Annotated in this window: 105 protein-coding genes (1 of these 105 only partly in view); 47 read left to right on the forward strand and 58 right to left on the reverse strand. The window is 71.1% G+C overall.

Annotation, left to right across the window (positions count from 1 at the left end; all coding sequences use genetic code 11):
* Positions 1-15: 15 nt before the first annotated feature.
* Genes ABD743_RS25280 through ABD743_RS25295 form a run of 4 tightly spaced genes read right to left on the reverse strand, consistent with a single transcriptional unit; the run spans position 16 to position 4128 of the window.
* Complete coding sequence (locus tag ABD743_RS25280; RefSeq protein ID WP_344724693.1) at positions 16-1095, reverse strand: acetamidase/formamidase family protein; 1080 nt, start codon at positions 1093-1095, stop codon at positions 16-18.
* Positions 1092-1541, reverse strand: coding sequence for a RidA family protein (locus tag ABD743_RS25285; protein WP_344724694.1), 450 nt, complete (start codon positions 1539-1541; stop codon positions 1092-1094). Before ABD743_RS25285 ends, ABD743_RS25280 begins: the two co-directional genes overlap by 4 nt.
* A 2-nt stretch (positions 1542-1543) precedes the next feature.
* Positions 1544-3178: an amino acid ABC transporter permease/ATP-binding protein gene (locus ABD743_RS25290; RefSeq protein ID WP_344724695.1), complete on the reverse strand. Its 1635-nt coding sequence runs from the start codon at positions 3176-3178 to the stop codon at positions 1544-1546.
* Complete coding sequence (locus ABD743_RS25295; protein ID WP_344724696.1) at positions 3178-4128, reverse strand: ABC transporter substrate-binding protein; 951 nt, start codon at positions 4126-4128, stop codon at positions 3178-3180. The genes ABD743_RS25290 and ABD743_RS25295 overlap by 1 nt, the downstream gene beginning before the upstream one ends.
* A 164-nt stretch (positions 4129-4292) precedes the next feature.
* Between ABD743_RS25295 and ABD743_RS25300 the strand changes: the two genes are divergently transcribed.
* Entirely contained in the window at positions 4293-4997 is a 705-nt protein-coding gene (locus tag ABD743_RS25300; RefSeq protein WP_344724697.1) for a FadR/GntR family transcriptional regulator, read from the forward strand.
* Positions 4998-5034: 37 nt separating this feature from the next.
* Here the strand turns inward: ABD743_RS25300 and ABD743_RS25305 are convergent, their stop codons facing one another.
* The gene (locus tag ABD743_RS25305; RefSeq protein WP_344724698.1) at positions 5035-5595 is read right to left on the reverse strand and encodes a hypothetical protein; all 561 of its coding nucleotides are present in this window, start codon (positions 5593-5595) and stop codon (positions 5035-5037) included.
* 419 nt (positions 5596-6014) lie between these two features.
* Here ABD743_RS25305 and ABD743_RS25310 point away from each other — a divergent pair, with 419 nt between their 5' ends.
* Complete coding sequence (locus ABD743_RS25310) at positions 6015-6776, forward strand: SDR family NAD(P)-dependent oxidoreductase (RefSeq protein WP_344724699.1); 762 nt, start codon at positions 6015-6017, stop codon at positions 6774-6776.
* A gap of 15 nt (positions 6777-6791) precedes the next feature.
* On the opposite strand, the gene ABD743_RS25315 is transcribed toward ABD743_RS25310, so the two are convergent.
* Complete coding sequence (locus ABD743_RS25315; RefSeq protein ID WP_344724700.1) at positions 6792-7616, reverse strand: LysR family transcriptional regulator; 825 nt, start codon at positions 7614-7616, stop codon at positions 6792-6794.
* An 86-nt stretch (positions 7617-7702) separates the two neighbouring features.
* Between ABD743_RS25315 and ABD743_RS25320 the strand changes: the two genes are divergently transcribed.
* Positions 7703-7969: a type II toxin-antitoxin system Phd/YefM family antitoxin gene (locus tag ABD743_RS25320; protein ID WP_344724701.1), complete on the forward strand. Its 267-nt coding sequence runs from the start codon at positions 7703-7705 to the stop codon at positions 7967-7969.
* Positions 7966-8349, forward strand: a complete 384-nt coding sequence (locus tag ABD743_RS25325; protein WP_344724702.1) for a type II toxin-antitoxin system VapC family toxin — start codon at positions 7966-7968, stop codon at positions 8347-8349. Before ABD743_RS25320 ends, ABD743_RS25325 begins: the two co-directional genes overlap by 4 nt.
* A 19-nt stretch (positions 8350-8368) precedes the next feature.
* Here the strand turns inward: ABD743_RS25325 and ABD743_RS25330 are convergent, their stop codons facing one another.
* The gene (locus tag ABD743_RS25330; protein WP_344724703.1) at positions 8369-8884 is read right to left on the reverse strand and encodes an Lrp/AsnC family transcriptional regulator; all 516 of its coding nucleotides are present in this window, start codon (positions 8882-8884) and stop codon (positions 8369-8371) included.
* A 121-nt stretch (positions 8885-9005) separates the two neighbouring features.
* Between ABD743_RS25330 and hppD the strand changes: the two genes are divergently transcribed.
* On the forward strand, positions 9006-10211 hold the full coding sequence (hppD, locus tag ABD743_RS25335; RefSeq protein ID WP_344724704.1) for a 4-hydroxyphenylpyruvate dioxygenase: 1206 nt from the start codon (positions 9006-9008) through the stop codon (positions 10209-10211).
* Positions 10212-10239: 28 nt separating this feature from the next.
* Here the strand turns inward: hppD and ABD743_RS25340 are convergent, their stop codons facing one another.
* Positions 10240-10968 (reverse strand): TetR/AcrR family transcriptional regulator, encoded by a 729-nt coding sequence (locus tag ABD743_RS25340; protein ID WP_344724705.1) that lies wholly within the window; start codon positions 10966-10968, stop codon positions 10240-10242.
* 122 nt (positions 10969-11090) lie between these two features.
* Here ABD743_RS25340 and ABD743_RS25345 point away from each other — a divergent pair, with 122 nt between their 5' ends.
* Positions 11091-11831, forward strand: coding sequence for an SDR family oxidoreductase (locus ABD743_RS25345; protein WP_344724706.1), 741 nt, complete (start codon positions 11091-11093; stop codon positions 11829-11831).
* A gap of 36 nt (positions 11832-11867) precedes the next feature.
* On the opposite strand, the gene ABD743_RS25350 is transcribed toward ABD743_RS25345, so the two are convergent.
* Complete coding sequence (locus ABD743_RS25350) at positions 11868-12866, reverse strand: zinc-binding dehydrogenase (RefSeq protein ID WP_344724707.1); 999 nt, start codon at positions 12864-12866, stop codon at positions 11868-11870.
* A 390-nt stretch (positions 12867-13256) separates the two neighbouring features.
* Here ABD743_RS25350 and ABD743_RS25355 point away from each other — a divergent pair, with 390 nt between their 5' ends.
* The 3 genes from ABD743_RS25355 (at position 13257) to ABD743_RS25365 (ending at position 16042) form a co-directional block, all read left to right on the forward strand.
* Positions 13257-14192 carry a DUF1996 domain-containing protein gene (locus tag ABD743_RS25355; protein ID WP_344724708.1) on the forward strand — a complete coding sequence of 312 codons (936 nt, stop codon included), beginning with the start codon at positions 13257-13259 and terminating at the stop codon, positions 14190-14192.
* 591 nt (positions 14193-14783) lie between these two features.
* On the forward strand, positions 14784-15332 hold the full coding sequence (locus tag ABD743_RS25360) for a sigma-70 family RNA polymerase sigma factor (RefSeq protein WP_241040752.1): 549 nt from the start codon (positions 14784-14786) through the stop codon (positions 15330-15332).
* On the forward strand, positions 15332-16042 hold the full coding sequence (locus ABD743_RS25365; RefSeq protein ID WP_344724709.1) for an anti-sigma factor family protein: 711 nt from the start codon (positions 15332-15334) through the stop codon (positions 16040-16042). The genes ABD743_RS25360 and ABD743_RS25365 overlap by 1 nt, the downstream gene beginning before the upstream one ends.
* Before the next feature lie 6 nt (positions 16043-16048).
* Here ABD743_RS25365 and ABD743_RS25370 read toward each other — a convergent pair whose 3' ends face one another.
* From ABD743_RS25370 to ABD743_RS25400, 7 genes are all read right to left on the reverse strand, one after another.
* Complete coding sequence (locus ABD743_RS25370; protein ID WP_344724710.1) at positions 16049-16606, reverse strand: potassium channel family protein; 558 nt, start codon at positions 16604-16606, stop codon at positions 16049-16051.
* 17 nt (positions 16607-16623) lie between these two features.
* Complete coding sequence (locus ABD743_RS25375; RefSeq protein WP_344724711.1) at positions 16624-16791, reverse strand: hypothetical protein; 168 nt, start codon at positions 16789-16791, stop codon at positions 16624-16626.
* Positions 16792-16870: 79 nt separating this feature from the next.
* Positions 16871-17389 (reverse strand): DUF7144 family membrane protein, encoded by a 519-nt coding sequence (locus ABD743_RS25380; protein WP_344724712.1) that lies wholly within the window; start codon positions 17387-17389, stop codon positions 16871-16873.
* Positions 17390-17516: 127 nt separating this feature from the next.
* Complete coding sequence (locus ABD743_RS25385; RefSeq protein WP_344724713.1) at positions 17517-18020, reverse strand: DUF1269 domain-containing protein; 504 nt, start codon at positions 18018-18020, stop codon at positions 17517-17519.
* 92 nt (positions 18021-18112) lie between these two features.
* Positions 18113-18355 (reverse strand): hypothetical protein, encoded by a 243-nt coding sequence (locus tag ABD743_RS25390; RefSeq protein WP_344724714.1) that lies wholly within the window; start codon positions 18353-18355, stop codon positions 18113-18115.
* A 109-nt stretch (positions 18356-18464) separates the two neighbouring features.
* Positions 18465-21119, reverse strand: coding sequence for a winged helix-turn-helix domain-containing protein (locus ABD743_RS25395; protein WP_344724715.1), 2655 nt, complete (start codon positions 21117-21119; stop codon positions 18465-18467).
* The gene (locus ABD743_RS25400) at positions 21116-23731 is read right to left on the reverse strand and encodes a winged helix-turn-helix domain-containing protein (RefSeq protein WP_344724716.1); all 2616 of its coding nucleotides are present in this window, start codon (positions 23729-23731) and stop codon (positions 21116-21118) included. The genes ABD743_RS25395 and ABD743_RS25400 overlap by 4 nt, the downstream gene beginning before the upstream one ends.
* 522 nt (positions 23732-24253) lie before the next feature.
* Between ABD743_RS25400 and ABD743_RS25405 the strand changes: the two genes are divergently transcribed.
* From ABD743_RS25405 to ABD743_RS25425, 5 genes are all read left to right on the forward strand, one after another.
* Entirely contained in the window at positions 24254-24466 is a 213-nt protein-coding gene (locus tag ABD743_RS25405) for a hypothetical protein (RefSeq protein WP_344724717.1), read from the forward strand.
* Between the two features lie 70 nt (positions 24467-24536).
* Positions 24537-25889 (forward strand): chloride channel protein, encoded by a 1353-nt coding sequence (locus tag ABD743_RS25410; RefSeq protein ID WP_344724718.1) that lies wholly within the window; start codon positions 24537-24539, stop codon positions 25887-25889.
* Between the two features lie 317 nt (positions 25890-26206).
* Entirely contained in the window at positions 26207-27784 is a 1578-nt protein-coding gene (locus ABD743_RS25415) for a SigB/SigF/SigG family RNA polymerase sigma factor (protein WP_344724719.1), read from the forward strand.
* A 197-nt stretch (positions 27785-27981) separates the two neighbouring features.
* Positions 27982-28272 (forward strand): hypothetical protein, encoded by a 291-nt coding sequence (locus ABD743_RS25420; protein ID WP_344724720.1) that lies wholly within the window; start codon positions 27982-27984, stop codon positions 28270-28272.
* Between the two features lie 1142 nt (positions 28273-29414).
* Entirely contained in the window at positions 29415-30899 is a 1485-nt protein-coding gene (locus ABD743_RS25425) for a DHA2 family efflux MFS transporter permease subunit (RefSeq protein ID WP_344724721.1), read from the forward strand.
* A gap of 48 nt (positions 30900-30947) precedes the next feature.
* Here ABD743_RS25425 and ABD743_RS25430 read toward each other — a convergent pair whose 3' ends face one another.
* A complete protein-coding gene (locus tag ABD743_RS25430; RefSeq protein WP_241040768.1) occupies positions 30948-31157 on the reverse strand; it encodes an FDXHR family putative zinc-binding protein in 210 nt (69 codons plus the stop codon).
* A 144-nt stretch (positions 31158-31301) separates the two neighbouring features.
* The gene (locus ABD743_RS25435; protein ID WP_344724722.1) at positions 31302-32753 is read right to left on the reverse strand and encodes an amidohydrolase family protein; all 1452 of its coding nucleotides are present in this window, start codon (positions 32751-32753) and stop codon (positions 31302-31304) included.
* Positions 32754-32956: 203 nt separating this feature from the next.
* Here ABD743_RS25435 and ABD743_RS25440 point away from each other — a divergent pair, with 203 nt between their 5' ends.
* The 8 genes from ABD743_RS25440 to ABD743_RS25475 all read left to right on the forward strand — a co-directional run bounded on the left by ABD743_RS25440 (position 32957) and on the right by ABD743_RS25475 (position 42399).
* The gene (locus ABD743_RS25440; RefSeq protein ID WP_344724723.1) at positions 32957-33766 is read left to right on the forward strand and encodes an IclR family transcriptional regulator domain-containing protein; all 810 of its coding nucleotides are present in this window, start codon (positions 32957-32959) and stop codon (positions 33764-33766) included.
* 98 nt (positions 33767-33864) lie between these two features.
* Positions 33865-35067 carry a CaiB/BaiF CoA transferase family protein gene (locus ABD743_RS25445; RefSeq protein ID WP_344724724.1) on the forward strand — a complete coding sequence of 401 codons (1203 nt, stop codon included), beginning with the start codon at positions 33865-33867 and terminating at the stop codon, positions 35065-35067.
* Positions 35060-35872: a citryl-CoA lyase gene (locus ABD743_RS25450; RefSeq protein WP_344724725.1), complete on the forward strand. Its 813-nt coding sequence runs from the start codon at positions 35060-35062 to the stop codon at positions 35870-35872. The genes ABD743_RS25445 and ABD743_RS25450 overlap by 8 nt, the downstream gene beginning before the upstream one ends.
* On the forward strand, positions 35869-36858 hold the full coding sequence (locus tag ABD743_RS25455; protein WP_344724726.1) for a quinone oxidoreductase family protein: 990 nt from the start codon (positions 35869-35871) through the stop codon (positions 36856-36858). Before ABD743_RS25450 ends, ABD743_RS25455 begins: the two co-directional genes overlap by 4 nt.
* A 14-nt stretch (positions 36859-36872) precedes the next feature.
* Positions 36873-37916 carry a 5-methyltetrahydropteroyltriglutamate--homocysteine methyltransferase gene (locus ABD743_RS25460; protein WP_344724727.1) on the forward strand — a complete coding sequence of 348 codons (1044 nt, stop codon included), beginning with the start codon at positions 36873-36875 and terminating at the stop codon, positions 37914-37916.
* Positions 37917-37918: 2 nt separating this feature from the next.
* The gene (locus ABD743_RS25465) at positions 37919-38779 is read left to right on the forward strand and encodes a dioxygenase family protein (RefSeq protein ID WP_344724728.1); all 861 of its coding nucleotides are present in this window, start codon (positions 37919-37921) and stop codon (positions 38777-38779) included.
* A 136-nt stretch (positions 38780-38915) separates the two neighbouring features.
* Entirely contained in the window at positions 38916-40529 is a 1614-nt protein-coding gene (locus ABD743_RS25470) for an LLM class flavin-dependent oxidoreductase (protein ID WP_344724729.1), read from the forward strand.
* 205 nt (positions 40530-40734) lie between these two features.
* On the forward strand, positions 40735-42399 hold the full coding sequence (locus tag ABD743_RS25475; RefSeq protein ID WP_344724730.1) for an AMP-binding protein: 1665 nt from the start codon (positions 40735-40737) through the stop codon (positions 42397-42399).
* On the opposite strand, the gene ABD743_RS25480 is transcribed toward ABD743_RS25475, so the two are convergent.
* Together ABD743_RS25480 and ABD743_RS25485 are read right to left on the reverse strand one after the other, a co-directional pair.
* A complete protein-coding gene (locus ABD743_RS25480) occupies positions 42386-43048 on the reverse strand; it encodes a P-loop nucleotide/nucleoside kinase family protein (RefSeq protein WP_344724731.1) in 663 nt (220 codons plus the stop codon). The two genes, ABD743_RS25475 and ABD743_RS25480, sit on opposite strands and share 14 nt — an antisense overlap.
* 17 nt (positions 43049-43065) lie before the next feature.
* Positions 43066-43383 carry a TFIIB-type zinc ribbon-containing protein gene (locus tag ABD743_RS25485; RefSeq protein WP_344724732.1) on the reverse strand — a complete coding sequence of 106 codons (318 nt, stop codon included), beginning with the start codon at positions 43381-43383 and terminating at the stop codon, positions 43066-43068.
* A 106-nt stretch (positions 43384-43489) separates the two neighbouring features.
* Here ABD743_RS25485 and ABD743_RS25490 point away from each other — a divergent pair, with 106 nt between their 5' ends.
* Positions 43490-44791, forward strand: coding sequence for a wax ester/triacylglycerol synthase domain-containing protein (locus ABD743_RS25490; protein WP_344724733.1), 1302 nt, complete (start codon positions 43490-43492; stop codon positions 44789-44791).
* A 43-nt stretch (positions 44792-44834) separates the two neighbouring features.
* Entirely contained in the window at positions 44835-45989 is a 1155-nt protein-coding gene (locus ABD743_RS25495; protein WP_344724734.1) for an NAD(P)/FAD-dependent oxidoreductase, read from the forward strand.
* Between the two features lie 10 nt (positions 45990-45999).
* On the opposite strand, the gene ABD743_RS25500 is transcribed toward ABD743_RS25495, so the two are convergent.
* From ABD743_RS25500 to ABD743_RS25520, 5 genes are all read right to left on the reverse strand, one after another.
* On the reverse strand, positions 46000-47031 hold the full coding sequence (locus ABD743_RS25500) for a DUF2278 family protein (RefSeq protein ID WP_344724735.1): 1032 nt from the start codon (positions 47029-47031) through the stop codon (positions 46000-46002).
* A gap of 142 nt (positions 47032-47173) precedes the next feature.
* Positions 47174-47956 (reverse strand): SDR family NAD(P)-dependent oxidoreductase, encoded by a 783-nt coding sequence (locus tag ABD743_RS25505; RefSeq protein ID WP_344724736.1) that lies wholly within the window; start codon positions 47954-47956, stop codon positions 47174-47176.
* A 145-nt stretch (positions 47957-48101) separates the two neighbouring features.
* Positions 48102-49421 carry an ABC transporter substrate-binding protein gene (locus tag ABD743_RS25510; protein WP_344724737.1) on the reverse strand — a complete coding sequence of 440 codons (1320 nt, stop codon included), beginning with the start codon at positions 49419-49421 and terminating at the stop codon, positions 48102-48104.
* Between the two features lie 28 nt (positions 49422-49449).
* Positions 49450-50292: a carbohydrate ABC transporter permease gene (locus tag ABD743_RS25515; RefSeq protein WP_344724738.1), complete on the reverse strand. Its 843-nt coding sequence runs from the start codon at positions 50290-50292 to the stop codon at positions 49450-49452.
* Entirely contained in the window at positions 50289-51158 is an 870-nt protein-coding gene (locus tag ABD743_RS25520) for a carbohydrate ABC transporter permease (RefSeq protein ID WP_344724739.1), read from the reverse strand. The genes ABD743_RS25515 and ABD743_RS25520 overlap by 4 nt, the downstream gene beginning before the upstream one ends.
* Before the next feature lie 196 nt (positions 51159-51354).
* Here ABD743_RS25520 and ABD743_RS25525 point away from each other — a divergent pair, with 196 nt between their 5' ends.
* Both ABD743_RS25525 and ABD743_RS25530 read left to right on the forward strand, forming a co-directional pair.
* A complete protein-coding gene (locus ABD743_RS25525) occupies positions 51355-51678 on the forward strand; it encodes an antitoxin VbhA family protein (protein ID WP_344724740.1) in 324 nt (107 codons plus the stop codon).
* Positions 51675-52304, forward strand: coding sequence for a Fic/DOC family protein (locus ABD743_RS25530; protein ID WP_344724741.1), 630 nt, complete (start codon positions 51675-51677; stop codon positions 52302-52304). Before ABD743_RS25525 ends, ABD743_RS25530 begins: the two co-directional genes overlap by 4 nt.
* A 23-nt stretch (positions 52305-52327) precedes the next feature.
* Here ABD743_RS25530 and ABD743_RS25535 read toward each other — a convergent pair whose 3' ends face one another.
* The 16 genes from ABD743_RS25535 to ABD743_RS25610 all read right to left on the reverse strand — a co-directional run bounded on the left by ABD743_RS25535 (position 52328) and on the right by ABD743_RS25610 (position 66605).
* Positions 52328-53113 (reverse strand): MBL fold metallo-hydrolase, encoded by a 786-nt coding sequence (locus ABD743_RS25535; RefSeq protein WP_344724742.1) that lies wholly within the window; start codon positions 53111-53113, stop codon positions 52328-52330.
* A gap of 95 nt (positions 53114-53208) precedes the next feature.
* The gene (locus tag ABD743_RS25540) at positions 53209-53811 is read right to left on the reverse strand and encodes a TetR/AcrR family transcriptional regulator (protein ID WP_344724743.1); all 603 of its coding nucleotides are present in this window, start codon (positions 53809-53811) and stop codon (positions 53209-53211) included.
* Between the two features lie 37 nt (positions 53812-53848).
* Positions 53849-54043, reverse strand: coding sequence for a ferredoxin (locus ABD743_RS25545; protein ID WP_344724744.1), 195 nt, complete (start codon positions 54041-54043; stop codon positions 53849-53851).
* A 40-nt stretch (positions 54044-54083) separates the two neighbouring features.
* On the reverse strand, positions 54084-55289 hold the full coding sequence (locus ABD743_RS25550) for a cytochrome P450 (RefSeq protein WP_344724745.1): 1206 nt from the start codon (positions 55287-55289) through the stop codon (positions 54084-54086).
* An 85-nt stretch (positions 55290-55374) separates the two neighbouring features.
* Positions 55375-56139: a thioesterase II family protein gene (locus tag ABD743_RS25555; protein WP_344724746.1), complete on the reverse strand. Its 765-nt coding sequence runs from the start codon at positions 56137-56139 to the stop codon at positions 55375-55377.
* Between the two features lie 116 nt (positions 56140-56255).
* Positions 56256-57062, reverse strand: coding sequence for an ABC transporter permease (locus tag ABD743_RS25560; protein ID WP_344724747.1), 807 nt, complete (start codon positions 57060-57062; stop codon positions 56256-56258).
* The gene (locus tag ABD743_RS25565) at positions 57022-57879 is read right to left on the reverse strand and encodes an ABC transporter ATP-binding protein (protein ID WP_344724748.1); all 858 of its coding nucleotides are present in this window, start codon (positions 57877-57879) and stop codon (positions 57022-57024) included. Before ABD743_RS25565 ends, ABD743_RS25560 begins: the two co-directional genes overlap by 41 nt.
* On the reverse strand, positions 57876-58379 hold the full coding sequence (locus ABD743_RS25570; RefSeq protein ID WP_344724749.1) for a MarR family winged helix-turn-helix transcriptional regulator: 504 nt from the start codon (positions 58377-58379) through the stop codon (positions 57876-57878). Before ABD743_RS25570 ends, ABD743_RS25565 begins: the two co-directional genes overlap by 4 nt.
* 56 nt (positions 58380-58435) lie before the next feature.
* Positions 58436-59857, reverse strand: coding sequence for an NADH-quinone oxidoreductase subunit N (locus tag ABD743_RS25575; protein WP_344724750.1), 1422 nt, complete (start codon positions 59855-59857; stop codon positions 58436-58438).
* Between the two features lie 38 nt (positions 59858-59895).
* The gene (locus tag ABD743_RS25580) at positions 59896-61404 is read right to left on the reverse strand and encodes a complex I subunit 4 family protein (RefSeq protein WP_344724963.1); all 1509 of its coding nucleotides are present in this window, start codon (positions 61402-61404) and stop codon (positions 59896-59898) included.
* Positions 61405-61409: 5 nt separating this feature from the next.
* Positions 61410-63233: a proton-conducting transporter transmembrane domain-containing protein gene (locus ABD743_RS25585; protein ID WP_344724751.1), complete on the reverse strand. Its 1824-nt coding sequence runs from the start codon at positions 63231-63233 to the stop codon at positions 61410-61412.
* 4 nt (positions 63234-63237) lie between these two features.
* Positions 63238-63543, reverse strand: coding sequence for an NADH-quinone oxidoreductase subunit NuoK (gene nuoK, locus ABD743_RS25590; RefSeq protein ID WP_241040831.1), 306 nt, complete (start codon positions 63541-63543; stop codon positions 63238-63240).
* Positions 63540-64103: an NADH-quinone oxidoreductase subunit J gene (locus tag ABD743_RS25595; protein WP_344724752.1), complete on the reverse strand. Its 564-nt coding sequence runs from the start codon at positions 64101-64103 to the stop codon at positions 63540-63542. The genes nuoK and ABD743_RS25595 overlap by 4 nt, the downstream gene beginning before the upstream one ends.
* Positions 64104-65075, reverse strand: coding sequence for a complex I subunit 1 family protein (locus ABD743_RS25600; protein WP_344724753.1), 972 nt, complete (start codon positions 65073-65075; stop codon positions 64104-64106).
* Positions 65068-66264, reverse strand: coding sequence for a hypothetical protein (locus tag ABD743_RS25605; RefSeq protein ID WP_344724754.1), 1197 nt, complete (start codon positions 66262-66264; stop codon positions 65068-65070). Before ABD743_RS25605 ends, ABD743_RS25600 begins: the two co-directional genes overlap by 8 nt.
* Positions 66255-66605: an NADH-quinone oxidoreductase subunit A gene (locus ABD743_RS25610; RefSeq protein WP_344724755.1), complete on the reverse strand. Its 351-nt coding sequence runs from the start codon at positions 66603-66605 to the stop codon at positions 66255-66257. Before ABD743_RS25610 ends, ABD743_RS25605 begins: the two co-directional genes overlap by 10 nt.
* A gap of 448 nt (positions 66606-67053) precedes the next feature.
* Here ABD743_RS25610 and ABD743_RS25615 point away from each other — a divergent pair, with 448 nt between their 5' ends.
* From ABD743_RS25615 to ABD743_RS25625, 3 genes are all read left to right on the forward strand, one after another.
* Complete coding sequence (locus tag ABD743_RS25615) at positions 67054-67335, forward strand: DUF1490 family protein (protein WP_344724756.1); 282 nt, start codon at positions 67054-67056, stop codon at positions 67333-67335.
* Positions 67336-67341: 6 nt separating this feature from the next.
* Positions 67342-69480: a heavy metal translocating P-type ATPase gene (locus tag ABD743_RS25620; RefSeq protein ID WP_344724757.1), complete on the forward strand. Its 2139-nt coding sequence runs from the start codon at positions 67342-67344 to the stop codon at positions 69478-69480.
* Between the two features lie 944 nt (positions 69481-70424).
* Positions 70425-72065, forward strand: coding sequence for a purine-cytosine permease family protein (locus tag ABD743_RS25625; RefSeq protein ID WP_344724758.1), 1641 nt, complete (start codon positions 70425-70427; stop codon positions 72063-72065).
* A 112-nt stretch (positions 72066-72177) separates the two neighbouring features.
* On the opposite strand, the gene ABD743_RS25630 is transcribed toward ABD743_RS25625, so the two are convergent.
* Positions 72178-72963: an IclR family transcriptional regulator gene (locus tag ABD743_RS25630; protein ID WP_344724759.1), complete on the reverse strand. Its 786-nt coding sequence runs from the start codon at positions 72961-72963 to the stop codon at positions 72178-72180.
* Positions 72964-73052: 89 nt separating this feature from the next.
* Here ABD743_RS25630 and hutH point away from each other — a divergent pair, with 89 nt between their 5' ends.
* From hutH to ABD743_RS25670, 8 genes are all read left to right on the forward strand, one after another.
* Positions 73053-74591: a histidine ammonia-lyase gene (hutH, locus tag ABD743_RS25635; RefSeq protein ID WP_344724761.1), complete on the forward strand. Its 1539-nt coding sequence runs from the start codon at positions 73053-73055 to the stop codon at positions 74589-74591.
* Positions 74592-74676: 85 nt separating this feature from the next.
* The gene (gene hutU, locus ABD743_RS25640) at positions 74677-76344 is read left to right on the forward strand and encodes a urocanate hydratase (RefSeq protein WP_344724762.1); all 1668 of its coding nucleotides are present in this window, start codon (positions 74677-74679) and stop codon (positions 76342-76344) included.
* The gene (locus ABD743_RS25645) at positions 76341-77771 is read left to right on the forward strand and encodes a purine-cytosine permease family protein (protein WP_344724763.1); all 1431 of its coding nucleotides are present in this window, start codon (positions 76341-76343) and stop codon (positions 77769-77771) included. Before hutU ends, ABD743_RS25645 begins: the two co-directional genes overlap by 4 nt.
* A complete protein-coding gene (locus ABD743_RS25650) occupies positions 77768-78985 on the forward strand; it encodes an allantoate amidohydrolase (protein ID WP_344724764.1) in 1218 nt (405 codons plus the stop codon). Before ABD743_RS25645 ends, ABD743_RS25650 begins: the two co-directional genes overlap by 4 nt.
* Complete coding sequence (locus ABD743_RS25655) at positions 78982-80325, forward strand: formimidoylglutamate deiminase (RefSeq protein WP_344724765.1); 1344 nt, start codon at positions 78982-78984, stop codon at positions 80323-80325. Before ABD743_RS25650 ends, ABD743_RS25655 begins: the two co-directional genes overlap by 4 nt.
* Positions 80322-81494 (forward strand): imidazolonepropionase, encoded by a 1173-nt coding sequence (gene hutI, locus ABD743_RS25660; protein ID WP_344724767.1) that lies wholly within the window; start codon positions 80322-80324, stop codon positions 81492-81494. Before ABD743_RS25655 ends, hutI begins: the two co-directional genes overlap by 4 nt.
* Before the next feature lie 127 nt (positions 81495-81621).
* On the forward strand, positions 81622-82089 hold the full coding sequence (locus ABD743_RS25665; protein WP_344724768.1) for a hypothetical protein: 468 nt from the start codon (positions 81622-81624) through the stop codon (positions 82087-82089).
* 174 nt (positions 82090-82263) lie between these two features.
* Positions 82264-82809 (forward strand): hypothetical protein, encoded by a 546-nt coding sequence (locus ABD743_RS25670; RefSeq protein ID WP_344724769.1) that lies wholly within the window; start codon positions 82264-82266, stop codon positions 82807-82809.
* Positions 82810-82845: 36 nt separating this feature from the next.
* On the opposite strand, the gene ABD743_RS25675 is transcribed toward ABD743_RS25670, so the two are convergent.
* Genes ABD743_RS25675 through ABD743_RS25685 form a run of 3 tightly spaced genes read right to left on the reverse strand, consistent with a single transcriptional unit; the run spans position 82846 to position 87062 of the window.
* The gene (locus ABD743_RS25675; RefSeq protein WP_344724770.1) at positions 82846-83598 is read right to left on the reverse strand and encodes an SDR family NAD(P)-dependent oxidoreductase; all 753 of its coding nucleotides are present in this window, start codon (positions 83596-83598) and stop codon (positions 82846-82848) included.
* The gene (locus tag ABD743_RS25680; protein WP_344724772.1) at positions 83595-84566 is read right to left on the reverse strand and encodes a DMT family transporter; all 972 of its coding nucleotides are present in this window, start codon (positions 84564-84566) and stop codon (positions 83595-83597) included. Before ABD743_RS25680 ends, ABD743_RS25675 begins: the two co-directional genes overlap by 4 nt.
* Positions 84567-84584: 18 nt before the next feature.
* Complete coding sequence (locus ABD743_RS25685) at positions 84585-87062, reverse strand: WS/DGAT domain-containing protein (protein ID WP_344724773.1); 2478 nt, start codon at positions 87060-87062, stop codon at positions 84585-84587.
* 112 nt (positions 87063-87174) lie between these two features.
* Here ABD743_RS25685 and ABD743_RS25690 point away from each other — a divergent pair, with 112 nt between their 5' ends.
* Entirely contained in the window at positions 87175-88332 is a 1158-nt protein-coding gene (locus tag ABD743_RS25690; protein ID WP_344724774.1) for an MGDG synthase family glycosyltransferase, read from the forward strand.
* Positions 88333-88346: 14 nt separating this feature from the next.
* Here ABD743_RS25690 and ABD743_RS25695 read toward each other — a convergent pair whose 3' ends face one another.
* The 8 genes from ABD743_RS25695 to ABD743_RS25730 form a co-directional block, all read right to left on the reverse strand.
* Positions 88347-88961, reverse strand: coding sequence for a VC0807 family protein (locus ABD743_RS25695; protein WP_344724775.1), 615 nt, complete (start codon positions 88959-88961; stop codon positions 88347-88349).
* Between the two features lie 178 nt (positions 88962-89139).
* Positions 89140-90144, reverse strand: a complete 1005-nt coding sequence (gene hpnH / locus ABD743_RS25700; RefSeq protein ID WP_344724776.1) for an adenosyl-hopene transferase HpnH — start codon at positions 90142-90144, stop codon at positions 89140-89142.
* 2 nt (positions 90145-90146) lie between these two features.
* On the reverse strand, positions 90147-91643 hold the full coding sequence (gene ispH / locus ABD743_RS25705; RefSeq protein ID WP_344724777.1) for a 4-hydroxy-3-methylbut-2-enyl diphosphate reductase: 1497 nt from the start codon (positions 91641-91643) through the stop codon (positions 90147-90149).
* Entirely contained in the window at positions 91640-93562 is a 1923-nt protein-coding gene (gene shc, locus ABD743_RS25710) for a squalene--hopene cyclase (RefSeq protein WP_344724778.1), read from the reverse strand. Before shc ends, ispH begins: the two co-directional genes overlap by 4 nt.
* Complete coding sequence (locus tag ABD743_RS25715) at positions 93562-94587, reverse strand: polyprenyl synthetase family protein (protein WP_344724779.1); 1026 nt, start codon at positions 94585-94587, stop codon at positions 93562-93564. Before ABD743_RS25715 ends, shc begins: the two co-directional genes overlap by 1 nt.
* Positions 94584-95990, reverse strand: coding sequence for a hydroxysqualene dehydroxylase HpnE (gene hpnE / locus ABD743_RS25720; protein WP_344724780.1), 1407 nt, complete (start codon positions 95988-95990; stop codon positions 94584-94586). The genes ABD743_RS25715 and hpnE overlap by 4 nt, the downstream gene beginning before the upstream one ends.
* Positions 95987-96898: a presqualene diphosphate synthase HpnD gene (gene hpnD / locus ABD743_RS25725; RefSeq protein WP_344724781.1), complete on the reverse strand. Its 912-nt coding sequence runs from the start codon at positions 96896-96898 to the stop codon at positions 95987-95989. Before hpnD ends, hpnE begins: the two co-directional genes overlap by 4 nt.
* A complete protein-coding gene (locus ABD743_RS25730) occupies positions 96895-97836 on the reverse strand; it encodes a squalene/phytoene synthase family protein (RefSeq protein WP_344724782.1) in 942 nt (313 codons plus the stop codon). Before ABD743_RS25730 ends, hpnD begins: the two co-directional genes overlap by 4 nt.
* A 119-nt stretch (positions 97837-97955) precedes the next feature.
* Here ABD743_RS25730 and ABD743_RS25735 point away from each other — a divergent pair, with 119 nt between their 5' ends.
* The 3 genes from ABD743_RS25735 to ABD743_RS25745 all read left to right on the forward strand — a co-directional run bounded on the left by ABD743_RS25735 (position 97956) and on the right by ABD743_RS25745 (position 104627).
* Positions 97956-99200, forward strand: a complete 1245-nt coding sequence (locus ABD743_RS25735; protein ID WP_344724964.1) for a PucR family transcriptional regulator — start codon at positions 97956-97958, stop codon at positions 99198-99200.
* A gap of 409 nt (positions 99201-99609) precedes the next feature.
* Positions 99610-99975, forward strand: coding sequence for an STAS domain-containing protein (locus tag ABD743_RS25740; RefSeq protein ID WP_344724783.1), 366 nt, complete (start codon positions 99610-99612; stop codon positions 99973-99975).
* A gap of 509 nt (positions 99976-100484) precedes the next feature.
* Positions 100485-104627, forward strand: a complete 4143-nt coding sequence (locus tag ABD743_RS25745; RefSeq protein ID WP_344724784.1) for a Pls/PosA family non-ribosomal peptide synthetase — start codon at positions 100485-100487, stop codon at positions 104625-104627.
* A 67-nt stretch (positions 104628-104694) separates the two neighbouring features.
* On the opposite strand, the gene ABD743_RS25750 is transcribed toward ABD743_RS25745, so the two are convergent.
* A complete protein-coding gene (locus ABD743_RS25750; protein WP_344724785.1) occupies positions 104695-104928 on the reverse strand; it encodes a DUF3099 domain-containing protein in 234 nt (77 codons plus the stop codon).
* Positions 104929-105167: 239 nt separating this feature from the next.
* Between ABD743_RS25750 and ABD743_RS25755 the strand changes: the two genes are divergently transcribed.
* The 6 genes from ABD743_RS25755 to ABD743_RS25780 all read left to right on the forward strand — a co-directional run bounded on the left by ABD743_RS25755 (position 105168) and on the right by ABD743_RS25780 (position 109828).
* On the forward strand, positions 105168-105401 hold the full coding sequence (locus ABD743_RS25755; protein WP_344724786.1) for a hypothetical protein: 234 nt from the start codon (positions 105168-105170) through the stop codon (positions 105399-105401).
* A 52-nt stretch (positions 105402-105453) separates the two neighbouring features.
* Entirely contained in the window at positions 105454-106095 is a 642-nt protein-coding gene (locus ABD743_RS25760) for an AmiS/UreI family transporter (RefSeq protein ID WP_344724787.1), read from the forward strand.
* Positions 106096-106122: 27 nt separating this feature from the next.
* Positions 106123-107376 carry a formamidase gene (fmdA, locus tag ABD743_RS25765; protein ID WP_344724788.1) on the forward strand — a complete coding sequence of 418 codons (1254 nt, stop codon included), beginning with the start codon at positions 106123-106125 and terminating at the stop codon, positions 107374-107376.
* A gap of 115 nt (positions 107377-107491) precedes the next feature.
* On the forward strand, positions 107492-107740 hold the full coding sequence (locus ABD743_RS25770; protein WP_344724789.1) for a hypothetical protein: 249 nt from the start codon (positions 107492-107494) through the stop codon (positions 107738-107740).
* 100 nt (positions 107741-107840) lie between these two features.
* Entirely contained in the window at positions 107841-109079 is a 1239-nt protein-coding gene (locus ABD743_RS25775) for an SLC13 family permease (RefSeq protein WP_344724790.1), read from the forward strand.
* 152 nt (positions 109080-109231) lie between these two features.
* Positions 109232-109828, forward strand: a complete 597-nt coding sequence (locus ABD743_RS25780) for an HdeD family acid-resistance protein (protein WP_344724791.1) — start codon at positions 109232-109234, stop codon at positions 109826-109828.
* A 54-nt stretch (positions 109829-109882) separates the two neighbouring features.
* On the opposite strand, the gene ABD743_RS25785 is transcribed toward ABD743_RS25780, so the two are convergent.
* The 4 genes from ABD743_RS25785 to ABD743_RS25800 form a co-directional block, all read right to left on the reverse strand.
* Positions 109883-111244: an ABC transporter substrate-binding protein gene (locus ABD743_RS25785; RefSeq protein ID WP_344724792.1), complete on the reverse strand. Its 1362-nt coding sequence runs from the start codon at positions 111242-111244 to the stop codon at positions 109883-109885.
* A gap of 110 nt (positions 111245-111354) precedes the next feature.
* Complete coding sequence (locus tag ABD743_RS25790) at positions 111355-112239, reverse strand: carbohydrate ABC transporter permease (RefSeq protein ID WP_344724793.1); 885 nt, start codon at positions 112237-112239, stop codon at positions 111355-111357.
* Positions 112236-113168, reverse strand: a complete 933-nt coding sequence (locus ABD743_RS25795) for a carbohydrate ABC transporter permease (protein WP_344724794.1) — start codon at positions 113166-113168, stop codon at positions 112236-112238. The genes ABD743_RS25790 and ABD743_RS25795 overlap by 4 nt, the downstream gene beginning before the upstream one ends.
* A gap of 400 nt (positions 113169-113568) precedes the next feature.
* Positions 113569-114160, reverse strand: the 3' portion of a protein-coding gene (locus tag ABD743_RS25800; RefSeq protein ID WP_344724795.1) for a lipopolysaccharide biosynthesis protein. It continues 833 nt past the right edge of the window; only the last 592 of its 1425 coding nucleotides appear in the window; its start codon lies beyond the right edge, outside the window; its stop codon occupies positions 113569-113571.

A 114160-nucleotide genomic window follows, 5' to 3' on the forward strand; every position in this document is an offset into this window, starting at 1 on the left:
CGCGGTGCGCCGAGGTCAGAACCACTGTGCGAAGTCGGCCTTGCGGATCATGCAGTGCACGCCCTTGGTCCTGTCCACCACCTGGCTCACCTCGAAGTCGCCCGCGGCCGAGAGGTACGCCATCGCGGTCGACCGCTCGAACCCGAACCGCTCCACCAGGAACGTGATCGCGTGGCGTACGCACTTCCGCATCGCCTCTCCGAGATCGGGGTCCATGCCCGTCGGGATCCAGTACCCGGGGGACTCCAGCAGCGGGTTGCGCAGGGTGCCCGTGGCCGCCGTCGCATCGGCCCCGGAGAGCACGGTCAGCCGGAGGGTGGCGCGTAGCGACGCCTCCAGCGCGGTGAGGGCGACCTCGCCGTTGCCCTGCGCGTAGTGCGGGTCGCCGGTGTAGAAGAGGGCACCGGGCACCGAGACCGGGAGGTAGAGCGAGCTGCCGACCTGCGCCCACTTCACGTCGATGTTGCCGCCGAAGTCGCCGGGCGGCACGGAGTGCACGGGTTCGTCGGTCGCCGGAGCCACCCCCATCAGGCCGAGGAACGGATCCAGCGGGAAACAGGCCTGCCTGCCGTCGGAGGCAGCCATCCAACTGACCATCCGCCCGCCGCTGAGGCCGACGCGGCAGAACTCGTACGTAGGTCCGGGACCCTCGGGCAACTCGTCGGGCAGTGCGCTGTAGCCGTGGCGGCTGCTCACGAAGCCGTACGGCGTGCGGGGTAGGAGTTCGAGGACGTCGATCTTCAGCACGTCGCCCGGCTCGGCGCCTGCGATCTCGATCGGCCCGGTGACGACGTGGGGCCCGTCCTCCGGGCCATGGGGGATGCTGCCACCGGCGATGACCTTGGCGTCGTGCAGCACGTCCGTGGTCTCGACGCCGTACCGGCCCAGGAACTCGACCGGGTCGCGCCCCTGGTCGGGGAGGATTCCCTCGTGGCTGAGCGTGTCGATCGTGACCGTGTCGCCCGAGGCCACCGTGAGGCACGGGATGGACTTCTCGTTGGGGAGCCAGCCCCAGCTCACCGTCTCCGTCGTGGAGGTGAGTAGATGGCGGCCGGCGATGGTGCCCTCGCCCGGCTGGAGCAAGGTCGAATTCATGCAGGTTCTCCAGGGTTGTCGTGGCCAGTGTTGTCCACTGCTTCGTGGCCTGGCAGGCCGACGATCAGGTCGATCTCGACGTCGGCACCCACGGCGAGGGCGGTGGTCCCGACGCAGGTGCGGCTGGGCAGAGCGCCGGTGAACCAGGTGCGGTACACGGTGTTGAACGCCTCGAACTCGGTGAAGTCGGTGAGGTAGACGCGCACCATGAGCACGTCGTCCATGTCTACCCCGAACGGGGCGAGGCAGGCGAGCAGGTTGCGCCGTACCTGCTCGGCCTGAGGGAGCAGGCCGCCTGTCACCAGCTTTCCGGTGGCCGGGTCGGTCGGCATCTGCCCGGTGACGAAGAGCAGCGTTCCCCACCGCGTGACGTGGGAGAACGGGGCCACTGCCGGCGGCACGCCCTGCTCGGGCGTGAAGCTGAAGGACTCCCGGTGCGGTATCACGATCAGACCTCCACGGTGTGTACAGCCCGGAGGAACCGGGCGGCGGTCGGATGCTGGGGGTGGTCCAACACCTCCGCGGTCGCGCCCTGCTCGAGCACCCGGCCGTCGGCCATGAAGACGGCCCGGTCGGCGACCTCCCGGGCGAAGCCCAGTTGGTGGGTGGCGATCAGCATCGTCAGGCCTTCGTCGAGGGCGAGTGAGCGGATCACCTCCAGTACCTCCTGTACCCGCTCCGGGTCGAGCGCGGAGGTCGGTTCGTCGAGCAGCAGCACCTGGGGGCGCCCGGCGAGCGCCCGCGCGATGCCGACGCGCTGTTGCTGCCCACCGGAGAGGTGGCGGGGGAGTGCGTGTGCCCGCTCCGCGAGCCCGACCCTGCCCAGCAGACGATCCGCCTGGACCATCGCCTCGTCCTTGGGCACACGGTGCACCCAGCGCAGCGGCACGGCGACGTTCTCCCGCGCCGTGAGGTGCCCGAACAGGTTGAAGTGCTGGAACACCATGCCGACGCCGGCGTCCACCCGCTGCCGGGCGACCTCCCGCTCCGGCAAGGTCGCGCCGTCGTCGCGGTAGCCCACCTCGATCCCGTCGAACGAGATCGTGCCGCGGTCGAGGGTCTCGAGGTGGTTGATCAGGCGCAGGAGCGTGCTCTTGCCCGAACCGCTCGGACCGAGCAGCGCCACCACCTCGCCCTTGCGGATCTCCAGATCGATGCCGCGCAGCACCTCGTGGTCGTCGAACGACTTGTGGACGTCGGTGATGGTCAGCGCGACCCGGGCCCGGCGGACGGCGGCGGCCCGGGAGAGGTCCCCGTCGACGGCCGTAGCGCTGGACACGGCACCTGCGGGAGCGGCGCCGTTGGTGACCGCGCCGCTGGTACTCGCGCCGTTTCGCACCGCAGCGTTCACCGGCTGCGGGGCCGACGCCTCGGCAGGTTCTGGGGCTGCCCCGTCGTCCGGAGTCGCGGGTCTGCCGCGGCGACGGTTCCCGATCCGGCTGAGATCGGCGGCCCGCTCGATGGTGAGCTGCAGGCCGGTGATCGCCCCGGTCAGCACCAGGTACATCACGCCGGAGGCGAAGAAGATGCTGAAGTAGTCGAACGTGGCCGACGCGAGCTGGTTGCTGCGCAAGGTCAGCTCCGGCACGGCGATGATCGAGGCCAGCGCGGAGTTCTTCATGGTCGCGACCGCCTCGCTCCCGATCGCGGGGATGGCCGCGCGCGCTGCCTGCGGTCCGACGATCCGGCGCATCACGATCCAGGGCCGCAGCCCGACCGCACGCGCCGCGTCCGTCTGGCCCCGGTCGACGCCGAGCACCGCCGAGCGCAGGATCTCGGCGAAGAACGTGGCCTCGTTGGCGGCCAGCGCGACCCCGGCGGCCATGACCGGGCTCAGGACGATGCCCGCGTGCGGCAGCGCGGTGAACACGAACACGAGCTGGAGTACCAACGGGGTGCCCCGGAAGATCACGCTGTAGGTGCGCGCGATCCCCGAGACGACTCGGTTGCCGCTCAGCGCCATGCCCGAGAGCACCAGGCCGCCGGCGAACCCGCCGAAGAAACCCAGTGCCGTCGCCTGCAGCGTGACCAGGATCCCGCCCAGCAGGTAGGGCATGGACAGGTAGTGCAGGAAACTGCTCATCAGCTCGCGGTGACGAGAGACGGCGCCTGGATGGCGGACTGGTCGAGCTGCCACTTCTGGGCGAGCTGGGTCTGCAGGCCGCTCGTCTGGATCTGGGTCAGCGCCGCGGTGAAGGCGGTGCGGATCGGCATCCGGCCCTTGGGCACGGCGATGCCGATCGAGTAGGGAAGGGTCAGGGTGTTGGCCCTGGCCAGCTTGTCGGGCTGGTCCTTGACGAAGCGGTTCACCGTGTTGACATCGTTGATGTAGGCATCGGCGCGGCCGGAGAGGATCGCCTGCTCGCAGTCGGCGTTGTTGTCGAACAGCGCCGTCTGGGCCTGCGGCTTGCCTTCCGACTGGCATGTGGTGTTCTGGTCGTTCACCAGCGGTACCTCGACGAATCCCTTGTTCAGCGCCGTGGTGGTGCCGCAGAGAGAGTCGTCGATCCCGGTGATCTTCTTCGGGTTGCCCGCGGCGACCAGGACGCCGTCGAAGACCTTGGAATAGGTGATGAAATCGGCGGACGCGGCCCGCTCCTTGGTCGCGTAGATGTCGGAGACGATGAAGTCGGCCTGCCCGCTCTGCAGGGTCGGCAGCAACGCGTCGAAGGCCACCGGCAGGTAGTCGACCGTGAAGCCGAGGCACTCACCCATCGCCTCGGCGAGGTCGATGTCGAAGCCCTCGTACTTGGTCGGGTCGTTCACCGAGATCGACTCGTACCCGGGCGTGTGCGGATTGATCGCGTCGGTCAGCTTCTTGCCGTTCAGATCAGGGTTCTGCGAGCGCAGTTGCGTGCATGCCTGTGACGACGCGAGCGCCGGGTACGCGGGCGCGCCGCCGCCGGAGGCGGGGGACGAGCCGCCACTGCCGCAGGCGGTCGCAAGCAAGGTGATGGCACCGGCGGCGGCGAGGAGCGCGGCAGGCCGGAGCAGGCGGTTGAGCATGTCGGAGGAGTTCCTTCGCGTGGTCACGTGGATCGATAGTCCGTTGGTCGGACCAGCGCACTGTAGGTCGCGAGGAAACGTGGAATCGGACGGTCGATAGTGTGTTTACGCTGCGGAAACGCGGCTGCGGCTCCTCGAAACATTGGTCGGACAAAAGGTCGCAAATTTGCGCTTGGTCCTATGCTCGGACCGTGCAGCCCGCCCCCGTGCCTCCCATGCCCCACCGACCTCGCAGCGTCAGCGTTCAGCTCGCGGCGCACTTCGAACGACTGATCGCCACCGGAGTGCTCCGGCCGGGGCAACGGCTGCCTCCGGAGCGGGAGCTCGCCGCGAGCTTGTCGGTGTCGCGGGGGTCGCTGCGCGAGGCGATGCACGAGCTCGAGGCCAAGCATCTGGTCGAGCGGCGCACCGGGCGGGGCACCATCGTGTCCGAGCAGTCGGAGCGGGTGAGCCGGCTGTACTCCGAGCTGGACGGCACCACGAACGCCTCGCTCGACGACGCCACCGAACTGCGGCTGATCGTCGAGCCGCGGATCGCCGCGGCCGCCGCTCTCCGGTCGGCCCCGTCCAACCTCGTGCAGTTGGAGGATGTGCTCACCCGCTCCGCGCTGCGCCTGGATGCGGAGACGTCCCTGCAGCTCGACCTGGAGTTCCACCTGCTGCTGGCACATGCGGCGCAGAACCCGCTGCTCGTCGCGCTGTGCACGATGACCAGCACGTGGACCGAATCCCTACGACGGCACTCGCATGCCACGCTCGAGGGGCGGCTGCGTTCACTGGAGGGGCACCAGGCGATCTACCAGGCGGTGCAGGCCCGCGACCCGGATGCCGCGGCGGCCGCCATGGACGAGCACCTGAGCGTGATCCGCGACGTGATCGCCCGGCACGCCGACTGATATCGCCTTCCCGGCCCACTCGGCCGGCTCGGTGGTCTCACCACGCGGAGACCCGGATCGCCACGAGGATCGCCACCGCGGAGATCGCCGAGAGAACCAGCATGGCGACAGTGACCTGGACGTGCAGTACCTGCTGTCCGTGCGGGATGAGATGGATGTAGAGCATCAGACTGACCGCGGGCGCTGCCGTGGCCGCCAGGGTGCCCGCGACGAGCTCCGCCGGGATGCGGCGGACGAGTTCGCCGAGCCGCGCCAGCAGCCGCGCTACGCGGGCCGGGTCATACGCAGCGCGGTTGCGCGAGCGGGCATCCGTGATCAGCCGGCGCACGATCGGCAGGGCGAGGAATCCCACGAGGAACGTGCCGAGCGAGGCCAGTGCGGCCGCAACCGGCGAGTCGGACGGGAGGAACTGCTCGCCGAAAACCAGACCGGCGGCCACGCCATAGGCGAAGAAGGCATAGCGGTCAATAATGGTGCAGAGCTGCGCCGTGGCGGCGCAAAACGCCCGGACTGCGCGATGCAATATTTCTTCCGTGTGGCGGGTTTGCCTGCCCGCACTTCTCGGCGGATGGGGATAGTCCGCGGTAGGGTCGGCCATGACGAATCCTTTCGGGGGAGCTGGTGCACTCGGTGGCCAGGTCGAACGGTACGCGATAACCGTTGAGATGCGCGACAGGTCATTAATCTGTGACCTTTGAAGATCAATTCGGCGGTGCGTGTTAATCGGTCGTTCCGGCGGTGCGTCTGCGACATCTCCCGACGACGTCCCGCGAACGTGACTGCCGGCTTGCTCCAGCCACATCGTCCGTTGCGGGCCGAGAACGGACAAAAATCCGTTCCTGGGCCGGCCCTGCGCTCCCGTTTGCACGTCGGCTGACGGCGAAGCAGCTCCACCGGCTCTGGGCTGATCGATACCCCGGCGACATCGTGCCGATACCCGAATCGTCATTGCTGGGGGATATGCGGGCTGCTGGACTTGTGTTGTCCGGAACGGAATACTGCAGCGGGGACAGGCACATGGGAAAGCTCGACGACAAGATCGCGATTGTTACGGGTGCGAGCGCGGGTATCGGCCTCGCCATCGCACAGCGATTCGCGGAGGAGGGTGCCCTCGTCTACCTGACCGGGCGCCGTCAGGCCGAATTGGAATCGGCAGTGGCGAAGGTCGGGCATGGCGCCGTCGGGGTGCCGGGCGACGTGGCGAAGGCCGAGGACATGGAACGCGTGTACGACACGGTGCGGCACAACGGACACCGGATCGACGTCATCGTGGCAAACGCCGGCGGTGGTGGGTTCGCTCGTCTCGAGGACGTCACCGACGAGCACGTCGAGACGATTTTCGGGGTGAACGTGAAGGGCGCACTCAACACCGTGCAGAAGGCGCTTCCGCTGCTGAACGACGGGGCGTCCATCGTTCTCGTCACCTCCATGGCGGCCACGACCGGGCGGGACGGGCTGGGTGTCTATTCCGCCGCCAAGGCCGCCGTGCGCTCCTTTGCCCGCACCTGGGCGTACGAGCTCCGGGGGCGCAACATCCGCGTGAACGCTCTCGCCCCCGGCGGCACGGACACGCCCGCGGTCGACCTCGCGATCAGCACGTTCGCTCACGACGAGGCCGCACGGCGGGAGTGGAAGGCGAACCACGCGGCCGACGTGCCGCTCGGACGGATGTCCCGGCCCGAGGAACAGGCCGCGGCGGCGCTCTTCCTCGCGTCGACGGAGAGCAGCTACGTCACCGGCGCCGAGCTGGTGGTCGACGGGGGACTCACGCAGGTGTGACGCGGGCGTCCACGGTCAGGAGGCCCGGTCGAGTGCCGCCGCGGCCGCGATGCTCCTGGCCGTGCGCACGAACGCGGCGCGCGTGGCGCGCGGAGCGCCCACCGGCCAGCCCAGCACGAGCATGGTGGGCGGCAGATCGACAACGGGAACCGCGAGCACAGAACGTCCGAGTCGGTCGGCGACGTTCGCCCCCACCACCACGATCACGTCCCCCAGCGCCACCCGGTCGACGATCTGGTCGAGGGACTCGATGGGCCAGTCGTCGCGGTACGCGGCCTCCCGCGTGAGATCGGCGGTCGTGACGGCGGGGAGCGCGGTCAGGGGATGGTCGGCCGGCAGCAGCGCGACGGGCTTCTGCTCGGTGAGCTCGACCGTATCCAGGCCGACGAGGTCGTTCCGGCCGCACATCAACGCGATGTCGGCGGTGCCGTTGCGCACCGCCGGCACCGGGTCGCGGGTGAGGACGATCTCGACCTCGGCGGCGCCGGGCTGCCTTCGGTAGGCGCGGATCACGTCCGCGAGCAGGCCGGGGTCGGTGCCCGGCCGGACCGCCAGCACGAGCCGGTCCGGGCGGCCGCTCTGCTGGGCTCGCAGCACGGCGGTGTCCACCGCGTCCAGCGCCTTGCGGCTCTCGGCGAGGAAGACCTCTCCGGCCGCCGTGAGCGTGACCCGGCGGCTGGTGCGCTCGAAGAGCTGCACGCCCATCCGGCGTTCGAGCCGGCTGATGGCCCGGGACAACGGTGGTTGCGCGATGCCGAGACGCTCGGCGGCCCGCCCGAAATGCAGCTCCTCGGCCACGGCGACGAAATAGCTCAGCTCGCGCGTCTCCACTCGATCCACACTCCCAGCGTAGGAGCGGGGGAGCCGCGCGCGTCGATTGGAGAGGCGTGATGGCCTGACCAGACTTGGTCAGCTACCATTTCCTGGTGAATGAGCAGGTCAACGTCTACGAGGCGAAGACCCATCTGTCGCGGTTGCTGGAGCGCGTCGAGGCGGGTGAGGAGATCGTCATCGCCCGCAACGGACGTCCCGTCGCGCGGCTCGTGCCGGCCCGACGTCAGCGTTCGCCGCGAGTGCCCGGGGCCTGGAAGGGTCAGGGCTGGATCGCCGACGACTTCAACGAGCCCGACGAGGAACTCATCGATCTCGTGGAGGACGGTCCGGTCTTTCCAGAGGTGGACGACAGCCGGTGAGGCTCCTTCTCGACACGCACGCCCTGCTGTGGTGGCTGTTCGCGGTTCCTCAGCTCGGTCCTGGAGCGCTGGCAGCGATCGGCGATCCGGAGTCGGACGTATACGTCTCTGCCCTGACCGCGGCGGAGATCGAGATCAAACGTGCGGTCGGCAAGTTGGCCGTGCCTCCCGACCTGCGTGAGCAGATGGAGCGCAACGGTTTCACGGAGCTCCCGTTCACAATTCGCCACGGCGGCGCCTTGCGCGATCTGCCCCTGCATCACAGGGATCCGTTCGATTCCATGCTCGTGGCCCAGGCCCGTGTGGAGGGGCTCACCATCGTGACGGCCGACAAGGCCATCACCCCGTACGACGTGGCGATCCTTCCGGCCACCGAGTGACGAGGCGGACCGTGAGCACTCACCGTGTGTCGCGGTATGCCGGGGCTCGTCGTGGGGCCGTGCGAGGGTGGTTCTCGAGCAGTTGCAGCGTGCGGGGGGCCACCACCACCGACAGCACCACCACGCTCGTCGAGCGCGACACGGTGGGCGAACGGTTCAGCTGTAGCAACGTGTCCTGCAGATCCTCGTGGGACGACGCCGCGAGCCGGCACAGCACGTCGGACGTGCCGGTCGTCGCGTACGCCTCCAGCACTGCCGGCAGCGCGGTGAGCTCGGCGGCGACGTCGTCGAGGGCGCCCTGCGCGATCTCCAGGGTGACGAACGCCTGCACGGGATATCCGGCGGCGACGACGTCGACGTCGGGGCCGTACCCGGTGATCACACCGCCGCGTTCCAGGCGCTCCAGCCGGGCCGCCACCGTGCCACGTGCGACGCCCAGCGTCCGCGCCAGCTCCAGGACCCCCGCCCGCGGGCTGTCGTGCAGCGCGCGGAGCAGGTCGACGTCGAGCGCGTCGAGCGTGAGCGGTGCTGTCATCGTCCCGCCCCATCTGGTCGATATGCACAGCAGATACCCGGATCGTCTCGCCCATCTGGCATTGCTGCCACCTGAATCCGCCGCTCTTGCCCAGAACGGACAGTCGCGGTGTCATGCGGCCATGAGTATTGGGCACACGCTCACCGACCAGGAGCGCTCGGCCGAGCTGGACCTGCAGCAGCTGCGCCAGCTGGTGGGGCTGGTCGAGTACGACCCGGAGGGCGATCCCTTCCCGGTCACCGGCTGGGATGCGGTGGTGTGGGCAGTCGGCAACGCCACGCAGGCGGCGCTGTACTACCAGCTCGTCTTCGGCATGGAACTCGTCGCGTACTCCGGTCCCGAGACCGGCAATCGCGACCATCACGCCTACGTGCTGCGTTCCGGAGCGGTCCGCTTCGTCCTCACGGGTGGGGTGGACCCCGCGAGCCCGCTGCACGACCACCACCGCCGCCACGGCGACGGCATCGTCGACGTCGCCCTCGAGGTGCCCGACGTCGATCGCTGCATCGCCCACGCCCGCAGCGAGGGTGCGCAGGTGCTGGAGGAGCCGCACGACGTCACCGACGAGCACGGCACGGTGCGGATCGCCGCGATCGCCACCTACGGCGAGACTCGCCACAGCCTCGTCGACCGGTCCCGCTACACCGGCCCGTACCTGCCGGGATACGTCGCCCGCCGCTCCGGCTACGTCAAGCCCGCGGGCGAACCGAAGCGTCTCTTCCAGGCGCTCGATCACGTGGTCGGCAACGTCGAGCTGGGGCGCATGGATCGGTGGGTGGAGTTCTACAACCGCGTCATGGGTTTCACGAACATGGCCGAGTTCGTGGGCGACGACATCGCGACCGAGTACTCCGCCCTGATGAGCAAGGTGGTGGCGAGCGGCAACCACCGCGTGAAGTTCCCGCTCAACGAACCCGCGGCAGGAAAGAAGCGCTCGCAGATCGACGAGTACCTCGAGTTCTACGGCGGGCCCGGCGCCCAGCACCTGGCACTGGCGACGAACGACATCCTGACCACGGTGGACGTGCTGCGGGCCAAGGGCGTCGAGTTCTTGGCGACGCCGGACTCGTACTACATCGACCCCACGCTGCGGGCGCGCATCGGCGAGGTGCGGGTGCCGATCGAGGAACTGCAGTCGCGCGGCATCCTCGTCGACCGCGATGAGGACGGCTACCTGCTGCAGATCTTCACGAAGCCCCTCGGCGACCGGCCCACGGTGTTCTTCGAGCTCATCGAGCGGCACGGGTCGCTCGGATTCGGCAAGGGCAATTTCCAGGCGCTGTTCGAGGCGATCGAGCGTGAGCAGGCCCGTCGCGGCAACTTCTGAGCCGTTCTGCAACGCCGGCCCGGGTGGCTCAGTGGGGTCCGTCGGCGATCCGGTCGAGCCACTCGCCGAGCAGCGCCTGCTCCGCCGCGCTGAGTGCCGCCGTGGGCTCGGAGCGCAGCGCTGCCTTGAGGGCGACGGCCCGTGTGCGGGTGGCGTCGCCGGGTTCGGATGCCGCCCGGGGGTCCGGCACGTCGTCGCTGGTGATCTCGCGCAGCACGTTCTCCCGCGCGATGGTCAGCAGTTCGAGGTCGCGCTCGTCCTCGGGGGTGGCGATGAGCGAGAGGACCAGGCCCATGGCGGTGGCGTGGATGAGCCGGGCGGCCCGGTCGACGCTGTAGCGGAGCCGGCCGGCCGCGGCCACCCGGGAGACCATGCGCAGCAGCACGGCCTCCGCCTCCCGTGCGGCGGGGCAGGGGGCGGAGTCGGCGTACATGAGCGTGTAGAACGCGGGCCGGGACAGCCCGAACTGGACATGCATGTCCCAGCCTCGTCGTAGGTCGGCCACCGGATCGTCGGACTCGTCGAGACCGTTCTTCTGCACGAGGTAGGACTCGAACCCGTACGCGGCGACCGCCTGGAGGAGACCGGCCTTGTCGCCGAAGAGGCGGTAGAGCGTGGGTGCCTGGACACCCGCGGCCGTGCCCACCGCACGCGTCGACACCGCGTCGCGGCCTTCGCGCTCGAGCAGGGCTGCCGCGGCACGCAGGATGCGATCCCGCGTGGTGGGCGCGGCTGAGATGTCGGTTTCGGTGGACATGTGGCGAAGTTACCGTCCCGTTCCCAAACGTTAACGGTGCTAACACTAGCCCATTACGACCGCTATCGTATCAGTGCTAGCGTTCAAGCGTTAGCCAAGAACTGCACGACAGGAGTACAGAGATGACCACTTCGGCCCCAAGCCGCGTCGCGATCGTCACGGGCGGAACGCGTGGCATCGGCCGTGCGACCGCCGAGCGGCTGGCCGCCGACGGCATGGCCGTTGTCGCGGTCTACGCCGGCAACAAGGACGCGGCCGAAGAGACGATCGGCGCAATCGTCGCCACCGGGGCGCAGGCGGTGGCCGTGCAGGCCGACGTCGCCGACGAGCACGCCGTGTCCGCCGCGTTCGACGTGGCGGAACAGGAGTTCGGGGGCGTCGACGTCGTGGTCAACGCCGCGGGCATCATGATCCTGGGCCCGGTGGCCGAGTTCGACCTCGACGCGCTGGACCGGATGCATCGCACCAACATCCGTGGCACGTTCGTGGTGAACCAGCAGGCGGCCCGCCGGGTGCGCAGCGGCGGCGCGATCATCAACTTCTCGACCACGGTCAAGAAGCTCGCCCTGCCGACGTACGCGGCCTACGCCGCCAGCAAGGGCGCCGTCGACGCGGTCAGCCTCATCCTGGCGAGGGAGCTTCGCGGACGGAACATCACCGTCAACGCGGTAGCTCCGGGCCCCATCGCGTCGGACCTGTACTTCGAGGGCAAGGACCAGGAGACGATCGACCGGGCCGCCAAGGCCAACCCCATCGAGCGGCTGGGCACGCCGGCCGACATCGCCGAGGTCATCTCCTCCCTCGCCGGACCCGCCCGCTGGATCAACGGCCAGACGATCTACGTGAACGGCGGGGCGATCTGACGACGGTGGCGACTGCGGCCCTGATCCGGACGACGATCAGGGCCGCAGGATCAGCCGGATCGGGTTGCCCTTCTTGTGGGCCAGCCGGTCGACGGCGTCGGCGGCGCTCGCGAGGGGGAGCACGCCGCTGACCGAGCGGGAGAAATCGAGCCGCCTACGGCGGATGAGGGCGACGAGCTCCTCGATGTGCACGGCAAGCGAGCCGTAGTGGCCGAGTACCTGCTGCTGGAGGTAGCTGAAGCGGGTGCCGCCCGTGATCGTCAAGGGCTGGTCCGTGAGCCCGACGAGGACGAGCTTGCCCTGAGGCGCCAGGCACCCGACCGCCTGCTCGCGAACAGCGGGCACGCCGGCGAAGTCGAACGCCACGGCGAGGCCCCCGGACTCCGCGAACACGCGTTCCGCGAGGTCCGGGTCGTCCGGATCGAGGGCGAGGTCGGCGCCGAACTCGAGAGCGCGGTCGCGGGCGGCGGGCAACGGGTCGACGGCGATGATCGGCGCCGCTCCGATCATGCGCAGCAACTGGACGGCGTGAGCGCCGAGACCACCGCTACCCCAGACACCCACGGCCTGCGCCGGCCTGGTCCCGGCCGTCGCGGTCACTGCGGCCCACGGCGTGGACACGGCGTCGGGGATGATCGCGGCCTGCTCGAACGGCAGGTCATCGGGAATGGCGACGAGGGTCGACTGCGACGCGAGGGTGTACTCGGCCCACCCGCCGTCGTAGTCGACGCCCCTGGTCAGAACCCGGCCGGCGGCGTCCAGCTCCCCGGCGAGCAGCAGCACCCGCTGACCGGGCTGCCAGCGGGTCACCCCCGGGCCGAGCTCGTCGATCACGCCGGACACCTCGTGTCCGAGCGTCACGGAGTCGCCGGCGAGGTGGGCCGGGTTGAGCATGCCTTCGATGAGGTGAACGTCGGAGAGGCAGACCCCGGCCGCTTTCACTGCGATCCGCACCTGGCCGGCCCTCGGGTCGGGTACCGGAAGCTCCTCGATCTCGAAGGCCCCGGTCGCCACGTTGAGTCTGCCGGCGAGCATGCGATCACCTGTCTCGTTGGTCGTGCGATGGCGGTCGGCGCGACGTCGGGCCGACATCTCGTCCTCATGATCCTGCCGGACGTCGTCCGCTCTGCCCGGTGCCGAACCGGGCCGTGTTCGACGGCACCGGGCCTGGGACGCAGTCCGGCGCCTACGTCGGGAACTTTGCCGGAATCAGTGAGGTACGGGTGAATTTCTCGGAGGAAACGCGACGCGCGGGCGAGATCGGCCGCCGTGAATCATTGTGGTCGGCGTCCATATCATGGGTCAATTGGTGACCGAGAGTGTGCGCGGACCGTAGCTCGGTGACTCTGCGACAATACGAGTGTGCGCGGAATCGAGGCATGGAGTTCATCGCCCGGGAGCTTCATCCACATCTTTGTGGTTTTCGTGGCGGTGGTTGTCCTGGCCGCCTGCAGCGCATCGGGCAATTCCGGCGGAATGGATGACTCCGGTGCGCCGCCTGCCGACTACGTCGACATCGCCCAGGTTCCCGTCGCGCCGTCCGCGCCTGCAGTGCAGGTGGGCGGCTCGACGGGCACCTGGCGTATCGACTGCGGTCGCAACCTGCAGGGAATCCACAACTCGGACAATGTGGTCGCCGACCCCGGGGTCCCCGGCGGAGCACATCACTTCCACGACTACGTAGGCAATGTCTCCACCAACGCGTTGTCCACCGACCAGAGCCTGGCCGCAGCGGCGACGACCTGCCCCGACGACGACAGGTCGACCTACTACTGGCCGGTGCTGCGCGAGCCCGGTCCGGACGATGCGGCCAGGTTGGACAACTCGGCCGACCACAACATGGGCCGCATCCTCGTGCCGGACTCGGTGCTGCTCGAGTACCGCGGCAGCCCGGTGAGCTCCGTGGTGCCGATGCCGGAGTTCCTGCGGGCGAGCACCGGCAACCCCCACGGATTCAGCCAGGGCGGCGCCAACTCCGAGCACGTGCAGTGGACCTGTTCGGGAGCCAGGGACCGCATCACGCGGCAGTACCCGCGCTGCCCGCCGGGCCAGCAGGTGGTGCGGATCTTCGACTTCCCGAGCTGCTGGAACGGCCGCACCACCGACAGCCCGAACCACCGGGCGCATCTGCAGTTCGCGGATGCGGCCGGTGCCTGCCCGTCCGACACGTTCCCCGTGCCCCAGCTGCGCATGGAGATCGCCTACACGGTCACGCCGGGCTCCGACTACACGATCGACAGTTTCCCCGAGGAACTGCACAGTCCGATCAGCGATCACGGCGACTACATCGATGTGATGCCCGACTCTTTGATGGACAGGGTGGTCTCGTGCATCAACTCAGGACAGCAGTGCACGGCGTGAGTGTTGCCACCGACTTCTGCCGGAAGTCGCCGGAATACGCCCGACATGTCCCTTTCGAGTAGCGCCGAGAGGGCTCCTGTCGCCCTGTCACGGGCCGGTAGACGCAGTCACCGCGGAAAGACGGTGAACCATTTCGCTGCGTCGCCCGTCATCTCAGGCGATGCGCTCCACAGCTCCCCGTCCCGTTCGCATCGGGGCAATGCGCGAAGGGCGATGAAACGATGAAGGCGTCCATGACTCGGCTGCCGCTCGCAGGAAGCGGTGCCGGCCGTGATCGCGCCTGTCGTCATGCCCGCATCGGCCGCTACCGGCCGGGCGGAGGAGCAGTCGGATGCGCTCGTTCCACTGCCTTCGGGGGACGTCCTGTGCTCGCAGGGGTGATCGGGGGAGCCCTTCCGTTCCACAGGTGCGTCCAGAGGCCGGGGCCTCATTGGGTGGAGTCGCATCCCGTGTGCCGCTGGGTGCTCGGCGTGCGGCGAAGTGGGTGTTCGTGATCGACAGGCCGGCCGGCAAGCCGCGTGGCCTGCCGTCGCCGCGCCTCGTTCAGGCACGACTCGAGGGGACCGCATCGCGGGGGAAGGTGGTGGGGGGATGGCGGGGCCGAAAGCCCGTGACCGCCGGAACATGGCGGACGAGGCGCTCATCCGCTCGTTGTTCAACGAGCACGGGAAGGCCATGCTCGGTTACGCCACGCGGCTCACGAACGACCGTGCTGCCGCAGAGGACGTCGTGCAGGAAGCGATGCTGCGGGCGTGGCGCAGCCCGGACAGCCTGATCAACAGCAAAGGGTCGGTGCGGGGTTGGCTCCTCACCGTGATCCGCAACATCGTCATCGACCGGGCCCGCGCGCGGAACGCACGGCCACCCGAGGTTGCGGAGACCCAGAACACCGTGCCGGTCGAGCGTGACCACGCGGAGCAGGTGGTGGACCACATCGTCGTGCTGGACGCGCTGGAGCGACTGTCCAGCGAGCACCGCGATGTGCTCGTGCAGATGTACCTGCAAGGACGGACCGTGGGGGAGACGGCCGAGGTGCTCGGCATCCCGAGCGGCACGGTGAAGTCGCGCTCCTACTACGCGCTGCGCGCGCTTCGCGACCTCTTCCCGAAGCGCCCGACGGGCATGGAAGGAGCGGCCTGATGAGGTTGTCGGACAATCACGCTGACATCGACGGCTATGTCATCGGCGAGCTCGATCCGGAGAAGGCTCGCGTCGTCGAGGAGCACCTCGCCCGGTGTCCCGGCTGCCGGGAGGAGGTGCGGTCGCTACGCGAGGTGCAGCGGCTCCTCGCCTCGGTCCCCATGGAGGCTGTGCTGGACGGGCCCCCCGACGACGCGGATCTGCTGCTACAGCGGACGCTACGTGAGGTCCGGAGTGAGGAGTCGGGCACGACCAGCCGCCGCACGAAGTGGGCCTCGGCGGCAGCGGCGGTCGTCGCCGCTGCCGCGCTGTGCATCGGCGTACTGGTCGGCTGGAATACGGCGGACTCCCCGCAGATGGCCTCCGCGGCTCCCGGGGCGCCCTCCCCGGCTCCCATGAGGCCCGGCACCCGCTTCATCACCGCGCAGGACCCGGGCACCGGGGCCCGCCTGACGGTGCGCCTCGTCCCGGCGCCCGGCTGGGTGCGGCTCAACGCGGCCGTGAGCGGAATCCCGGCGGGTCAGGCGTGTCACCTGGTCGTGATCGGCCGCAACGGCGACCGGGAGACGGCCGGGGGCTGGCTCGTGTCGGCGAGGGCCGCGACCATGGGAGTCACGCTGGACGGTGCGGCGCTGATGGACCCCGCCAAGGTGTCGATGGTCGTCGTGGAGAGCACCAACGGGAGCCCGCTCGTCTCGGCGGACGTCTGACGCCGATCACTCGGAGGGCGGCGCGGCGCCCGGGTCACCCCGCTCCCGCCGGCGCACCGCTACCTGCACGGCACTCAGCAGCATCCGCGCGACGAGCCCGACCAGGATCAGCCCCATGATCATCTGGAGGGTCGTGACGATCCTGGCGGCCTCGGTGCGCGGCACGATGTCCCCGAACCCGACGGTCGTGAAGACGGTGACCGTGAAGTAGAGCGCGTCGGTCCGGTCCAGCGTCTCGGAGAAGCTGCCGGGCTGGTTGTTCGCGATCACCAGGTAGATCGTGGAGAACAAGAGGATGAAGATCGGCAGGCCGGTCGCGGCGGCCTCGATCGCGCGCACCCGCGGGGTGTCGGACACGAGCACGGCCTGCACCTGCCGCACGGCGAGCGCGGCGAGCAGCAGGAGCACGAGCGCGAAGCGGAGCCAGGTACGCAGGTCGAGTGTCATGCGCAGCGGAGCGAGGTAGTAGACGGCGACCAGGAACGTCGTCGTCAGGACCGACCGCAGCAGGCTCACCGCGACAGCGCGGCGGTACTGGTGCGTCCCGTCACTCCCGCTCGGCACGACCGTCCCCGGGCGGTTCAGTCCGTCCGCGTTGTAGCGGGCCCGATGGAGGGGGTCGTGTCGGATGACCCCCCGGCGTCACGGCCGGGTCTGCCGCCGAGGCGCTCCTCGACCCGCTCCAGCGCGAGCACCCCCGCGATGATCGACGGTGGTAGCAGCGCGGTCAGGAGGAACTCGACGACCATCACTCCTCCAGAGGAACGGTGAGGTGGGCCTCGATGTCGACGGCCTCGATGCCGAGACCTGGGGGTGGGCAGCGGTGCGTCAGACGGCGACGGCGTCGCGGGGGGCCGAGCACAGCGCCCAGATCACGAAGACGTCGAGGGCGATGATCAGGAGCGACCAGAGCGGGTAGTACGGGATGAACATGAAGTTCGACAGCATGCTGATCACGGCCAGCCCGACACCGACGACGCGCCCCCAGACCTTGCCGGTGAGCACCGCGGCACCGGCGAGGGCGACGACGATGCCGATGATCAGATGAATCCAGCCCCAGGTCGTGACGTCGAAGGAGTACACGTAGTTCAGGCCGACGACGTAGACCTCGTTGCGGAACAGCGCCACGAGCCCGGCCAGGAACTGGAAGATGCCCCCGACGATCATGATCGTGCCGGCGAAGACGAGAAGTCCGGTCTTCCAGGGCGTTCCGGTACCGGTCGTGTCGTCGTAACGGGTTGTCGTGTCGGTAGTGCCGGTGCCGGTCGTGCTGCTGCCGGTGGTCCCGCTCCCGGTCGTGCTGCTGCCGGTAGAGCTGGTGGGAGTGGCATCAGGCGATGTGGACATCGAAACTCCTCCTCCGCGTGCGTTTCGCTGGGATCGTGTCTCGCCCGCAGGGCTCACCCCTCATCCGTGAGGGGTGAGCCGGACTACCCGTGGCGCGTTCGCCGGCGGCAGGTGAGCGGGGGCCGAATCAGACCTTCTCGGGGTCCGTCTCGGAGAAGGCCTCCCGGAGCTTCGCCTCCTGGTCGGCCGTCAGGTTCGTGCTGACGAGTTCGGCACGGGTGCCACGGAAGGCGTCGACTACACGGTCCGTGACGGCGTCCTGGGTCATCGCGAACAGGGCGGACGTTCCGGGAGTGACCTTGTCGCGCACCTTCTTGATGAAGTCGTCGTCGATGCCCACGTCGGTGAGGGAACCGGCCAACGCCCCCACGGCGGCACCGACGGCAAGGCCGAGCAGCGGCACGAAGAAGATGAGGCCGAACAACAGACCCCAGAAGCTGCCGCCGAGCGCGCCTGCGCCGGTGAGGTTGTGCAACTGCTGCGTCCGCGGCTTCTTCCGGTCGGCGGGCCAGGTCACCACCGCCGCGTCCACCACGTGGATCAGCTCCTGCTTCTGCAGCCGTTCGAGTGTGGTGAGTGCGTTCTGCGCACCGTCCGCCGTGTCGAACTTCCACACCGTCAGCGTCGCCATGTGGGCCCTCCTCGTGAGCGAGCGTCGCGGCGACTCTGCGGACCGCGGGCCGCGCGGGCATCACCCCGCCGGGGTGAAGGACCACGCGGGCGCTATCCCGGCCGCTCCACGTCCCGGGGCTCGTCCGCCCGATTGGCGTCGAGCCGCTGCATCGACACCACCTGCAGGCCGAGTGACTGGATCAGCGCCAACACGGAGTGCATCTCCGCGTCGTCGACCGTGCCGGTGAGGACGGTCTGCGCCGGCACTTCCACCACGTCCATCCCGGCGAAGGCGTCCCGGGCGCGCTCCGACAACCGCCCCGCCAGGCGGAACTCGTAGCGTCGTCCCGCCACGGCAGGCCTCCTTCCACTCGCACCGCCGATTCGCCGGCGAGAGCCCGAACCGCGACAACGATCGTCTCGTCCGTGCGCCGCGTCCTCCCCCGGCGCAGGTGATTCCCCGTCAGGGCAGAAGCCCGCGCTCCGACGCCCGCTGCACCGCCTCACGCCGGGTGGAGACCCCGAGCTTGGCGTAGATCGAGCGGATGTGGCTCTTGACGGTGTTCACCGAGACGGTCAGCTCCGATGCGATCTCACCGGCGCCGCGCAGCGACGGCAGCAGCGCGAGCACCACGAGCTCGCGTTCGCTGAGCACGGCGGCCGGTTCGGCGCACACCGCCAGCGTGGCGAGCCGCGCTTCGAGCTCCGGTGATCCGGTCGGCCTGCGACGGTCGGCCAGCAACTGACGGGTCCGTGGCCCGGCGAGGGCGAAGGGCCGGACGACCCCGATCGTGCCGGCCGCGGCGAAGGCGGCATCGAGTGCCCCGCGGGCCTCGGCGTCGTCGCCGCTCTCCAGCGCCGCCTCGACGTCGAGCAGGTGGATCTCGAGCATTGTGTGCGGGAGCAGGACGGGCACGGCGGAGGCGCGAACCGGGTCGACGACGGCCCGTGCGACCTCGTGCCGGCCGGTGATCACGTCGGTCCAGGCCTGCAGCAGCAGCACCTCGCCGGTCGGGCCGATGCGGGATTCGAGCCAGCGCTGGATCTCAGCGGCGACCGGGGTGTTGCCCTGCAGCAGCGTCGTCCGGTGCTCGAGGACGCCCAGCGCGGCGCAGAGCACCCGCGGTGCCGGTGCGCCGCCCAGCTCACGCCGTGCGGACCGCATCTCGGCGGCTCCGCGGTCGCGTTCCCCGTCGTCGGCGAGGGCGGCGCCGTGCACGCTGCGCAAGGCGAACGCGGCCTCCGGCGTGATCGGGTCCGGCGCCGTGAGGGCTGTCTCGACACGGGCCCGTGCCCCGGCAGGGTCGCCCTGGAGCAGGTCGGCGTAGGCGAGCATCCCGGTGGCGCAGGCGGACCAGCGGGACGGGTGGAGGCTGTGGCGCAGCGCCGCCGCGGCCGCCTTCCCGGCCGCTGCCACCATTCCTCGGTGGTCGCGCCGGAGCGCCGCCACGGCCGCGGCGAGCGTGCTGCTCTGCACCTCGACCCGGCCGAGGCCGTGCGTCGTCGCGAGGGTCGTGCACTCCTCCAGCTCGGCAACCGCGACGTCGAGGTCGCCGTGGCCGTCCGGGGACAGCTCGGCCGCTGCACGGCTGAGGTGCAGCAGCGCCGTGAGCTCCGGCCGGACGTCGGGCGACCCCTCGCCGGCCACGGGCGGCGGCGTGGCCACGTCGTGGGTGGGGATGCCGGGCGGCGCGAGGAGCTCGGCGGTGCTGCGCAGGACCTCGAGCTCGCGATCCGGCGTTGCGGGCCAGGTCAGCCGGGCGTGCTGCAGATCGACGGCGGCGGCCGCGAACGCGCGTTCCTCCAGGTGGGCGATCGCCGAGACCAGGGCGAGCCAGGGGTCGGCTGCCCGGGCGGTCGGGCCGACGGCGGTCAGCGCGCGGCGCAGCGGTGTCAGGTCGGCGCTCGCGAGCAACGGCACCGCCGAGCGGAGCAGTTGGGCGAGCTGTTTCTCGTCGCCGGCGCGTTCCGCGTGGCGGAGCGCGTGGACGTGTTCGCCGCGTTCGGCCCACCAGCAGGCCGCCACCGTCTGCAGCCGCTGGTGCAGACCGGGCCGGTGTCGATGCAGGTTGGCTCGCAGGTAGGACCGGAGCAGGGCGTGAATGCGGTGTTCACCCGGCCCGGCCCGCTCGACGAGCGCCGTCTCCCGCCCCATCTCGTCGAGCAGGCGTCCGGCGTCCGGCCGGTCCGACAGCGCGATGGCCAGTGCGGTCGGCAGCACGGAGCACACGCTGACCGCCCGTAGGAAGTCCTGGGCGTCGTCGGCCAGACCGGAGAGGATCTCGCCGGTCAGGTAGTCGGCGATGGACCGCTCGTCGCCGGAGAACTGCAGCAGGAACGCCGCGGGATCCTCGCTGCGCCGCAGGGCCAGGGCAGCGAGCCGCAGGGCCGCCACCCAGCCGTCGGTGCGCGCGTGCAGGAGCGCCACCTCGACCGGATCGAGGTCCAGGCCGGCACTCTGCAACAGCGTCACCGTGTCCGTCACGTCGAACCGCAGCTGCTCGGCGCGGATCTCGTGCAGCCGCCCCTCCTGCCGCAGCCGCGGCAGTGCGAGCGGTGGGTCCACCCGGCTCGACAGCACCAGGCGAAGCCCCGCGGGGCGGCGGGCGACGAGCCGGGCGAGCTCGCGCAGCGGCCGCGGCGCGGTGAGCTCCTGCAGGTCGTCGAGGACCAGTCGGACCGGCGGGTCGAGGACGTCGAGGGCCTCGGCCAGCCAGGAGAGCACGTCGCCGTCCGGGATCTCGTGGCCGGGACCGCTGCCCCGGACCGCGCGCCGCACGGCGCTGTCCGCAGGCATCGACGGGAGGCCGGCGAGCGCGGTGAGCACCGCCGACCAGAAACGGCCCGGATCGTCGTCGTCGGCGTCGACCGACACCCAGGCGGTGTCGGGGAGCGCGCGGCTGCGCACCCAGTCGGCGAGCAGGAGCGTCTTGCCGTATCCGGCGGGGGCGCTCACCACGACCACCTGCGCGGCGCCGGCCGCGTCGAGCCGGTCGAGCAGCGCGGGCCGGGGCACGAACTCGCCCGGCAGTTCGGGCACCGTGGTCTTGCCGCCCGGGATCCGCGCCGCATGGCCGCGGGCGCGTCGGGTCGTGTCGGTCGGCGAGTGTCCGATCACGTGAGCAGGCCCTGTTCGTGGGCGGTGAGGACGGCAGTACGGCGGCTGCTCACACCGAGCTTGCCGTAGATCGCGCGGACGTGGCTCTTGATGGTGTTGAGCGAGACGTCGAGATCGTCGGCGATCTCGTCGAGGTTGTGCAGGGACGGCAGCCGGGCCAGCACCTCGCGCTCGCGCGCGCTCAGTTCGGCCGCTGGATGTGGTGCCGTGTCGCGGCCGGCGGCGAGGGCGCGCACCGCGAAGGCGTCGCTGTCCTCCGTCCCGCCGAGCTGGTCGACGAGCACCGCGCGCAGCTCCGGGCCGACCAGGGCGAAGGGGCGCAGCGCGTCCTGCGGCTCGGCGAGCTCGAGTGCCGTCTGCACCGCGTGCCGGGCGGCGGCCCGCTCGTCCGTCGCGATCGCCGCCCGGGCCACGACCAGCCATGCCTCGACGATCGTGTACGGCAGCAGGGACGGGATCCCCCCGTCCAGCACCGGCTCGACCGCGCTCCGCATCACGTGTGGTGCGGCCGTGCCCGTTCCCGAGGCCGCCTCCGACCAGGCACGCATGATGGCGAGCTCCCCGCACGCGGGGCTTCGAGCCGCCAGCCACCCCGCGGTGGTGAGCGCGGCCGTCGCGTGGCCGAGCTGGAGTGCGGCACGGTGTTCGAGGAGCGCGGCAGCCGCGGCGAGGGCAGCCGGGACCGGGTCCTCGCCGAGCTCGGTGCGGGCGTGCTGCAGCTCCATCAACCCCGCGGTCCGGTCGCCGGTGTCGGCGAGCGCGGCGCCCCGCGCACTGCGCATCGCGAACCGGACCACCGGGTCGATGTCGGCAGGAGCCGCGAGCAGGCCGTCGGTGATGGCCTGCAGGGCGATGGTGGGCCGCGCCCGCAGCACTGCCGCGTGCGCACGCACCGCCTGTGCCGCCGTGGCCCACGCCGAGCACTCCCCGTGCCGGGCCACCGCTTCGCTGTCGACGGCATCGGTGGCGGCGGCCTCGGCGGCCGCCAGGTCGCCCAGCACCCACGCCGACACCCCGATCAGGGTGAGGCAGTGCACCTCGAGCAGATGGAGTCGCCGGTCCCGGGCGAGCTGCAGCGACGCCTCCAGCTCCGCCTGCCCGGCCAGGACCGCTCCGGTGGTGAGGTATGCGACCGCCCGGCCGGCGAGCGCCCATGCCGCCAGAACGGGGTCGGCCGGAGTGGGCTCGTCCGTCGCGGGAACGGGACCGATCCCGGCGAGCCGCTCCGCCGCGCGGTGGAGGATCGCCAGGTCGGCGGCGACCTGGCCGCCGTCGTCGGGTTGCTTCCGCGAACGACGCAGCGCGGCCCGGGCTGCAACGCGATCGCCGTGCCCGAGGTGCAGCAGCGCGGGGACCAGCGCCGCCCACGGATCCGCGCCGGTGTCCTCGGCCGCGGTGCCCGCCGCATCGAGCGCACGGCGCAGCACTGTGTGTTCCCCGCGCGCCGCCAGCTCCGCGGCCGAGTGCTGCAGCAGGCGGGCGATGCGGCCGGTGTCACCGGCGTCGACGGCGTGCCGGAGGGCCACCGACGGCCTGCCGTGACCCGCCGACCACTCGGCGGCGCGGCCGTGCAGCGCAGCGCCCGCGCCCGGAGTGCGCCGCTCCAGGTCGGCGAGCAGGTAGGAGCGCAGCAGTTCCTGCGTGCGGTATCCGCCGTTCGGATCCACTCCCTGACCGCCGGTCCTGACGACGAGGCCCGTGTCCTGCTCGAGACGATCGAGGACCGCGGGGGCGTCGTCCCGTCCGGACAGCTCGATGGCGAGCTCGGCCGGCAGTACGTCGCAGATGCTCGTCCGGCGCAGCAGCTCCCGTTCGTCCTCCGGGATCCGCGAGAGCACCTCGCCGACCAGGTACTCGGCCATCGGCTGCGCGTCCCCGGAGAACGCGGCGAGAAACGCGTCGGGATCGGCGTGCCCGCGCAGTGCGAGTGCAGCGAGCCGCAGGCCCGTCGCCCACCCACCGGTACGCGCGTGCAGCAGCGCGGCCTGCGCCGGCGTCAGGCGCAGCCGGCACCGCGCGAGCAGCGCCACGGCCTCGTCGGGCGAGAACCTCAGCTGCTCCGTGCGTAGCTCGCACAGCCGCTCCTCGAGCCGGAGGCGCGCCACCGGCAGCGCGGGATCCGCCCGGCCTGCGAGCACCAGCCGCAAGCCGGGGTGTGTGGCGCGCGCGAGCGCCTGCAGCCCGTGCCGGACGTCCGGTGCGCGCAGGTGGTGAGTGCCGTCGAGGACGATCTGGACAGGTACGGGCAGGGTGTCGAGGCCGTCGAGGAGATCGTCGAGGAAGTCCAGCCCGACGGTCGTGTGGGAAGGGGCCAGACGGCACAACCGGCTCGACGGGGGGACAGCAGGGCAGGAGCGCAGTGCGGCGAGCACACCGCCCCACAGCCTGCGCGGGTCGTCATCCTCCTCGTCGAGCGCGAGCCAGGCGGTGGGCACGTCGCTGCCTCGGACCCAGTCCGCGAGCACCAGCGTCTTGCCGTAACCGGGCGGGGCGCACACCAGGGTGAGCGGGCGTTCGATGCCGCATTGGAGGATGCCGGAGAGCGCCGGACGCGCCACGAATTCCGGCGGCGGCACCGGGGGCGTGGTCTTCGACCGCGGCACGTGGACCATCACACCCCCTCCCGCCCGTGATCGGGGACGGTGCACGGATCCGGAGGGTTTCCGCCATTACGCGCGGGGGCGGGAAGCCCTGCCGGCGCGTCGGGGACCGGGACGCGATTGGTGGCGTCACTTTAAGAGCGCGAACACCGGCCGTCCAGCCCGCGGACCAGCCACGAAGGTGCGCGAAGCCGTTTCCGGGAACGGGGGGACCAGCGCTGTCACCGCGAGCGCAAACACCACGTCAGCTCGGTGTCTGCCGTTCGGAGAATGTTGCGGCCGAGTGAGTGACGGCGCAACCGAAACCAGTTGGCGAATGGTGTGGGGGCCCGGTGACGAAGCATGGTTCCGGCCGCCGGAAAGGCGAGGAAGCCGGGTGCCGGGCGCGTCCGCGGCGACAGTCACCCCCGCCGGGTGGTCCACCGGAGCCGCCGGACATCGACACTTCGACACTGCCCGCGCGGCCCACCCCTTGCGGGTCGTGCGGGTCGACAGAGCTTCCACCGAGAGCACCGACCGAGAGAGCACCGCGAGATGTCGATGGACTACGAGTTCCGGGTGGAGGGCCTGCTACCGGAATGGGGCCGCGACGCCTTCTGCGACATGCGGATCGAGGAGGTCCCGGCACAGACGGTCATCTCCGGCACGGTGATCGACGAGTCGCACCTGCACGGCATCGTGGCGCAACTGCGGGCCCTCGGGCTCACCGTCGTCTCGGCGCGCCCCGTGCCGCAGGCGCCGCCGTGATCGTTCCCTGGCGCAGGTCCTGGCGCGACGACGGGGCTACGGCAGCGGCCCGGCGAGGGGAAACGCGACGATGACGATGGACACGGCGGTCCCCAGCTCTCGCGAGTACCTGCGGCTCGTACTGCTCGGCGCGCTGGTCGGTGTGCCCGCCGTGTTGGTCGCGGCGGGGTTCCTGGCGCTGGTCCACACCGTCGAGCACGGCCTCTGGAACGAGCTGCCCGCCGCGCTCGGTGAGTCCATGCCGCCGTGGTTTCTGGTGATGGGATTGCCGCTCGTGGGCGCTGCGCTGGTGGTGGCGGCCCGGAAGCTGCTTCCGGGCGACGGCGGGCACCCGCCGCTCCAGGGGTTGAGCGTCGCGGGCCAGCCCCTGCGCGCCGTGCCGAGCGTTGCGCTCGCGGCCTTCGGCACCCTCGTCTTCGGGGCCGTACTCGGCCCGGAAGCGCCGCTCATCGCCCTGGGATCCGCCGTCGGCGCGGTGGTGGCCCGGCTGGCTCGCGTGAACCCGAAACAGGCCCAGCTGCTCACGATGGCGGGGGCGTTCTCGGCGGTCTCGGCGCTCTTCGGCGGGCCGCTCGTCGCGAGCTTCCTTCTGGTCGAGGTCGGCATCGCAGCGGGTGCGGCGCTGATCCCTGCGCTGCTGCCCGGCCTGGTCGCGGCCGCTATCGGCTACCTCATCTTCGTCGGGCTGGGGAACTGGGGCGGGCTGGGGACCACGGTGCTCTCGGTGCCCGGGCTGCCCGCCTACCAGGAGACCCACATCGTGGATCTCGTGATCGCCGTCATCGTGGGCGTGGTGGTCGCGACTGTGGTGGGAGCGTCTCGCCGGCTGGCGCTGGGAGTCGCGGCGCGATCGGAGGGGAGGATCGCGGTCCCGTTGTTCCTGGGTGCGCTGTGTGTGGGCGCGCTGGCCATGATCGTCCGTGCTCTCGGCGGTGACTCGCAGGACGTGCTCTTCTCCGGGCAGGCCTCCTTGCCCGGATTGGCCGTGGCGACCTCCGTGCCGATACTGGCGATACTCATGGTCGCGAAGGCGATCGGCTATGCCATCTGCCTGGGGTGCGGTTTCCGTGGTGGACCTGTGTTCCCCCCGATCTTCATCGGTATCGCGGCCGCGATGATCCCGGCACTGCTGTTCGACCGGTCGCCGACCGTCGCCGTGGCGATCGGAGCGGCGGCCGGTATGGCCGCCGCGACGCGGCTGCTGTTCTCCCCGGCGCTGTTCGGCGCGCTCTTCGTGGGCATCGGCTTCCATGACGCCGTTCCGGCAGCCATCCTCGCCGCCGCCGCCGCGTGGCTCACGATCAACGCGATGTCGAAGGGCTCGACCACGGATGCTCACGAGGAGCAGGCCACGAAGACAGCGGGATCGCAGGCCACCGAGGTGAGCAGGCCGCAGGCCCCGGAGCCGCGGGAACAGCAGTGACGTCCCCGACCGCATGTTCGTCCGCGCCGGTGCCGGCTGTGGTCCTTCGCGGCGTCGTCGCGGGGCCGGCCCGGATGCCGCTCGGCCGTGACCTGCGGGGACCGGTGGCGACATCCAGGCGGGTGTGCATGCGTGGTGATCACCGTTACGCCGTGGATCCCCGATACCGCGAGCTGCGACGTTTCCGTGCGCCGTCCGGCATCGCCCTCTCCTGCGTCCGGGAGCAGGCCCGGCGAGGAGGGTCGGCCGTAGACTGATGACGTACGGTCCGGCTGTGGGGCAACCGCTGCCGTGTGCCGACCGGAAGGGCCATTGCCATGTCATCCGGCTTGTCCTCCGCCGCGTCGCCTGCCGATGGAGCCGCTCCGCCCACACCGAAGTCGAATGCGCGGCCTTCGCTGGAGGTGACGGTCGGGCGGCACGGGCACGAGACACGTCTGCTGATCCAGGGCGAGGTGGATCTATCCACTGCGGCGCAGTTCTCGGCGGCGCTGGCCGTCGGGCTCGCAGTGGGAGCCGATAGCCTCGTCGTCGATCTCCGAGGCGTCGCGTTCTTCGACTGCGGCGGCCTCGAGGCCCTGGTGCGGGCCGCCCGGCAGGCCTGCACGGAGCGCACGAGGCTTCGCGTCGTCCCGGGCGCCGTGGTCGGTGATCTGGCTGCCCTGCTGCGCGGTTGGGCGGAGCTTCCCGAATGCGTTGCGGTGTCCGAGGACGAGCCGCGGGCGATCCGGCAGGGGAACGCCCTCACGATCGGAATGGACGTGCCGCGCCGCGGAGCGCTCGTGCTGCGCCCCGACGGAGACCTCGACCTCGCCACGGTCGACCTGCTCGACGACGTCGTCACCGCCGCGCTGGCGGACGCCCGCCGTGCGGGGTCCCGGTCGGTCGTCGTGGATCTCGACCGTGTCCGGTTCATGAGCGCGGCGGGCGTCGCGGTCCTCTGCAAGGGGCAGCTCAGGGCCGGCGCGGACGGTGTCTCGTTCCGGCTGGCCGGCGGCCCCCCGGTGGTGCGGCGGATCCTCCGCGTCACCGGGGCCTCCGCGGTTCTGGAGCCGTACGACTCGGTGGCCGAGGCGCTCGCACCGGCGATTCCCCGGCCGCGGGCCGCGGAACGGGGCGCCGGCGGCCCGAGACGCCGTGACGACGACTACGCGCGCTTGGCGCCCCTGTTCGTCGAGCGGGTGCGTCTGCCCGCTGACGATCCGCGGCAGCAGATCCTGCGGACCGAGCTGATCAAGGGGTACCTGCCGGTGGCGCACAACGTCGCCCGCAGGCATCACTACCGGGGCGAGAACCTCGACGACCTCGAGCAGGTCGCGACGATCGGGCTGATCAACGCCGTCGACCGGTTCGATCCCGCTCGCGGCGTCGACTTCCTGTCGTTCGCGATCCCCACCATCAACGGCGAGGTGCAACGTCACTACCGGGATCGCACCTCCACGATCCGGGTGCCGCGCCCGATCAGGGAGCTGCAGGTCCGGGTGTATCAGGCCGCGGACGAGATGAGCCAGAAGATGGGCCGCGCCGCGACGCCGAGAGAGCTCGCGCTCCGCCTGGGCGTCAGCCTGGAGACGGTGATCCAGGCGCTACAGGCCGCCTACGAGACCCGCCCGTCCTCCCTCGACGAGACGCGGTACAACGACGACGCAGGCCCCATCGCCGACACGGTCGGCGATGTCGATCCGGAGCTGGACCTCGTCGACAACCGAGAGTCCCTCACGCCCCTGCTCGACAGGCTGCCTGAGCGCGACCGCAAGATCGTCCTGCTGCGGTTCTACGGCAACATGACCCAGACCGAGATCGCGAAGCGGACGGGGATCTCCCAGATGCACGTCTCGAGGTTGCTGAGCTCGACCTTGGCACAGCTGCGCCGTCAGCTGGTCGAAGGGGCCTGAGGCGCCGGCCCGGCCCCGGGCCGTCGATGCGCGGGTAGGCGCGGGCTCATCGTTGTGCGGACGGGCCCGCCGGATCCGGTCGACGTGCGGCCGGGATCGCCCGCTGAGCGTGCCCGATGGGGCCTGGTGGTGCAGGCCGCCGGGCCTGTCAGTCGAGGTGCGGCCGGGCCGGGGTGGGGTGAGGTGGCGGCGGTGAGGTGGCCGGACTCGTCGTGGCCGGTGTCGTGCCGGTGGGTGGGGCCGAGGTGGGTGGGGCTGCGGTGGGTGGGGCCGAGGGGGGTGGCGTGGTCGGTCGGGTGGTGGTCGGGCGGGGCGCGGAAGTGGTGGTCGGGGGAGCCGGGGTGCCGGTCGAGGACGACGGCGGGGTCGTGATCGGCGGCCTGGTGGTCGGGGGCGGAGTCGGCGGGGCAGGCGGGCGCGTCGACGTTCTCGGGGGTGCCGGTCGTGATGGCTCGGGATGCGGTGGAGCCGGGCGTGGCGGGCCCTGATGCGGTGGCTCCGGGCGTGGTGAATGCGGGTGCTGTGGGGCCGGAGGCGGCCATGGGCGGGGCGGCGCCGGGGCGGGCGAGTGCGGCCGCGGTCGTGGCTCGGGTGAGTACGGCGGGGCCGGTGCCGCGGCCGGCGGGTCGACCCGCTCGGGGCGTGCCACGGCAGGTGTGGGTGCGACCGGAGGTAGTGGGGCAGCGGCGGGGGCCGCGGCCAGTGCGTCGGCCCGCGGCGGCGCGGGAGCGGGTGAGGGCGCGGATCGCTCGCTCGGAGCCAGATCGGCGGTGGGGGACGCCCAGCGCACCGGCGGCGAGAGGGCAGGCGGCGGAGGTGGCGCGGGCGCGAACGCCGGCGGGGCCGGCGTGGTCGACGGAGCCGGGGCGGCGGTGGTATGCGACGGCACGGGCTCGTTCGCCGGCCGGGCCGCAGCGGCCTGGGGGCCGGGCTGCGGGGATGTCGTGAGCGTCCAGACCGTGACGAGCGCACCGACCCCGACTACGGCGGTCAGGGTCGCGAGGGCGGCACGGGTGCGGGCGCGCACCGGGGAGTCGGGGCGGTGCAGCAGCATCGCGACCGACACCGCCGCCCAGCCGAAGATCGCCAGGGTCGCGATGACGACCGCCCACCGCTGGGACACGCGGTACTCCCTTTTGCGCAGCGCCGTCCGGGCGTCGGACGGCATTTCGATCATTCTGCGCCGAGGAGCGCATCACTCGTCAGGGGGTATGAAGCAGAACTTCCCCCCATTTTCTCTCGGGCAGCAGCAGGCGGCAGGCTCCACTCCGGCCCGGCCGAGCAGGTGGGCGCCTCACGGGGGGTTGCGATCGCGCACGGTGGAGAGAACCGGGTGGAGTAACCGCATTCCGCTGATCCGGTGCGAAGTGGTCGTACGGAAGTCTGTGATGTCGATCTCCCGTACGCTCGGCTCACGGCTGGCATCTCGCGGCTGACCAGGTGCTCTGCGCCTGCTCTCAGTGGTCGGCGGGATGCACCGGGCGGCAGTGGCGCTCCCTGGAACCGCCGATCTCGGTTCGCCGGGCGATTAACCCGACGCTTCCTGTCGGTCCTAGCTCATAGATTGGAACCAGATGATCCGGGCGCAGATCGCCCGGGTCATGCGCCTCCCGCTCCCAGAAGGAAGATCGTGACCAACCCATCCGACGTCCTCGATCCGTCGGCGTCCACTCCCGACAGACCTGGCCGGCTCAGCCCGCGGGATCGCACGGTGATCGCCGTGCTGCTCGTCTCGACGTTCGTGGTCATCCTCAACGAGACGATCATGAGCGTCGCTCTGCCGGTCCTGCTCACCGACCTGCAGGTCGAGGCCAGCGTGGGCCAGTGGCTCACCGCCGGATTCCTCCTCACGATGTCCGTGGTCATCCCGGTCACCGGTTTCCTCATCCGCCGCGTGCCCACGCGGCTGCTGTACGGCGTCGCCATGTCCCTGTTCAGCACCGGCACACTCATCGCCGCGCTGGCGCCGGGATTCGCGGTCCTGATGGTTGCGCGGGTGGTTCAGGCCGGCGGCACCGCGATCATGCTCCCGCTGCTGATGACCACCGTGATGACGCTCGTGCCCCCGGCACGCCGAGGCGCTCTGATGGGCAACATCTCGATCGTCATCTCGGTCGCGCCGGCGATCGGCCCCACCGTTTCGGGGCTCGTGCTCGGCGTCCTCGGCTGGCGCTTCATGTTCTGGCTCGTCCTGCCGATCGCGCTCGTCGTGCTTGTGCTGGGTCTGCAGCGGATCTCCGACGTGGGAGAGCGCAGCAACACACCGATCGACGTGGGCTCGGTGGTGCTCTCCGTGCTGGGCTTCGGTGGTCTGGTCTACGGGCTGAGCACGATCGGCGAGTCGGCCGCGGGCGTGTCTCCGTCCGTGTGGGTGTCGTTCGCCGTCGGCATCGCCGGGCTGGTGCTCTTCGTCGCCCGACAGATCGTGCTGCAGCGCACCGATCGCGCGCTGCTCGACCTGCGCACGTTCAAGGCGCGCACGTTCACCGTCGCCACCGTGATGACGATGCTGATGATGAGCACCCTCTTCGGCGCCATCATCCTGCTGCCCATCTACATGCAGAGCGTGCTGATGCTCACGCCTCTCGCCACGGGTCTGCTGCTGCTGCCGGGCGGGCTGCTGATGGGCCTGCTCGGCCCGGTCGTGGGCCGGCTGTACGACCGTTTCGGGGCTCGCGCCCTCCTCGTGCCCGGCACGGTGGCCACCAGCGCTGCGCTCTGGTCCACCACGCTCTTCGGCATCGGCACGCCCGTCGTGCTGGTGCTGGGCTTCCACCTGCTGCTCAGCCTGGGGCTGGCGCTCAGCTTCACCCCGCTCTTCACCGCCGGGCTCGGCGCCGTGGCACCGAGGCTGTACTCCTACGGCAGCGCGATCGTCGGCACCACCCAGCAGCTCGCGGGTGCGGCCGGGGTGGCTCTCCTGGTGAGCGTGCTCAGCGTCCGGTCGGCGGATCTGGCCGCCGAGGGGGCAACCGTGATCGAGCAGACGGCGGGCGGGGTGCACACCGCATTCGTCGTGGCCGCCGTTCTCTCGGTGATCGCGATCGCCGGTTCGTTCTTCTTCGGCCGCAAGCCTGCCGTGGAGGGCACGACGGTGCAGGTGGCGATGCACTGACCTCTCCGCCCGGGCCGTTGCCGGCGGCCCGGGCACAGGGGCCCGCGGTCAGGAGGCGGTGCTCTCCAGCCAGATGCCGTTCTTGGTCTGCACGAGGTCGAGGGAACGCGGGTCGATGCACCCGGCCTGGGGGCGGTGGGCGTCCCACAGCTGCGCTGTGTCGAAGACGTGACCGCACCCACCGGTGCGCCTGCAGCAGTGCGCTCGCTCGACCCCGACCCAGGACGAGCCGCAGCACGCCATCCGCAGCAGCTCCATGATCGGGAGGCTACGACGTGGCCTCCGCGCGGTCATGATCGGTAGGCGTCTTGATCGAGATGCCGCTCATGATCGTCGCGAGATCCGGGTTTCCGCCCTCACGAGGGCGCGCAACCGCATCTCGCGGCGATCTTTGCGCCGGGATCAGCGTCCGTGGGTGCTGGCGCTGTGGTACTCGGTGTAGGTGTACGGGTTGTCGAGGATCGTGGTCTCGGGAACGTCGGGGTTCATGCCCTTCTCCCAGGCCTCCTCGCCCAGCACCGACCGCAGGTGCTCGACGGTGGCCTCCACCTCACGACGGGCGGCGGCGAGGTCGACCCCCACGAGTTCGTGCTCGTGCTTCACGATGCGCCCGTTGACGAGCACGGTGTGCACGTCCCCGCGCTGAGCCTGGAACGCGACGTGGCCGTAGGGGTTGAGCACCGGGAACGACACGGGCGAGCGGTCGTTCCTGAGCAGCACGACGTCGGCCTTCTTGCCCGGCTCGAGGCTGCCGAGCTCGCTGTCGCGGCCGAGGGCGTGGGCTCCGCCCCGGGTGGCCCACTCGACCACGTGCTGGGCGCGCAGTGAGACGTGGGTGACGGTCTCGCCCTTGGCGTGCGCCTCGAAGTGCTCCCGCGAGCGGTCGGCGCCGAGCGTGGTGCGCATCGCGGAGAACAGGTCACCGCTCCACCACACGCTCGTGTCCATCGACAACGACACGGGGATGCCGTGCGCGCGCAGGGCCCACGTGGGCGGGTAGCCCTGTCCGGCGCTCTGCTCGCTCTCGGTGGAGACGGAGACCGATCCGCCGGTGGCGGCGATGCGGTGGTACGAGTCGGCCGACAGGGTGGCGGCATGCACGAAGACGCTGCGCTCGTCGAGGAAGCCGGCTTCGTGCGCGAGGCGGATGCCGTCGTCGTTGGTGGCACCCCAGACTCCGGCGTGCGTGGTGACGGGCACGCCGAGCTCGCGGGCCACCTCGTAGGCGGCCTTCTCCGGGAAGGCGGGGTCACCGGTGACGTCGAAGGCGATCTGGAAGCCGAGCATGTCGTCGGCCGCGTCGATCCGGCGGCGGGCGAAGGCCTGGAAGTCGGAGGAGGTGGCCCACTCCCACGGAGCCTGCTGGATGTTGCCGTAAGCGAGCACGAACCGGCCGGGAACGGCCCGGAGGGCGTCGACGGCGGCCTCGGCGTGGTCGGTGGTCTGCAGGCCGTGGGACCAGTCGACGGTGGTGGTGACACCGGCGTCGATCGCCTCGATCGCGGCGAGCAGGTTGCCCGCGCGGACGTCCTGCGGACGGAAGTGCTTCCCCGACTCGAGGTAGTACCAGACGAAGTACTGCGTGAGCGTCCAGTCGGCGCCGTAGCCGCGCATTGCGGTCTGCCACATGTGCCGATGGGTGTCGATCATGCCCGGCATGACGATTCCGTCGCGGGCGTCGATCTCAGTGGTGCCCTCCGGCACCTCCAGGCCGGGGCCGACGGCGGCGATCCGGTCGCCGATCACCAGCACGTCCGTGTCCGGGAGCACCCGGCGCGCGTCGTCGAGGGTGAGGACGAGTCCGCCGCGCAGCACCACGGGGCGGTCGGCGCCGACATCCTGCGGGTCCGTCATTCCAGACGCTCCTTCGAACGGGGTGGCAATTGCGGACGCCTGTCCGTATGCCGTCAGAGGGCTGCCGATCACCTTCTCGGACGGTGGTTGCGGTGTCAATCCGCCGTGATGGGGCCCTCCATCTGGCACCTATCGTGTGCTGCGTCCGCACAACGGACGTTCGTTACGCTATCGGGACGCCACATCGAGCTGGGGAGTGAGTCATGCCGCGGGCTGGGACCGGACCGGACTTCATCGAGGCGCTCGCCCGCGGTCTCGAGGTGATCGCGGCGTTCCGCACGGGCCGGCCCGCCATGTCGCTCACCGAGGTGGCCACGGCCACCGGACTCGCCCGCCCCACGGCCCGCCGGATCCTGCTGACGTTGGAAGAGCTGGGCTACGTCCGGGCGGGCGACGCCGGGTTCACGCTCACTCCTCGCGTGCTGGAGCTCGGGGTCGCCTACGTCCGGTCCACCGGCTTGTGGGACGTGGCGCGCCCGCACATGGAGCAGCTGGTCGCGCGCACCGCGGAGTCGTGCTCGATCGCGCAGCTGGACGGCTCGGACATCGTCTACGTGGCGCGTGTCGCGGTGCCGAAGATCGTGGGGCTGTCGGTGCAGATCGGCACGCGGTTTCCCGCGCTGCCCACGTCGCTGGGCAAGGTGCTGCTCGCGGCGCTGCCCGCCGACGAGCTCGAGCGGGTGCTCGAGCAGCCCACGCGATCGGGGCTCACGCCGCGCTGGCAGCCCGACCGCACCCAGCGCGACACGGAGCTGCGCGAGGTGCGGGCACGGGGATGGGCGCTCACCGACGAGCAGCTCGCGCTGGGCATCCGGTCGGTGGCCGCGCCCCTGCGCGACGGCACCGGCCGGGTCGTCGCGAGCATCAACGTCAACACGCACGCTGCCGAGACCCCGGTGGACCGCCTACTCGAGGAGCACCTACCCCTCCTCCTGCACACCGCGGGGGAGATCAGCGCCGACTTCGCCCGGCTCGACACGGTGCCGCATCTGTTCCGCACCGCCGCGTCCTGACCCTCGGCCCACGGGCCACGGCTTTGCCTCGCCCCAGGCATATGTCACGATCGAGGTGCGGACGGTCGTCCGTGAAGCGGACGGAGAGGCCGATTTTGATGTCAGGTGGTACGCCGGAGGGCGCCGGGGGAGCGGGACCGCTCTCGGGCGTGCTCGTGGCCGACTTCTCACGGGTGCTCGCCGGCCCCTACGCCACGATGCTGCTGGCCGACATGGGTGCCGAGGTCGTGAAGGTCGAGGGCCCCGATGGCGACGAGACCCGCACGTGGATGCCCCCGGTGCGCGACGGGGTCTCCACGTACTACCTGGGCGTCAACCGCGGGAAGCGGTCGATGGCGCTCGACCTGCGCGACGAGGGCGACGCCGCGCTGGGCCGCGAGCTCGCCCGCCGCGCCGACGTGGTGATCGAGAACTTCAAGCCGGGGGGCCTCGCGAAGTTCGGGTTGGACTTCGCCTCCGTGAGCGCCGCGAACCCCGGGGTGGTGTACGCCTCGATCAGCGGCTTCGGCTCCGGGAAGGGGGCCCACGTCCCCGGCTACGACCTCATGGTGCAGGCGATCTCGGGCCTGATGAGCCTCACCGGCGACCCGGACGGTCCGCCCTACCGGGCGGGCATCTCGGTGTTCGACGTGATGGCGGGCAACCACGCCGTGATCGGGATCCTGGCCGCACTGCGGCACCGCGATGCCACCGGGCAGGGCCAGCACGTGGAGGTCAACCTGCTGTCCTCGGCGCTGACCGGCCTGGTCAACCACAGCTCGGCCTTTGTCTCGGCGGGCGTGGTGCCCTACCGCATGGGCAACGCCCACCCGAGCGTCTTCCCGTACGAGCCGCTGCCGACCGCCGACGACGACCTGATCGTGGCCGCGGCCAACGACCGGCAGTTCCGCAAGCTGTGCGACGTGCTCGGGATCCCGCAGGTGGCCGACGACCCGCGGTTCGCCCGCAACGCCGACCGCACGGCCAACCGGGAGGAGCTGCGGCCGATCCTCGTGGAGCGGCTCTCGCAGCGCAGTGCCACGGACTGGTTCGATGCACTGGTGGCGGTCGGGGTGCCGTGCGGGCCCATCCAGACGATCGACGGCGGCTTCGCGATGGCCGAGCGGTTCGGGCTCGACCCCGTGGTGCACGCCGGGGAGGGGGAGCGCGCCGTGCCGAGTCCGCGGCACCCCATCCGGTTCTCCGAGACACCGGCCCGGTACGAGCTACCGCCCCCGGAGCTGGACGAGCACGGCGCGGAGCTGCGCAAATGGCTCGCGACCCCCCAGGACCAGGCGACGCAGGAGGACGCGCGTGGCTGAGCAGCCCAGCTACCCGACGGCGCTCGGCGCGTCGAGCCCGACGACGATCACGCTCCTCGGCCAGGACCTCGCCGCGGACGTCATGGGCAACGTCGGGTTCGGCGAGCTGGCGTTCTGGCTGGCCACGCAGGAACGTCCGTCGAAGGGGCAGGTCCGGGTCTTCGAGGCCGTGCTGGCCGCGCTCGCCGACCACGGCTTCACGCCGACGGCGATCGTCACGCGGCTGACGTACCTGTCGGCGCCCGACTCGGTCCAAGGTGCGCTCGCCGCCGGGCTGCTCGGTGGCGGCTCGCGGTTCCTGGGCGTCACCGAGGACACCGGCCGGTTCCTGCACGACGTGCTGGCCGGTGCGCAGGAGCAGCCGTCCGACGACGCAGGCTGGGACGCACTCGCGCTGGAGACCGTCACGGCGCAGCGGGCGGCGAAGCGGTTCGTGCCCGGCCTGGGGCACCACGTGCACAAGGACGGCGACCCTCGCACGCCGCGGCTGATGCAGATCGCCCGAGAGGAGGGCCAGTTCGGCCCGCACCTCGCGCTGTTCGAGGCCATCGGCCGCGTCCACCCGCAGGTGCTCGGGCGGACCCTGCCGCTCAACGGCGCCGGGGTGTGCGGGGCCGCGCTGGCCGATCTCGGGCTGCCGCTCCCGCTCCTGCGCGGCTTCGCGCTGCTCGCCCGCACGGCGGGGCTCATCGGGCAGCTCGCGGAGGAGCTGCGGCATCCGGTCGGCAACGACATCTTCCTGTCGGTCGATCTCAACAACCGCTCGGTCGCGCCGGACCCGTGGACGTCGGACGGTGCGCAGTGAGCGCGGTGCCCGCGGCCGTCATCGAGAGCCCGGGGGCGCCGCCCCGTGTCGTCGACCGGGACGTCTCGGAGCCTGCCGCCGACGAACTGGTGGTGGCCGTCCGCGCCGCCCCGATCACCCCGCTCGACCTGCTGTGTGCTTCCGGCACGTCCTACTTCGGCCGTCCGGAGACGCCCTACGTGCCGGGGGTGCAGGGTGTCGGCGTCGTCGAGCGGGGAAATGCGCAGATCGCCCCCGGCACATCTGTGTGGTTCGCCACATCGGCGGGGATGCGGCCCGGTGACGGGAGCATGCGCGCGCGGGTGCCCGTCCACGAGCGCGACGTCGTTCCGCTGCCCGACGGGGCCGACCCGGTACTCGTCGCTGCCCTCGGACTTTCCGCCGTCGCGGCGTGGATGGCGCTGACCTGGCGGGGCGAACTGGCGGCGGGGGAGCAGGTGCTCGTCCTCGGCGCCGGTGGCGTGGTCGGCCAGGCGGGCGTCCAACTGGCGCGGGCCGGCGGAGCCGGACGGGTGGTCGCGGCAGCCCGATCGGCGCAGTCCCGCGAGGAGGCGCTCCGGCTCGGGGCGGACGCGGTGGTCGCGCTGGAGGCGTCCGACACCGTCGACGACCTTGCGGAGCGGATGCGTTCGGCATGTGACGGCCCGGTCGACCTCGTGCTCGACCCGCTGTTCGGCGTTCCGGCCGCCGCGGCGGTGCGTACCCTGCGGACAGGGGGGCGGCTGGTCAACTTGGGCAGCTCTGCGGGCGAGACCGCGCCGATCGACTCCTCGACGCTGCGGAGCAGACTGGTGCAGGTGCTCGGCTACACCAACAACGCGCTGACTTCGCAGCAGCGCAGCGACGCCCTCAACCGGGTGGTCGCCGAGGCCGTCGCCGGCAACTTGACGGTGGCGCACGAGCAGATGCCACTCGCCCACGCCGCGCAGGCGTGGGCCCGGCAGGCCGAAGGCCGGGCAACCGGCCGGATCGTTCTCACGCCCTGAAATCTGGAGGCTCCGTGACCCCACTTCCGCTGCTGCCGACGTCGCTGGTCGGAAGTTACGCCCAGCCGGACTGGCTGATCGACCGGGCGAAGCTCGCGGGCCGGTTCCCGCCGCGGGTACGGGCGAAGGAGCTGTGGCGGGTTGAGCCCGCGCTGCTCGCCGAGGCCCAGGACGACGCCACCCAACTCGCCATCAGGACACAGGAGCGGGCCGGGCTCGACCTGCTGACCGACGGCGAGATCCGCCGCGAGAGCTACTCCAACCACTTCGCCACGGCGCTCGACGGCGTGGACGTCGACAACCCGGGCACGGCGCTCGACCGCAGCGGCCACCCCAACCCGGTGCCGCGCATCACGGGCCCGATCCACCGGCCGCACCCCGTGCAGGTGCGCGACCTCGAGTTCCTCCGGGCCAACACCGACCGGCCGGTGAAGATCACGGTGCCCGGCCCGTTCACGATGAGCCAGCAGGCACAGAACGACCACTACCCCGACCTGGAGTCGGCAGCGATGGGCTACGCCGCCGCCGTCAACGCGGAGGTCAAGGACCTGTTCGCCGCGGGTGCCGACGTGGTGCAGATCGACGAGCCGTACATGCAGGCCCGTCCGGATGCCGCTCGTGCCTATGGACTCGCCGCCCTGAACGCCGCGCTCGACGGCGTCACCGGCACCACCGCCGTGCACATCTGCTTCGGCTATGCCGCGATCATCCACGAGCGGCCGGAGGGCTACTCCTTCCTCCCCGAGCTCGCGGGCTCCCCCGTGCAGCAGGTCTCGATCGAGACGGCACAGTCCGGGCTCGACCTGGGTGTGCTCACCGACCTCGCCGACAAGACCGTGATCCTCGGGGTGATCGACCTGTCGAACCCCGAGGTCGAGACCGCGGAGATCGTGGCCGACCGCGTGCGCCGGGCGTTTCGCTACCTGCCGCCCGAACAGCTCGTGATCGCCCCCGACTGCGGAATGAAGTACCTGCCGCGGGACTCCGCAGCAGGGAAGATGCGCGCGATGTCGGGCGCGGCGGCGCTCCTGCGCGCTGAGATCCAGGAGGGTCGCTGAGAATGCAGCTCGTCACCGAGGACAACGTCACGGAGCTCGCCGAGGCGCGCTGGGGCACCGCGCACGACCCGCGCACGGCCGAGGTCCTGACCGCACTGGTCCGCCACCTCCACGCGTTCGCGCGTGAGGTCCGGCTCACCGAGGCGGAGTGGATGGCCGCCGTGCAGTGGCTCACCCGCACCGGGCAGATCAGCGACGAGAAGCGCGAGGAGTTCATCCTCGCCTCCGACGTGCTGGGCCTGTCGATGCTCGTGGTGCAGATGAACCATCACTTCGACAAGGCTGCGACGCCCGCCACCGTGCTGGGCCCGTTCCACATCGACGGGTCCCCGGAGCTGGAGTACGGCGCCGACATGTCCGACGGCCTCCCCGGCACCCCGCTCTACGTCCACGGCACCGTCCGCGACCTCGACGGCAAGCTCGTCAGCGGTGGGGTGCTCGACGTGTGGCAGGCCGACAACGACGGCGCCTACGAGTCGCAGCTCGACGTCGACGAGGCGCGGCTGCGGGCGAAGTACACCACTCGCGAGGACGGCACGTACTGCGTGCGCACGATCGCCCCGCTCGGCTACGGCATCCCGATGGACGGCCCGGTCGGTGAGCTGATCGGGCGCACCGACATCAGCCCCAACCGCCCGGCCCACGTCCACTTCCTCATCAACGTGCCCGGCTACGAGCCGCTGATCACGCACCTGTTCCGCGAGGGTGCGCCGTACCTGGACAGCGACGTGGTGTTCGGCACCAAGCAGGAGCTGGTCGTCGCCTTCACCGAGCACGCGCCCGGCCCGACGCCCGACGGCGGCGAGTCCGCGGTGCCGTTCCTGACGGCCGAGTACGACTTCGTGCTGCAGCCGCAGGCCTGATCCACGTCCCGGGTCGCCTCGCCTCTCTCGGCCGGACAGGATCGTCTGTGATGCAACTCGTCTGGATGGAATATCATCCAGTCGTAGACCGGCATCGACGCGCGTGTGCGCGTCCCGAGAGAGTCGAGGCGTACCCATGGCCGATCATGGCCACGACCTGCTGTTCGGCACGTTCCTGACGCCGGCGGCCGACCAGCCAGCGGAGGTGGTGGCGCTCGCCCGGCTCACCGAGCAGGTCGGTCTCGACCTGGTGACGGTGCAGGACCACCCGTACCAGGCGAAGTTCCTCGACACCTGGACGCTGCTGTCGGTGATCGCCGCCCGGACGGTGACGCTGCGGGTGGCGCCGAACGTGGCGAACCTGCCCCTGCGGCTGCCCGCGGTGCTCGCGCGCAGCGTGGCGTCCTTGGATCTGCTCAGCGACGGCCGTGTCGAGCTCGGGCTCGGTGCGGGGGCGTTCTGGGACGCGATCGCCGCCAACGGCGGCGCCCGGCTGACCCCGGCGGAGAGCGTTCGCGCGCTCGAGGAGGGGATCGCGGTCATCCGCGCCATGTGGGCGGCGGACGGCGGGAGTGTGCGGGTCGACGGGCGCCACCACCGGGTGTGGGGTGCCCACCCAGGTCCGGCCCCGGCCCACGACGTCGGCATCTGGCTCGGTGCGTACAAGGAGCGGATGCTCGCGATGACCGGCCGTCTCGCGAACGGCTGGCTGCCCAGCAGCCCGTATGCGGCACCGGACGCCCTCCCGGCGATGAACGCCGTGATCGACGAGGCGGCGGTGTCGGCAGGGCGGCAGCCATCCGCGGTTCGGCGGCTCTACAACATCGCCGGCACCTTCGCCGAGCGCGGGAGCGGGTTCCTGCAGGGGCCGGCGGGCATGTGGGCCGAGCAGCTCGCCGAGCTGACCCTGACGCAGGGGATGAGTGCCTATCTCCTCATGACCGACGACGCCGAGGTCATCCGCCGGTTCGCTGCGGAGGTGGCACCGGCCGTGCGGGAGATCGTGGCGGCGGAGCGCGGTGGGGTGTCCGGGGCGGTGCGGCCAGGGGCGGCCGAGGGCTCCGCGGGGGTCTTCACCGAACGTTCGGTGGTCACGCGCGCGGAGCGGCGTGCGGACACCCCGCACTCGACCGGCCGTGGGGTGGCGCGCTCTGCGCTGCAGACCGTGCCCACGCCCGACGACGGCCCCCGGCGCAGCGACGTCCGGGTCTGGGACGAGTCGGCCCGCCCCACGGGCCCCACACCTGATCCCGGGCGCACCTACACCGCCCACGAACAGGCCACCGGCCGGCACCTCGTCCAGGTGCACGACAACCTGCGTGCCGAGCTGCAGCAGTTGCACGATCTCCTCGATCAGGTCACCGCCGGCGCGATGGATGTGGGCGCCGCGCGCGATCACATCAACGCCATGACGATGCGCCAGAACAACTGGACTCTCGGCGCGTACTGCGAGTCGTACTGCCGGATCGTCACGGTGCACCACACGATCGAGGACCAGAGCCTGTTCCGGCACCTGCGCCGGGCCGACCACCGGCTCCGGCCGGTGATCGACCGGCTCCAGGAGGAGCACGGGATCATCCACGACATTCTCGACAGCGTCGACCGGGCCCTGGTCTCCTTCGTCAGCGGGCCGGACGGGGTGAAGGAGCTGCGCGCGGCCGTGGATCTGCTCACCGACGCCCTGCTGTCGCACCTCTCGTACGAGGAGCGGGAGCTCGTCGAGCCGCTGAGCAGGCTGGGCTTCTACTGACCGGCGCGGCTAGCGTCCCTGTTCCGTCGATCGATGCCGTACGTGAATGGTGCTGCCATCCGCGAATCTCCTTTCCGGCCCTTATGTCGGCGTCGCGACCGAGGGGGCGACGGATGTATCCTGTGACAGAATCCTGCGGGCGGCCCAGTGAAGTGTCGGGCGTCGGATTGGCAGTGCGACATGCATTCCGCAGGGAGTACCTCACATGTCGGTTTCGATGTACTCGGTCCGGCCGCCGCATGCAATGGCGAAGCAGTACCGGGCCGGCGGATACTGGCGCGACTGTGGGCCGCTCGATGATCTTCGCCTCTGGCGTGACCGGACCCCGGACGCCATCGCGATCCGGGCGTACCGGTCGGGCGAGGCGCCGAGACCGATCAGCTACGGCGAGTTCGCCCATCACGTCGAGCGGTTCGCGGGCGCCCTGTACGAGCTGGGTGTGCGCCCGGGGCAGGCGGTTGCGCTCCAGCTGCCGAACTGGTGGCAGACGAGCGCGTTGATCCTGGCCGTGGCCCGGGTGGGCGCGGTGCTGGTGGCGGTTCCCACCAACATCCGCTCGCGTGAGTTGGAGCGCGTGCTGGTGGGGTCGGGAGTGAGTGTCTGCCTGACCGTGGACCGGTGGGAGGGGTTCGACCATGCCGCGGCGTTGCGGGAGATGGCTCCGCGGCTTCCGCAGCTGCGCCATCGGGTGGTTCTCGGGAGTCCGGCCGCGGGTGAGATCGATTTCGCCCGGTTCTTCGAGGAGACGCCGTGGGAACAGTGCCATCCAGTGGCATTGAACGATGTGCAGGAAGACCCCGATCGGATTATCGCCGTCTATTTCACGTCCGGCACGTCGGGCGAGCCGAAAGGAATTCTGCATACCTGGAACACGGTGCACAGCACCATGTCCACATGGGTGGGCGGGGAAGAGTGTGGGCCACCGGACACGCTGTTCGTCCCCAACACGCTGGTGCATCTCTTCGGCGCGATGATGGGTCTCTTCGTTCCACTGCTGGCCGGAGCCTCCAGCGTGGTGCTCGACGTCTGGTCGGGCCCGACCGGTTTGGCGCTGCTCGCGGAGTCCGGCACCACGCAGTTCATCTCGACTCCGCCTTACTTCTTCGACCTCGTCGCCGCCGCAGGGGAGAAGGCGCAGCACCTGCCTGACCTGCGAATACTCGCGGCCAGCGGGACCACGATCCCGAAGCAGCTCGTCACGGACGCGCTGCACGTGCTGGGGGTGCCGCTGCGATCGCAGTTCGGGATGACCGAGATCGGCCTGGGAACGTGGACGCGCGCCGATGACCCGCCGGACTGGGCGATGTACAGCGACGGGCGCCCCGGTCCGGGCACCGAGATCGACCTGCGGTCCGATACGGAGATCACCGGCACCGAGCCGGGTCGGTTGTTCATCCGCGGTCCCGGTGTGTGCCTGGCGACCGTGGGCCGCGACTCCGGCACGCTCACCGTCATCGCGGAGCGCGACGACGGCTGGTACGACACCGGGGACCTGGCGGTTCCGGACGGGCGCGGAGGGATCCGGTTGGCTGGGCGCGCCGTGGACCGGATCGGTGGCGGGTTCATGATCCCGGTGACCGACGTCGAGTTCCTTCTGCAGAGCCACCCCGGCGTCGCGGACATCGCGTTGGTCGGCTACCCGGACGACAAGGGTGGCGAGCTGGCGTGTGCGGTGATCCGTCCGGCGACGACTCCACCGGTGGACCTCGAGGACCTGCGCAAGTACCTGAGCGATCAGGGCATGACCGACTTCTACCTGCCGTCCCGCCTCGAGCTGCTGCCGGATTTGCCGCGCAACACCCTCGGCAAGGTGCGCAAGGAACTGCTCCGGCGCTGGCTGCGCGGAGAGGCCGACCTCACGGACGCATGACGGAGAGGCTTCGCCGTTCGGTATCGGCGCAGCCCTGCCGGACCCAGCTCGTGACCGCGCGGACGGTCTCTTCCTGGGGAAGCGTCGTGGTGTCGATCAGTTCGACCGGCGGCCGGAGCGTCGGTCCCTCGCGACGGAGCCAGTCGTTGAACGCCAGGGTCTCGTCGATGCGCCGCTCGTCCCAGCCCCGCCACGCCGGCCGCGCCCGCAGCCTCGCGCGCAGCGCCTCGGGCTCCGACACCAGCGCGAGGTAGTGGATGTCGCCGACGAACGCCCGCTCGGGCAGGCGTTCGAGCTGGGCCGGGACGACCGTGCCGACCAGCACGACCGGTCGCCCGCTCTGGTGGATCATCGCGGCCATCCGCAGCCAGGTGGAGCGGAACAGCCGGAAGTCGTCGGCCGGGTCCTGCAGCCCCGCCGTCCACAGGACGTCCTGCTCGACCACGACGGCCAGGTCGCCGAGGGCGGGCGTGAGCAGCCGCCCGACCGTCGACTTGCCGGCGCCGCTCGGGCCGGTGAGCGCGAAGAGCGGCAGCCGTCGGAACGGCTGCCGGTGACCGCACTGGGCGCAGACCAGGACCGCCGCGTCGGGCGCGACCACCGGGGTGGTGAACCGGTCGCCGCAACCGACGCAAATCTGAAGGTCCACAGGCGTGGGCGTGCTGATCAGTCGAACAGCCCCTCGAGGAAGCTCTTCTTCCGCCGCCCGTGGCCCGAGTGACCGGAGTGGCCGTACGGCGGAGGGGAGTCGGAGTAGTGGCCGCTGTTGTGCCGGTCGTGGCCGTGTGAACCGTAGGGCGGAGGGGAGTCGGAGTAGTGGCCCGGAGCGCCTCCCGTCGGCCCGTAGTAGCTGTGCTCGGCGTTGGAGATCTGCTCGAGCTCACCGCGGTCGAGGAAGATGCCACGGCATCCCTGGCACTGCTCGATGTGGATGCCGCCGCGGTTGACGGTGTGCATGACATTTCGACACTTCGGACAATTCACCCTCTCATCGTACTGAAAGTTGATCCGCGGCGGCGGGGCGTGAGCGGGCGACGGTGCACGCACGGGTGTCTTGTCGGGAAAGCCGCAGGTGGGCGACAGTGTCGGGATGACGGCACCGCTGACGGCCGAGGACAGGGCGATCCTCGAGCTGGAAGGGCCCACGGTGGTCGGGCACACCTGCAAGGTGATCACGCTCGGGCCCGGGGCGCCCACGGCCGCCGCGCTGCACGCCGCCGTGAGCAGACGGCTGGCAGGCGCTCCCCGGCTGGCGTGGCGGCTCAGCGGGCCGTCGACCGAGCCGGAGTGGTGTGTCGACCCGTCGTTCGACGTCCGGGAGCACATCTCGGAGACCCGGTCGACCGCCGAGCTCGACAGCGTCGCGCTTCGTGCCGAGGTCGCCCGGCTGTTCGAGCAGCACCTCGACCGGCGCCGCCCGCTGTGGCGCATGGATCTCCTCGGACCACTCATGGGCGGAGGCACCGCGCTGGTCTGGCGGCTGCACCACGCGCTGGCCGACGGGACCACCGCGATGCGCTTGGCGCGCAGCGTGCTGTGGGACCGCCGCCCCGGGCAGCCGGCCGTGCGGACCTCGCCGCCGGTGACCCACGCGGCCGACGACGTCCGCCGCCGCCACCACCTCGCGGGCCTCATCGAACGGGAGTTCCTGCCCAGCCTGCGCCGTTCGCCGTTCGACCTGCCGATCGGTCCCGACAGGGAGATCGCCCTCGCGGAGACCGCCCTGTCGCAACTGCGCACGGCAGCGCGGTCGCTGGCGGGCGCCACCGTGAACGATGCGGTGCTCGCGGTTCTCGCCGGGGCGCTGCGGACATGGATGCTGCACCGGCACGGGCCCATCCACCGGGTCCGCGTCAAGGTTCCCGTCAGCCTGCAGAACGAGAGCGAGCCGGCCGGTAACCGCGACTCCTTCTTCTGCGTCGGTCTGCCGCTGGACGTGCCCGAGCCGGTTGCGCGGCTGCGCGCGGTGCGCCGCGAGACGGCGTTGCGCAAGTCGCGCCACGATGCCCAGGAGATGGCCGAGTGGCTCGACAAGCTGGGGCGGGCGTCGCCCCGGCTGCGGCGGTGGTGCTCCGAGTTGCAGGCGGCCCCCCGCTCGTTCGCGCTCAACGTGTCGAACGTGCCCGGGCCGAGGCAGGATGTCTCCGTGCTCGGTGCCGATGTCGAGGCGATCCACTCGATCGCGGAGGTGGGGGAGCGCCATGCGCTGCGCGTGGCGGTGGTCTCGGTCGGTGACCGGCTGTGCTTCGGCCTCTGCGGTGACCGGGGCGTGATCGTCGACCTCGACGTGCTGGCCGGAGCGATCGACGACGAGGCTGCCGCGCTGGTCGCGGCTGCCGGTGGCACCGGGACCGGAACCGCCCGGCAGGGACGTGCGGGCGTCGGCCGGTGAGCCGGATCGCGGTGCGGGTCGAACGGGCTGCGAGAGTGTGACGGTGCAGGTCGTCGTCATCGGAGCCGGTGTCGTGGGCGCGGCGGTTGCGCTCGGACTGGCCGAGCGGGGGGCCGACGTCACGGTGCTGGACGCGGGCAGGCCCGGCGCCGGCACGTCCGGCACGTCGTTCGCCTGGGTGAACTCGGCGAACAAGGAGCCGGAGCCCTACCACGCGCTCAATCACGCCGGGGTGCGCGCCCACCACGAGCTCGCCGGCGATGGTTCGCCGTGGTTCTTCCCGACCGGCAACCTGGAGTGGGCCGTCACCGAGCAGCACCGTGCGTCGCTGGCGGCGAGGCTCGATCGGCTCACCGCCCGCGGCTACCCGGCGCGGCGGCTGACCGCGGAGCAGGCCCGGGAGCTCGAACCGGATCTGATGGTGACCGGTGAGGACGTCGACTTCGCGTTCTTCCCGGAGGAGGGGCATGTCCTGCCCCTCGTGTTGCTCGGCCGGCTTCTCGGCGACGCCCGGGACCGTGGGGCGCGCGTGCGCGTCGGAAGCGCGGTCGTCGAGATCGAGCGCACGCCGACGGGGGCGGTGATCGGCACGGCCGACGGCGCCCGCTATTCGGCCGACGTCGTCGTGAGCTGCACCGGACGATGGACGAGCGCGGTGGCCGGCCTGGCCGGGGTCGGCGTGCCCATGGTCGACGCCACCCGGGCAGGCTCGGCAGCCGTGGGGATTCTGGCTACCACGGAGCCGGTGGCGGTCCGGTTGTCGCGGGTGCTCACCGGACCGCAGCTGAACGTCCGTCCCGACGGTGGTGGCCGGCTGCTGTTGCAGGGGCTGGACCTCGATGCGCGGGCGGACCCGGCCGTCTCACTGACGCCGGGCGGTGTGGAGGGCAAGGAGCTGCTCGGCAGACTCGCGCAGGTGCTCCGGTCCACCGCGGACGCGGAGATCGCCACCGTCCGCCTGGGACAGCGCGCGCTCCCTGGTGACGGCCTCACGGTGGCGGGCTTCACCGACGGCGATGCCTGGTTCTACGTCGTCGCAACCCACAGCGGCATCACGCTCGCCCCGCTGCTGCGACGCCTCGTCGCGGGTGAGGTGTTCGGTGAGGAGTCGGGGCTGCTCGCCGAGTTCCGGCCCGGCCGGTTCGGCGACGGCCCGCAGGCCGCCGCCGCTCCGGCTCGGCAACCGGGCGAGCAGTGAGCCGCGCTGGTCAGAAGACGAGCGTCCAGCCCTCGTTGTGCGCCTGCTCCGCCGTGTAGGACACGCCGTGCACCTTCAGCGCCTGCGGGTCGAGCAGGGTGATGGCGCCGCCGCTGTTGCCCAGCGTGACCCCGTCGGTGAGGGCGACGACCAGCGTGGCGCCGGCGGCGAGCGGCCCGCTGGGCACGGCGCACGTCCGCTTCGCACGGTCGGCGATCTGCCAGCCGGTGAGGTCGAGGGGATCGGGAGAGGCGTTGATCAGCGTGACGGTCTCCGCCTCGGGTGCGGGGCCCACCGGGTTGACCAGCGCGGCGACGATGCGGGCCGCCCCACCGCCGGTCGGTGCCGCTCCGCCGTCGCCCGGTGCCGGATGAGGATCCTCGGCTCCCGGGATCGTGTGCCCTGTGGTGTCGTCGGTGTGCCACGCCTGGCTCTGGAACGCCAGGAAGATCGCCACCCAGCGCGACTCGTCGGCGAGGTGCAGGAGCAGCCCACCGTCCTGCCAGACACCGTCGTCCCGCGAGAACTGGGCGGAGTTGCCCTGGTTCATGTGGATGTCGTGCACCCCGTTGCCGGGCTGGAAGCCGAACACCTGGTCGGCCTGGTCCTCCGGGCCCCAGCGTTCGCCGAACACGTACGCGGTGACCTGCTGGTTCGCCTTCGCGCGCAGGACGTAGTGGTCGAGCAGGTCGGCGAGGTCGTTGTCGGGGCCGCCGGCGTCCGGCGGCAGCAGCCGCATGGCCGCCGGGTCGAACAGGTTGGCCCGGATGTAGTCGAGGTTCGCCCCACCCGGCCCCGGGTGCAGTGGTGTCCAGCCCGAGCCGGCCTCGGGCAGCGCTGCGGTGACCGGGTGGCGGAAGTCGTCGACGACGAGGTAGCGCAGCTCGGAGGGCGCCTCCGCGGACTCGACGTTCACGGCCGCCCGGTAGTGCACACCCCCGTCGTCGACGAGGTGGATCTGGTAGTGCGGGGAGTCGGACGACCCCTCGCGGCGTGTGTCGACGACACGCCCGGACAGCACTCCGTAGGCCTTCAAAGGCATGGCAGCCCCCCAATGCACATGTTCCTGATGCTAGGAACACGCAGGTCAGGTGTTGATGTGTTTGCCGGGAGGCGGCCGGCGGGCGACTCGCGGGTGAGGAATGGGCGACTCGCGGGACCGGGTGCGCAGCCGCGCTGATCGGTCAGAACGGGCTGGGGAAGCTGCCGGTGAGGCCACCATCGACGGTGATCGTCTGCCCGGTCAGGTAGCTCGCGAGATCCGACATGAGGAACAGCACCGGGCCGGCGATCTCGGACGCCCGGCCGGCGCTGCCACGCGGAACGTACCCGTCCACGCGGGCCCATCCCGCGTCGTCGACGAGCGCGTCGAGGCGGGGTGTGTGGGTGATTCCGGGGGCCACGGCGTTGACCCGGACGCCGAGCGGGGCGAGCTCGTGTCCGGCCGACTCGACCATGCGGTGGAGCGCGGCCTTGGCGGCACCGTAGAGGGTCTGGCCGGCCGAGAACGTGTGCCCGGAGATGGAGCCGATGAACACCATGGCCCCACCGCCCGCCTCGGCGATGGCCTGGCCGCCGACCCGCAGCGCCAGGAAGGCGTGCCGGAGTACGACGTCGAACTGGTCGTCGTAGCGGGCCTCGTCATAGCTCATCACCGGACCCATCAGACCCCGGCCGACGATGTCGACGAGCCCGCTGACCGGGCCGATCCGGCCGGCTTCGGCGAAGACGTGTTCCATGCCGTCGCTGCGGATGACGTCGGCCGTCACGGCGAACCCGCCGATCTCCTTCGCCACGGCCTCCACCGGCTCGATCCGCCGTCCGACGCAGACGACCGTGGCGCCCGCCTGTGCCAACGCGTGGCTGCACTGGCGGCCGATCCCGGCGCCCGCGCCCAGCACGACGACGACACGGCCGTCCAGCCGCAGCTGGTTCGGGTAGTCGGGCACCGCCTCGGAGCTGCTCACCGGTGCGGCCCGAGATTCGTGGGATGGACGAACGTGAGCCTCATGGGGCGCCTCCTCCGACAGCCGGCCCGATCCGAACCGCCCTCGACGCTAGGGTGCCCCGGTCCGCTCGCGCTGCTCGTGGTGACGCAGGAGACGGGCCGGTTCAGCGCAGCGCGGCGTTGCCGGCGTCCTGGGCCGCCTGCAGTCCCTGCGGAACGGGCGTCCGACCGGCGAACACGTCGTTGAGGATCGGCTCGAACGCCGTGGAGCCCGCACCGAACTTCGGCCCCGACGGCGCGGGGATCGTCGCGGTGCCACCGTCGGCGCCGAAGTACCGCGTGTCGACCCCCCGCGCGGTCCAGTAGTCGAAGTAGCCCTTCTGGGCCGCGCTGACGGCCGGAAGCGCGGCACCTTCCGCGCCGACGAACGAGGCGCCCTGGTCCGAGCCGAGCCAGCGCAGCACCCGCAGGATGGCCTCGTGCCGTGGGCTGTCGGCGTTGCCCGCGGCGATCACGCTGTTCACGACGCTGACGCGGCCCGCGGGCCCGGCGAGCAGAGGCGCGATGCCCCAGTCGAAGGTGGCTCCGTCGTCGATGTTCTTGAGGTTGTAGGTGCCCGACTGGAACAGCGCCATCTTTCCCTGGATGAACTGATCGCGGCTGAAGTCGGGATTGTCGTTGGTGGCGGAGGCGGGCGGGCTCACGTGCTGGGTGTTGATCAGGTCGACGAGGTAGGAGAACGCCTGCTCGGTGGGCGGTTCGGTCATGGCGAACGTGTCGTCGGGGGCCTGGAACCGGCCGCCGTTCGAGCCGATGAAGTTGTAGTAGATCGCCTGCAGGTCGCGCGCGGCGTTGAAGCCGTACTGGGTGACGGATCCCGGGTCGAAGCCGGGCTGGTCCGCGGTGCGCCCCGCGGCGTCGCGGGTCAGGCGGCGGGCCGCGGGCAGGAACGTGTCGGCTGCGGGATTCGTCGGGTTCCAGGTCAGGTTCGCCGGATCCACGCCCGCCGCGTCGACCATCGCCTTGTTGTAGTAGACGACGATGCGCCCGTCGGTGAGCGCCGGAACGCCCCACAGCGTCCCCGCGCGGCTGTACTGCTGCACCGCGGCCGGCACCCAGCCGCCGGTCTCGCCTGCGAGCTCCCGTCCGACGTCGATCAGCTTGCCGCCGTCGGCGAGCGCGCCGAAGTAGGACGTGTTGAGCCAGTAGATGTCGTCGGCGGTGCCGCTGGCCACGTCGAGCGTCAGCCCGGTGAAGTAGTCGGCGAAGGGCACCGTCCGGACCTGCACCCGGATGTCCGGGTTCTGCGTGCTGAACTCGGCGAACGACTTCTCGTACGCCGCGGCCACCTGGTCGTCCCACACCCGCATGGAGACGGTGGTGACGCCGTCGGCCGCCGGCCCGTCGTCCGGGCCCGCGGGAGAGCACGCGGCTAGCGGTACGAGCAGTGTGGCCGCGAGAACGGCCCGCCGGCTCAGTCTCATGCTGGGACTCCTGGTTCTCCTGCGTTCGTCACCGGAAGCCGGTGATGGTGATCGAGCGGATGACGTGGCGCTGGAAGACCAGGAACAGCACGAGCAGCGGCAGGATCGCGACCGTCGTGGCCGCCATGACGATGGTCCAGTTGCCGTTGTACTGCGACTGCAGCCCGGCCGTGGCCACCGTCAGCACCTGCCACTGGCGCCCGGTGGTGATCACCAGCGGCCACAGGAAGCTGTTCCAGTGCGTGACCACGGTGATGATCGCCAGCGTCGCGAGGATCGGCCGGCTGATCGGCACCACGACGTGGCGCAGGGTCCGCAGGGTGCCAGCGCCGTCGAGCTTCGCGGCGTCGAGGAGGTCGCCGGGGATCGAGCGGAAGTACTCGCGCAGCAGGAAGATCGCGTACGGCGAGCCGAAGACCTGGGGGAGCACCAGCGCCCAGAACGTGTTGCGCATGCCGAGGTCGGCGAACATCGTGTAGAGCGGGATGATCGTCACGGCCTGGGGCACCATCAGCGTGGCCAGATACACCCAGAACAGCGCGTCGCGGCCGGGGAAGCGCAGCCGGGCGAACGCGTAGGCGGCGAACACCGAGAAGAGCAGCTGCCCCACCAGGATCACGCCCACGACCTGCGCGGTCACCACGATCGGCGACACGAAGTCGTAGCGCCCGCCGAAGAGGTCGGTGAAGTTGGCCACCGTCGGCGGGTCGGGCGGGCGCAGCACCGGCTGGGAGGCGAACTGCCGCGGTGACTTGAGCGCCGTCATGATGCTGAGCACGAACGGGGCCAGGGTCACCACCGCGCCGAGGACGAGCAGCAGGTACGTGGCTCCGGTGGGGACGGCCCGCCGGAACCGGGCGGGGGCCGTCACGTCGAGAGGTCGTAGGTCGTGCGGCGGGCGAACCACCGCTGCTGCACGAGGGTGATCACCACCAGGAGCAGGAACAGCACCACGGCCATCACCGCTGCCTGCCCGATCTCCCGCGACTCGAACGCCTCGTAGTAGATCCGTCCAGCCACGACGTCGGTGACGCCCTGCGGGCCGCCTTTCGGGGTGAGCGCGTAGACCGAGTCGAAGACCTGGAAGCTCGAGATCACGCCGGTCACCAGGACGAAGAACAGGGTGGGGCGCAGCAGCGGCAGGATGACCAGGCGGAAGGTCTGCCAGGGGCCTGCGCCGTCGAGCAGCGCGGCCTCCAGCACCGTGGACGGGATCGCGCGCAGGCCTGCGACGAAGAACAGGGCCACGTACCCGACCTGCGTCCACACGGTGACCGCCGCGACCGACGGCAGCGCCAACGCCGGGTCGGCCAACCACTCCACGCGGAGGCCGAGCAGGGCGTTGAGGGCGCCGTCGGTGGGGGCGAGGATCCAGCGCCACACCACGCCGAGCACCAGCGGCGCACAGATCCACGGCAGCACGTACACCACGCGGAAGACGGCCGAGCCGCGCAGGCCCCGGTTGAGCAGCAGCGCCGCACAGAGCCCCAGCACCGTCTGGGCGGGAATCACGATCGCTACGAAGACGGCCGTGACCAGCAACGATCGCGCGAACTGCCCGTCCTGCGCCACCTCGACGACATTGTCGAAGCCGACGAACGTGCGCGGGCCGATCAGATCCCAGTGCTGCATGGCGAGCCAGACCACGACCAGGATCGGCAGCACCAGGAACGCCGCCACACCGAACAGGCTCGGGGCGAGCAGCAGGTAGGCGGTGCGTGTCTCACGGGACCTCATCGTGGCGATCTACTCAGTGGGCTCCCGGTCCGACGCTCCGCCGGAGCGCTCCGTGCTGCCGTCACCGTGGTCCCCGAGATGCGTGTCGTCCGAGTTGGATGGTCATCGGAGCTAAGATCCTCTTCGCGCTGCTGTCAAGAAATGCCCTCACGCCCAGGCCGCCGAGATGCGTACGCATTCGTGTACCTTCGCGGACATGCGACCGCCGGAAGTCCTGTCGTTCCGGGAGTTCCGTGCCGGCCTCGCCGCCACGCTGAGGCGCGTGCAGAGCCCCGGGAGTGAGCCCGTCTTCGTGGGCGCCCATCGCAGGCCGGAAGCCGTCGTCATGTCCGTCTCACACTACGAGGCGCTCGTGGCCGCCGCCGAGCGGCGCGAGGCTGTGGCGGAGGCGCTGGCCTCGGTGCGGGCCGAGGGCCTCGAGCCCAGCACGGAGGCACAGCAGCTGTTCACGGCGGTCGCGGCAGGCGATCTCGACACCGATGAGCTCCGCGAGCGGGTGCTGGCGCGCTACCACCGGTGAGCTGGGATCCCTACCTCGACCTGGACACCGGCGTCCTGCACAACCGGCTCGGAATCAGCGACCGCCTGGAGCTCGCGAGGGCCGAGGCCGACCTGACGGCGTCGCGGCTCTACGACCTGCAGCGCACCCGGCTGACCGGTGACTACGACCTGGACCACCTGCGGTCCTTCCACCGGGTGATCTTCGGGGACGTCTACGCCTGGGCAGGGGAGCTGCGCACGGTCTCGATCGGCCGCGGCGGGCTGTTCTGCCTGCCCAGGGATCTCCGCTCCTCCGGCAGTGACGTGTTCGACCGCCTCGCCGACGCCCAGTACCTGCGCGGACTGGATCGGGAGACGTTCCTCGACCGCCTCGCCGATCTGCTGGCCGACGTCAACTACCTGCACCCGTTCCGCGAGGGCAACGGCCGGACGCAGCGTGCCTTCCTCGCCCAGCTCGCCCGCGACGCCGGTCACCGCATCCGCTGGGCGCTGATGGACCCCACGACCAACGTCGCCGCGTCCGCTGCGGCGCTTCGCGGTGACAACCGGCAGCTGCGTCACCTGCTCGACCTTCTCGTCGTCGGCGGAGGCTTTCCCGCCCCCAATCGACCCGAGCAGCCGCCGCGGCCCTCCGAGCCGGGGTAGGACGGGGCCCGGGGCTACCGCTCCTACGTCAGGTGGTCGAAGTCACCCCGGACCCAGCCGATGTGGCGGTCGGCCGAGCGGCGCACGATCGCCCGGGCGTCGGAGTCGATCTTCGCGCCGAAGTTGCCGTAGAGCCGGTCGAACTCGAAGCCCTCGACCGCCTGGGCGATCCGCTCGACCACGGCGCCGGAGAGCGGGATGCGGTTCGGATAGCTGCGCATGAAGCTGACGGACGTCCGGTCCGGGTTGGGCATGATCGTGTCGCCGCTGAGCAGCACGCCCGCCCCTGCGGCCCCCGCCGCCCAGTGGGCGACCGCGCTGCCGGGGAAGTGGCCGCCCGGCTGGGTCAGCGTGACACCCGGCAGGAGCTCCACCTTGCCCGACCACGGGCGGATGACCGGATCGGGCCGGGCGACCCAGTCCATGTCCCGCTCCGCGACCAGCACCTCGGCGTCACCCAGCGCCCGGCTCCACTCCACCTGCACCCCGAACATGTGCGGGTGGCTCGGCACGATCGCGACGACCTCGCCCAGCTCGCGTATGACCGCTGCGGTCTCCTCGTCCAGGTAGCCGATCGGGTCCCACAGCAGGTTGCCCTCCGACGTGCGGACCAGCTTGGTGTGCTGACCGATGCCGACCTGCGGGTCGCTCGTGATGGAGAAGAGGTCCGGCTCCAGCTCGGACATGACGAGCCGCTGGCCCGCGGCCGCCAGCTCGTCCAGAGTGGTCCACTGCTGTCCCTCGGCCGGCACCCACTGCCGCTCGTCGGCGCAGATCCGGCAGACCCCGATCGCTTCCGTGTGCTCCACCGCGCATGTTCGACAGATCGAGAAACCCACGGCTGTCCCCTCCACCTCGACGCTGGCCCCACACCACCATCCCCGTACCGACAGTCTGGTCCCCGTCAGACGCCGTGCACGTCCGGGGTCGAGGGCGGTGGCAGGACGGTCGGGGCCGGGCGCAACCCGTCGATCAGCAGGGCGAGGTAGCGCTTGCGATCGGCGCCGCCCGGATCGCGGGGGTGCACGGTGGCCAGAGCCATGATCGTGACGGCGGCGAGGTCACGCGCCACCAACTCCGGGCGCACGACACCGGCCTCTGCGGCGCGGCGAAGCGGCCGGTCCATCGTGTGGACGAAGCGGCGCATGCTCTCCATGTCCAGCGCGCGCGTCTCGCGGGCGATCGCGAGCACCACCTTCCGCCCGGCGAGCACCTCGACCGTGGCCTCCAGCGAACTGACCAGGTCACGCCAGGGGTCGTCGGTCTCCACCGCCATCGCGGGCTCGATCTCGGCGGCAACGATGTGCTGGAAGACGGCGCGCACGAGCTGTTCCCTGTTGCGGAAACGCCGGTACACGGTGGCGACGCCGACCCCGGCGCGCCGTGCGACCTCCTCGAGCGTGACGGCCGACCCGGCCTCCTCGAAGGCCTGGCCGGCCGCGACGACGATGCGCTCGTAGTTGCGCGCGGCGTCGGCTCGTAGGCCGTGCCCGTCCGTTGCCGTCACCCGCGCACGCTAACAACCACGTGGTGTGAGCGCGTCCTCAGTCGTCCAGGGCGCGTAGCGCACCGGACGGGCAGAGGGCGACGGCCTGCCGAGCGGCGTCGGCTTCGCCCGGGGGAACGTCCTCGACCAGGAGCTCGACGATCCCGTCGTCGTCCTGGTCGAAGACGGCGGGAGCGGTGAGCACGCACATCCCCGCACCGATGCAGATCTCGCGGTCCGCGGCGATCTTCATTCCTGTCACTCCGTCCTGTCCGTGTGTCGTGTCGGGGTGCTCACCAGGTGACCGGCAGTGAGCGCAACCCGTAGATCGCGTTGTACACGTGGAAGTCGACCTCGTCGTCAGGCACCGCCAGCGCGAGGTTCGGGAAGCGCCGGAGCAGTGCAGGGAAGGCGGTGTGCATCTCCATCCGGGCGAGTGGCGCCCCGAGACAGTGGTGTACCCCGTGGCCGAATGCGACGTGGCCGGGCGCACCGCGGGTGATGTCCATGCGTCCCGGGTCCTCGATGAAGCCCGGGTCGCGGTTGGCCGCCGGGAGCGCGACGACGAGCAGCTCGCCCTCGGGAATGACCTGACCGGCGATCTCGACCTCGGTGGTGGTGGTGCGCGGGATGCCGGAGTGCACGATCGAGAGCCAGCGCAGCAGCTCCTCGACGGCCGGCGTGACCATCTCCGGGTCGTCGCGCACCATCGCGAGCTGCTCGGGGTGGCGCAGGAGAGCCAGCGTGCCGAGACCGAGCATGTTCGAGGTGGTCTCGTGTCCCGCGATCAGGAGCAGCGAGGCGATGCCGACCAGCTCGTCGAAGCTCAGGTCGTCGCCGTGCTCCCGGATGAGCATGCCGATCATGTCCTCGCCGGGGTCGGCCATGGCGCCCTTCACGAGGCGCGTCATGTACGTCCGGTTCTCGCGCATCACGGCGACCCGATCCTCGGCGGACAGCGATACGTCGAGCAGTCGCCCGGTGCGCTGCTGGAACTCGGCGCGGTCGGCGTAGGGCACACCCAGGAGCTCGCAGATCACGAGCGATGGCACCGGCAGGGCGAAGGTGGCGACCAGGTCGGCGGGCTTGCCTGCCCGCTCGATGTCGTCCAGGGCGGCCTCGACGATCTCCCCGATCCGGGGCTCCAGCCTGCGCATCCGGCGCACGGTGAACTCGGGCGTGAGCATCCGGCGAAGCCGGGTGTGGTCGGGCGGATCGAACGCGAGCATCTGCCCGGCCCGCATCTGTTCGAGCTCCTGCTCGGTGAACTGCGGACCGTCGGGCCGCTCGAACCTCCGGGTGCGGGCGTTGCTGAACCGGACGGCGTCGGACAGGACCTCGCGGACGTCCTCGTACCGGGTGATCAGGTAGGCGGGTGGGCCGCCGAAGAGCGTGGGCACCTTGGTGATGCCCCCACTGTCGCGGACCTGCAGAAGCTCCTCGACCGGGTCGAACTGCTCGCGCCGCATGTGCAGGGGCAATGCCGGTGCTTCGGTCATGTGCCTGCTCACCTTCTCCTTGCTGAACGGACAGCTCCGATGCTAGCACCGAAGTGAAAGTGGCCTATCGGATCACGTGGCCAGGTCAGCGCCGGCGCGGGATCCCGGAGAGCAGCTGGGAGATGTCGGCGAGCAGTTGCTCCTGGGCTGTGGTCAGGAAGAAGTGGTCGCCCGGCAGCATGCGCAGCTCGAACCCACCGCTCGTGTGCTGTGCCCAGTCCGCCGCCTCCGACCTGGTGACATGTGGGTCGGCCGCTCCGGAGAACGCCGTGATCGGGCAGGGGAGCGGAGCCTCGGGCGTGTACTCGTAGGTCTCGCTGATGGCGAAGTCGGCCCGCATCAGCGGGAGGGCCAGTTCCAGCAGTTCCGGGTGGTCACGGATTTCGGGGCTGGTCCCGTTCAGCTCCAGGACGGCGTCCAGCAGCCGGTCGTCGTCCATCTTGTGCATGGGCTCGTGCTCGTCGTCGCTCCGGAGGTGCGGCGGACGACGGCCGGACACGAGCAGATGCCGGGGCAGCGGGCCACCGGTGCGCCGCAGATAGCGGGCCAGTTCGAAGTTGACCAGGCCCCCGAGGCTGTGGCCGAAGGTCACGTACGGGACATCGAGCAACTCGCCGAGCGCGCCTGCGAGCGGCGGCAGCAGGTCCTGCAGGCTGCTGTAGGCGTCCTCACCCAGTCGGGACTCCCGCCCGGGCGGCTGGACCGCGCACACCTCGACGTCGGGCGGGACCAGGCGTGGCCAGTCCCGGTAGACCGTCGCACCGCCACCAGCAAAGGGAAAGCAGAACAGTCGCAGGCGCGGCTGCGGGACCATCCGCCGCCGCACCACCCACGGGTTCTCCGTGCTCATCGCGCTCACCCTCACCTCTCGGCCGGCCGGACCACCCCGATGTTGCCCGCTCGGTGGCGGGCGGGCAGCACCTCGACGGGCAGATCACGGACCCCCCGGCCCAGGCCGGCTTCGATTCAGCGCACCAGCCGGCCCAGCAGCGACGCCGCCCCCATGATCCCCACGACGGCGGCGACGACGAGAACCGCGAAGTCGAGCCCGATGTCGGCCGGTGCGCCGACGAGCAGGCCGCGCAGGGCGTCGACGAGGTAGGTCAGGGGGTTGATCCGGCTGATCACCTGGAGCCAGCCCGGCATCAGCTCGATCGGATAGAGCGCGTTCGACGCGAAGAAGAGCGGCATCGTCATGAGCTGGCCGATGCCCATCAGACGGTCACGGGTCTGAGCGACGCCCGCGATCGCCATCGACAGGCAGGCGAAGAAGCCGGCGCCGAGCATCAGCGCGACGGCGGCGCCGATCAGCTCGAGCGGGTTGACGGAGATGGACACGCCGAGCAACAACGCCACCGGCACGAGCACGACGACGGGCGCGAGCCCGCGCACTCCCGCCGCGAACGCCTTGGCCAGCACGATCGCGGCCCGCGGTGTGGGCGTCACCATGACCTTGGTGAGGATGCCGGCGTCGCGGTCCCAGATGATCTGGATGCCGAGGAAGATCGAGATGAACAGCGCGGACTGCGCGAGGATGCCCGGTGTCAGGTACTCGAGGTAGGACAGTTCGCCGGTCGGGATCGCGCGGACGCGGTTGAAGATCGTGCCGAAGACGAGCAACCACAGCACCGGCTGCGCCATGCGCGTGACGAGCTCGGTCTGGTCGCTGCGGAGCTTCTGCAGCTCGACCAGGCTCAGTGCCCACGTCCGCGCGCCGAGCAGGCGGACGGGCTCAGCCCAGCTTGCGGGCGGTCGTGCGACTGCGACGGACATCCCTCATCCCCTTCTGCTCCTCTGCCACGGCCAGGTCGGCACCGGCGTACTTGCGGAACACGTCGTCGAGCGTGGCGTCCGGGCCGATCTCGGCGCGCAGGGCGGCGGGGGAGCCGGTGACCTGCAGCTTGCCCCGGTGCATGAGGGCTACGACGTCGCACAGCTCGTCGGCCTCTTCCATGTAGTGCGTGGTCAGAAGCACGGTCATGCCGTAATCGGCACGCATCTGGCGCACCCGCTCCCACACCCCGGCGCGGGCGATCGGGTCGAGCCCGACCGTCGGCTCGTCGAGCACGAGCAGTGGCGGATGGTTCACCAACGCCTGTGCGAGCTCGAGCCGGCGGATCATGCCGCCGGAGTAGGTGCCCGCCTTACGGTCGGCGACCGAGAGGAGGTCCATGGCGCCGAGCGCCTCGTCGACCCGCGCAGGCCGCTCGGCCCGGGGTACGTCGAACAGCCGGGCGAACCACATCACGTTCTGCCGCCCGGTGAGCGCCGCCTCGATGGAGAGCTGCTGAGGAACGTAGCCGAGCTTGCGGCGCACATCGGTGGCGTGGCGGCGGACGTCGAGCCCGAAGACACGGACGCTGCCCTCCTGCACGGGGAGCAGCGTGTTCAGCACGCGGATCGTGGTGGTCTTGCCCGCCCCGTTGGGGCCGAGCAGCCCGAACACCTCACCCGCGTTGATGCGTAGGTCCAGGTGGTCGACGGCGACGGTCTCGCCGAACCGGTGGACCAGCCCGGTGCACTCGAGCGCGACCGCCGGTTCCGCTTCGCGCGCCGACGCCTGGTCCGCACGGACGGCCGACTCGCTCACGATTGCACCTCCTCGTGTTCGTGTGAGTGCTCGCGCTCCAGTACCCGCAGCTCCTCGGCCAGCGCCTCCAGCGCGTCGATGCCGGTGGCCAGGTCGGCCACCTGCTGCGGGGTGAGGCGGTCCAGCGCGTCGTGCAGCACGGTGCGCCGCCGCTCCCTGACGAGCATCGCCTTCTCCTGTGCCTGGGGCGTGAGGGTGAGCCGCCCGACGCGTCGGTCGAGCGGATCGGTCTCGCGGACCATGTGACCTGCCCCGACGAGCTGCGTGACGATCGTCGAGACGCTGTTGGGGGCCAGCGCGAGCTCCTGGGCGACATCCGCCACGGGGCTGCCGGGGCGCTTGCTGACCGCCGCCAGCACCTCCCGCTGCGACACCGAGAGCGTGTCCCGCTCGAACATGTGGCCGGCGGCCCGGCGCAGCAGCCGGCGCAGCGCGCCGATGGCGGGCATCAACGCGTCGGAGACGGCGTCGGCGGTCGCGGGGGTGCGGGGCGGTGACATGACCGGGAGCCTATACCTCTGTAGCAGAGTTAATCTGCCGCAGACATGATCACGCGTCAGCCGAGGAGTGAACCGGAGAGAACGGGCAGCACGGCACCACCGGCGATCCCGAGCAGCAGCGACAGGGCGGCTGCGGTGGCAGCGACGGATCGGGTGCGAATTCCGGCGGGGTGGAGGACGTCCTCGCGCTCCGGGTCGGAGCCACGGAATGCCGGCGCGATCCAGCGCAGGTAGTAGAAGACGCTGGCCACCGTGTTGACCACGGCGAGGACGGCCAGCCACGCGAAGCCCCCGTCGATGGCGGCGGTGAAGACGGTGAGCTTGCCGAGGAACACCGCCGTCGGCGGGGTGCCGACCAGCCCCAGCAGGCACACGACGAGCGCCGCCGCGAGGCCGGGCCGGTGGCGAGCCAGACCGCGGTAGTCGTCGAGGGTGCGGGCGCCCGGCAGCGCGGCCACCACGGCGAACGCGCCGAGGTTCGTCACGGCGTAACCGGCGAGGTAGAACAGCAGCCCGGGCAGCGCCTCGGCGGACCGCCCGGCGACGGACACGGCCATCAGCACGTATCCGACCTGCGAGACGGTGGAGTAGGCGAGCAGGCGCTGCACCGGGCTCTGGAAGAACGCCGCGAGGTTGCCCAGCGTCATGGACAGCGCGGAGAGCACCGCCAGGAGCAGCGGCCAGTCGACGACCTGCTCGGGGATCGCGACGTCGAGGAGCCGGTAGGCACCGACGAGCGCGCCGATCTTGGGAATCGTCGTGATCACGGCCGCGACCGGGGCCGGAGTGCCGTCAGTGACGTCCGGTACCCAGAAATGGGCGGGCACGGCGCCCGCCTTGAACGCGAGCCCCGCGAGCACGGCGACCAGCCCCACCGCGGCGACGGTGGCCGGCCCCGTGCCGAGCCCGGCACGCAGAGCGGCATAGCCCGTGCCGCCGCCCGCCGCGTAGAGCAGGGCGGTGCCGGCGAGCATCGCGACGCTCGCGAACGCACCGGACAGGTAGTACTTCATCGCGGCCTCGGTGGCCCGTCCGGCCTTCGCCCATCCGGCCAGGCCGTACATCGGCACGCTGGCCAGCAGGAACGCCGCGAACAACAGCAACAGGTCGGCCGCACCCGCGAGCAGGATCGCCCCGAGGGCCCCGAGCTGCAGCAGCACGGAGAACTCGCTCTCCCGGGGGTGCCCGTCCACCGTGTCAGCCGCCAGCCAGAGGGCGAGCAGGGTGGCGACGAGCACGATCGCGCGGGTGGCGTTGGTGGCGGTGTCCACCGCGTAGCTGTTGCCGAACACGACCTGCGGCGGGGCGGTCGCGGCCACGCCGGTCGCCACGAGCCCGACGACGCAGGCTGCGGCGGCGAGCAGCCGGACCGGTCGCTGGCGCCTGCGTGGGAGCCACGCCCCCACGAGCAGCCCGAGCACGGCACCGCAGAGCAGCGCCAGCTCCGGGATCAGCGCGGCGGGGTTCTCGTTCGTCATCGGCACCCGTCGTCACCCGCGCCGTGCCGGTCGTCGGCTCACCGCGAGACCAGCTGGTTGACGGTCAATGCGGCCGGTTCGATGACGTCGAGCAGGAACCGGGGCGCTATGCCGATGACCGTGGCGAGGACGAGGAGCGGGATGATCGCGGCTGCCTCGCTGGCGCGCAGGTCGGGGAACGGGTGGGGCGTGCCCGGAGCGTCGGGGACCCGCAGCGGGCCGAGGAAGAGCCGCTGCAGCGCGAGCAGGAAGAGCCCCGCGGTGACCACGATGCCGGTGACCGCCACCGCCGTGGCCACCGGCGCCGGCGACAGGGCCCCGGTGAAGATCTGGAACTCTGCGATGAACCCGGAGAACCCCGGCAGCCCGAGAGAGGCGAACGCGGCCACCGCGAACAGCGTGGCGAAGCGGGGCGTGCGTGGCGCGAGCCCCGAGTACTCCGCCATGTCGTACGTGCGGCCGCGGTCGTACAGGACTCCCGTCAGCAGGAACAGGGCGCCGGTGATCAACCCGTGGGACACCATCTGGGTCACGGCTCCGGTGGTGGCGAGCTGGCGGGCCTGCTCATCCGTGCCTGCGACGAGCCCCGCCGCGCCGATCCCGAGCAGGACGTAGCCCATGTGGTTGACCGAGGTGTAGGCGATCATGCGCTTGAGGTTGCTCTGGGCGAGCGCGACCAGCGCTCCGTACACCACCGACACCACCCCGACGACCACCACGACCAGCGCGTACTGCCGCCAGGAGTCGGGCAGCACCGGCATCGCGATGCGCACGAACCCGTAGGTTCCGAGCTTCAGCAGCACTCCGGCGAGCACCGCCGAGCCGGTGGCGGGTGCCTCGGTATGCGCGGGCGGTAGCCAGGTGTGGAACGGGACCGTCGGGGTCTTCACCGCCAACCCGACCCCGATCGCGAGCAGGGCCAGACCGGCGTAGAGCCCGCCCCCCGCGAGCGGGTTGGCCGCGACCAGCTCCGGGATGTCGAACGTGTGCGGCTCGGCGGCCAGGAACAGGAGGATGAACCCGAGCAGCAGGGCCAGCGAGCCCAGGAACGTGTAGAGGAAGAACTTCAGCGCCGCCGCCCGCCCCCGTTCGCCGTGGCCCCACCCGGCGATCAGGAAGTACATGAACACGATCGAGAGATCGAAGAACAGGAAGAACAGGATCAGGTCGAGCGCGACGAACACGCCGAGGCACACCGTCTGCAGCGCGAGGAACAGCACCACGTACGCCTTAACCCGGCGGGTCTCCCGCAGCGCGAACACCGCGCACGTCGTGAACAGCACCGCCGTGAGCATGAGCAGCGGGACCGACAGCCCGTCCACGCCGACGTGGTAGGAGATCCCGGCGCTCGGGATCCACGGCAGCTGTTCCTCGAAGCCGAACGCGGGTGGGGCGGGCAGCCCGACCCAGACGGCGACGAGCAGCCCGACGTCCGCGAGGCCGGTGGCGATCCACGCGGCGACGAACGCGCGGCGCGGGACACTGGCGGGCACGCACAGCAGCACCGCCGCGACCGCGGCCGGCAGGAACACGATCAGCGACAGCACCGCGTTCACCGCACCGTGATCATGATGGCCAGCGCGGCCAGGACGGCGAATCCGACGGCCATCTGGGCGTAGTACTGGTGCAGCTGCCCGGTCTGTGGCCGCCGGGCCCACCTGCCGAGGGCCCGCGTGGCTGCGGCGACGGCGCCCACGCCCGAGTCGAGGGGGAGCTCGGCTCGCCGGTCCAGCATCCGTGCCGCGCGAACCGTGGCACGGCCGGCACCGTCGACAGCCCGGTCGAGCACGTGGTCGTCGAACCGGGCGAGCGCCGCGGCGAGGGCGAGGGTCGGGCGCACCAGCAGCGCGTGCACCGCGCGCTCGACCCCGAGCCATCCGTGCAGCAGCGCTGGTGCCGGGAGCCGCGCGGCCAGACGCCAGGTCAGCGCCGCGGCACCAACGGCGAGAACGCCGGACAGAGCGAGCTCCCATCCGGCCGGTGCCGGGGTGGGCGCCAGCATGCCGGTCGCGAGGAGGGGCAGCAGGCCCAGTCCCGCGGCGAGCAGGGCGAGCACGACCAGCGGCGGACGCACCACTGCGGCGACGCGATTGCCAGGCTCCCGCCCAGTCGTGGACACAGTGGGCTGCCACACGAACCAGAGGGCCTTGACGCTGTAGCAGGCAGAGATCACGGCGGCGGCGAGCCCGGCGCCGTAGAGGGCGGGCGAGCGTTCGAGAACGGCGGCGAGGACGGCGTCCTTGGTGACCCACAGTGAGAGCGGCGGGATCCCGGCAAGGGTCAGCGCACCGACGGTGAATGTGAGTCCGACCAGCCGGAACCGCCGGGCCGCGCCGCGCAGGCCCTCCAGCCGGCGGGTGCCGAGTGTGACCAGCCAGATCCCGGCGACGAGGAACAGCAGGCTCTTCGTGGCGGCGTGCGCCACCAGCTGCAGCGCGCCGGCAGCCGTGCCGCCGACTCCGGCTGCGAGCACCATGTAACCGATCTGCGCGCAGGTCGATGCGGCCAGCAGCTGCTTGAGATCGGTCTGGGCAACCGCGACGAGCCCGAGCAGCACAGCAGTGACCACACCGGTCCAGGCCACGGCCGGGGCCGCCCATCCGCTGGCCTCGAGCAGCGGCGCCAGGCGTAGCAGCAGGTACGCGCCCGCGGCCACCATGGTCGCCGAGTGCAGCAGCGCCGAGACCGGGCTCGGCCCGCGCATCGCGCCGGAGAGCCAGAAGCTGAAGGGCAGCTGCGCCGACTTGCCCAGCGCCGCCACCATCACCCCGGCGGCGACGAGGTGCAGCCAGCCACCCTGTGCGGCGGGCAGGGCCGCGAGGTCGAGCGAGCCGATCCCGCCGGCCAGCGCGGCGCCCGCGGCGAGGTACAGGCCGAGGTCGGCGGTGCGGGTGGTGAGAAACGCCGTGTGGGCGGCGCGGACGGCAGCGGGGTCACCGCGGTGGTAGGCGATCAGCGCCCAGCTGGTGGCGCCCATCACCTCCCACGCCATCAGCAGCACGGCGAGCGTGGTGGCGGTGACCGTCACCAGCATCGCTCCGGCGAACAGCAGCATCAGCCCGACGAATCGGCCGGTGCGCAGCCCGGGCTCGCCCGCCGCGACCAGCAGCACCGCGAGAAGGGCGCCTGCGACCGTGACCACCATCGTCGCGGACAGCCCGTCCACTGCCAGCCCGGCGCGGATCCCGGCGAACAGTGGCGCATCGGCGGTCGGGCGGAGCGCCGCGGCGGCGATCGCGAGGGCAAGCACCACGGCCGCGAGCAGGACCGAGACGGGCGCGGCGACGCGGTCGGCCCGGCGACCGGCGAGGGCGAGAAGGCCGCCCGCCCCGAGCGGGACCGCGACCAGCGACCACAGCAGGGCCGATGCGGGCATCCGGTCAGCCCCGCAGGTCGGTCGCGCTGTCGGTCATGTCGACCTGGCGGGCGCGGTAGATCGCGGTGACCACGGCGAACCCGGCCGCCATCTCCACGGCCATCGCGGTGATGATCACGACGATGAGAACCTGGCCGTCGGTGCCGCCGGGGGCGAGGAAGTACCAGAACGCCGCGGTGGCGAGGATGACGCCGTTCAGCATCAGCTCCAGGCCCATCATGAGCATCACGATCGACTGCTGCGACAGCGCCCCGTAGAGGCCGATCGCGAAGAGCGCGGCCGCTGCGAGCAGGAACAGCTGGAGTGTCACCGTTCGGCACTCCCTGCCGCGGGGTCGTCCGTCTGCCGGGCACGTAGGTCGTCGCCGAATCGGTCGTAGCGGCCGCGGTTCGTGGCCAGCACGACGGAGGCGACGATCGTGGCGAAGAGGGCCACGCCGAGCGTCATCATGGTCAGCATCTGGCCGCCCATCAGGGCCTCGCCGAGTGCGATCGTCAGGTCCGGAGCCGGTGATCCGCGGCGCGCCGGCCAGTCGACCAGCAGGATTCCGGCGGCGAGTGCGGCGAAGGTGCCGATCGCGATCGCCATCGAGCCCGCCTTGTTGTGATACATCACCATCGGCATCAGCCCGGCGGGGTTCATCATGTACATGATCATGAAAATCGCCATGATGACCATCTCGATCACCATCATCAGGGCGATGAGCACTCCGAGGTAGCCGAGCCCTAGCAGCAGCACGAGACCGGCGACGGCCAGGAACGAGCCGAGCAGCGCGAACGTCACTCGCGCCATCGAGCCCAACCGGAACACCGCGAACCCGGAGGCCACCGCGGCGATTGCGAGGATCCAGAACAGGGCGGTCGAGGCCATTCACATCCCTCCTCCTCCGCGGCCGAGCACGACGAGCGCGACGGCCAACGCCTGGGCGATCATGAGCGGGACCAGCACGATCCACGAGAACTCGGTCCAGCGATCCATCCGGATCGTCGGGAAGCGGTGGCGCAGCCAGACCAGGCCGCCGAGCACCGCCGCGGTCTTGATCGCCACCCACAGCCAGGCGGGCAGCCATGGCCCGTTGCCGCCGCCGAGGAACAGCGGTACCGCCATGGCCGCGGCCACCACCAGCAACAGCCACCGCCCGCCCGCGAACACGAGCCGGTCGACGCCGGACAGTTCCGCGGCGGCCCCGCCCGCGATGCCGCGATCCACCGGCGCGTCGAACGGGCCCCAGAACGCCATGGCTGCGGCGGAGACCAGGTACACGACGAAGGCGACCGGCATGATCGCGACGAACCAGAGGCCCTGCTGGGCGGCGACGATATCGGTGATCCGGAGGCTCTGCGCGCCCAACGCGGCGGTGATGATCGCGAACATGTGCGGGAGCTCGTACGCCAGGCCCTGCGCGACGAACCGGTAGCCGCCGACCAGGCTCAGCGTGCTGTCGGGGCCCCACCCGGCCATCCAGACCGCGGCCCACGCCAGCACCTCCATGGCGTTGAACCAGACGACGCCGACCGCGAGATCGGCCACGGGCCGTGACCCGAGCGGGAGCACGGCGGCGGCGAGCACCGCGGCCACCGGCAGCACCGCTGTGCCGAGCCGCCAGAGCACCGGATCCGCGGCGACCGTGCGCCTGCGCTGCCCGACCAGCAGCCGCGCGGACTCGCGCACCGGCACGAGCGTGGCAGGGACCGGACCGATCGGTCGCCCGGCGGCGCGTGCGGTGAGGGCAGCGTCGAAGGAGGTGGTCGCCCATGCCCCCAGCGCGAGGAGCAGGGGCAACAGCAGCACCCACCACACGGGCAGAGCGTCGGGCACCTCGGTGGGCATCGGCTCACCCATGCGGCGCCCGTCCGGCTCGGGTGACGCTGATGCGGTCGGTGTCCGGGTCAACGGCCGCGACGATCAGCCGCGCCGCGGCGAGCTCGGCCCCGACGAGCAGTTCGGCCAGCTCGTCGGAGGTGGGGGCGTCCGTGCTGCCGGGGTCGGCGCCGGCGTGTGCGGGATTCTCGACGGCCGGCGCGGTCTGCAGAGCGGCGAGCCGGGCGGCGAGCAGCGCGGTGACGTCGCCCGCACCGGCGCCGACCCCGCGCAGCATCCGGCGCAGCATGCGAGACCGACGCACGGTCCCCACCAGCGCATCCGTACGCGGACGCAGCGACTCCGCCGGGGCGCCGGCGAGGAGCTCGTCACGCAGGTGGCGGGCCTTGGCCGCGGGATCGGCCCAGCCTGCTGTGCCGAGGAGGCGGGCAAGGGCGTCGAGATGGCGGGCCGTGCGACGGCGTGCGTGGTCCGCGCTGCTGTCCGCATCGCTCCAGAACGACGGCGGGGCCGGTTGGCCGTGGGCAGGCGGATCGAGGATCCGGGCACTGGCCTCTTGCACGACGTCGCCCTGGAGGACCACCTCGACGACCAGGCCGGCGGGCCAGTCGGGCAGAACCGGGCCGAGCGGGACGCGCAACCGGTCGAGCATCAGCCCGTCGCGGTCCGGGCCGACATCGGCCATCGGCAGGCCGCCCGGCATCCTCATCCCGCCCCCGTGCTGGTGCCCGCCGTGCTGGTGCGCGTCGGGTTGCCCGCCGCCGGTTCGGTGCCCGCCGTGGTCGTGCCCGGCGTGCCGGTGCGAGCCGGGGTGGTGCTCGCTGTGTTCTGTACTCGCCCGGGCTGGTGCCCCCTGATGGGCAGGCGAGGAGGGCCGGGCGGGTTCGCGGCGTTGCCGGGCGGCGTCAGCGAGGTCGTCGGCGGCACGGTCCAGCGCGGGCGCGGCTGCGCTCGCCGTGGCGACGTCGGCCCGGGCGCGTGGGGCGGGAACCTGCTGCCACAGCAACTCGACGACGGCCGCGAGCTCGGGTCCGGGGACTCCCGCCACCACGAGCACATCGGTGTCGGCCGGACCCATGGCGACGGGCCAGCCACGCCTGGCGAGCTCGGCCTCGACCGCCAGGCGCTGGGCGGTGCCACCGACCGCGGGCACGACGAGCGCGTGCGGCCGGGCGGCGGCGAAGCGCAGCAGTCGGGCGGTCAGGTCCACCGCAGGGCTCCCTCCCGCCATGCGTAGACGACCCCGGCCAGCAGGATGGCCAGGAACGCGAACATCTCGATCACCGCGGCCGGGCCGACCCGCGACACGACGAGTGTCCACGGGTACATGAACACCATCTCCATGTCGAAGGCCAGGAAGACCATCGTCACGGGGTACCACCGGACGTGGAACCGGGAGAACGCATGCTGGGCCGGGGGCAGGCCGCCGCTGAACGGGGCGACCTCCAGCGCCGCCGGGCGCACCGAGAGCATGCGGGACACCCCGTAGATCAGCAGCACAATCACCAGGGCCACGCCGAGCAGGGCGAGCACCGGCCGGAACTCGGCCATCGGCACTCCTCCCGTTCACTCGATAGATACCTATACCCCGCACGGGCATCGTTGCCCAGCCGCCGGACGATGTCCACCCGGAGCGCTCGTCCGGGGTACTCATCCGGTCACAGCTCCGGAGCGGAGGGCGCTATGTCGGCTGCCGCCGGGTCCGGGTCGGGCCGCGAGGCCCGTTAAGTCTGAATTCGCACGCTTCTGGCGAATCAGCACGTGCCGTCGACGGAGTGCCATCGGATTTGCTGCGCGTTTTGTGATGAACGGTGGCTCCCGGAGATGGACGAGAGGGCTGCCGTCCCCGGGTGCAACGGGCTGGTACGAACCGACTACTGACCGCAAATGGTGATCGTTATCATGTGATTCTGGTCGGCCATACGGTCGGAGAAGGCCGAATAAGGACGGAGCTGTCACGTACGCTCACCAGGTCTTCTGCGGACGAGGAGCTGATGAGATGATCGGCGGATTCCTGGGCAAGGCAACAGGATTGGTGGCCAGCGGCGCGGTGGGTGCGGTCGCCTACGACGGGGTCAAGAGGCTGGTGCGCAGCGACGTGTTCCACGGCGCGGCGGTCACCGTCACCTCGTGGGGGCTGCGGGGAGCGCGGCTGGCGGAGACCGGTGCCGAGAAGGCCCGGCTCACCACCGCTGACATCGTCAGTGAGGCCAGGGACAAGGTGGGCGAACAGTCACCCGCTCCCGGCGGGGCGGCTTCGGCCCACAACCACGAGCACTAGGCACGCGTGGCGATCACCGTTGTCTCGGACGCGGCAGGCCGCGTCCGGTTCGACACTCCGGAGCTGATCGGTAGTTCGCCCCTCGCCGTCGCGGTCGAGGACGCCGTCGACGCCGTGCCGCACGTGCGTCAGGTGTACGCCTACCCGCGCACCGGCAACGTCGTCGTCTGGTTCGATCCGCAGCGCTGTGACCGCACCGAGCTCGTCGAGGCGATCGGCAAGGGGCTGGGTGCCGACCCCCAGGCCACGGCCGAGCGCACTCCGCGTTCGGCGGACTCCACCAACGGCGGTCTGGTCCGTCTCGTCGTCGGCGGGCTGGCGCTGGCCGGGCTGGGCCTGCGCCGGTACGGGCTGCGCAGGCCTCCGATCCTCGGGCCCACCAGTCGCACGGTGGCCACCGGGGTCACGATCTTCACCGGTTACCCCTTCCTGCGCGGTGCCCTGCGCTCGCTCACGGGCCGCAAAGGCGCCGGCACCGACGCACTCGTCTCCGCGGCCACCGTGGCCAGCCTGGTGCTGCGGGAGAACGTCGTCGCGCTCACGGTGCTGTGGTTGCTCAACATCGGCGAATACCTGCAGGACCTGACGCTGCGCCGCAGCAGGCGGGCGATCTCCGAACTGCTCACCGGCGCCCAGACGAGGGCATGGATCCGGCTCGCCGACGGCGCCGAGCTGGAGGTCGACATCGACCAGCTCGGGATCGGCGACCAGGTCGTCGTGCACGAGCACGTCGTGCTGCCCGTCGACGGTGTGATCATCGAGGGTGAGGGCATCGTCGACCAGGCGGCGATCACCGGCGAGCAGCTGCCCATCACCGTCGCGCCCGGCAGATCGCTCTACGCCGGCACCGTCGTGCTGCGCGGACGACTGGTGGTGCGGGCATCGGCGGTGGGCCGTGACAGCGCGATCGGGCGCATCATCAACCGCGTCGAGCAGGCCCAGCAGGACCGGGCGCCGATCCAGACCGTGGGCGAGAACTTCTCCCGCCGCTTCGTGCCCACGTCGTTCGCGCTGTCGGCGCTCACGCTGCTGGTCACCCGCGACGTCCGGCGCGCGATGACGATGCTGCTGGTCGCATGCCCGTGCGCGGTCGGGCTGGCCACGCCCACGGCGATCAGCGCGGCCATCGGCAACGGCGCCCGCCGCGGGATCCTGATCAAGGGCGGCGCGCACCTCGAGGCGGCCGGCCGCATGGACGCCGTGATCTTCGACAAGACCGGCACCCTCACGATCGGCCACCCGATCGTCACCAACGTCGTCTCCTTCCACGACGCCTGGACGCCGGAGCAGGTACTCGCCTACGCCGCGAGCTCGGAGATCCACTCGCGGCATCCGCTCGCCCAAGCCGTCATCCGGTCCACGGAGGAGCGGCTCATCACGATCCCGCCGCACGAGGAGTGCGAGGTGCTGCTCGGGCAGGGGATGCGGGTGGAGTCCGACGGGCGAATCCTGCTGATCGGCAGCCGCGAACTCCTGGGGCAGGAGGGGATCCCGATCAGCGCCGCGGCCGACGACTGGGTCCGCAGGCTGCAAGCGGCCGCCGAGACCCCCCTGCTGCTGGCCGTCGACGGCACCCTGGTCGGCCTCGTGTCGTTGCGGGACACGCTGCGCCCGGAGTCCCGCGACGTGCTCGATGCGCTTCGTGCCGATGGCGTGCGCCGGATCGTGCTCCTCACCGGCGACCACTCGGAGACGGCCGCCGCCGTGGCCGCTGAGCTGGGGATCGAGGAGTTCCAGGCGCAGGTATCACCCGAGATGAAACAGGATCTCGTCCGATCCATGCAGGACGAGGGGTACACCGTCGCGATGGTGGGCGACGGCACCAACGACGCCCCCGCGCTGGCGCTCGCCGACATCGGCATCGCGATGGGGGTGGCGGGCACCGACGTGGCGGTCGAGACCGCCGACGTCGCCCTGGCCGGCGACGACCTGCGCAAACTCCTCGATCTACGGGACCTCGGGCGGCGCAGCATCGGCCTGATCCGGCAGAACTACGGCATGTCGATCGCCGTCAACGCGGCCGGCCTGGTCGTCTCGGCCGGGGGAGCGATGAGCCCGGTGGTGGCGGCCATCCTGCACAACGCGTCGTCCGTGGCCGTGGTGGGCAACAGTTCCCGGTTGATCCGCTACCGGCTGGATCGCTAGCCGACCCTTCTGACGGCTCCAACGCGTCGCCGGCTCCGGGAGGCCGCGCCGACCCCTCCGCTTGGATCATCGACGGGCCGCGGAACAGGGGCCGGCTGCCCGCCTCGGGCGTTGATCACCGTAAGGGGGACGTGGAGCCGTGTGTGGCACTGTCGTCGGTCCCGAGCTGGTGATCATGACCGGAGGCGCGGAGTTGGTGCGGCCCCGGAGGTTCTCCCGGCGCGCCGTCGGACGTTCATCGCGACTTCGGGACGTGGATCCGTGTGTGGTGCGGTTGCCGGTGCCCGTTTGGCGATCATGGCTCGGGGCGGGGCTGGTGGGCCCTGCGGGTGGTGCCTGCACGGCCGCCTTCGCACCTTGATCATCGCTTCGGGGCGCAGAACCGTCTGTGGTGCGGTTGCCGGCACCAAGATGGCGATCATGACCGGGGGCGGGGCCCTGCGGGCTGTGCCTGCACGGCGGCTTTGGCGCCTTGATCATCGCTTCGGGCCGCGGAGCCGTGTGTGGGACGGTTGCCGGTCCCAAAATGATGATCACGAGCTGGGCGCGCGGCTGGTCGGCCCTGCGGGCTGTGCCGGCATGGTCGCCTTGGCGCGTTGATCATCACTTCGGGGCGCAGAACCGTGTATGGCACGGTTGCCGGTCCCGAGATAGCGATCATGACGGGGGCTCGGGGCCTGTGCGTCCCAGCGGACCGTGCCGGCACGGCCGCCTCCGGCACTGATCACCACTGCAGGAGGGTTGGCCGCCACTGGTCGGTTCGCCCGGCAACCCGGACGCCGTGGGGCGGTGCGCACCCCGAACCGTAGCGTCGCCGGTGATCACGGGATTAACACAGCCATTATCGCGTGGAAACCGACTCCGGCGATTGCTGACTGATACTCGCAGGAAGTATCTCAGCGTGAATAGTCGGAGGTCAGTGCGTGTCGCATGATCCGTCGCTCATGATTACCAAGCCCACCACTGGGGCAGGCGATGTGGGTATCGCCGCCCGGGAAACCTTGGAGGACTACACGCTGCGCTTCGCTCCGCGCAGCTACCGGAAGTGGTCCACCGGCGTGGTGGCTGTTTCCGCGCTCGGCGGCATCGCCTATCTGGCCGATTTCTCCATCGGTGCAAACATTGGAATCTCCTACGGCACCACGAACGCGCTGTGGGGCATTCTGGTGTTCGCGGTCGTCATCTTCGCCACCGGATTTCCGCTCGCATTCTACGCAGCGCGGTACAACCTGGACCTCGATCTGATCACCAGGGGCAGCGGGTTCGGGTACTACGGATCAGTGGTCACGAACGTCATCTTCGCGACGTTCACCTTCATCTTCTTCGCGCTCGAGGGCTCGATCATGGCGCAGGGCCTCGAACTCGGCCTGCACATCCCGCTGTGGCTCGGCTACGCCGTGTCGACGCTGATCATCTTTCCGCTCGTCGTCTACGGGATGTCGTTGCTGTCGAAGTTGCAGGTCTGGACCACGCCCTTGTGGCTGGTGCTGATGGTGCTGCCGTTCGCCTACCTGTTGATCACGCACCCCGACTCGGTGGGTTCGTTCTTCGCCTACCAGGGTCAGAACGGGCAGGGTGCGCCCAGTCTCGGCTCGGTCATGCTCGCGGCCGGTGTGTGCCTGTCGCTCATCGCCCAGATCGCCGAGCAGATCGACTACCTGCGGTTCATGCCGCCCCGCACGCCGGAGAACTCACGGCGCTGGTGGACGGCCATGATCCTCGCCGGGCCGGGCTGGGTGATCTTCGGCGCGATCAAGCAGGTCATCGGGCTGTTCCTCGCCGTCTACATCATCGCCAACGTCGCCGAGGGCGCCACCGTGGCCAACCAGCCCGTGCACCAGTTCCTGGAGATCTACCAGGACATCATGCCCGGCTGGGCCGCCCTGACCCTCGCCGTGGTGCTGGTCGTGATCAGCCAGATCAAGATCAACGTCACCAACGCCTACTCCGGTTCGCTGGCGTGGACGAACTCCTACACCCGCGTGACGAAGCACTACCCGGGCCGCCTGGTGTTCCTCGGCGTCAACCTGGCGATCGCGCTGATCCTGATGGAAGCCAACATGTTCGACTTCCTCAACACCATCCTCGGGTTCTACGCGAACTGTGGCATGGCCTGGGTCGTCGTGGTGGCCTCGGACATCGCGATCAACAAGTACCTGCTGAAGATCTCGCCGAAGAAGCCCGAGTTCCGCCGCGGGATGCTCTACGCGATCAACCCGGTGGGCTTCGGGTCCATGGTCATCGCCGCCGGCGTGTCGATCGTTGTCTTCTTCGGCGGCCTCGGAGCGGCGATCCAGCCGTTCTCGCCCCTCGTCGCCATCGGCCTCGGCGTGGTCCTGCCGCCGGTCATCGCGCTCGCCACCCGGGGGAAATACTACCTCCGGCGCGACGACGACGGCATCGCCGCGCCGATGTACGACGAGCACGGCAACCCGTCCGGCGAGGTGCTCGACTGCCACGTCTGCCGTCAGGAGTTCGAGCGGCCAGACATGGTCGCCTGCCACACACATGATGCCCACGTGTGCTCGCTGTGCCTCAGCACCGACAAGGTCGGCGACCACGTGCTCCCGGCTCGGAGTGGGTGACCGCCACGGGGCGTGAGGTCGCCATGCCCGGGAACGCCGGCCCGGCGGTCCGCGGACTCGTCGCTTCGCGCGACGGGGTCCCGGCCGCCGGGCCGGTTCCATGTCCGGCGGATCATTCGGCGGCCGAGTGCAACTGCCCGCCGATGCGGTGGGCGACCGCCCGGGCGGTGCGGTTCACCTCGGCGACGAGCACGGTCTGCTCCTCGGCGGGTGCGTAGTCGGGGAAGGTGAGGGTCACACTGGCCACGGGGTAGGCCGCGCTGTCGAGCACCGCCACGGCGACGGAGACGAGGCCGGGGGTCACCTCGCCGTCCTCGATCGCGTGGCCGCGGCGGCGGGTCTCCACCAGGATCCGGCTCAGCGCGGACAGCGACCGCGGCCCCACCTCGTGACGTGTGACGAACGCGTCGGGCTCGGGATACAGCGCTCGCACGTGTGCCCTGGTCAGAGCGGCGAGCATGGCCCTTCCGCTGGCGGTGAGGTGAGCGGGCAGCCGCACCCCGACGTCGGTGACGAGGGGCGGGCGACCGGGCGCGCGCTCCTCGATGACGTAGATGACCTCCCGGCCGTGCAGCACGGCCAGGTGCGCCGTGTGCCCCGTGCGGTCGACGAGCCGCCCGAGCGGCACCCTCGCAATGCGCTGCAGCGGCGCTTGGCGGACATACCCCGTGCCGAGCTCGTAAGCGGCCACTCCGAGGCTGTAGCGCCGTTCGTCGGCCAGGTGCACCACGAACCCGCTCTCGGCGAGCGTGGTGAGCAACTGGTAGGTGGTGGAACGGGGAAGCTGCAGGTCACGGGTGATCGCGGCCGCGGGCACGGGTGCGGCCTGTCGGGCGAGGTAGCCCAGGACGGCCAGCACCTGGTGCGCCGCGGGCACCTTCACCGCCTGACCGGGCACCAGGTGACGCTAGCAACTGTCCGGGATCCCGGACAGTGATCTTGGGTGGCATGTGGTGGCCGGGTGGGCGTTCGGTGTCCCATGCACTGATGCAGTCAGTCACCGTCGGAACCGGCCCGCTGTCCCGCACAGAGATCCTCGCCGTGGCCCGGGAGGGGGCCGCTGTCGTTCTCTCGGCGGATGCTGAGTACGAGATCGCCGCAAGCCGCAAGGCCGTCGAGGCGCTCGCATGTGATGTACGGCCGCACTACGGGGTGTCGACGGGGTTCGGGGCGTTGGCGACCCGGCACATTCCGGTGGAGCTCCGGGGGCAGTTGCAGCGCAGTCTGGTGCGGTCGCACGCGGCCGGCTCGGGGCCGGAGGTCGAGCGGGAGGTTGTCCGCGCGCTCATGTTGCTGCGGCTCTCGACGCTCGCGACGGGCCGGACCGGGGTGCGGCCCGAGACGGCGCGGGTGTACGCGGGGATGTTGTCGGCGGGGATCACCCCGGTGGTGCGGGAGTTCGGGTCCCTCGGCTGCTCCGGCGATCTTGCGCCGCTCGCGCACTGCGCGCTCGCGGCGATGGGAGAGGGCGAGGTTCGCAACGCCCTGGGCGAGCTGCAGACCGCCGCCGATGCGTTGGCCGCGGCGGGGATCGCGCCGGTGGTGCTGGAGGAGAAAGAAGGCCTGGCGCTGATCAACGGCACCGACGGGATGCTGGGGATGTTGGTGCTGGCGTGTGCTGATCTGCGGCGGTTGTTGCGCACGGCGGATGTCGTGGTGGCGATGAGCGTGGAGGCGTTGCTGGGTACGGACGCGGTGTTCGCGCCGGACCTGCAGGCGTTGCGTCCCCATCCGGGGCAGGCGGAGTCGGCGGCGAACCTGCGGGTGCTGCTCGCAGGGTCGGAGGTGATGGAGAGTCATCGGACCCCGGAGTGCACGCGGGTGCAGGATGCGTACTCGCTGCGCTGCGCCCCTCAGGTGCATGGTGCTGCCCGCGACACTCTGAGCCACGCGGAGGTGGTGGCCGGCCGGGAGCTCTCGGCGGCCATCGACAACCCGGTGGTCATGGAGGACGGGCGGGTGGAGAGCAACGGCAACTTCCACGGCGCCCCGCTGGGGTACGTGCTGGACTTCCTCGCGATCGCGGTGGCGGATCTCGCATCGATGAGTGAGCGGCGCACCGACCGGTTCCTGGACGTGGCGCGGAACCAGGGGTTGCCGGCGTTCCTGGCCGACGACCCGGGCGTCGACTCCGGGCACATGATCGCCCAGTACACGCAGGCGTCGATCGTGGCGGAGCTGAAGCGGCTCGCCGTCCCCGCCTCCGTGGACTCGATCCCGACCAGCGCGATGCAGGAGGACCACGTCTCCATGGGCTGGGCCGCCGCCCGCAAGCTGCGACGCGCGTTGGAGGGGCTGACGCGGGTGCTCGGGGTCGAACTCATCACCGCCGCCCGCGCCCTGGACATGCGCGGCCCGCTGGCGCCGGCCCCGGCCACCGCGGCCGTGCGTGACCGGCTGCGGGTCGAGGTACCGGGTCCTGGCCCGGACCGGTGGCTGGCCCCCGAGATCGACGCCGCTGTCCGGCTGGTGGACAGCGGCGAGGCCTTGGCTGCGGCGGAGTCGGTGGTCGGCCCGTTGCGCTGACGCCGCTTGCGCAAGGCGCACGTCAGGGCACTACTCGTATCTGCGAAGGAAACCACGTCCGACCCGACGAACGAGGAGGAACGCCATGGAGGGCGCCCGTCCCGTCCGAGCCGCCCGTGGCACGACCCTGACCGCACGGTCCTGGCAGACCGAAGCGCCGCTGCGGATGCTCTGCAACAACCTCGACCCTGAGGTGGCGGAACGGCCCGACGACCTCGTCGTCTACGGCGGCACCGGGCGCGCGGCGCGCGACTGGGCGTCCTTCGACGCGATGGTGCGCACCCTCACCACCCTCGCCGACGACGAGACGATGCTCGTGCAGTCCGGCCGTCCGGTCGGGGTGCTGCGCACGCACGAGTGGGCACCGCGCGTGCTCATCGCCAACTCCAACCTCGTCGGCGACTGGGCCACCTGGCCCGAGTTCCGCAGGCTCGAGCGGCTCGGTCTCACCATGTACGGGCAGATGACCGCGGGCTCGTGGATCTACATCGGCACCCAGGGCATCCTGCAGGGCACCTACGAGACCTTCGCCGCCATCGCCACCAAGCGGTTCGGCGGCTCGCTCACGGGCACGCTGACCGTCACCGGCGGCTGCGGTGGCATGGGCGGCGCGCAGCCGCTCGCCGTCACCCTGAACGGCGGGGTGTGCCTCGTGGTCGACGTCGACCCGGCCCGGCTGCGGCGCCGGGTCGAGCACCGTTACCTCGACGAGCTGGCCAGCGACCTCGACGATGCCGTGGCGCGCTGTGAGCGTGCCCGGCGCGAGGGCACGGCGTGGTCGGTCGGGCTGGTCGGCAACTGTGCGACCGTTCTTCCGGAGCTACTACGCCGCGGCGTAGAGGTAGACATCGTGACCGATCAGACCTCTGCGCACGACCCGCTGTCGTACCTGCCCGTCGGCGTGGATCTCGACGACTGGCCGGAGTACGCGGCGTCGAAGCCCGAGGAGTTCACCGACCGGGCGCGGGAGTCGATGGCGCGCCACGTCGAGGCCATGGTGGGCTTCCTCGACGCGGGCGCCGAGGTGTTCGACTACGGAAACTCGCTGCGCGACGAGGCCCGGCGGGGCGGCTACGAGCGCGCCTTCGCGTTCCCCGGCTTCGTCCCGGCCTACATCAGGCCGCTGTTCTGCGAGGGCAAGGGCCCGTTCCGGTGGGCGGCGCTCTCGGGCGACCCCGCCGACATCCACGCCACGGACGACGCCGTGCTGGAGCTCTTCCCCGACAACGACCGCCTGCACCGCTGGATCCGGGCAGCTCGTGACCGCGTGGCGTTCCAGGGCCTACCGGCTCGCATCTGCTGGCTGGGCCAGGGCGAGCGGGACCGTGCCGGGCTGCGGTTCAACGAGATGGTCGCCTCGGGTGCGCTCTCCGCACCCGTCGTGATCGGCCGCGACCACCTCGACACGGGCTCGGTGGCCTCTCCGTACCGGGAGACCGAGGCGATGGCCGACGGGTCGGACGCCATCGCCGACTGGCCCCTGCTCAATGCGCTGGTCAACACCGCATCGGGCGCGAGCTGGGTGTCGATCCACCACGGCGGCGGGGTCGGGATCGGGCGGTCCCTGCACGCCGGGCAGGTCACGGTCGCCGACGGCACCGAGCTCGCCGCCCGCAAGATCGAGCGCGTGCTCACCAACGACCCGGCCAGCGGCGTGCTGCGCCACGTCGACGCCGGGTACCAGCGGGCGTCGGAGGTGGCGACGGCGCACGCCCTGCGCGTGCCGATGGCCGAAGTCGGAACCGCTCGGTGAGCGCTCCGTCGCGCATCGAGCGCCGGTCCATCGACGTCGTACCCGACGCCGAACGGCACGGTTCCCCGTTGAGCCAGTTCACGCTGTGGTTCGGGGCGAACATGCAGATCACCGCGATGGTGGACGGCGCACTCGCGGTGGTCTTCGGGGCCGATGCCCTGTGGGCGATCGTCGGGCTCCTGATCGGCAACATCGCCGGTGGCGCTGTGATGGCCCTGCACTCCGCGCAGGGTCCGCGGCTCGGGCTCCCGCAGATGATCTCGAGCCGGGCGCAGTTCGGGGTCTACGGCGCGATCGTTCCGCTCGTGCTCGTCGTGCTGCTGTACCTCGGCTTCGCCGCCACGGGCACAGTGCTCGCCGGGCAGGCGATCAACGAGATCCTGCACGTCGACACGCCCGCGGTCGGCATCGTCGTCTTCGGGCTGCTCACCGGGATCGTCGCGATTCTCGGGTACCGCTACATCCACATGCTCGGGCGCATGGCGACCGTCGTCGGCATCCTGGGGTTCACCTACCTCGCGATCATGCTCGTCACGCAGTACGACGTGGGGGCGTTGCTCGGGGTGATCCCCTTCGACGGCGCGACGTTCCTGCTCGCCATCTCCCTCGGCGCAGCCTGGCAGCTGACCTACGGCCCCTATGTCGCCGACTACTCGCGCTACCTGCCCCGCCACACGAGCGAGAGCGTGACGTTCCATTCGACGCTGTGGGGGAGCGTGCTCGGCTCCCAGTGGTCGATGACGCTCGGCGCGCTGATCGCTGCCATCCCGGCTGCGTCCGGTGGGAGCTTCCTGGACCAGCAGGTCGGATTCCTCGGTGAGCTCTCCGGCGGCGCGGTGGCCGCGATCGCGATCTACCTCGTGATCGTGGTCGGCAAACTGACCGTGAACTGCCTCAACGCCTACGGCGGGTTCATGTGCATGCTCACCACGGTCACGTCGATGACGCGGGCGGTCCGGGTGTCGCGGGCCGGCCGGGCGGCCTTCATCGTGGGGTTCGTCCTGGCGTCCGTGCTGATCGCGCTGCTCGGCTCGGCGAACTTCCTGGACAACTTCCGCCAGTTCATCCTCGCTCTGCTGATGGTCTTCACACCCTGGAGCGCGATCAACCTGATCGACTACTACCTGATCTCGCGGGAGCGGGTCGACGTGCCGGCGCTCTACGACCCCGACGGCCGCTACGGCCGATGGAACGTCGTCGCGCTGGTCTCCTATGCGGTGGGTGTGCTCGTTCAGATCCCGTTCATGGCGCAGGCGCTCTACACCGGCCCCGTCACCGAGGCCCTCGGCGGTGCGGACATCTCCTGGCTCGTCGGCCTCGCCGTCACCGCTGCCGTCTACTACCCGTGGGCGAGGCGGACCACGGACGTGCCGGCCGAGATGATCTATCCGCCCGGAACGCTCGCCGCGGGGGCCGGCTCGCGATGAGCGAATCATCGGCACACCGTTTCGATGCGCTCTGGGCCGATCTCGAGCGGGTCGGCCGCCAGGGGAGCTCCGGTGGATACCGGCGCTTCGCCTGGACGTCGACGGACGCCGCGTTGCGCGAGTGGTTCACCGGCGAGGCACAGGAACGCGGGCTCGACGTCACCAGCGACCGGGCGGGGAACCTCTGGGCCTGGTGGGGCGATCCCGACGCCGACGGGCCCGGTCTGGTGGTCGGCAGCCACCTCGACTCGGTGCCCGACGGCGGAGCCTTCGACGGGCCGCTCGGCGTCGCGTCGGCGCTCGCCGCCCTGGATGCGCTGCGGACCCGGGGATGGAGGCCGCAGCGACCGCTGGGCGTCGCCGTGTTCTCCGACGAGGAGGGCGCGCGGTTCGGGGTCGCCTGCGCCGGGAGCCGGATCATCACGGGCGCTCTCGGCGCCGACCGCGCGCGGGCGCTGCGTGACGCCGACGGCACGACCATGGCCGAGGCCATGTCGGCTGCCGGTCACGACCCCTCCGAGGTCGGGCCTGACGAGCGCGCCCTGCGCCGCGTCGCCACCTTCGTCGAGCTGCACGTCGAACAGGGCAAGGGCCTGGTCGACGCGCGCGAGGGCGAGGGCGCACCGGTGGGTGTGGCGAGCTCGATCTGGCCACACGGCCGGTGGCGGCTCGACCTGCGCGGCCGGGCCGATCATGCCGGCACCACCCGGCTGGCCGACCGGGACGACCCGATGCTCGCTCTCGCCGCGGTCGTGGGCACCGCCCGCAGCGCGGCGGAGCGGCACGCCGCGCTGGCCACGGTGGGCAAGCTCGTGGTAGAGCCGAACGGGGTGAACGCCATCCCGTCGGCGGTCACGGCCTGGCTCGACGCGCGGGGGCCTGTGGAACAGGACGTGCGCGCAGTCGTCGCCGCGGTCGGTGTCGCGGCGGGAAGCGAGCCCGTGGAGGAGTCCTGGACCGCGGCGACCGACTTCGACGCCGCGCTGCGGGACAGGCTCGCCGCCCTGCTGGGCGAGGACGGAGCACCGGCGCCCGTGCTGGCCACAGGCGCGGGACACGACGCCGGGATCCTCTCGGCGGCCGGCGTCCCGACCGCGATGGTGTTCGTGCGCAACCCGACCGGCGTGTCCCACTCCCCGCACGAGCACGCCGACCCGGACGACTGCCATCGTGGCGTCGAGGCTCTCGTGCGGGTCCTGGAGGAGCTCGGGTGACGGTGTCATCGCCGGCGCAGACGTGGTGGTGCGAGCACGCCTGGATCGGTGAGGGCCCGATATCCCGCGTGCGTGTCGGCGTCCGAGACGGCTGGATCATCGCTGTGGAGACCGGTGTGGACGCCGGGCCCGGCGACGAGCGGCTGCCCGGCATGGTGCTGCCCGGGTTCGCCAACGCCCACAGCCACGCCTTTCACCGCGCGCTCCGTGGTCGCACCCACGATCGCGGCGGCACGTTCTGGACCTGGCGGGAGCGGATGTACGCCGTCGCCCGGCGGCTCGACCCGGACTCCTACCTCGCGCTGGCCCGAGCGGCATTCGCCGAGATGGCGCTGGCGGGTGTCGTCACCGTCGGGGAGTTCCACTACCTGCACCACGGCCCGGGCGGCACTCCGTACGCCGACCCGAACGCGATGGGCCACGCGCTGGTCCAGGCGGCCGCCGAGGCCGGGGTGCGGCTCACCCTCCTCGACGCCTGCTACCTGGCCGGGGGTCTGGACGCCGCAGGCCACACCCCGCTCGATGAGGTGCAGACCCGGTTCTCCGACGGGGACGTGGCGGGGTGGGCCGAGCGTGTCGAGCTGCTGTCGGACGGCGACTCGCTGCGTATCGGCGCCGCGATCCACTCGGTCCGGGCGGTGCCTGCTCCCCAGCTGCCGCAGGTGGCGGCGGCCGCGCTCGGTCGTCCTCTGCACGTACACCTCTCCGAGCAGCCGCAGGAGAACGAGGCCTGCCTCGCGTTCTACGGCTGCGCGCCCACTGCTCTGCTCGCCGGGCACGGCGTCCTCGGGGCCACCACCACGGCGGTGCACGCCACCCACCTCACGGAGCAGGACGTCGCGCTGCTGGGCGGTTCGCACACCACCGTGTGCGCCTGCCCGAGCACTGAGGCCGACCTGGCCGACGGGATCGGGCCGTTCCGCGCGCTGCGCGATGCCGGGTCGCCGCTGACGGTCGGCAGCGACCAGCACGTCATCACCGACCTGCTGGCGGAGGCGCGGCTCGTCGAGTGGCACGAGCGGCTGGCAGGCGGTGAGCGCGGCCGATTCACACCGGTCGCGCTGGTCGACGCCCTCACCGCGCAGGGGCACGCCGGCCTCGGCTGGCCCGACGCCGGCCGCATCGCCCCCGGGCAGCGGGCCGACCTGGTGGCGGTGCGCCTCGACAGCCCCCGCACGGCCGGGGCGGACCCCGCACAGGTGGTGCTGGTGGCCAGCGCCGCGGACGTCGACACGGTGCTGGTCGGCGGCGTGCCGGTGGTCACGGGTGGGGTACACCGGCTCGGCGACATCGGTGCCCTGTTGCGCGCCGCGATCGAGCCCATCTGGAGCGGGACATGACCACTCGTGCAGCGACGCTGATCACCGGCATCGCCGAGCTCGTCAGCAATGACCCGGAGCTGGGGGCGGGGCCACTGGGGCTGGTGCCCGACGCGGCTCTCGTGGTACAGGACGGCACGGTCGCCTGGGTGGGCCCGGCAGGCGCCGCACCCCCGGCTGACGAGCGCGTGGACGTCGGCGGACGGGCCGTGCTGCCGGGCTTCGTCGACAGCCACGCGCACCTCGTGTTCGCGGGGGAGCGGTCGGCGGAGTTCGAGGCGAGGATGTCCGGTGTCCCGTACGACGGCGGCGGCATCGCCTCCACTGTGCGGGCCACCCGCGATGCCGGCGATGAGCTCCTGCGATCGCAGCTGCAGCGTGTCGTCGCGGAGATGCGCGCCCAGGGCACGACCACCGTGGAGGTCAAGAGCGGGTACGGCCTGACGGTGGCGGACGAGGCCCGCGCCCTGCGGCTGGCCCGCGAGGTCACCGCGGAGACGACCTTCCTCGGGGCGCACGTGGTGCCGGCGGAGTACACGGGTCGCGTGGACGACTACGTGGCGCTGGTCACCGGTCCGATGCTGGCGGCCTGCGCGCCCCACGCACGCTGGATCGACGTCTTCTGCGAGCCCGCCTCGCCGCACGCGTTCGACGGCCCGGCGAGCCGTGCCGTGCTGGAGGCCGGCCGGGCCGCAGGCCTCGGCCTGCGGGTGCACGGCAACCAGCTGGGCCCTGGACCTGGGGCGCAGCTCGCCGTCGAGCTGAGCGCCGCCAGCGTCGACCACTGCACCTTCCTCAGCGACGCGGACGTCGACGCCCTCGCGTCCGGCCGGACCGTGGCGACGCTGCTGCCCGGTGTCGAGTTCTCGACCCGCCAGCCCTACCCGGACGCCCGGCGCCTGCTCGATGCCGGTGTCACGGTCGCGCTGGCCACCGACTGCAACCCCGGCACGTGCTTCTCGTCGTCGATGCCGCTCTGCGTGGCGCTGGCGGTGCGGGAGATGGGAATGACTCCCGTCGATGCCGTGCTGGCGGCAACCCGGGGCGGGGCCGCCGCGCTGCGCCGCGATGACGTCGGTCACCTCGGGGTGGGGGCTCGCGCAGATATGGCCGTGCTGGACGCACCGTCCTACCGGTACCTGGCCTACCGGCCGGGCGTGCCGCTCGCGCACACCCTCGAAGTCGCGTGAACCGCATCGCCACGAGTCACGTTCATGTCGGACAGGCGGCGCGTGCGCGTGCGGCCTGTCGGTGCCCGGGCGACCGGCCGCGCGATGCGGCGGCCCAGGCATCTGGCCGGACGATGAGGAGTCTCGTGTGCGTGCCCGTTCTGCTCGGTTGCTGACCGGCGGCCTGATGCTCGCCACCATCGGTCTGACCGCGGCCTGCGCAGGCCAGCCGGTCGTATCCGGTCCGGTGGCCGTGGTCATGCCGTCCGCGCCGTCGACGTTGGCCGCGCTCTCGGCGAGTGTCCGCGCCCCCATGGCGTCGGCGGCTGACATCGACGGCAAGCCCGTGAACTGCGGCAAGGTCGGCCCCACCGGCGGCAAGCAGGTGGACCTGATCGCCGAGCCCACTCCCGCAGGCACGGTGGGGTGCACGGACGCGATCACCGCCATCAGCCAGTACTACAAGCGAGCCTCTGCCCCCGTTGCCGGAGAGGGCACGGCCCGCGTCCGGAAGGTCGGGAAGTGGACGTGCTTGATCGACACCGGGCTTCCGGTCAGCCAGCGGTACATCGTCTGCGGCAGCACTGACGGTTTCGCCCTCCACACCCAGCCCTGACGGTCCGGACACGCCCGAGCGCGCGTGACGATCTTCGTCATCCGGTGAACCGGGTCGTCGCGCCCCGCGTTGATCACCAGCGGGTGGCGCGGAACGTGCGGCCCGTCAGTGCACGGCGAACGACCGCGACCACGCGGAGGCCCGGGCACCTGACCTGACAATGAGGAGTTTCCCGTGGGTGCCCGCTCTGCTCGCCTGCTGACCATCGGACTGATGCTCGCCACAGTCGGACTGGCCTCGGCCTGCGCAGGTCAGCCGGTTGTGACCGTTGCGCCGGCCGGCTCGTCGGTGGCCGTTTCCGCTCCCGCCGTGCCGGCCGGGCCCGGCGTGCCCGCCGAGCCTGCCGTGCCGGCGGAGCACGCCGGGCACGCCGCACCGGCCGAGCCCGCCGAGCCGGCCCCGGCCGCTGAGCCGGGCCCCGCTGCCGCGCCCGCCGATGAATCGCAGGCGGTGAACTGCGGCAAGGTCGGCCCCGACGGCGGTCAGCAGGTGGATCTGATCGCCGAGGCCACCGACGCCGGCACGGTGGGGTGCACGGAGGCGATCAACGTCATCACGCAGTACTACCACGATGCGGCGATCCAGGTCCCTGGCGACGGAACGTCGCGCATCCGGGAGATCGGGAAGTGGACCTGCGCGATCGACACCGGAGGGCCGGTCAGCAGCCGCCAGATCGGCTGCGGCACCGACGACGGCTTCGCCATGCACACCCAGCCCTGACCGCGGGCCGCCCCGGCGGTGCCTCGAAGCGCCGCCTCAGACGGCCGGGGTGTCGGCCCGCCGGTCCATGCGGCGCGACAGACGGGCGAAGACGGCGGGCGCCACGCCGTGCACGCGGGCACCGACGGTGAGCCAGCGAGGCACGAACACCTCGGCCCGGTCCCTCCGCACGGCCTCCACCAGCGCCTCTGCCACGCGTTCCGGGCTGACCGGACGCGGGAAGCGCCGGTGGTAGGGCTGCCCTCGCCGTTCGTAGTACGGGGTGGTGACCGCTCCCGGGAGCACAGTGGTGACCCCGACCTCCGACTCCACCCGCAGCGCGTCGGCGAACCCGCGCAGGCCTGCCTTCGTGGCCGAGTAGGTGGCCTCGTACGCCACCCCGATCGCCGCGACGGAGGCCACGAAGACGACGTGGCCGTGCGCGGCACGCAGGGTCGGTAGCAGGGTTCGAGTGATCTGGACGGGAGCGACGAGGTTGACCGCCAGCAGTTCGTCGACGACGTCGGCAGGCGTCTCGGCCAGGGGACCGGCCGCGCCGACACCGGCGCCGTGGACCAGCAACTCGGCCCAGCCGTCAGCGGCGTCGCACACCGCCTCGACTCCTGCACGGTTCCGGAGGTCCGCGACGACCGCGCGCCCCCCGGTGCGAACGGCGACGGCATCGAGGCGGGCCTGGTCGCGACCCACGAGGAGAAGCCCGCAGCCGTGGTGGGCGAGCCGCTCCGCCACAGCCGCCCCGATCCCGGAGGACGCGCCGGTGACGACCGCGTTGCGCGGTAGTCGCGTCATCCGGAGATACGGCCGTGCTGTACGCCGGCGTCACGGCGTGGGGGCAAGTACGTCGGGAGCTGGTTGGCTGCCGAGTCGGCCGTGGCCGCCCTGTGCCGCAGGATCCGGTGGCCTCGCGCGACGATCAGCGCGATCGAGCCGATGACGACAGCGGCGGCGATGCACTCGCCTGCGAGCTGGGCGGGGGAGGTGTCGAGCTCCTCGCCGAGCCAGCCCACTCCGATGAGGACACCGACCACGGGATCGACGCTGGTGATCACGGCCACGGCGGGGGCCACGAGCTGGCCGGCCTGGAACGTGTTCTGGCTCAGGAGGAAGCCGATCGGGCCGATGATGCAGACGATGTAGAGAACCGGGTGACGAAAGGGTTCGTCCAGCCCCAGCCGCAGTTGGCCCGTGATGACCTTCATCAGCCCGGCCGTGACGCCGTACAGCACGCCGGTGGCCAGTGCGAGCGCCAGTACTCGCGAGGGGTGGTCGACGCTGGCCGCGTAGAAGATGCAGCCGACCACCACGATGGCGAGGGCGATCGCCAGTGGCAGACCGGCCCACAGGTCGATGTCCCCGTCGGTCGAGCCGGCCGTCGGGCGCGCGAGCAGCAGGAACGTGGAGAGCCCCGCGGCACAGAGCAACGCACCGAGCAGGATCAGCGGGTCGGGACGATGGCCGGACATCAGCGCGGCGAACACGGCGGCGAAGGCCACGCCGGTGACGAGCAGCGGCTGCACCACGGCGAGCGGCCCGAACGCCAGCGCCACGATCTGGAAGAAGAGGGCCACGATCGTGGCTACCAGCCCGAGCAGCCACATCGGCCGCGCGAGCAGTTCCACGATCAGCCGCGGGCTCAGCGTCGGGGTAACGGCCACCTCATGGGTGGCGCGTTGCTGAGCGGCGCTGGCGAGCCCGAACCCGGCGGCGCCGAGTACGGCGGCCGGCACCGCTATCACCAGCGCGGTTCCCGTGTCCATCGTCACCTCCGCCCCCCGTCAGTCCACACGTTCCTGCATAGCGCTTAACGACGCCCTAACGCGATCGGGAATTCCCCCGATCTCGGGTATGAGTTGTGGATCCGCCGTGATCCCGATCGCTGTTGTGCGGCCCCAGTGGAGTGCCCCGACCGCCAGGCCCACGCCCTCGGCCAGCGGTAGCACGGGATAAACCTCGCGAATCACCCCACCGCGCGAATGCAGCGGTCGCCGCGAACCCGGCATCACCGAGGCCAGTGCGTGGAAGAACCGCCGCCCGTAAATCCGACGCACCAGCAGGGCCTGCGCTTCCCAAGGTAACAGCCCGAGGACGCGCAGAACTGCAGCTGCGCCTTCGGGCTGGCCCGCGGACGATCCCGCTGCCAGCGCTTTCTCCACCCGCGCGACCCGCTCGGCGGGGGTCATGTGGCCGGTCGGCAGGTCGATGGAAACCGCCGCGGTGCGGTTGCCCAGTGCCCGGCTGCGCACCGTGGCGCTGGTGCGGGTGGTCATCGGGACCATCGTGCGCACCGTGGCGGGCACGGTGCTCGGGTCGCGTGCGGTCAGGACGGAGTGCAGGGTCTCGGCGACCACTGCCAGCACCAGCACCGTGGTGCCGACGCCGTGGGCTCGGGCCGCCGCACGGACCCGTGCCCCGTCGAAACACACGCTGGCACGGCGGTGCGCGGTGCCCGCGATCGGACCGGCCAGTGGGGACGGCCCCGCCACTCCGGCGAGGGCGAGGCTCGCGACGCCCCGGACGACGACCGCTGCGCGGCGTGCCCGGTCGGCCACACCCGGTGCCGGGCCGGGTTCGTCGAGGGAGCGGCCGGCGATCGAGGGCGGGGTCTCGTCGGTCAGCAACTGGACCAACGCGGCGGTGACGGCGAGCCCGTCGCCCAGTGCGTGGTGCACCTTGGCCAGGACGGCGACCTCGCCCGCCGCCCGGTCGCGGGCGACCTGCAGTTCCCATCCTGTCGACACCGGGTCCACCACGGTGGCGAAGAACGTGGTCAGGGCGTCGTCCCAGGTCGGTGACGCGCCGTCCGCCCCGATCTCGACGATGTCGGGGTGCACGTGCCGGGCGGGGTCCGGGTCGGGGTCGACCAGCCAGCGCAGCGGACGTGCCAGGCGGGGGCGTTGCAGCCGGCGGCCGAGCAGCGGGATGTCCGGCACCCGGGAGCGGACGAGCTCGGCCAGATGGTCGGGCCAGTCGTCGCGGGCGTCGGGGTCCTCCACCAGGATGCGTGCGCCCACCTGCTGGGGGACCTCGGGCGTGGCGGCGTGCAGGAAGAGCGCGTCCTGCGCTCGTACCCGTGGCGCGAGCGGGGTGCGGGAATGCGACCCCAGTTCGGCGAGCGCGGCGACGTCGGCGGTGAGGTCGGTGCCGGTGAGGCGCGCCCGCAGTCGCCGGACGACGGCGTCGCGTGCTCCGGTGTCGCGAAGCTCGGCGACCGCCGCGTGCAGGTCCTCCGGCTCCGGGCACACCCGGGCGAGCCCGGCGTCCGCGAGCAGCGCCGCGGTGGCGCGACCGTGGCCGGGGATCGGTGCGAACAGCAGCAGCGGACGGGCGCAGGCCAGCGCCTCCAGGGTGGTGGCGCCCGCGGCGTTCGTGACGACGATGTCGGCGGCGGCCGTGGCGGCAGCGGGATCGTCGACCCAGTCCACCACCCGCATCGCCGCACCGCGGGGGTGCCGGCGCGCGAGCCGCAGCAGGCGGTGCCGGACACGCGAGTTGCGTCCGCAGGTCACCAGCACGTCGGCGCCCGCATCGAGCACGGCCGAGCATGCCGTGGCGAGGTCACCGAACGCCATCGAGCCGCAGGACACGTACACCAGCGGGCGGTCCCGCACGGCCTCCACCACTGGTGGGCCGAATCGGCTCGCGACCGGCAGGGCGGCCACCCGGACCGGTGCGGTCGGCGCGGCCCGGCGCACCAGCGCGGCGGCGGCGCTCGTGGACACCATGTGCAGGTCCAGCGCGGGGTCCACCCACAGCGGGTGTGGCGCCGGGTCGGCCATGACGGCGACCGCGGGCATCGGCAGCGCGCCGCGGCGGCGCAGCCGGCCGAGTCCGGTGATCCCCTCGGGGAACGTGGCCACGACGAGGTCAGGGGAGTGCCGGGCGATCTGCGCGGCCAGCCCCCGGCCGCTCCAGGCCCCGATCACCGCGCGGGTACCGGCCCGGAACGGGAGCACGTGCCAGAGCAGCCAGAAGTACAGCTCGTAGAGCCACGGCAGCCGGCGCATGCACCCCGCGTAGATGGCTCGGAAGAGCGGGCCGGTGCCCCGGCCCATCCCGTCGAGGGTGTCGGTCCACGCCACGTCGACGCCCGGCCATGCCTGGCGCGCGCGTTCCTCGATGGCGCGAGCGGCGGCGTGGTGCCCTCCGCCGATACCCCCGGTGACCAGCAGAATGCGCCGCGGAGCCGCCGCGGCGCTCGCGGACGACCCGGCCTGCGGGCCTGCGTTCGTGCTCGTGCCGGTGTCAGTGCTCATCGTGTGTGCTTGCTCATCGTGCGCTCATCCTGGCGTCATCCTGCGCTCGGCAGAGCGCGTCCGTGGCGTAATCCACCCCACCGGGAGATCGGTGCCGCGCTAGCGTGCCGGTGTGGACCGAGCCGAGAGGGACCGTGGCGACATGGGCGCCGACCGTGCGGACGGTCCTGCGCGCGTGGTCGTGCTGTCCGCGCCCGTGGGCGAGGGCCACGTGGCGGCGGCACGGGCGCTCGCGGCACGGATGCGCGAGCTCTGGCCTGCCGCAGAGGTGCTGGAGCTGGAGGGCACCGGGCGCGGCGGCTGGTGGCGGGACGTGCTGCTGCGCGTCTCCTACGACCTGACACTGCGGTTCGTCCCGCACCTCTACGGACTGGGCTACGACCTGCTCGTCCGGTTCCCGAAGGTCGCCGAGCTGTTCAAGGCGATGTCCGCAGGCGGCATCGGTCGCTCGCTCGAACCGGCGCTCACCGAGCTGGCCCCCGACCTCGTGGTCTCCACGTACCCGATGATCTCCGGAGGCCTGGCGTGGCTGCGCCGCCGTGGCCGGCTGCCCGGGCGCGCCGTGGCGGTGGTGACCGACGTCGCCGTGCACCCGTTCTGGGTGTGGCCCGAACTGGACGAGACGTGGACCCTGCTTCCCGCGTCGCGCGAGCAGGCGAAAGCCGTGGCTCCCGAGGCGGATGTCCGGTTGGCCCCCGCGGCGGTCGACCGGCGCTTCCACCCAGGCGACCCGGCCGCGGCCCGAGCGGCCACCGGACTGCGACTCGACGCGTTCGTGGTGTTGGTCACAGGCGGGTCGCTGGGCTTCGGCGGCCTCGAGACGGTGGTCGACGCCGTGCTGGCCGGTGGCGAGGACGTGCAGGTAGTGGTGCTGTGCGGCCGCAACGAGCGGCTGCGGGCGCGCCTGCTCGCCCGCCGGCTCCCGGTCGGCCGGTTGGTGGCTCTCGGCTGGACGGACCGGGTGGCCGAGCAGATAACCGCCGCCGACCTGGTGGCCACCACCGCGGGCGGGGTGATCGCCACCGAGGCGCTCGCGGTGGGCCGGGCCGTGCTGTTCGCCGCGCCCATCCCGGGGCACGGCAAGGCGGGCGCCACGATGACAGCAGAGGCCGGCCTCGCTGTGGTCTGCCCCACGCCCACCGAGGTGACGGCGGCGGTGCGCAGGTTGCGGGACGACCCGGGGGAGCGGGCCGCGCTCGCCGGCCGCGCGGCCGAGTTCGGCCGCGCCGACCTCGACGCGGAGCTGGCTGCACTCGCCACGCGGGTGTGAACCCGCGCGAGGCGTCAGACCACGGCCGGTGCGGCGCCGATCCGTAGCCGGATGCCCTCGCCCGCCAGCGACCGGCGGAACCACCACAGCGAGAGGGCGATCCCCATCACGACCATCGTGTAGGACCCGGCGGTCGAGACGACGAGGTAGTTGCCGACCGTCTGGGTGGCGAGCACGCAGAGCGTGGTGGCCCCGTTCACCAGGAAGACGAAGGCCCACAGCAGCGACACCCGCTTGAAGAACCGCTTGATGCGTGGGTGTCCGGTGAGTGCCTCGGGGAACGGGCAGAAGTCGTCGGCGAGCTTCGCCAGGAGCGGCCGCTCGAACCCGAGCGTGAGCAGCAAGGCCAGCGCGAAGACGAAGTTCTGCACCGTGGGCTGCAGGAAGTAGAAGAACGCGCTCCCGGTCCACAGCCCGATCGCGGTGCGTGCGATCAGCAGCCCCGTGCTGATCAGGAGCACCGCCGGCAGCCGCCTGCGCAGCACCAGCCTGCGGCTGATGGCGAGCGCGGACCACCCGAGGGCGGCGAACAGCCCGGCGTCGAACCCGGCCTGGGTGAAGAGCACCCAGAACAGTGCGAGGGGCACGAGGGTGGACTCCAGCAGCGGGGTGCCTGCGTGGCGAATCAACGACCCGATCGACGGGAGGTGAACCGTAATTCGGTGCTGCAGCATCCTCTGCCTCTCCGGCCGGCCGCGGGGTGGAAGCAGTGTACTGAGACCGGTAACGGGGCGATAACGGGCTCATCGTCCGGTTCTGACCGGTCCCTCGTCGGCTTCCACCGTGCCCACCACTATGCCCTTCTCCTCAACTACCCGCTGCGGCCCGCAGGGATTCCCGCAACGAGCCGAGAGTTGCGAGAACCGCAGACGGCTCGTAACCGCAGTGAGCCATGCAGTTCGCGCACCGTGGGTCGTTGCCGCGGCCGAACGCGGACCAGTCGGTGTCCTCGATCAGCTCCTTGTAGGTCTGCACGTAGCCGTCGTCGAGCAGGTAGCAGGGCCGCTGCCAGCCCAGGAGCGAGTAGGACGGGATCGCCCACGCCGTGCAGGCGAGGTCGACCTTTCCTTCGAGGAAGTCGAGGAACAGCGGAGAGTGATTGAGCCGCCACTTCTTGCGTCGGCCGCCGTCGAAGGCCTTGCGGAACAGCTCGCGGGTCTGCTCGACACCGAGCCAGTGCTCCTGGTCCGGGGCCTTCTCGTAGGCGTAGGCAGGCGAGATCTGCATGTTGTCGATGCCGAGCTCGTCGTTGAGGTAGTCGAGGACGTCGATCACGTCGTGCGGCGTGTCGGTGGTGAAGAAGGTGGTGTTCGTGTTGACGCGGAACCCCTTCTCCTTCGCCATCTTGATGGCCGCGACGGCCTGGTCGAAGACCCCGTCCTTGCACACCGAGGCGTCGTGACGCTCGCGCAGCCCGTCGATGTGCACCATCCACGCGAAGTTCTTGTGGGGTGTGAACCGATGCAGATGCTTGGGCAGCAGCACGGCGTTGGTGCAGAGGAAGACGATCTTCCCGCGGGCGAGGAGCTGCCGGACGATCTCGTCGATCTCCTTGTGCATCAGCGGTTCGCCGCCGGCGATGGACACCATCGGCGCGCCGCTCTCCTCGATCGCGCCGACGGCCTGTTCGACCGACATCCGCTGCTTGAGCAGCGCCGCAGGCTGTTCGATCTTGCCGCAGCCTGCGCACTTGAGGTTGCAGGCGAACAGCGGCTCCAGCTCGACGAGCAGCGGGAACTTCTCGACGCGCTTGATCTTCTGCTTCATCAGGTACGCGGCGAGTCGAATGGACTGGCGCATGGGCATGGGCATGATCAGCTCACCTCCTTGGGCAGGGTGAATGAGACGTCCTCGGTCCCGGTGGTGGCCGTGGTGACGGTCACCGGCCCGAGACCGGAGAGGCAGGACACCACCTCGTCGACGAGGTGGTCGGGTGCCGACGCACCGGCGGTGACGCCCACCCGGCGCACGCCGGCGAGCCAGCGCAGGTCGAGCTCGCCGACGTCGTCGACCAGGTGGGCAGGTGTGCCCTCGCGCCCGGCCACCTCGACGAGGCGGAGCGAGTTCGAGGAGTTCGGCGAGCCGACGACGAGCACCAGGTCGGCCTTCTGCGCCACCGCGCGCACCGCGCGCTGGCGGTTGGTGGTGGCGTAGCAGATGTCGTCGCGTCGCGGCCCGGCGAGCTCGGGGAAGCGATCGCGCAGCACGAGCGCGATCTCCTCGGCCTCGTCGGCGGCGAGCGTGGTCTGCATCGCGTACGCCACGTGTTGTGCGTCACGGGGCTGCACCGACCGCGCGGCGGCGACGTCCTCGACGACCACCACCTGCTGCGGAGCCTCCCCGACCGTGCCCTCGACCTCCTCGTGGTCGGCGTGGCCGATGAGGAACACCGTGTCGCCGCGCTCGGAGTAGCGGCGCACCTCGGAGTGCACCTTCGCGACGAGCGGACAGGTCGCGTCGATCACCGAGAGGTCACGGCCTCGTGCCTGCGCGCGGACAGCGGGGGCGACCCCGTGCGCGGCGAGCACGGCGACCGCGCCGCGGGGGATCTCCTCGACCTCCTGGACGAACACCGCCCCACGGCGCTCCAGCCCGCGCACCACGTGGGCGTTGTGCACGATCTGCCGCCGCACGTAGACCGGAGCCCCGTAGCGGTCGAGGGCCCGGTCGACGACGTCGATGGCGCGCTCGACCCCCGCACAGAACGACCGGGGCTCGGCGAGCTCGACCGTGCGCGGTGCGGTGGCGGCCAGCCAGTCGTCCAGGGCGGGCGCCGCGCGGCGCAGGGACCGGAGCGCGCGCAGGCCGTGAACGAGCGTGGAGGGCCGGTACAGCGGCGCGTCCGGCGTGTCGACGACGGCGCGGACCACGGCGAAGGGGCCACCCGCCGCTGCGTCGGCGAGCCAGGCCGACTCCATGTCGACGGCCAGCGCCCCGGTCCTGGCGAGCTCGGAGCGGCGGTCACCGTCGACGACGGACGGACTGGAGAAGACCGGCCCGACGTGGACGCGCAGGCCCACCCGGCGCAGCGCGGCCGCCAGCGGCACCGCGCTCGGCACCATGACCGGTTCGACCCCGTCGCCTCGCACCTCGTCCGCGACCACCAGGTCGCCGGGTCGCAGCCGGGCGTCGAGCGCTCCCGCCACTCCCGCGACGAGGACCGGCCGGGCACCGCCCGCGGCGATCCGGTGCGCAGCGGCACGCGAGCGGCGAGGGCCGAAACCCGTGCGGACGACCTGGGCGGCGCCGGGTCGCCTGCCGACGGCGATGCGCTCCGCCCGGAGAGGGGTGCAGACGACGGGGTTCCTCATCGGTCCGCGTCCAGGTAACGGCCGAGTGCGGAGACGGGGAACACCATCCGGTAGAGGTGGTAGTTGATGTAGAAGGCGCCCGGGAACCCGGTGCCGGTGAACTCGGGCTCGTCCCACGAGCCGTCCTCGAGCTGCGTGTCGACCAGCCACTGCACACCGCGCTCGACGGCCGTCGAACGCTCACCGGCCGCGAGCAGCGCGAGCAGCGCCCACGCGGTCTGGGACGCCGTGGAGGTGCCACGCCCGATCCACTCCGGGTCGGCGTAGGAGCGCAGGTCCTCGCCCCAGCCGCCGTCGGGGTTCTGGTGCAGCTCCAGCCAGCGCACCGCGGCGCGGATGGCCGGTGACGACTCGGGCACCCCGGCGGCGATGAGGGCCGGCACGACACCACCCGTCCCGTACACGTGGTTGGCGCCCCACCGGCCGAACCACGACCCGTCGTCCTCCTGGGAGGCGAACAGCCACGAGACGCCACGCCGGCAGGCCTCGGAGTCGGAGAGGCCCTCGGCAGCGAGCATCTCCACCATGTGCGCGGTGACGTCGGCGGACGGCGGGTCGATCACGGCGCCGAAGTCGCAGAAGGGCAGCTTCGTGATGATCTCGCGGGTGTTGTCGGCATCGAACGCGCCCCAGCCGCCGTCCTGCGACTGCATGCCGACCGCCCAGTCGACCCCGCGGTCCACGGCGGCACGCAGCCGTTCGGGCTCCGGGTGGGCGACGCGGCGCAGCGCCAGCACGACCTCGGCGGTGTCGTCGACGTCCGGGTAGCCGTCGTTGTCGAACTCGAACGCCCACCCGCCCGGAGCCAGGTGCGGCCTGCGGACGGACCAGTCTCCGGTGACGCGGATCTCCTCGGCGAGCATCCAGTCCGCGGCGCGCACCACGGCCTGGTCGTCGGGGGCGACGCCGGCGTCCAGCAGTGCGGTGACGGCCAGGCAGGTGTCCCACACGGGGGACTGGCAGGCCTCGAGCCTGCGGACCCACCCGTCGGGCGTCTGCTCGCGGACCAGGAACCCGTCGAGACCGGTGATGCCGGCCTTCATCGCGGGATGGTCCATCGGATAGCCGAGCAGGTGCAGGCAGAGCAGCGAGTACACCCACGGCGGCTGGATGCCGCCCCAAGAGCCGTCGGCCTCCTGGCGGGCGAGGACCCACTCGGCGGCTCGGCGCATCGCGAGCCTGCGCAGTGGCCGCACGGGGTTGCGCGAGTAGCGGTGCAGCACCTTGTCGAGCCGCTGGAACGCCCCCGGCCAGGACCACAACGGGGCCCGTCGCGGCCGGGCAGCCTGCCGCTGCCCTGGGGTGAGCCGTTCCCGCGGGCATTGCAGCTCGTCGATGCCGAACGGCAAGGGCCGCGCCGGCCGCAGGGTGGCGACGACGGTCAGCGGGACCACGGTCTGGCGTGCCCAGCAGGCCCAGTCGTAGACGTTGAGCGGGAACCAGCGCGGCAGGAAGATCATCTCCGGGGGCATATCGGGCAGGTCGTCCCACGACCACAGCCCGAACAGCGCGAGCCAGATCCGGGTGAACACCCGGCTGTTCTCCACCCCGCCCCAGGCGAGCACGAACTTCTGCGCCCGCTGCATGTGCTCCGCGTCCGGTGAATCACCGGCAAGCCGCAGCGCCACCCAGGCCTCGATGGTGGTCGAGAGGTCGCCGGGGCCGCCCCGGAAGTTCGCCCACGTGCCGTCCGCACGCTGCTGGGACCGGATCCAGCGGGCGGCCTCCTCGGTCTCCTGGTCCTCGCGGATACCGAGGAACTCCCGCAGGAGCAGGTCCTCGGCGTCCATCGTCACGTTGGTCTCGAGCTCGCCCTTCCACCAGCCCTGCTGATCCTGCTGGGCGCGCAGGAAGCCGACTGCGGCGTCGAGGGCCGAGTGCAGGCTGCGGGAGGTGGTCTCGGGCGCCGTGAGGGTCATCAGAACTCCCGGTCGGTGAGGTGGCGGCCGAGGGCGACGAGCTCGGCACGGGCGACAGGGGGGATGTCGACGCCGGCGAGGGCCTTCTCCGCCAGCGACATACGCCTGCGCGCCTCGGCGGCGGCCCAGTCGCGGCCCCCACCGGTCTCGACGAGCGCAGCTGCCCGTCGCAGGTCCTTCTCGTCGTCGCTGCTCCCGGCGAGCCAGCACGCGAGTTCCACCCCGGCCGCGCCGCCGTGGTGCACCGCGTACGTCACCGGAAGCGACTTCTTGCGAGAGCGCAGGTCTGACAACACCGGCTTGCCGGTGACCGTCGGGTCCCCCCAGATCCCGAGCAGGTCGTCGACGAGCTGGAACGCGGCGCCGACCTCGGCACCGAAGGTGCGCAGCGCCGCGGCGACCGCGGGACAGGCGCCGGCCAGCAGCGCCCCGATCTCGGCGCTCGCGGCCAGGAGCGATCCGGTCTTCCCTGCGGCCATGGCCAGGCACTCGTCCACGCTGACGTCGCCGCGCCGCTCGAACGCGACGTCCTCCGCCTGGCCGCGGATGAGCTCGCGGGTGGTGCGGGCGATCAGCGAGGCCGCGGCCGCCGCGTGCGGCGACTCGGACTCCAGCAGGATCTCGACGGCCAGGGCGAGCAGTGCGTCGCCCGTCAGGATCGCCGACGGGGCGCCCCACTGTGCCCACACCGTGCGGCGATGCCTGCGCTCGGTGTCGCCGTCCATCAGGTCGTCGTGCAGGAGTGAGAAGTTGTGCACGAGCTCGACGGCCACCGCACCAGGCAGTCCGACGCCGGCCGGGGCGCCGGCGGCTTCCGTGGAGAGCAGGGCGAGCGCGGGCCGCACGGCCTTCCCGCCGCCGTTGCCGGGCGAACCGTCGAGCTCGGTCCAGCCCAGGTGGTAGGACGCCTGCTCGCGGCTCGCGGGATCCAGCCGGTCGACAGCCCCCTGCAGTGCGGGGGTGACGAGATCGCGGCAGCGTCGCAGCGCCTCCACGGCTGTGGTCGAGGTGGTGGAGGCGGTCATGTCGCGACTCCCGCCGCGCGCACCGGTGCACCTGCCGCGGAGAGCACGGCGTCGGCGGCGGCGTTCCCGCTGCGGACCGCGCCCTCCATCGTGGCGGGCCACCCGGTGTCGGTCCACGACCCGGCCATGAACAGCCCGGGGGTCCGGGTCGTGGGAGGTGGGCGGAGCGCGCCGCTGCCCGGGGACGCCCGGAACGTCGCGTGCGGCTCACGTGTCACGAAGAAGTCCAGCACCCGCGCCTCACGCGCCGCCGGCAGCAGCGCGGCCAGGGCCGGCAGCATCTCCTCGCGCAACCGCGCCGCCGGCGTACGGATCAGGTCGTCGGCGGCCGACAGGGAGACGGCCAGGTACTGCGCCGGAGCCGGGTGTGTGCGATGCAGGCCGGACTGCTCCGTGCGGTCGAAGACCCACTGCACCGGGGTGTCCACGCCCGCCACGAACGGCACGTCGAGCACCGTGCGGTCGTAGATCACGTGCACGTTCACGATCGGAGCGCTGCCCAACGTCGTGGACCAACCCTGCGGCAGGTCGAGCGCCGCCGCAGGCAGCAGCCGCTCCGCCACCGTGGGCGGTACGGCGCAGATCATCTGGTCGACCACGGTCTCCTCCACCCTCTCGCCTTCACGCTCCGAGCCGATCTGCCATCCGTCTCCCGTGCGCTCCAGGGAGCGGACCTTCGTCGAGGTGTGCACCTGCACTCCGGCCTCGCGCAGCCCTCGCGCGGCCGCGTCGTCGTGCAGTCGTCCGAGCGGCACCCTGGCCCAGCCGATGTCGCCGGCCGCCGCGTCCGTGAGCAGCCCGAGCCGGAAGACGGTGGCCGCTGGTGCGAGCGACGCGGAGTCCGCCTTGGCGTTGAGCGTGGCCACCCCTACGAGGTCCCACAGCGCGTCGACGGCCCGGCGGCTCTGGCCGTGCTCGGCGAGCCACGTACCGAAGCTGACGGCGTCGGTTGCGGGGTCGGCCGGGTCCACCTTCCGCAGCGCGAGCGCTGCTGCGCCCAGTCGCAGTCGGTCCTGCAACGACAACGGACGGTGACACAACAACGCCCCCGCAAGGTGCAGGGGCGCAGGCAGCCGGGACCGGCGCAGCCGGCCGGGCCGCCGCCCAGGCATGCGGACGGGGATGTCCAGCCGATCCTGAAGTGTCACCAGGTCGGCCACCCCTAGCCGCCCGAGCAGCGCCCTGTAGGCCGTGCAGCAGCGCAGGAACACGTGCTGTCCGTTGTCGACGTCGAGCTCGCCGCGCCGGAATGAGGACGCGAGGCCCCCGAGCCGCGGCCGCGCCTCCAGCAGCGTCACCGCGAGCCCGGCGTCGGCGCACCGGAGAGCAGCGGTGATCCCGGCGAGTCCGCCGCCGATCACCCCGACCCTGGCGCTCGCGCCGTCGTCCGTACCGGCGCTCATGAGGTCTGGACTCCCGCGGGTGCTCGGCCGGAGAGCGCCCGTGCCGCCACCGCTGCCTTCTGCCAGCCCGACAGCGACCGCCGCTGGTGATACACCGAGGGCGGGTCGGCGGCGATGTCGTCGAGCAGCTTGCGGTAGATGCCGGACATCGCGGTGACGCAGGCGGCGCTGCGCCGGTCGAGCAGTGGCACGAGCTTGAGGCCTTCGGCGTACCACTCGCGTGCCCTCGCCGCGCTGAACGTGATCAGCTCCGCGAGGCCGCCGGTCTTGTCCACCAGCACCTCGTGCTCGTCGAGCACCAGTTCGACGCCGAAACGCTCGAGCTCCGCCCGGGGTAGGTAGATGCGACCGTTCTGCAGGTCCTCGCGGATGTCGCGCAGGATGTTGGTCTGCTGCAGCGCGATGCCCAGCACGTCGGCGTAGCGCGAGGCCTCGGGGTCCGGGCGCGAACCGAAGATGCCCAGGCAGAGCCGCCCTACCGAGCCTGCGACGCAACGGCAGTACCCGACCATGTCGTCGAACGACTCGTAGAAGCAGCTCGCGGTGTCGGACCGGGCGTCCATCGCGACGTCGGCCTCGACCCCGTCGACGAGCTCGTCGAACGCGCCGAGCGGGATCGGGTAGCGCGTCACCGCGTCGGTCACCGCGACGAGCACGGGGTCGGCCGCGTCGGGCGGCCGCCGCAGCGACTGCCGCAGGTCGGCGAGAGCGGCCACCTTCTCCGCGGTGGGCAGGTCGCCGTCGCCGATGTCGTCGATGCGCCGGGCCAGGGCGTACACGGCACAGAGCGCCGAGCGTTTCGCCGGTGGCAGCAGACGGATGCCGTAGTAGAAGTTGCGGGCCTCCCGCCGGGTGATGGCGTCGCACGCCTCGTAGGCGGCATCGAGCGGGGTGCGTGGCGGGGTCACAGCGTGCTCCGGATCAGGTCGGGGACGAGGTGCCTGACGACGTCACGTCGCCTGGCGGCCGGCGAGCCGGCCAGCACGTCCCACTTGGCGCGACGCAACGCGTCGGCCGCAGCCCGGCCACCGGCCACGTAGCCGGCGACGGCGAGACGGGCCCAGCCGTGCAATGTGCCGCTCATCGCCGCGGCGCCCTGGTCGAGGAGCGCCACCGCACGAGCGGTCTCGTGGGCGATCAGTCTGCGTAGCGCGGGCGGTGTGCCGGCCGCCCCGAGATCTCCCACGTTCAGCCGAGCGTCGTCGACGGATGAGGGGACGACATCACTCGGAAAGGTGATACCGAAGCGCTCGAGATCCTCGATGGGCAGGTAGACGCGGCCGCGGTCGCGGTCTTCCGCCACGTCCTGCCAGTGCTCGAGCAGCTGCAGTGCCGTGCAGACCTGGTCGCTCCCGCGTTCGACGGCGCTACCGGGCGGGGCGTCGACCTCGAAGATGGCGAGCACGAGCCGTCCGATGGGGTCGGCGGACAGCCGGCAGTAGCCGAGCAGGTCGTCCCAGGTGCGGTACCGCATGACCTCCTGGTCCTGCAGGTTCGCCGCGATCAGCCGGTCGAACGGCTCACGCGGCAGGCCCCCGTCGCGGGCCACGGGAACCAGCCGCTGCAGCACCGGCGCGAGGGGGCCGGGCCCCTCGCGTTTCCAGACCGCGGCGAGATCGTCGGAGAATGCGTGCAATTCGGACAACCGGTCCCCTGTGGACTCGTCACCGAGATCGTCGATCGTGCGGACCACGTCGTAGACCGCACGCAGCCGGATGCGCAGCCGGGCGGGGAGTATCCGCAGCGCTACCGGGAAGTTCTCTGCCTGTTCCGCACTGCGCAGCCGCGTCTCGGCGCCAGGCAGCGGCCCGGCGGTCGCGTCCTGTGTCGACGACGGTTCGGCCATGAGGCGATGTTGCCCGGGAACCGTCCACTGTCTCTGCGCATCTGTGGTTAATTATTTGGGGTCAATTTTGTCAAACTCGTACAACTCGGCCCCTGCTCGTGACCGGACAGGCGTACAAGATGTGTGTGGACGATCCAGATCCGTCGCTGGCCGGCTTGGTGCCTGCCCTGATCGACCGCCTTCCCGTGCTGCTGGACGAGGTGCGTCTGGCTCTGGAGGAGGACTGGCCCGACTACGCCCGGTTCCTGGCCGCCAACAGTGCGGAGGTGGGGGTGGCCGCCGACGCGGCCCTGAACCGGCTCGTCACGCTCGTGACGACCAGCGGTGCCGACGGCGGCGTCGAAGGTGAGCTCTTCGAGGAGATCGGCCGCATCCAGTGGCGGCAGGGGAGCGACCTGACGACGCTGCTGTCCGCCTACCAGATGGGAGCGCGCGTCTTCTGGCGCCACGTGTCGGCCGTTGCCGTCGAGCAGCGTGTCGAACCGCGCACCGTGGCAGCGCTGGCCGAGGCGGTCTTCCTCTTCGTCGACAAGCTCTCCTCGTCCTCGGCCCGCGGCTACGTCCTGGAGCAGTCGGAGGCAGCGGTCACCCGCGAGCGCCTCCGTGAGGAACTCGTCGGGCTGCTGCTCTCCGACAGAGCCGACCAGGCGGCGGTCCAGGCCGCGGCGGAGCGGGCCGAGTGGCCCTTGCCGGACGAGATGGCGGTGGTACTGGTGGAGCCCGACAGCCCCGCCTCGCACCAGGCCCTCGCCCGCCTCGACCCGTCGAACATCGTGTTCAGCCGCCCGCCGCTGCTGGGCGCGATCGTGCCGAACCCGTCGCGGCGCAACCTGCGCAGGCTCTCCACCGTGCTGCGCGGCACGCGCGCGGTCGTCGGCGTGGCGGTGCCCGCCGACCGGCTCCCGGCCAGCCTGCACATAGCCGAGACCGCGGCGCGCCTCCAGCGCAGCGGCGTGCTCGTCGACGATCCCGTGTTCACCGCCGACCACCTCGACGCGATCATCGTGCATCGCGACGCGGGGCTGCTCGACGCGCTGCGGGCCCGCGTGCTCGGTCCGCTGGCCACCTCGTCACCGGCGTCGCGGGAGCGGCTGTCCGAGACCCTGCTCGCCTGGCTGCGGCACATGGGCGACCGGCGGGCGATCGCCGCGGAGCTGCACGTGCACCCGCAGACGGTGCGCTACCGGCTCGCGAAGCTGCACGAGCTGTTCGGCGAGGATCTCGATTCGCCCAGTACTCGGGCGCAGCTGGTGCTCGCCCTCGCGTGGGGACCGCCTCAGCCCGTGCGACCGGCCGCGGGAGTGATGCCGCCCGGCACGGTCGGGCAGCCGCCGCGCACGGACTTCACGACTCCGCGCCGCTGACCCCGCACGCCGGACGCCGGACTCGTCTCGTTCCTGTCGGATGCGACCTTTCGTTCTGCTCTCGACTTATGCTCTGAATCTTCCGCCGGGTTGATCGGCGAAGTTACCCGCACGACCGGACGAATTGCCGACGTTGGGTTGTGGTCATCACATGTAACCGGCGCTACACCCCCGCCATTCTGTCGACACTTGGGGTGGGCACGGTCGTACCGTTGAATCAACATCTATTGCAGGAAGGTTCGGGGAATTGCAGAAGGAAATCCGGTTTGCGGGGATCGCGTCCGCCGCACGAGCCGCGGCTCGCAACCGGCGATCGATCTGACCAGCAGCAGCGGGGCACGGCCGTGGGGGTGGCCGTCCCGGCCCGTCGTGGCGCTCCGCTGACCCGACCACCGTGAAAGGACGACCAGTGCTCGAACGTTCTTCGTCTGACTACCTCGCGAGCGACCCCGGAGTGCTGCCCTGCTGGTGGCGCATGGTCGACCGACGGGACGGCGTGCACCTGCTGGTCGGGGGAGAGCTCGACAGGGCGAGCGCGGATCTACTCGACGAGGCGCTCCGGTTGCTCGAGATCTTCCCGCTCACGTCGCACGTCGACCTGTCGGCTGTCACCTTCGCCGACCCCGATGGCCTCGAGCCACTGGCCGCCAGTGCGCGACGGCGCGCGCAGAACGCTCTCCCGCCCCTTGATCTGGCCGGGGCGAACCGTCGTGTGCAGCGGACCTTCAACCGGTTGGTCGCCGACCCGCGGCGGGACCACGCGGCAGCGGGCTGAGGAACGAGAAGGCCGGACTCGCCGCGAGCGATCGGGGCGAGTTGCCGGGGTGGGCGCCGGTGCGGTGGGTCACGCGACCGAGGCCCGGTCATCATGCTCACCGGGAGCGAGCGACGGCTGACTCCGCGCACTTTTCGGTGTCACCATTGCCGTGATCGTTCGTTTTCGCGTGCCGATAACTGTCGGCAATTTCGCATGTCCGGACCACTGGTGCTCCGCGGGTTAAGGTCTTCGAGGTGCAGCGCCGTGTGACCGGCCCGGAACCCCGCTGGGCGTGGCGCGAAGCACTTCAGAGTTTGAGGAATCAGCGAACCTTCCTCGCGGTTGACACGTAGTAACCATAGAGAGACGGTCTCACACCGGCACTGGCGCAGCGTCGCGGCACATATCCCCCCGGTCTGCTCTCTCGGCTAATTCTCATACGGCGCGTCGTTCGGCGACGTGCCGCGGATCAGTTCGCCCTTTTACTGCCCCGACAGGTCACAAGTCGTTTCGTTCGAGGAGACATCGTGAGCACGCTGCTGCAGGAACCCGGCTCTCTGCCCGCCCCGCGGCCGCCGGGTCTTGTCCTGGTGGCGGCCGATCACGCGCAGGGTCCGCGGACCCACAGCGGTGAGCGTCTCAATCATCTTTTCGAGGATCAGGCCGATGGGATGCGCTCCACCGGGAATGCGGATCATCTGGCCGTGGACGCCGGTGAGATCACGCTGACCTTCGCGGAACTCGACGAGCGCGCCAACCGGCTGGCCCGTTTCTTGATCGCACAGGGTGCCCGGCCGGGCGACCGCATCGCGCTGCTGTTCGACCAGGCAGTGCATTCCTACATCGGGATGCTCGCCGTCCTGAAGATCAACGCTGCATACGTGCCGCTGGACGTCGGGTTTCCGTCCGACCGGATCGCCTACATCATCTCCGACGCGGGTGCGCGAATTGTGCTGTCGCTCTCGCACGTGCGGGACCGCGTCGACGGCCTGGAGGATTTCGCGCCCGGTCTGGTGTACGTCGATCAGGCCGCGAACGCGATCGCGCAGCAGAGCCCGACGCGGCTGTCGGACGCAGAGCGTGGCGAGCCGGTGGAGGACCTGGCCTACCTGATCTACACCTCCGGCACGACCGGACGACCCAAGGGCGTGGCGATCGAGCACGCCAGCATCTGCAACTTCGTGCGGGTGGCCGCGGAGGTATACGGGATCTCCGCCCAGGACCGCGTCTACCAGGGGATGACGATCGCGTTCGACTTCTCGGTCGAGGAGATCTGGGTGCCGTGGATGGCCGGGGCGACCCTCGTCCCGAAGCCTGCAGGGTCGACCCTGCTCGGCTGGGACCTGCACGACTTCCTGACCGAGCGGCACGTCACCGCCCTGTGCTGCGTGCCGACGCTGCTGGCCACCCTCGAGGAGGATCTGCCGGAGCTGCGGTTCCTGCTGGTCTCCGGCGAGGCCTGCCCGCAGGACCTGATCGCCCGCTGGTACAAGCCCGGCCGCCGGTTCCTCAACGTCTACGGGCCCACCGAGGCCACGGTCACCGCCACCTGGACCACGCTGGACCCGAACCGGCCGGTCACGATCGGGCAGCCGCTGCCGACCTACAGCACCGTCATCCTGGACCGCGACGACCCGCAGCGCGCCCTGCCGCACGGCTCGGTCGGGGAGATCGGGATCGCCGGGATCGGCCTGGCGGCGGGCTACCTCAACCGCGACGACCTGACGCAGAAAGCCTTCATCCCCGATTTCCTCGGCATCTCGGGCAACCCCTCCGGCCGGATCTACCGCACCGGCGACCTGGGCCGGGTCAACGAGGCCGGTGAGATCGAGTACATGGGCCGGATCGACCTCCAGGTCAAGATCCGCGGCTATCGCATCGAGCTGACCGAGATCGAGTCGGTGCTGCTTCAGGTGCCGGGTGTGGCCGCGGCCGTGGTCGACACGTTCGAGCCGGCGCCGGGCGCGACGGAACTGGTGGCCTACTACAGCCTGCGTTCCGACACGGCCGTGCTGGACCCGGAGGAGATCACGGCGCACCTCAAGGAGCGCCTGCCCACCTACATGGTCCCGGCGTACCTGGAGCAGCTCGCGGCCATCCCGATGACCCCGCAGGACAAGGTGGACCGCAGGGCCCTGCCCGCGCCCACCGAGCGGCGCGCCACCTCCCGTGGGGGAGAGCACGTGGCCCCGGCGAGCGAGACGGAGCAGATCCTCGCCGGTGCGCTGGCGCGGACGCTGGGCGTGAACCAGGTCTCGGTCGAGGACGACTTCTTCGACGACCTGGGCACCAACTCGCTGCTCATGGCCCAGTTCTCGGCCAGGGTGCGCAAGGAGACCGCTCTGCCCTCGCTGTCGATGCGCGAGATCTACCAGCACTCGACGGTCCGTGAGCTTGCGGCCACCGTGGGCGGCCCGATCCCGGCGGCTGAGCGTTCCGTCGACACCGGCACCGTGGTCCGCACCAGCACCGTCGGCTACCTGATGACGGGCGCGCTGCAACTGCTGACCTTCCTGGCCGTCACGTTCGTCGGCTCCTTCGTCGTGGACCGCGTGTTCACCTGGGCGTCCGACGGCACCGACCTGCTGCAGGTGTTCGCCCGGTCCGCTGCCGCCACCGCGATGGTCTTCCTCGCCACGGCCCTGCTTCCGATCGTGGCGAAGTGGGCCTTGGTCGGACGCTTCACGGAGCGGGAGATCCGGCTCTGGAGCCTGGGCTACTTCCGGTTCTGGCTGGTCAAGAACTTGATCCAGGTCAACCCGATGGCGCTGTTCGCCGGGTCCCCGGTCTACAACCTCTACCTGCGGGCCCTCGGCGCGAAGATCGGACGCGGCGCCACGATCCTGTCGCGCAGCGTCCCCGTCGCCACCGACCTGATCAGCATCGGAGCCGACTCGATCATCCGCCGCAACGTCATCTTCAGCGGATACCACGCTGAAGGCGGAGTGCTGCGCACCGGGCGGATCACCGTCGGCCGCGATGCCTTCGTGGGCGAGACGAGCGTTCTCGACATCGGCACGACGATGGGCGATGGCGCACAGCTGGGCAACGCATCGTCGATGCACGAGGGGCAGGTCGTCCCGGCCGGTGAGGCCTGGCACGGCGTTCCGGCCGAGCCCGCCACCACGAACTACCGGTTGGTCGTGCCGGCTCCGCGCGGCACGGTGCGGCGGTTCGTCTTCGGCACGGCCGAGATGCTGGGCTCGCTGGTGGTGCTGTCGGCGCTGTCCGGCGCGGTGATCACACTGCTCACCGCCGTTCCGCAGGTGGAGAACTTCTTCGAGCCCCCGGTCGCCGCGCTCGCCGGTCCCTCGTACTACCTGTCGCTGGTGGCGCTCTCGGCGGTGGTGTTCTTCGGCGGTCTGATCCTGTGGCTCGCAGTGATGTTCGTGGTGCCGCGCCTGCTCACCCCGATGCTCCGGACGGGCAGGACCTACCGGCTCTACGGGTTCCACCACGTCGTCGCGTCGCTGATCACGCTCGTGAGCAACTCGCCGTTCTTCATGACGCTGTTCGGCGACTCGTCGGCGGTTGTCGCGTACGCCCGCGGCCTCGGCTATGACCTGTCGAAGACGGAGCAGACGGGGTCGAACTTCGGCACCGAGCTGCAGCAGGACTCGCCGCTCCTGACGAGGATCGGGACCGGCACGATGGTCTCCGACGGCCTGTCGGTCCTCAACACCGACTACTCGAGCAGCTCCTTCCGCGTGTCGCGGATCGCGATCGGTGAGCGCAACTTCCTGGGCAACGGCATCGTCTACCCGGCCGATGCCAAGATCGGCGCGAACGTCCTGCTGGCCACGAAGGTCCTGGTGCCGATCGACGGCCCGGTGCGGGAAGATGTCGGCCTGCTCGGGTCGCCGGCCTTCGAGATCCCCCGCAGCGTCGCGCGTGACAGCCAGTTCGACGAGCTGAGGTCCCCGGAGGTGCTCCGGCAGCGGCTGCGCGCCAAGCTCCGGTACAACGTCGGGAGCATGGCGACGTTCCTGCTGGTCCGTTGGGTACAGCTGGTTGCGCTGGTGGTCCTTCTGGCCGTCAGCTCGGAGTTCTACGCGCGCTTCGGCGCCGTCGCCACCGTCGTCGGAATTCTCGCCGACCTGGTCTTCGGCACCCTCCTCGGAGTGTTCGCCGAGCGCGCCGTGATGGGGTTCCGGAAGCTCAGCCCGAAGTTCGTCTCGATCTACGATCCGTACTTCTGGCGCCACGAGCGGCTGTGGAAGCACAACATGATGCTCGGGATGGCGGGCACCCCGTTCCGTACCGTGCTCTGGCGGCTGCTGGGCGTGAAGGTCGGCAAGCGGCTCTTCGACGACGGCGGCTCGATCCCCGACAAGACGCTGGTGACCATCGGGGATGACGTCGCGCTGAACGCCGGCAGCGTGATCCAGTGCCACTCGCTCGAAGACGGGACGTTCAAGTCCGACCGCACGGTGATCGGCTCGGGTGCCACCATCGGCGTCGCCGCGTTCGTGCACTACGGGGTCACGATGGGCGAAGGCACGGTTCTCGGTGCCGACTCCTTCCTGATGAAGGGCGAGGAGACGGCACCGTTCACCCGCTGGGGCGGCAACCCGGCCACGGAGCTGCGGCCCGTCGTCCCCGCCTCCGTCGTCGCGGCCCTCACGGTTGCGGCCCCTGTCGACACCCTCACGCATGCTCTCGCCGCATAACCCCGGGCACTGACGCACGAACGGCACTCTCCGCGGAGAGTGCCGTTCGTGCGTTCGGTCGAGTGGGTCAGTGCCGGGGGCGGGTCGCGGCGTTCGCCAGCAGGACTGCGATCCAGGGCAGCACGCCGGTGAGCACGACGGCCACGACGCCGGCGACCGGCGTCCAGAGGTAGAGCGGGTAGGACGCCGCGAACCCGATGAGGTGGACGACCATCAGGATGACGTACGTGCGGCGGCGGTGCGCCTGCTCCTCGTCCAGGGACGGTGCGGCGTCGGTGATGACCGGTGGTCTGGTGGGCATGAAGACCTCCCGGGAAGCTTGTCGAGGGGACTCCCCGACAGTAGAACGCCGGGGTGCCGACATGGCGTCCCGCGCTACCGAGATGCCGATCATATGGCCTGTGATCAGCGCAAACGCCACTTCGGCCACGGCCGTTCGGCCCTATCCGGTCCGCTGCAGCCGGGCTTACGCTGGCCCGGTTCGGAGGCCCCGGACACGCTGCGAGATGTGATGGCGACGTACCAGTTCCGCTGCCCGGAGTGCGACCCGCGGGTCGCCGCAACTCCGGCCCGGACGGCGCGAGATCGCGCCGGCCGCTGCGGGCGGGGGCGCGTCGGCAGCCCGCGCGCATCCGCACGGACCAGGGACTCGACAGGCACCGGCTGCGCGAGGACGCGGTCTGGGACGTCCCCGTGGTGCCCGCTGCGACCGCACCGGGCACCCGTCGCCGCCCCAGCTCGGCGCTCCGCTCCACCGCGTTGCCGCTGACCTGATGGTCGACCGGCGCCACGTCGCCGGGTCATGGGCGCAGCGAGGAGGACAGAGATGGCCATTGTTGGTCTGCTGTACGTCGGAGCGGTGCTGTTCATCAACGGCCTGTTGCTGGTCGGGGCCGTCGAGGGTAGAGCGGCTGCGCCGATCAACCTCTTCGTCGGTGGGCTGCAGGTCGTCACACCGCTGTACCTGATCTTCACGTCGGGTGGCGACCCGGCGGTGATCCTCGCGGCGTCGGGCCTGTTCCTCTTCGGCTTCACGTACCTCTACGTCGGCATCGGGCTCCTGGCCGGGCTCGACACCACCGGTGTGGGGTGGTTCTCCTTGTTCGTCGCCATCACGGCGCTGGGTTACTCGGTCGCGAACTTCAAGTTGCTCGGTGATCCCGCGTTCGGCGTCATCTGGCTCTACTGGGCGTTCCTGTGGGCGCTGTTCTTCGTGGTACTCGGCCTCAAGCGCGACTCGCTCACCAACTACACCGGCTGGGTGACGATCATCGAGGCCTGGGTCACGGCAGCGATCCCGGCCATGCTGCTGCTCACCGGCGTGTGGCGTAACCCGACCGCGATCGCGATCGGGCTCGCCATCGGCGGCGTCGTCGTGTTCGGCGGGCTGTACCTGCTCGACCGCCGGCGTGTTCGCCGTGCACCGGCACCGACTCCTGCGCCGACCGTCCCGGCGGCGACGGGGTGACCGACCAGATCCGGAAGGAGATCCACCATGCCCGAAGTGGTTTTCACCGTCGACCAGTCCAAGTCGATGCGCGATCAGGCGGTCCCGGGGCACAACCGGTGGCATCCGGATGTGCCTGCGGCGGTCACGGTCCGGCCGGGACAGCAGTTCCGGGTGGAGTGCAAGGAGTGGACCGACGCGCAGATCGGCAACAACGACTCGGCGAACGACGTGCGCGACGTCGACCTGACCCACGCTCACATGCTGAGCGGTCCCATCGCCGTTGAGGGCGCCGAGCCGGGTGACCTGCTCGTTGTCGACATTCTCGACCTGGGGGCGGTGCAGGCTCCTCAGGAGTTCGGCGACGCACCCGGTCAGGGCTGGGGCTACACCGGCATCTTCGCCAAGGCGAACGGCGGCGGGTTCCTGACCGACTACTTCCCCGACGCCTACAAGGCGATCTGGGACTTCTCGGGGCAGGTGGCGACGTCCCGGCACCTCCCGGGCATCCGCTACACGGGGATCACGCATCCCGGCCTGTTCGGCACGGCGCCGTCCGCCGAGCTCCTGGCCCGCTGGAATGCCCGCGAGCGGGCGTTGATCCAGACGGATCCGGACCGCGTGCCACCACTGGCCCTCCCGCCGCTGGAGGAGAACACGCTGGGCGGAACGGCGACCGGCGACGTAGCCGGAGGCATCGCGCGGGACGGGGCCCGGACGGTGCCCGCCAGGGAGAACGGTGGTAACCACGACATCAAGAACTTCACCCGGGGCTCCCGGGTCTTCTACCCGGTGCACGTGCCCGGTGCGTTGCTCTCCGGCGGAGACCTGCACTTCAGCCAGGGCGACGGCGAGATCACCTTCTGCGGCGCGATCGAGATGGGTGGTTTCATCGACTTCCACGTCGACCTGATCAAGGGTGGGATGGAGACCTACGGGGTCACGACGAACCCGGTGTTCATGCCGGGCAACGTCGAGCCCCGGTACTCGGAGTTCATGACCTTCATCGGGGTGTCTGTCGACCGCGAGAGCGACGAGAACTACTACCTCGACGCCACCGTCGCCTACCGGCGGGCGTGCCTCAACGCCGTCGAGTACCTGAAGAAGTTCGGCTACTCGGGCGAGCAGGCGTACCTGCTGCTGGGTTCGGCGCCGATCGAGGGCCGTGTCAGCGGCATCGTCGACATTCCGAACGCCTGCTGTTCGCTGTACCTGCCGACTGCGATCTTCGACTTCGACATCAAGCCGTCGGCGCAGGGACCGGTGAGGCAGGACAGGGGTCAGTGCGCAGTGACCTCCTGAGTACCGCCTGTCAGTGGGTGGCCCGCGCGCCGTCTCGGTGTGCGGGCCATCCCGCGGCACGGACCCGTCGTCCCACGTAGCCTCGACGTACGGGTTCGTCCCTGGAGGCCCCTCGATGACCGAAGACAAGCCGGACCTGCCCCCGGTCCACCCGAAGCACCTTGCGTTCGACCGCTTCGGGAAGGGGGCGTTGCACGCCGCGCACGACATCACGGAGGCGCTCGCCGAAGCGGGCGTCGACGACGATGGCGCCGTGGTACTGCGTACCGACGGCCCGCGCCACAGCTTCGCCCAGCTCGAGGCGCTCATCGACGAGGCGCTCGCCGAGGAGGCGGAGCACCGGGAGGAGCCGAAGGCCCCGTAAGCCCCGGTCAGGTCGCGCTCTAGCCTGTCGGATGTCGTCCGACACCGGCTGAGGCGCGCAGCGCTGCCGGATCGGCGGAGCGAGACGATGCTGGGAGAACGTGGAAGAGCTGGTCGCCGCCGTCATCCTGGCGTTGGTGCTCCTGGCGGCGATCCGGCGACCGTTCGGGTGGAACGAGGCTGCGGTCGGTGTCCCGGCTGCGGCGCTCGTCATGGGGATCGGCCTGGTGCCGGTGGAGGCCGCGCTGGCCACCGCTCGGCAGCTGCTCCCGACCGTCCTGTTCCTGGCCGCGATCCTCGCCTTCGGTCACCTCTGCGCCTCGGCGGGTGTGTTCGACCATCTCGGCGCACTCGCCGGACGGGCGTCGGCCGGGCGGCCGTCCCGGCTGCTTCTCCTGACCGTCGGGCTCGCCGCGGTCACCACCGCCGTATTGACGCTGGACGCCACGGTGGTGCTGCTGACCCCGGTCATCTGGCGCACGGCCCAGCGGGTCGGCGCCCCGCGACGTCCGCACCTCTACGCGTGCCTGCATCTGGCGAACGCCGGGTCGTTGCTGCTGCCGGTGTCGAACCTGACGAACCTCCTGGCGTTCACCGCCTCCGGGCTGTCCTTCGGCCGGTTCGCCGCCCTCATGACGCTGCCGTGGCTCGTCACCTGCCTGCTCGAATGGGTGGCCCTGCGCGCCTTCTTCCGTCGTGACCTGCGGGATCCGGACCGTGACGACGCGGTGGCCGCCGTCCCGAACGATCCGGCCCCCCGCTACGCCCTCACTGTTCTCGTGCTCACCGTGGTCGGCATCGGGGTCGCCTCCGCACTCGGCGTCTCGCCTGCGGTCGCCGCTGTCGGCGGGGTGCTCCTGCTGGCCGTCCCGCGCCTCGTACGTCGCGAGCTCACGCCGTGCGCGCTCGTGCTGTCGGCCAACCCGGGCTTCTGTGTCTTCGTCATCGCCCTGGGTGTGGTCGTCGACGCCGTGACGCGCCACGGGCTCGGCTCTGCGCTGGAGAACGCCCTGCCCGACGGTGAGGGCCTGGTGGTCCTGCTGGTGCTCGCGTTCGTGGCCGCACTGCTGGCGAACGTCGTCAACAACCTCCCGGCCACGCTGCTGATGCTGCCCGTCGTGGCGGGCCATCCCATCGCGGTGCTGGCGGTCCTGCTCGGGGTGAACATCGGACCGAACCTGACCTACGCCGGCTCGCTCGCGACCCTGCTGTGGCGCCGGTTGCTGCCGTACGCGGACCGGCCGCGGGCTGGGCAGTTCCATGCGCTCGGCGCGCTCACCGTGCCCCCGGTGCTGGCGGCGGCAACGGTCGCGTTGTGGGCGTCCGCGTTGCTGCTGTAGCGCCCGGGCCGGCCGCTTCTCGTTGCACACCGTAAATGGGTGTATCCGCCGGGAATACGCCGATCTGCCCCCGTTCAGGGGCTCGACGGAGGCTCCGGCACAGGTACCGTGACAATTTCCACAATGCGTTGACCGGCTGATAGGAGCCGACCATGACCACCTACGAACCCCAGGCGGCTTTGCGTGGCGTGTGGTGGCTCGTGCTTATCCGCGGGATCCTGGCCATCCTCTTCGGTCTGTTCGCGCTCTTCTCGCCAGGAACGGCGCTGCTCGCGCTGGTGTTCGTCTTCGGCGCGTACGCGATCATCGACGGCGTCACCGCGCTCGTCGCCGGTCTTCGCCACCGCAAGGAAGAGTCGCACTGGGGCTGGCAGGTCTTTCAGGGCGTCATATCGGTGATCGCCGGTATCATCGCTTTCGTCTGGCCGGGCGTCACGGTGCTGGCGATCCTTTTCGTGATCGCTTTCTGGAGCATTATCAGCGGCGTCGGGCAGATCGTCGAATCGTTCACGATGCGCAAGCGTGGAGTGACGTCGTGGGGGTGGACGCTGGCCGGCGGGATCGTGAGCGTGCTCTTCGGCATCGTGCTGCTGGTGTGGCCCGGCGCGGGGCTGATCACGCTTCTGTGGCTGGTCGGGGTGTTCGCCCTCGTCTTCGGCGTGATCTTCGTGGTGTGGGCCCTGCGGCTGCGTAAGTCACCCGCGGCCGGTGACCGGGCGGACTCGCAGCAGCCGACACCGTCCGAATGAGCTCGGGCAACGGCCCCCCGCCGGTGCTGACCGGCGGCGGGCCACTGCGTACGACTACAGGTTCGGCTTGACGTCCTGGTCGTAGATCCCGGACAGGGTCTTCTTCAGCGCGACCATCTCCGTCTGGACGTCGGCCTGTGACGTGAGGATGTTGGCGCAGGACTTGCCCATCTCCTGGTCGGCGCCGGGGAAGAACACCCGGGCCCGGTCCTGCACGCGGGTCACGGCCAGCTGGTCGATCGCCACCTTGCTCTGCGGGGTCTTCGCCACGAGGCTCGACACGTCCGCCGACTTGCGCACCGGCATGTAGCCGGTGGCGCCGGCGAAGCTCACGGTGTTCTCCGGCGAGGTCAGGAACTTCACGAACGTCGCGGCGGCGAGCTGGTTCTCCTTCGGGATCGCCTTCGGGATGCCGACGCCGGCGCCTCCCGTGGGGCACACCGGCGAGCTGGCGACCGGCCCGCCGGGCAGCGGACCCGCTCCCACGTCGAACTTCGAGGCCTTGAGGATGCCGACCAGGCTGCCCGTCGAGCTCACCGTGGCGCTGACGGCACCGGCCGAGAGGTCGTTGGCCGAGTCGGTGCTGGCCACGCCGGCCCAGCCGTTCTTGTACACCGAGTCCTGGAGGAACTGCAGGGCCGCGACGGACTGCTGCGAGTCGCAGGTGATGTCCCAGTCGTTGCTCCAGGCGCCGCCCCAGCCCCAGAGGTTGTTCTGGAAGGACCAGCCCGCGTAGCCGGCGAGAGCCGGGTGCTGGAAGGCGTGCTGGACGCCGGTGCCTGCGGACTGCAGCCGCGGTGCCCACTCGGCGAACTCGGCCCACGTGGTCGGGGCGCGGTCGGGGAGCCCGGCGCTCGCCCAGTGCGCCTTGTTGTAGTAGAAGAGCGGGGTCGACCGGGCCCACGGGATGGCCCACTGGCCACCGTTGTACTGGTAGTCGGCCATCAGCTGGTCACGGTAGTCGCCGGTCTCGATGCCGACGGTCTTGATCAGCGAGTCGAGCGGGATGATCGAGCCCAGCATGTAGTAGCGGAACCACCACACGTCCGACAGCACAACGAGGTCGGGCAGGGTGCCGCCGGTCTGAGCGGTCTGGAACTTCTGCGCGATCTCCTCGTAGTCCTTGCCCGCGGTCACGAGGTTGACCTTGATGTCGGACTGCGAGGCGTGGAATGCGTCGATGATCTGCTGGGACACGGCCTGCGAGCTGCCGGGGTTGTTCGACCACCAGGTGATCTGGGCGGCGGGCTTCACGCCCGTGTAGTCGATGTCCGCCGGCGCCGTCGCCGGGGCGGAGCCGGACGTCGTGGCGGGGCCGCCGCACGCGGCGAGGGCCGCCGTGACGCCGACCGCCGAGGCGAGCCGCAGGAAGCCGCGCCGGTCGAGAGCCGGGGAGTGGGCGTGGCGAGCTGACATGAAAGGTCCTTCTGGTGGGTGGGGGGAGGGTTCGGAGGGAGCTCGCCGCTGCGGGGTAGCGGCTGCGTCAGTGCACGCTCAGTGCTGGTGTTTCGCTTCGCGAGCTCCGCTCAGTCCTTCACGGCGCCTTGCGTGAGGCCCGCGATGACATAGCGCTGGAGCGCGGCGAACACGATGAGGACCGGCACGATGACGGCCACGGAGCCCGCCATGAGCACCCCGTACTTCGCCACGCTGGACTCGCTGTTGGACAGCAGGGTGAGGCCGACCGGCAGGGTCATCATCGAGGGCTCGGAGACGATGACAAGGGGCCACAGGTAGTCGTTCCACTCGAAGACGATGCTGACCAGCGCGACGGTCACGATGCTGGGTGCGGAGATCGGCATGACGATGCGGGTGAGCCTGCGCCAGTGCCCGGCTCCGTCGATCTCCGCCGCCTCCAGGATGGACGTCGGCAGCGTCATGAAGTGCTGGCGGAGCAGGAAGGTGCCGAAGCCGGTGCCGAGGCCCGGCAGGATGATCCCCCAGTAGGTGTCCGTGCCGCCCATGCCGCTGATGAGGATGTAGTTCGGCAGGAGCGACACCTGCGGCGGCACCATGAGCGTCACGAGGATCAGAGCGAAGATCAGCTTCTTGGCCGGGAAACGGACGAACACCAATGCGTAGGCCGTGAAGACGGCCAGCAGCACCTTGATCCCGGCACCGACCACGGTGACGATCGCCGAGTTCAGGAACAGGCGCGCGAAGGGGACCTCGCGTGCGGCCTCGACGTAGTTGTCGGGCGCGAGGCTGCTGGGCAGGATCGTGGAGAGGTCGCGCGTCAGCAGTTCGGTCGGCGTCTTGAACGACGAGAGCACCATCCACACGAGCGGCAGCGCGACGACCACGACGGCCAGCACGAGCGGCAGGTAGGAGCCCGCGGCGGCGGCGACGAGGTTGCGCGGTGCGAGCGGATGTGTGCGGGCGACAGGTGGCTGCGCCGTTGTGATGGTCATCGGTAGTGCACCCGCCGCTCGAGGACCAGCATCTGGATCGCGGTGAACAGCACCAGCAGGGCGAACAACACCGTCGACACGGTGGCGGAGTAGCCCGCGCGGTTGTACCCACCGAAGGCCTGCAGGTAGGCCTCGTAGATGAGGGTGGTCGTGCCCCGGCCGAGCGGGGTCATGATCCGGATGATGTCGAAGGCCTGAAGCGAGTTGAGCACGCTCGTGACCAGCAGGAAGAACGTGGTCGGGGACAGCAGCGGCAGAGTGATCGACCAGAACGTCCGCAGCCGGCCCGCCCCGTCGATGGAGGAGGCCTCCATCAGGTCGCGCGGGATGGCCTGGAGCCCGGCCAGGTAGATCACCGCCGCGTAGCCCATGTTCTTCCAGACGTAGACGATGATCACCATCACGAGGCTCAGCGTCGGGTCGTTGAACCACTGGGGGCTGTCGAGGCCCACGGCACGCAGCACCGCGGCGAACACGCCGAGCGTGGGGTCGAACATGAACACCCAGATCAGCCCCACGCCCACGCCGGAGAGCACGAACGGGGAGAACACCGCGGCCCTGGCGAAGCCGACGCCGCGGACCTTGCGGTTGAGGGCCAGCGCGATCAACAGGCCCAGCAGCATCGACCCGCCGACGGTGGCCACCGTGAAGATCGCGGTGACCCGCGCGATCTCTCCGGTGTCGGGCGAGGTGAAGAACCGCACGTAGTTGTCGAACCCGACCGGCACAGCCGTCGCCGCGCCGAGCGTCCAGTTGAGCGTGGAGTAGTAGATGTTCGATAGCAGGGGCCGATAGGTGAAAGCGACGATCAGGAGGATGTTCGGTGCGGCGAAGGCGAGGAACACGAGGAAGTCGTGACGCTCGCGGGCTCCGAAACGACGTCGCGGCGCCGGTGCCTGCCGGGGTACGGTCGCCCGCGGTGCAGCCACCGGTACGGACGTTATGGATGCCATTCGCGCACTCCGCAGCCTCTCTCCATAGCGGTGCCGCGGGGGCCCGCGGCTGCGCAGACCTTGGCAATCGGACATGAGCGGTTGGTGATCCGCAGTCGGCCGCTTCACCAACAGCAGACCACCGGTCGGCGCAGGTGAAATGCCTTTCCGACCCGGAGGTGGCATGGCCGGGCCCGGCGATCCGCAGGAATCGGTCGCCTCACTGGTTCGGCGGACGCGAACGGCCCACTCCCCGGCAGAAGAGGGCGACTCCCGGCTGGTGCGAGTGGGTTTCTCCACGCCCGGAGTCGCCTGTGTCCAGACGGGAACAGCGCGACTCACGGGCGTGCGATGGGCGACTCGCGGGTGCGTTCCGGGCGACTCTCCGGTGGTGGGGCTACTCGCGCGTGGAGTGGGGCGGGCGGGGGATCGGCTGGGTCGCCGCAGAGATCGACGAGGACGGGTCGCCCTGCGCGTCCCGCACGGATGGTTCCCCAGGTGATGCCGGCATGCCGTAGGCAGGGAGCCCGCCGGTCACGATCGGGATCGGGCTGGTTGCGACGTCGGCCATGGCGGGATCGAGTACGGGTGCGGGACCTGACGGCACGCCGGAGGAGCGCCGCGGCCTGAGCCAGCGTGTGATGAGGATGACCGCGGCAACGATCGACTGGCCCACGAGCAGGGCGACACCGACGCCGGTGAGGCCCATGAGGGGCATCAGGATCCAGGAGAGCGGGATCACGATGACCGCGATCACCGCCGGCACGCCGAACTGGATGATCCGCCGCTGCCGGACCCGCGCGGCGTTCACCGTCGCGATGGACACGACGTTCGGAATCGCGGAGAGCGCGCTGAGCGTGAGCAGCATGGTGCCGGTCTCGGCGTAGTGCTCGCCGAAGATCGAGAGGATCAGCCCGGCGCCCGGCACGATCACGATCACGGCAGGCACGATCAGGGTGAGCGCCTTGCGGACCATGCCGCGGTAGGCG

The organism is Pseudonocardia yunnanensis (assembly GCF_039534065.1).
In the GTDB taxonomy this organism is placed as follows: Bacteria; Actinomycetota; Actinomycetes; order Mycobacteriales; family Pseudonocardiaceae; genus Pseudonocardia; species Pseudonocardia yunnanensis.

What these genes read in the sequence shown, in the direction of transcription:
- ABD743_RS25400 (WP_344724716.1), bottom strand. Translation starts at nt 23,731, where the DNA reads ATGGTCCACGTGCCGCGGTCGAAGACCACGCCCCCGGTGCCGCCGCCG.
- ABD743_RS25525 (WP_344724740.1), top strand. Translation starts at nt 51,355, where the DNA reads ATGCGACCGCCGGAAGTCCTGTCGTTCCGGGAGTTCCGTGCCGGCCTC.
- ABD743_RS25290 (WP_344724695.1), bottom strand. Translation starts at nt 3,178, where the DNA reads ATGAGCAGTTTCCTGCACTACCTGTCCATGCCCTACCTGCTGGGCGGG.
- ABD743_RS25305 (WP_344724698.1), bottom strand. Translation starts at nt 5,595, where the DNA reads ATGGCCGACCCTACCGCGGACTATCCCCATCCGCCGAGAAGTGCGGGC.
- ABD743_RS25785 (WP_344724792.1), bottom strand. Translation starts at nt 111,244, where the DNA reads ATGTCAGCTCGCCACGCCCACTCCCCGGCTCTCGACCGGCGCGGCTTC.
- ABD743_RS25610 (WP_344724755.1), bottom strand. Translation starts at nt 66,605, where the DNA reads ATGGCCGAGTTCCGGCCGGTGCTCGCCCTGCTCGGCGTGGCCCTGGTG.
- ABD743_RS25730 (WP_344724782.1), bottom strand. Translation starts at nt 97,836, where the DNA reads ATGGCCGAACCGTCGTCGACACAGGACGCGACCGCCGGGCCGCTGCCT.
- ABD743_RS25750 (WP_344724785.1), bottom strand. Translation starts at nt 104,928, where the DNA reads ATGCCCACCAGACCACCGGTCATCACCGACGCCGCACCGTCCCTGGAC.
- ABD743_RS25405 (WP_344724717.1), top strand. Translation starts at nt 24,254, where the DNA reads ATGTCGATGGACTACGAGTTCCGGGTGGAGGGCCTGCTACCGGAATGG.
- ABD743_RS25340 (WP_344724705.1), bottom strand. Translation starts at nt 10,968, where the DNA reads ATGTCCACCGAAACCGACATCTCAGCCGCGCCCACCACGCGGGATCGC.
- ABD743_RS25550 (WP_344724745.1), bottom strand. Translation starts at nt 55,289, where the DNA reads ATGACCGAAGCACCGGCATTGCCCCTGCACATGCGGCGCGAGCAGTTC.
- ABD743_RS25415 (WP_344724719.1), top strand. Translation starts at nt 26,207, where the DNA reads ATGTCATCCGGCTTGTCCTCCGCCGCGTCGCCTGCCGATGGAGCCGCT.
- ABD743_RS25280 (WP_344724693.1), bottom strand. Translation starts at nt 1,095, where the DNA reads ATGAATTCGACCTTGCTCCAGCCGGGCGAGGGCACCATCGCCGGCCGC.
- ABD743_RS25715 (WP_344724779.1), bottom strand. Translation starts at nt 94,587, where the DNA reads ATGACCGCCTCCACCACCTCGACCACAGCCGTGGAGGCGCTGCGACGC.
- ABD743_RS25585 (WP_344724751.1), bottom strand. Translation starts at nt 63,233, where the DNA reads ATGCCCGCATCGGCCCTGCTGTGGTCGCTGGTCGCGGTCCCGCTCGGG.
- ABD743_RS25650 (WP_344724764.1), top strand. Translation starts at nt 77,768, where the DNA reads ATGAGCGAATCATCGGCACACCGTTTCGATGCGCTCTGGGCCGATCTC.
- ABD743_RS25625 (WP_344724758.1), top strand. Translation starts at nt 70,425, where the DNA reads ATGATTACCAAGCCCACCACTGGGGCAGGCGATGTGGGTATCGCCGCC.
- hppD (WP_344724704.1), top strand. Translation starts at nt 9,006, where the DNA reads ATGAGTATTGGGCACACGCTCACCGACCAGGAGCGCTCGGCCGAGCTG.
- ABD743_RS25490 (WP_344724733.1), top strand. Translation starts at nt 43,490, where the DNA reads ATGACGGCACCGCTGACGGCCGAGGACAGGGCGATCCTCGAGCTGGAA.
- ABD743_RS25575 (WP_344724750.1), bottom strand. Translation starts at nt 59,857, where the DNA reads ATGACGAACGAGAACCCCGCCGCGCTGATCCCGGAGCTGGCGCTGCTC.
- hpnH (WP_344724776.1), bottom strand. Translation starts at nt 90,144, where the DNA reads ATGCCCATGCCCATGCGCCAGTCCATTCGACTCGCCGCGTACCTGATG.
- ABD743_RS25430 (WP_241040768.1), bottom strand. Translation starts at nt 31,157, where the DNA reads ATGGAGCTGCTGCGGATGGCGTGCTGCGGCTCGTCCTGGGTCGGGGTC.
- ABD743_RS25365 (WP_344724709.1), top strand. Translation starts at nt 15,332, where the DNA reads ATGAGGTTGTCGGACAATCACGCTGACATCGACGGCTATGTCATCGGC.
- ABD743_RS25440 (WP_344724723.1), top strand. Translation starts at nt 32,957, where the DNA reads ATGCCGCGGGCTGGGACCGGACCGGACTTCATCGAGGCGCTCGCCCGC.
- ABD743_RS25500 (WP_344724735.1), bottom strand. Translation starts at nt 47,031, where the DNA reads ATGCCTTTGAAGGCCTACGGAGTGCTGTCCGGGCGTGTCGTCGACACA.
- ABD743_RS25470 (WP_344724729.1), top strand. Translation starts at nt 38,916, where the DNA reads ATGGCCGATCATGGCCACGACCTGCTGTTCGGCACGTTCCTGACGCCG.
- fmdA (WP_344724788.1), top strand. Translation starts at nt 106,123, where the DNA reads ATGCCCGAAGTGGTTTTCACCGTCGACCAGTCCAAGTCGATGCGCGAT.
- ABD743_RS25780 (WP_344724791.1), top strand. Translation starts at nt 109,232, where the DNA reads ATGACCACCTACGAACCCCAGGCGGCTTTGCGTGGCGTGTGGTGGCTC.
- ABD743_RS25570 (WP_344724749.1), bottom strand. Translation starts at nt 58,379, where the DNA reads ATGTCACCGCCCCGCACCCCCGCGACCGCCGACGCCGTCTCCGACGCG.
- ABD743_RS25410 (WP_344724718.1), top strand. Translation starts at nt 24,537, where the DNA reads ATGACGATGGACACGGCGGTCCCCAGCTCTCGCGAGTACCTGCGGCTC.
- ABD743_RS25385 (WP_344724713.1), bottom strand. Translation starts at nt 18,020, where the DNA reads ATGGCGACGCTGACGGTGTGGAAGTTCGACACGGCGGACGGTGCGCAG.
- hutH (WP_344724761.1), top strand. Translation starts at nt 73,053, where the DNA reads ATGCAGTCAGTCACCGTCGGAACCGGCCCGCTGTCCCGCACAGAGATC.
- ABD743_RS25685 (WP_344724773.1), bottom strand. Translation starts at nt 87,062, where the DNA reads ATGAGCACTGACACCGGCACGAGCACGAACGCAGGCCCGCAGGCCGGG.
- ABD743_RS25475 (WP_344724730.1), top strand. Translation starts at nt 40,735, where the DNA reads ATGTCGGTTTCGATGTACTCGGTCCGGCCGCCGCATGCAATGGCGAAG.
- ABD743_RS25560 (WP_344724747.1), bottom strand. Translation starts at nt 57,062, where the DNA reads ATGTCCGTCGCAGTCGCACGACCGCCCGCAAGCTGGGCTGAGCCCGTC.
- ABD743_RS25310 (WP_344724699.1), top strand. Translation starts at nt 6,015, where the DNA reads ATGGGAAAGCTCGACGACAAGATCGCGATTGTTACGGGTGCGAGCGCG.
- hutU (WP_344724762.1), top strand. Translation starts at nt 74,677, where the DNA reads ATGGAGGGCGCCCGTCCCGTCCGAGCCGCCCGTGGCACGACCCTGACC.
- ABD743_RS25360 (WP_241040752.1), top strand. Translation starts at nt 14,784, where the DNA reads ATGGCGGGGCCGAAAGCCCGTGACCGCCGGAACATGGCGGACGAGGCG.
- ABD743_RS25595 (WP_344724752.1), bottom strand. Translation starts at nt 64,103, where the DNA reads ATGGCCTCGACCGCCCTGTTCTGGATCCTCGCAATCGCCGCGGTGGCC.
- ABD743_RS25555 (WP_344724746.1), bottom strand. Translation starts at nt 56,139, where the DNA reads ATGAGCACGGAGAACCCGTGGGTGGTGCGGCGGCGGATGGTCCCGCAG.
- ABD743_RS25790 (WP_344724793.1), bottom strand. Translation starts at nt 112,239, where the DNA reads ATGACCATCACAACGGCGCAGCCACCTGTCGCCCGCACACATCCGCTC.
- ABD743_RS25760 (WP_344724787.1), top strand. Translation starts at nt 105,454, where the DNA reads ATGGCCATTGTTGGTCTGCTGTACGTCGGAGCGGTGCTGTTCATCAAC.
- ABD743_RS25735 (WP_344724964.1), top strand. Translation starts at nt 97,956, where the DNA reads ATGTGTGTGGACGATCCAGATCCGTCGCTGGCCGGCTTGGTGCCTGCC.
- hpnE (WP_344724780.1), bottom strand. Translation starts at nt 95,990, where the DNA reads ATGAGCGCCGGTACGGACGACGGCGCGAGCGCCAGGGTCGGGGTGATC.
- ABD743_RS25330 (WP_344724703.1), bottom strand. Translation starts at nt 8,884, where the DNA reads ATGACAGCACCGCTCACGCTCGACGCGCTCGACGTCGACCTGCTCCGC.
- ABD743_RS25510 (WP_344724737.1), bottom strand. Translation starts at nt 49,421, where the DNA reads ATGAGACTGAGCCGGCGGGCCGTTCTCGCGGCCACACTGCTCGTACCG.
- ABD743_RS25435 (WP_344724722.1), bottom strand. Translation starts at nt 32,753, where the DNA reads ATGACGGACCCGCAGGATGTCGGCGCCGACCGCCCCGTGGTGCTGCGC.
- ABD743_RS25770 (WP_344724789.1), top strand. Translation starts at nt 107,492, where the DNA reads ATGACCGAAGACAAGCCGGACCTGCCCCCGGTCCACCCGAAGCACCTT.
- ABD743_RS25600 (WP_344724753.1), bottom strand. Translation starts at nt 65,075, where the DNA reads ATGGGTGAGCCGATGCCCACCGAGGTGCCCGACGCTCTGCCCGTGTGG.
- hutI (WP_344724767.1), top strand. Translation starts at nt 80,322, where the DNA reads ATGACCACTCGTGCAGCGACGCTGATCACCGGCATCGCCGAGCTCGTC.
- ABD743_RS25465 (WP_344724728.1), top strand. Translation starts at nt 37,919, where the DNA reads ATGCAGCTCGTCACCGAGGACAACGTCACGGAGCTCGCCGAGGCGCGC.
- ABD743_RS25375 (WP_344724711.1), bottom strand. Translation starts at nt 16,791, where the DNA reads ATGGTCGTCGAGTTCCTCCTGACCGCGCTGCTACCACCGTCGATCATC.
- ABD743_RS25545 (WP_344724744.1), bottom strand. Translation starts at nt 54,043, where the DNA reads ATGAAGATCGCCGCGGACCGCGAGATCTGCATCGGTGCGGGGATGTGC.
- ABD743_RS25380 (WP_344724712.1), bottom strand. Translation starts at nt 17,389, where the DNA reads ATGTCCACATCGCCTGATGCCACTCCCACCAGCTCTACCGGCAGCAGC.
- ABD743_RS25345 (WP_344724706.1), top strand. Translation starts at nt 11,091, where the DNA reads ATGACCACTTCGGCCCCAAGCCGCGTCGCGATCGTCACGGGCGGAACG.
- ABD743_RS25350 (WP_344724707.1), bottom strand. Translation starts at nt 12,866, where the DNA reads ATGCTCGCCGGCAGACTCAACGTGGCGACCGGGGCCTTCGAGATCGAG.
- ABD743_RS25680 (WP_344724772.1), bottom strand. Translation starts at nt 84,566, where the DNA reads ATGGACACGGGAACCGCGCTGGTGATAGCGGTGCCGGCCGCCGTACTC.
- ABD743_RS25445 (WP_344724724.1), top strand. Translation starts at nt 33,865, where the DNA reads ATGTCAGGTGGTACGCCGGAGGGCGCCGGGGGAGCGGGACCGCTCTCG.
- ABD743_RS25615 (WP_344724756.1), top strand. Translation starts at nt 67,054, where the DNA reads ATGATCGGCGGATTCCTGGGCAAGGCAACAGGATTGGTGGCCAGCGGC.
- ABD743_RS25675 (WP_344724770.1), bottom strand. Translation starts at nt 83,598, where the DNA reads ATGACGCGACTACCGCGCAACGCGGTCGTCACCGGCGCGTCCTCCGGG.
- ABD743_RS25520 (WP_344724739.1), bottom strand. Translation starts at nt 51,158, where the DNA reads ATGAGGTCCCGTGAGACACGCACCGCCTACCTGCTGCTCGCCCCGAGC.
- shc (WP_344724778.1), bottom strand. Translation starts at nt 93,562, where the DNA reads ATGACCCTCACGGCGCCCGAGACCACCTCCCGCAGCCTGCACTCGGCC.
- ispH (WP_344724777.1), bottom strand. Translation starts at nt 91,643, where the DNA reads ATGAGGAACCCCGTCGTCTGCACCCCTCTCCGGGCGGAGCGCATCGCC.